This is a genomic window from Streptomyces sp. NPDC048417 (assembly GCF_040651615.1).
Taxonomy (GTDB): domain Bacteria; phylum Actinomycetota; class Actinomycetes; order Streptomycetales; family Streptomycetaceae; genus Streptomyces.
Map to the genome: position 1 here is coordinate 112159 of NZ_JBEZKI010000018.1, position 114769 is coordinate 226927.

Annotated in this window: 100 protein-coding genes and 5 pseudogenes (1 of these 105 cut by a window edge); 62 read left to right on the forward strand and 43 right to left on the reverse strand. The window is 70.5% G+C overall.

Annotated features, from left to right (window positions below):
• A protein-coding gene (locus AB0D59_RS27645; RefSeq protein WP_362570622.1) for a DUF3152 domain-containing protein crosses the window boundary here: on the reverse strand, window positions 1-100 show its beginning. The gene continues 635 nt to the left of window position 1, outside the view; 100 of the gene's 735 nt are visible here — the first part of the coding sequence; the start codon lies at window positions 98-100; its stop codon lies off the left edge, out of view.
• Window positions 101-406: 306 nt separating this feature from the next.
• On the opposite strand from AB0D59_RS27645, the gene AB0D59_RS27650 reads away from it, so the two are divergent.
• From AB0D59_RS27650 to AB0D59_RS27665, 4 genes and pseudogenes are all read left to right on the forward strand, one after another.
• Window positions 407-1096 (forward strand): response regulator transcription factor, encoded by a 690-nt coding sequence (locus AB0D59_RS27650; protein ID WP_362570625.1) that lies wholly within the window; start codon window positions 407-409, stop codon window positions 1094-1096.
• Between the two features lie 116 nt (window positions 1097-1212).
• The gene (locus tag AB0D59_RS27655; protein ID WP_362570924.1) at window positions 1213-2709 is read left to right on the forward strand and encodes a HAMP domain-containing sensor histidine kinase; all 1497 of its coding nucleotides are present in this window, start codon (window positions 1213-1215) and stop codon (window positions 2707-2709) included.
• 11 nt (window positions 2710-2720) lie between these two features.
• Window positions 2721-3296, forward strand: a complete 576-nt coding sequence (locus AB0D59_RS27660; RefSeq protein WP_362570628.1) for a hypothetical protein — start codon at window positions 2721-2723, stop codon at window positions 3294-3296.
• 19 nt (window positions 3297-3315) lie between these two features.
• A pseudogene (locus AB0D59_RS27665) lies at window positions 3316-3960 on the forward strand (transposase); the annotation flags it as partial.
• 145 nt (window positions 3961-4105) lie between these two features.
• Here AB0D59_RS27665 and AB0D59_RS27670 read toward each other — a convergent pair.
• Window positions 4106-4471 (reverse strand): annotated as a pseudogene (locus tag AB0D59_RS27670) (MerR family transcriptional regulator); the annotation flags it as partial.
• A 146-nt stretch (window positions 4472-4617) separates the two neighbouring features.
• Here AB0D59_RS27670 and AB0D59_RS27675 point away from each other — a divergent pair.
• Window positions 4618-4953: an EthD domain-containing protein gene (locus tag AB0D59_RS27675; RefSeq protein ID WP_362570631.1), complete on the forward strand. Its 336-nt coding sequence runs from the start codon at window positions 4618-4620 to the stop codon at window positions 4951-4953.
• A gap of 1048 nt (window positions 4954-6001) precedes the next feature.
• Here AB0D59_RS27675 and AB0D59_RS27680 read toward each other — a convergent pair.
• Window positions 6002-6076: pseudogene (locus AB0D59_RS27680) on the reverse strand (cysteine hydrolase); the annotation flags it as partial.
• Between the two features lie 71 nt (window positions 6077-6147).
• Window positions 6148-7104 carry an LLM class F420-dependent oxidoreductase gene (locus AB0D59_RS27685; RefSeq protein ID WP_362570634.1) on the reverse strand — a complete coding sequence of 319 codons (957 nt, stop codon included), beginning with the start codon at window positions 7102-7104 and terminating at the stop codon, window positions 6148-6150.
• Between the two features lie 155 nt (window positions 7105-7259).
• Between AB0D59_RS27685 and AB0D59_RS27690 the strand changes: the two genes are divergently transcribed.
• The 4 genes from AB0D59_RS27690 (at window position 7260) to AB0D59_RS27705 (ending at window position 10812) form a co-directional block, all read left to right on the forward strand.
• A complete protein-coding gene (locus AB0D59_RS27690) occupies window positions 7260-7922 on the forward strand; it encodes a diguanylate cyclase (protein ID WP_362570637.1) in 663 nt (220 codons plus the stop codon).
• A gap of 566 nt (window positions 7923-8488) precedes the next feature.
• Window positions 8489-8650, forward strand: coding sequence for a hypothetical protein (locus tag AB0D59_RS27695; protein WP_362570947.1), 162 nt, complete (start codon window positions 8489-8491; stop codon window positions 8648-8650).
• Window positions 8651-9073: 423 nt separating this feature from the next.
• Window positions 9074-9307: a hypothetical protein gene (locus AB0D59_RS27700; RefSeq protein WP_362570926.1), complete on the forward strand. Its 234-nt coding sequence runs from the start codon at window positions 9074-9076 to the stop codon at window positions 9305-9307.
• Between the two features lie 314 nt (window positions 9308-9621).
• Window positions 9622-10812: a zinc-dependent alcohol dehydrogenase gene (locus AB0D59_RS27705; RefSeq protein WP_362570640.1), complete on the forward strand. Its 1191-nt coding sequence runs from the start codon at window positions 9622-9624 to the stop codon at window positions 10810-10812.
• A gap of 144 nt (window positions 10813-10956) precedes the next feature.
• Here AB0D59_RS27705 and AB0D59_RS27710 read toward each other — a convergent pair whose 3' ends face one another.
• Window positions 10957-11850 carry a helix-turn-helix transcriptional regulator gene (locus AB0D59_RS27710; RefSeq protein ID WP_362570643.1) on the reverse strand — a complete coding sequence of 298 codons (894 nt, stop codon included), beginning with the start codon at window positions 11848-11850 and terminating at the stop codon, window positions 10957-10959.
• 235 nt (window positions 11851-12085) lie between these two features.
• Between AB0D59_RS27710 and AB0D59_RS27715 the strand changes: the two genes are divergently transcribed.
• From AB0D59_RS27715 to AB0D59_RS27740, 6 genes are all read left to right on the forward strand, one after another.
• The gene (locus tag AB0D59_RS27715) at window positions 12086-13102 is read left to right on the forward strand and encodes a zinc-dependent alcohol dehydrogenase family protein (protein WP_362570646.1); all 1017 of its coding nucleotides are present in this window, start codon (window positions 12086-12088) and stop codon (window positions 13100-13102) included.
• 68 nt (window positions 13103-13170) lie between these two features.
• Window positions 13171-13836 (forward strand): SDR family NAD(P)-dependent oxidoreductase, encoded by a 666-nt coding sequence (locus AB0D59_RS27720; RefSeq protein ID WP_362570649.1) that lies wholly within the window; start codon window positions 13171-13173, stop codon window positions 13834-13836.
• 40 nt (window positions 13837-13876) lie between these two features.
• A complete protein-coding gene (locus AB0D59_RS27725; protein ID WP_362570652.1) occupies window positions 13877-14392 on the forward strand; it encodes a cyclophilin-like fold protein in 516 nt (171 codons plus the stop codon).
• A gap of 79 nt (window positions 14393-14471) precedes the next feature.
• Window positions 14472-15239 (forward strand): glucose 1-dehydrogenase, encoded by a 768-nt coding sequence (locus tag AB0D59_RS27730; RefSeq protein WP_362570655.1) that lies wholly within the window; start codon window positions 14472-14474, stop codon window positions 15237-15239.
• Between the two features lie 65 nt (window positions 15240-15304).
• Window positions 15305-15625, forward strand: coding sequence for a carboxymuconolactone decarboxylase family protein (locus tag AB0D59_RS27735; RefSeq protein WP_362570658.1), 321 nt, complete (start codon window positions 15305-15307; stop codon window positions 15623-15625).
• A 38-nt stretch (window positions 15626-15663) separates the two neighbouring features.
• Window positions 15664-16077, forward strand: a complete 414-nt coding sequence (locus AB0D59_RS27740) for a cupin domain-containing protein (protein WP_362570661.1) — start codon at window positions 15664-15666, stop codon at window positions 16075-16077.
• Window positions 16078-16539: 462 nt separating this feature from the next.
• Here the strand turns inward: AB0D59_RS27740 and AB0D59_RS27745 are convergent, their stop codons facing one another.
• Complete coding sequence (locus AB0D59_RS27745) at window positions 16540-17469, reverse strand: SDR family NAD(P)-dependent oxidoreductase (protein ID WP_362570664.1); 930 nt, start codon at window positions 17467-17469, stop codon at window positions 16540-16542.
• Between the two features lie 4 nt (window positions 17470-17473).
• Window positions 17474-18664, reverse strand: coding sequence for an FAD-dependent monooxygenase (locus tag AB0D59_RS27750; protein WP_362570667.1), 1191 nt, complete (start codon window positions 18662-18664; stop codon window positions 17474-17476).
• Between the two features lie 60 nt (window positions 18665-18724).
• Here AB0D59_RS27750 and AB0D59_RS27755 point away from each other — a divergent pair, with 60 nt between their 5' ends.
• Window positions 18725-19345 (forward strand): TetR/AcrR family transcriptional regulator, encoded by a 621-nt coding sequence (locus AB0D59_RS27755; protein ID WP_362570670.1) that lies wholly within the window; start codon window positions 18725-18727, stop codon window positions 19343-19345.
• 86 nt (window positions 19346-19431) lie between these two features.
• Here AB0D59_RS27755 and AB0D59_RS27760 read toward each other — a convergent pair.
• The 4 genes and pseudogenes from AB0D59_RS27760 to AB0D59_RS27775 all read right to left on the reverse strand — a co-directional run.
• Window positions 19432-19911: pseudogene (locus AB0D59_RS27760) on the reverse strand (transposase); the annotation flags it as partial.
• Window positions 19912-19984: 73 nt separating this feature from the next.
• Window positions 19985-21235, reverse strand: a complete 1251-nt coding sequence (locus tag AB0D59_RS27765) for a DUF3500 domain-containing protein (RefSeq protein WP_362570673.1) — start codon at window positions 21233-21235, stop codon at window positions 19985-19987.
• 15 nt (window positions 21236-21250) lie between these two features.
• Window positions 21251-22009 (reverse strand): aldolase/citrate lyase family protein, encoded by a 759-nt coding sequence (locus AB0D59_RS27770; protein WP_362570676.1) that lies wholly within the window; start codon window positions 22007-22009, stop codon window positions 21251-21253.
• Window positions 22010-22048: 39 nt separating this feature from the next.
• Window positions 22049-22867: a cupin domain-containing protein gene (locus tag AB0D59_RS27775; RefSeq protein WP_362570679.1), complete on the reverse strand. Its 819-nt coding sequence runs from the start codon at window positions 22865-22867 to the stop codon at window positions 22049-22051.
• A gap of 133 nt (window positions 22868-23000) precedes the next feature.
• Between AB0D59_RS27775 and AB0D59_RS27780 the strand changes: the two genes are divergently transcribed.
• Window positions 23001-23834 (forward strand): helix-turn-helix domain-containing protein, encoded by an 834-nt coding sequence (locus AB0D59_RS27780; protein WP_362570682.1) that lies wholly within the window; start codon window positions 23001-23003, stop codon window positions 23832-23834.
• A gap of 141 nt (window positions 23835-23975) precedes the next feature.
• Here AB0D59_RS27780 and AB0D59_RS27785 read toward each other — a convergent pair whose 3' ends face one another.
• Window positions 23976-24116 (reverse strand): hypothetical protein, encoded by a 141-nt coding sequence (locus AB0D59_RS27785; RefSeq protein WP_362570685.1) that lies wholly within the window; start codon window positions 24114-24116, stop codon window positions 23976-23978.
• Window positions 24117-24444: 328 nt separating this feature from the next.
• Between AB0D59_RS27785 and AB0D59_RS27790 the strand changes: the two genes are divergently transcribed.
• From AB0D59_RS27790 to AB0D59_RS27835, 10 genes are all read left to right on the forward strand, one after another.
• Window positions 24445-26184, forward strand: a complete 1740-nt coding sequence (locus tag AB0D59_RS27790; protein ID WP_362570688.1) for an NAD-dependent malic enzyme — start codon at window positions 24445-24447, stop codon at window positions 26182-26184.
• Window positions 26181-27644 (forward strand): class II fumarate hydratase, encoded by a 1464-nt coding sequence (fumC, locus tag AB0D59_RS27795; protein WP_362570691.1) that lies wholly within the window; start codon window positions 26181-26183, stop codon window positions 27642-27644. Before AB0D59_RS27790 ends, fumC begins: the two co-directional genes overlap by 4 nt.
• A 359-nt stretch (window positions 27645-28003) precedes the next feature.
• Entirely contained in the window at window positions 28004-29323 is a 1320-nt protein-coding gene (gene pcaC, locus AB0D59_RS27800) for a 4-carboxymuconolactone decarboxylase (protein ID WP_362570694.1), read from the forward strand.
• Between the two features lie 28 nt (window positions 29324-29351).
• Window positions 29352-29987 (forward strand): MBL fold metallo-hydrolase, encoded by a 636-nt coding sequence (locus AB0D59_RS27805; protein ID WP_362570697.1) that lies wholly within the window; start codon window positions 29352-29354, stop codon window positions 29985-29987.
• Between the two features lie 36 nt (window positions 29988-30023).
• Window positions 30024-30803, forward strand: coding sequence for an exodeoxyribonuclease III (locus AB0D59_RS27810; RefSeq protein ID WP_362570700.1), 780 nt, complete (start codon window positions 30024-30026; stop codon window positions 30801-30803).
• 16 nt (window positions 30804-30819) lie between these two features.
• Window positions 30820-31227, forward strand: a complete 408-nt coding sequence (locus AB0D59_RS27815) for a DUF6278 family protein (RefSeq protein ID WP_362570703.1) — start codon at window positions 30820-30822, stop codon at window positions 31225-31227.
• Window positions 31228-31444: 217 nt separating this feature from the next.
• Entirely contained in the window at window positions 31445-32188 is a 744-nt protein-coding gene (locus AB0D59_RS27820; RefSeq protein WP_362570706.1) for an amino acid ABC transporter ATP-binding protein, read from the forward strand.
• Between the two features lie 16 nt (window positions 32189-32204).
• Complete coding sequence (locus tag AB0D59_RS27825) at window positions 32205-33125, forward strand: glutamate ABC transporter substrate-binding protein (RefSeq protein WP_362570708.1); 921 nt, start codon at window positions 32205-32207, stop codon at window positions 33123-33125.
• Between the two features lie 11 nt (window positions 33126-33136).
• On the forward strand, window positions 33137-33781 hold the full coding sequence (locus tag AB0D59_RS27830) for an amino acid ABC transporter permease (protein ID WP_362570711.1): 645 nt from the start codon (window positions 33137-33139) through the stop codon (window positions 33779-33781).
• Window positions 33778-34626 (forward strand): amino acid ABC transporter permease, encoded by an 849-nt coding sequence (locus AB0D59_RS27835; RefSeq protein WP_362570714.1) that lies wholly within the window; start codon window positions 33778-33780, stop codon window positions 34624-34626. The genes AB0D59_RS27830 and AB0D59_RS27835 overlap by 4 nt, the downstream gene beginning before the upstream one ends.
• A gap of 42 nt (window positions 34627-34668) precedes the next feature.
• Here AB0D59_RS27835 and AB0D59_RS27840 read toward each other — a convergent pair whose 3' ends face one another.
• Together AB0D59_RS27840 and AB0D59_RS27845 are read right to left on the reverse strand one after the other, a co-directional pair.
• Window positions 34669-36282: an alpha/beta fold hydrolase gene (locus AB0D59_RS27840; RefSeq protein WP_362570717.1), complete on the reverse strand. Its 1614-nt coding sequence runs from the start codon at window positions 36280-36282 to the stop codon at window positions 34669-34671.
• A 116-nt stretch (window positions 36283-36398) separates the two neighbouring features.
• Complete coding sequence (locus tag AB0D59_RS27845) at window positions 36399-37163, reverse strand: hypothetical protein (protein ID WP_362570720.1); 765 nt, start codon at window positions 37161-37163, stop codon at window positions 36399-36401.
• Window positions 37164-37306: 143 nt separating this feature from the next.
• Between AB0D59_RS27845 and ggt the strand changes: the two genes are divergently transcribed.
• Window positions 37307-39100: a gamma-glutamyltransferase gene (ggt, locus tag AB0D59_RS27850; RefSeq protein ID WP_362570723.1), complete on the forward strand. Its 1794-nt coding sequence runs from the start codon at window positions 37307-37309 to the stop codon at window positions 39098-39100.
• 75 nt (window positions 39101-39175) lie between these two features.
• Here ggt and AB0D59_RS27855 read toward each other — a convergent pair whose 3' ends face one another.
• Window positions 39176-41716 carry an ATP-dependent Clp protease ATP-binding subunit gene (locus tag AB0D59_RS27855; RefSeq protein ID WP_362570726.1) on the reverse strand — a complete coding sequence of 847 codons (2541 nt, stop codon included), beginning with the start codon at window positions 41714-41716 and terminating at the stop codon, window positions 39176-39178.
• A gap of 236 nt (window positions 41717-41952) precedes the next feature.
• On the opposite strand from AB0D59_RS27855, the pseudogene AB0D59_RS27860 reads away from it, so the two are divergent.
• The 9 genes and pseudogenes from AB0D59_RS27860 to AB0D59_RS27900 all read left to right on the forward strand — a co-directional run.
• Window positions 41953-42090 (forward strand): annotated as a pseudogene (locus AB0D59_RS27860) (XRE family transcriptional regulator); the annotation flags it as partial.
• Window positions 42091-42216: 126 nt separating this feature from the next.
• Window positions 42217-43641 (forward strand): hypothetical protein, encoded by a 1425-nt coding sequence (locus tag AB0D59_RS27865; protein ID WP_362570729.1) that lies wholly within the window; start codon window positions 42217-42219, stop codon window positions 43639-43641.
• Window positions 43642-43778: 137 nt separating this feature from the next.
• The gene (locus AB0D59_RS27870) at window positions 43779-44621 is read left to right on the forward strand and encodes a nitrilase-related carbon-nitrogen hydrolase (protein WP_362570731.1); all 843 of its coding nucleotides are present in this window, start codon (window positions 43779-43781) and stop codon (window positions 44619-44621) included.
• Window positions 44618-45901 (forward strand): aspartate aminotransferase family protein, encoded by a 1284-nt coding sequence (locus tag AB0D59_RS27875; RefSeq protein ID WP_362570733.1) that lies wholly within the window; start codon window positions 44618-44620, stop codon window positions 45899-45901. The genes AB0D59_RS27870 and AB0D59_RS27875 overlap by 4 nt, the downstream gene beginning before the upstream one ends.
• A 148-nt stretch (window positions 45902-46049) precedes the next feature.
• Window positions 46050-47633, forward strand: coding sequence for a PucR family transcriptional regulator (locus AB0D59_RS27880; RefSeq protein ID WP_362570736.1), 1584 nt, complete (start codon window positions 46050-46052; stop codon window positions 47631-47633).
• A gap of 155 nt (window positions 47634-47788) precedes the next feature.
• Window positions 47789-48631: a nitrilase-related carbon-nitrogen hydrolase gene (locus tag AB0D59_RS27885; protein ID WP_362570739.1), complete on the forward strand. Its 843-nt coding sequence runs from the start codon at window positions 47789-47791 to the stop codon at window positions 48629-48631.
• A 139-nt stretch (window positions 48632-48770) separates the two neighbouring features.
• The gene (gene hydA, locus AB0D59_RS27890; RefSeq protein ID WP_362570742.1) at window positions 48771-50174 is read left to right on the forward strand and encodes a dihydropyrimidinase; all 1404 of its coding nucleotides are present in this window, start codon (window positions 48771-48773) and stop codon (window positions 50172-50174) included.
• Between the two features lie 135 nt (window positions 50175-50309).
• The gene (locus AB0D59_RS27895; protein WP_362570744.1) at window positions 50310-51329 is read left to right on the forward strand and encodes a TIGR03842 family LLM class F420-dependent oxidoreductase; all 1020 of its coding nucleotides are present in this window, start codon (window positions 50310-50312) and stop codon (window positions 51327-51329) included.
• Window positions 51330-51463: 134 nt separating this feature from the next.
• The gene (locus tag AB0D59_RS27900) at window positions 51464-52990 is read left to right on the forward strand and encodes an NCS1 family nucleobase:cation symporter-1 (RefSeq protein WP_362570747.1); all 1527 of its coding nucleotides are present in this window, start codon (window positions 51464-51466) and stop codon (window positions 52988-52990) included.
• 22 nt (window positions 52991-53012) lie between these two features.
• On the opposite strand, the gene AB0D59_RS27905 is transcribed toward AB0D59_RS27900, so the two are convergent.
• Both AB0D59_RS27905 and AB0D59_RS27910 read right to left on the reverse strand, forming a co-directional pair.
• Window positions 53013-53693 carry a hypothetical protein gene (locus AB0D59_RS27905; RefSeq protein WP_362570750.1) on the reverse strand — a complete coding sequence of 227 codons (681 nt, stop codon included), beginning with the start codon at window positions 53691-53693 and terminating at the stop codon, window positions 53013-53015.
• Window positions 53694-53930: 237 nt separating this feature from the next.
• Window positions 53931-54209, reverse strand: a complete 279-nt coding sequence (locus AB0D59_RS27910) for a GlsB/YeaQ/YmgE family stress response membrane protein (RefSeq protein WP_362570753.1) — start codon at window positions 54207-54209, stop codon at window positions 53931-53933.
• 237 nt (window positions 54210-54446) lie between these two features.
• On the opposite strand from AB0D59_RS27910, the gene AB0D59_RS27915 reads away from it, so the two are divergent.
• From AB0D59_RS27915 to AB0D59_RS27950, 8 genes are all read left to right on the forward strand, one after another.
• A complete protein-coding gene (locus AB0D59_RS27915; RefSeq protein WP_362570755.1) occupies window positions 54447-54809 on the forward strand; it encodes a metalloregulator ArsR/SmtB family transcription factor in 363 nt (120 codons plus the stop codon).
• Between the two features lie 237 nt (window positions 54810-55046).
• Window positions 55047-56750, forward strand: a complete 1704-nt coding sequence (locus tag AB0D59_RS27920; RefSeq protein ID WP_362570757.1) for an LCP family protein — start codon at window positions 55047-55049, stop codon at window positions 56748-56750.
• A gap of 307 nt (window positions 56751-57057) precedes the next feature.
• A complete protein-coding gene (locus AB0D59_RS27925; protein WP_362570760.1) occupies window positions 57058-57765 on the forward strand; it encodes a hypothetical protein in 708 nt (235 codons plus the stop codon).
• A complete protein-coding gene (locus AB0D59_RS27930) occupies window positions 57714-58457 on the forward strand; it encodes a YcnI family protein (RefSeq protein ID WP_362570762.1) in 744 nt (247 codons plus the stop codon). The genes AB0D59_RS27925 and AB0D59_RS27930 overlap by 52 nt, the downstream gene beginning before the upstream one ends.
• Window positions 58458-58639: 182 nt before the next feature.
• Window positions 58640-58924, forward strand: coding sequence for a hypothetical protein (locus tag AB0D59_RS27935; RefSeq protein ID WP_362570765.1), 285 nt, complete (start codon window positions 58640-58642; stop codon window positions 58922-58924).
• Window positions 58924-61182 (forward strand): heavy metal translocating P-type ATPase, encoded by a 2259-nt coding sequence (locus AB0D59_RS27940; RefSeq protein WP_362570768.1) that lies wholly within the window; start codon window positions 58924-58926, stop codon window positions 61180-61182. The genes AB0D59_RS27935 and AB0D59_RS27940 overlap by 1 nt, the downstream gene beginning before the upstream one ends.
• Window positions 61183-61306: 124 nt before the next feature.
• Window positions 61307-61708 carry a copper chaperone PCu(A)C gene (locus tag AB0D59_RS27945; protein WP_362570771.1) on the forward strand — a complete coding sequence of 134 codons (402 nt, stop codon included), beginning with the start codon at window positions 61307-61309 and terminating at the stop codon, window positions 61706-61708.
• Between the two features lie 945 nt (window positions 61709-62653).
• On the forward strand, window positions 62654-63271 hold the full coding sequence (locus AB0D59_RS27950) for a sigma-70 family RNA polymerase sigma factor (RefSeq protein ID WP_362570929.1): 618 nt from the start codon (window positions 62654-62656) through the stop codon (window positions 63269-63271).
• 139 nt (window positions 63272-63410) lie between these two features.
• Here the strand turns inward: AB0D59_RS27950 and AB0D59_RS27955 are convergent, their stop codons facing one another.
• On the reverse strand, window positions 63411-64331 hold the full coding sequence (locus AB0D59_RS27955) for an SDR family oxidoreductase (protein WP_362570774.1): 921 nt from the start codon (window positions 64329-64331) through the stop codon (window positions 63411-63413).
• Window positions 64332-64428: 97 nt separating this feature from the next.
• Between AB0D59_RS27955 and AB0D59_RS27960 the strand changes: the two genes are divergently transcribed.
• From AB0D59_RS27960 to AB0D59_RS27980, 5 genes are all read left to right on the forward strand, one after another.
• Window positions 64429-64995, forward strand: a complete 567-nt coding sequence (locus tag AB0D59_RS27960) for a TetR family transcriptional regulator (RefSeq protein WP_362570777.1) — start codon at window positions 64429-64431, stop codon at window positions 64993-64995.
• Between the two features lie 159 nt (window positions 64996-65154).
• Window positions 65155-66957, forward strand: coding sequence for a gamma-glutamyltransferase (locus AB0D59_RS27965; protein WP_362570780.1), 1803 nt, complete (start codon window positions 65155-65157; stop codon window positions 66955-66957).
• A 93-nt stretch (window positions 66958-67050) separates the two neighbouring features.
• The gene (locus tag AB0D59_RS27970; protein WP_362570783.1) at window positions 67051-67899 is read left to right on the forward strand and encodes an inositol monophosphatase family protein; all 849 of its coding nucleotides are present in this window, start codon (window positions 67051-67053) and stop codon (window positions 67897-67899) included.
• 85 nt (window positions 67900-67984) lie between these two features.
• Window positions 67985-69394, forward strand: a complete 1410-nt coding sequence (locus AB0D59_RS27975; protein WP_362570786.1) for an NAD(P)/FAD-dependent oxidoreductase — start codon at window positions 67985-67987, stop codon at window positions 69392-69394.
• Complete coding sequence (locus AB0D59_RS27980) at window positions 69391-69900, forward strand: O-acetyl-ADP-ribose deacetylase (protein ID WP_362570788.1); 510 nt, start codon at window positions 69391-69393, stop codon at window positions 69898-69900. The genes AB0D59_RS27975 and AB0D59_RS27980 overlap by 4 nt, the downstream gene beginning before the upstream one ends.
• 10 nt (window positions 69901-69910) lie before the next feature.
• Here AB0D59_RS27980 and AB0D59_RS27985 read toward each other — a convergent pair whose 3' ends face one another.
• Window positions 69911-70810: a LacI family DNA-binding transcriptional regulator gene (locus AB0D59_RS27985; RefSeq protein WP_362570791.1), complete on the reverse strand. Its 900-nt coding sequence runs from the start codon at window positions 70808-70810 to the stop codon at window positions 69911-69913.
• 29 nt (window positions 70811-70839) lie between these two features.
• Window positions 70840-71760, reverse strand: a complete 921-nt coding sequence (locus tag AB0D59_RS27990) for a LysR substrate-binding domain-containing protein (RefSeq protein ID WP_362570794.1) — start codon at window positions 71758-71760, stop codon at window positions 70840-70842.
• A gap of 145 nt (window positions 71761-71905) precedes the next feature.
• Between AB0D59_RS27990 and AB0D59_RS27995 the strand changes: the two genes are divergently transcribed.
• Window positions 71906-72802 (forward strand): SDR family oxidoreductase, encoded by an 897-nt coding sequence (locus tag AB0D59_RS27995; RefSeq protein ID WP_362570796.1) that lies wholly within the window; start codon window positions 71906-71908, stop codon window positions 72800-72802.
• Between the two features lie 98 nt (window positions 72803-72900).
• Here AB0D59_RS27995 and AB0D59_RS28000 read toward each other — a convergent pair whose 3' ends face one another.
• Complete coding sequence (locus AB0D59_RS28000; RefSeq protein ID WP_362570932.1) at window positions 72901-73308, reverse strand: HupE/UreJ family protein; 408 nt, start codon at window positions 73306-73308, stop codon at window positions 72901-72903.
• 86 nt (window positions 73309-73394) lie between these two features.
• Between AB0D59_RS28000 and AB0D59_RS28005 the strand changes: the two genes are divergently transcribed.
• From AB0D59_RS28005 to AB0D59_RS28025, 5 genes are all read left to right on the forward strand, one after another.
• A complete protein-coding gene (locus AB0D59_RS28005; RefSeq protein ID WP_362570799.1) occupies window positions 73395-74138 on the forward strand; it encodes an ATP-binding protein in 744 nt (247 codons plus the stop codon).
• 129 nt (window positions 74139-74267) lie between these two features.
• Entirely contained in the window at window positions 74268-75746 is a 1479-nt protein-coding gene (locus AB0D59_RS28010; RefSeq protein ID WP_362570801.1) for an AlkA N-terminal domain-containing protein, read from the forward strand.
• Window positions 75747-75756: 10 nt separating this feature from the next.
• Window positions 75757-76239 carry a methylated-DNA--[protein]-cysteine S-methyltransferase gene (locus AB0D59_RS28015; RefSeq protein ID WP_362570804.1) on the forward strand — a complete coding sequence of 161 codons (483 nt, stop codon included), beginning with the start codon at window positions 75757-75759 and terminating at the stop codon, window positions 76237-76239.
• 55 nt (window positions 76240-76294) lie between these two features.
• Window positions 76295-76999: a pentapeptide repeat-containing protein gene (locus AB0D59_RS28020; protein WP_362570807.1), complete on the forward strand. Its 705-nt coding sequence runs from the start codon at window positions 76295-76297 to the stop codon at window positions 76997-76999.
• Complete coding sequence (locus tag AB0D59_RS28025) at window positions 76996-77505, forward strand: hypothetical protein (protein WP_362570810.1); 510 nt, start codon at window positions 76996-76998, stop codon at window positions 77503-77505. Before AB0D59_RS28020 ends, AB0D59_RS28025 begins: the two co-directional genes overlap by 4 nt.
• Before the next feature lie 3 nt (window positions 77506-77508).
• Here the strand turns inward: AB0D59_RS28025 and AB0D59_RS28030 are convergent, their stop codons facing one another.
• The 3 genes from AB0D59_RS28030 to AB0D59_RS28040 are packed head-to-tail and all read right to left on the reverse strand — an operon-like array spanning window position 77509 to window position 79895.
• Window positions 77509-78243, reverse strand: coding sequence for a Sir2 family NAD-dependent protein deacetylase (locus tag AB0D59_RS28030; RefSeq protein WP_362570813.1), 735 nt, complete (start codon window positions 78241-78243; stop codon window positions 77509-77511).
• 57 nt (window positions 78244-78300) lie between these two features.
• On the reverse strand, window positions 78301-78795 hold the full coding sequence (locus AB0D59_RS28035; protein WP_362570815.1) for an NUDIX hydrolase: 495 nt from the start codon (window positions 78793-78795) through the stop codon (window positions 78301-78303).
• A complete protein-coding gene (locus AB0D59_RS28040; protein ID WP_362570818.1) occupies window positions 78792-79895 on the reverse strand; it encodes an ADP-ribosylglycohydrolase family protein in 1104 nt (367 codons plus the stop codon). Before AB0D59_RS28040 ends, AB0D59_RS28035 begins: the two co-directional genes overlap by 4 nt.
• A gap of 159 nt (window positions 79896-80054) precedes the next feature.
• On the opposite strand from AB0D59_RS28040, the gene AB0D59_RS28045 reads away from it, so the two are divergent.
• Window positions 80055-81173 carry a glycerate kinase gene (locus AB0D59_RS28045; protein ID WP_362570935.1) on the forward strand — a complete coding sequence of 373 codons (1119 nt, stop codon included), beginning with the start codon at window positions 80055-80057 and terminating at the stop codon, window positions 81171-81173.
• Between the two features lie 7 nt (window positions 81174-81180).
• Here AB0D59_RS28045 and AB0D59_RS28050 read toward each other — a convergent pair whose 3' ends face one another.
• From AB0D59_RS28050 to AB0D59_RS28095, 10 genes are all read right to left on the reverse strand, one after another.
• A complete protein-coding gene (locus AB0D59_RS28050; protein ID WP_362570820.1) occupies window positions 81181-82410 on the reverse strand; it encodes an alpha/beta fold hydrolase in 1230 nt (409 codons plus the stop codon).
• A gap of 229 nt (window positions 82411-82639) precedes the next feature.
• The gene (gene pssA / locus AB0D59_RS28055; RefSeq protein ID WP_362570938.1) at window positions 82640-83464 is read right to left on the reverse strand and encodes a CDP-diacylglycerol--serine O-phosphatidyltransferase; all 825 of its coding nucleotides are present in this window, start codon (window positions 83462-83464) and stop codon (window positions 82640-82642) included.
• A 22-nt stretch (window positions 83465-83486) separates the two neighbouring features.
• A complete protein-coding gene (locus tag AB0D59_RS28060) occupies window positions 83487-84143 on the reverse strand; it encodes a phosphatidylserine decarboxylase (protein ID WP_362570823.1) in 657 nt (218 codons plus the stop codon).
• Between the two features lie 169 nt (window positions 84144-84312).
• Entirely contained in the window at window positions 84313-85518 is a 1206-nt protein-coding gene (locus AB0D59_RS28065) for an acyl-CoA dehydrogenase family protein (RefSeq protein WP_362570826.1), read from the reverse strand.
• Between the two features lie 3 nt (window positions 85519-85521).
• Complete coding sequence (locus AB0D59_RS28070; protein WP_062667068.1) at window positions 85522-86034, reverse strand: MaoC family dehydratase; 513 nt, start codon at window positions 86032-86034, stop codon at window positions 85522-85524.
• Between the two features lie 5 nt (window positions 86035-86039).
• Window positions 86040-87059: a CoA ester lyase gene (locus AB0D59_RS28075; RefSeq protein ID WP_362570829.1), complete on the reverse strand. Its 1020-nt coding sequence runs from the start codon at window positions 87057-87059 to the stop codon at window positions 86040-86042.
• Window positions 87056-89128, reverse strand: a complete 2073-nt coding sequence (locus tag AB0D59_RS28080) for a protein meaA (RefSeq protein ID WP_362570832.1) — start codon at window positions 89126-89128, stop codon at window positions 87056-87058. The genes AB0D59_RS28075 and AB0D59_RS28080 overlap by 4 nt, the downstream gene beginning before the upstream one ends.
• A 17-nt stretch (window positions 89129-89145) precedes the next feature.
• Entirely contained in the window at window positions 89146-90489 is a 1344-nt protein-coding gene (gene ccrA / locus AB0D59_RS28085) for a crotonyl-CoA carboxylase/reductase (RefSeq protein ID WP_362570835.1), read from the reverse strand.
• A 447-nt stretch (window positions 90490-90936) separates the two neighbouring features.
• The gene (locus AB0D59_RS28090) at window positions 90937-91767 is read right to left on the reverse strand and encodes a TetR family transcriptional regulator (RefSeq protein WP_362570838.1); all 831 of its coding nucleotides are present in this window, start codon (window positions 91765-91767) and stop codon (window positions 90937-90939) included.
• Between the two features lie 142 nt (window positions 91768-91909).
• Window positions 91910-93715 carry a 3-hydroxyacyl-CoA dehydrogenase family protein gene (locus AB0D59_RS28095; RefSeq protein WP_362570841.1) on the reverse strand — a complete coding sequence of 602 codons (1806 nt, stop codon included), beginning with the start codon at window positions 93713-93715 and terminating at the stop codon, window positions 91910-91912.
• Window positions 93716-94102: 387 nt separating this feature from the next.
• Between AB0D59_RS28095 and AB0D59_RS28100 the strand changes: the two genes are divergently transcribed.
• On the forward strand, window positions 94103-94678 hold the full coding sequence (locus tag AB0D59_RS28100) for an adenylosuccinate lyase (RefSeq protein ID WP_362570844.1): 576 nt from the start codon (window positions 94103-94105) through the stop codon (window positions 94676-94678).
• Here the strand turns inward: AB0D59_RS28100 and AB0D59_RS28105 are convergent.
• The 4 genes from AB0D59_RS28105 to AB0D59_RS28120 form a co-directional block, all read right to left on the reverse strand.
• The gene (locus tag AB0D59_RS28105) at window positions 94665-95198 is read right to left on the reverse strand and encodes a GNAT family N-acetyltransferase (RefSeq protein WP_362570846.1); all 534 of its coding nucleotides are present in this window, start codon (window positions 95196-95198) and stop codon (window positions 94665-94667) included. The two genes, AB0D59_RS28100 and AB0D59_RS28105, sit on opposite strands and share 14 nt — an antisense overlap.
• A 46-nt stretch (window positions 95199-95244) precedes the next feature.
• Complete coding sequence (locus AB0D59_RS28110) at window positions 95245-95643, reverse strand: RidA family protein (protein ID WP_362570848.1); 399 nt, start codon at window positions 95641-95643, stop codon at window positions 95245-95247.
• 56 nt (window positions 95644-95699) lie between these two features.
• Complete coding sequence (locus tag AB0D59_RS28115) at window positions 95700-97268, reverse strand: alpha/beta hydrolase (protein WP_362570850.1); 1569 nt, start codon at window positions 97266-97268, stop codon at window positions 95700-95702.
• A 168-nt stretch (window positions 97269-97436) separates the two neighbouring features.
• On the reverse strand, window positions 97437-98477 hold the full coding sequence (locus AB0D59_RS28120; RefSeq protein WP_362570852.1) for an Rv2578c family radical SAM protein: 1041 nt from the start codon (window positions 98475-98477) through the stop codon (window positions 97437-97439).
• Window positions 98478-98657: 180 nt separating this feature from the next.
• On the opposite strand from AB0D59_RS28120, the gene AB0D59_RS28125 reads away from it, so the two are divergent.
• The 4 genes from AB0D59_RS28125 to AB0D59_RS28140 all read left to right on the forward strand — a co-directional run bounded on the left by AB0D59_RS28125 (window position 98658) and on the right by AB0D59_RS28140 (window position 105377).
• Complete coding sequence (locus tag AB0D59_RS28125; protein WP_362570855.1) at window positions 98658-99101, forward strand: SRPBCC family protein; 444 nt, start codon at window positions 98658-98660, stop codon at window positions 99099-99101.
• A gap of 179 nt (window positions 99102-99280) precedes the next feature.
• A complete protein-coding gene (locus AB0D59_RS28130) occupies window positions 99281-101668 on the forward strand; it encodes an MFS transporter (RefSeq protein WP_362570857.1) in 2388 nt (795 codons plus the stop codon).
• A 197-nt stretch (window positions 101669-101865) separates the two neighbouring features.
• Window positions 101866-104331 (forward strand): SpoIIE family protein phosphatase, encoded by a 2466-nt coding sequence (locus AB0D59_RS28135; protein ID WP_362570859.1) that lies wholly within the window; start codon window positions 101866-101868, stop codon window positions 104329-104331.
• A 320-nt stretch (window positions 104332-104651) separates the two neighbouring features.
• A complete protein-coding gene (locus AB0D59_RS28140; RefSeq protein ID WP_362570862.1) occupies window positions 104652-105377 on the forward strand; it encodes a class I SAM-dependent methyltransferase in 726 nt (241 codons plus the stop codon).
• Window positions 105378-105774: 397 nt separating this feature from the next.
• Here AB0D59_RS28140 and AB0D59_RS28145 read toward each other — a convergent pair whose 3' ends face one another.
• The 5 genes from AB0D59_RS28145 to AB0D59_RS28165 form a co-directional block, all read right to left on the reverse strand.
• Window positions 105775-107838 (reverse strand): serine protease, encoded by a 2064-nt coding sequence (locus AB0D59_RS28145; protein ID WP_362570865.1) that lies wholly within the window; start codon window positions 107836-107838, stop codon window positions 105775-105777.
• A gap of 1 nt (window position 107839) precedes the next feature.
• Entirely contained in the window at window positions 107840-109693 is a 1854-nt protein-coding gene (locus AB0D59_RS28150) for a peroxidase family protein (protein ID WP_362570868.1), read from the reverse strand.
• The gene (locus tag AB0D59_RS28155) at window positions 109690-111621 is read right to left on the reverse strand and encodes a GMC oxidoreductase (RefSeq protein WP_362570871.1); all 1932 of its coding nucleotides are present in this window, start codon (window positions 111619-111621) and stop codon (window positions 109690-109692) included. Before AB0D59_RS28155 ends, AB0D59_RS28150 begins: the two co-directional genes overlap by 4 nt.
• Complete coding sequence (locus AB0D59_RS28160; RefSeq protein ID WP_362570874.1) at window positions 111618-112025, reverse strand: hypothetical protein; 408 nt, start codon at window positions 112023-112025, stop codon at window positions 111618-111620. Before AB0D59_RS28160 ends, AB0D59_RS28155 begins: the two co-directional genes overlap by 4 nt.
• A 341-nt stretch (window positions 112026-112366) precedes the next feature.
• Complete coding sequence (locus AB0D59_RS28165; protein ID WP_362570877.1) at window positions 112367-114241, reverse strand: DNA/RNA non-specific endonuclease; 1875 nt, start codon at window positions 114239-114241, stop codon at window positions 112367-112369.
• Between the last annotated feature and the right edge of the window lie 528 nt (window positions 114242-114769).

Below are 114769 nucleotides of genomic sequence, written 5' to 3' on the forward strand. Positions count from 1 at the left end.
GCGCCGCGCTCGGCGGGGGCGCCTTACTCGATGCATCGCTTCGCCCGCCGTTCAGGAAGAACGTCACGGAGCCGAGCAGGCCGACGGCCGCCAGCGCCATGATCAGAAAACGCACGCCGAGGTGGCGCGGACCGCTCCGGCGGTGGGAGGACTGTTGGCGCCCACCGTGCCGGGGCTCTCTCAGCCGACGACTGCGATGGGAGGCCGAGCCATCGGTGGGCGATGTGGATTCCCGCTCTCGTGCCGAATACATGGCAGCCCAAACTGGCCATTTCAGATGATCACCCTGTGCTCGAATGATCACGAAAGGGTAACGACCGACTCCTCTTATGACCGTTCTGCCACAAGCCCGAAGAGGAGCTCTATCCAGAGCTGCCACCGAACGCGGTCCACCTACACTGTCGAGGTGTCGCGAGTCCTTATTGTCGAAGACGACCCGGATGTGCGTAACGCCGTTGACTTGGCGCTGCGGCATCAGGGCCACAACGTCAAGGCTGCCGGGACGGGCGAAGAGGGTCTGGAACAGCTCCACTCCTTCCGTCCGGACGTGGTGGTGCTCGACCTCATGCTGCCCGGCATGTCCGGCCTCGACGTCTGCCGCCGGATCAGGGACCGCGACCAGGTGCCGATCATCATCGTGACCGCCAAGGGCGACGACATCGACGTGGTCGTGGGGCTGGAGGCCGGCGCGGACGACTACGTGGTCAAGCCCGTGCAGGCCCGGGTGCTCGACGCGCGAATACGGGCCGTACTGCGCAGGCAGGCCCCGTCGTTCGCCGACGGCGTCCGCCCCAGGGCGGAGTCGCACGGCAAACTGGTCATCGACCGGGCCGGGCTCGTGGTGACACACCACGGCTCACCTGTCGCGCTCGCTCCCTCAGAGCTTCGACTGCTGCTGACCCTGTCGGCCTCTCCCGGCCGGACGTTCAGCCGCCAGCAACTGCTGGAAGCGGTGTGGGAGCACAGCTACCACGGCGACATACGACTCGTGGACGCCTGTGTGATGCGACTCCGCAACAAGCTCGGTGAGCTGAGCGGGGATGCCCAGTACATCCAGACCGTACGTGGCTTCGGCTACCGGTTCGTCTCCCCGTGAACGGCAGGAAAGTCGCAGGGGCGCGCAAGGCCGAAGGCCGGCGCCCGACCGTACGCGAGCACGAGCCCGTCACCGTCGAGCGGGGCGCCAGGCCTGTGCGGTTCTTCCGGGCGCTCCTGGCGCACATCCCGCTTCCGCTGCGCGGACTGCGCGCACGCCTGGTGGCGGCCTTTGTCCTGGTGGCCGTCGTCAGCGCCCTGAGCACTGGGGCCCTCGCCTTCCGGGAGGCGCGCACGGGGGTGCTCCAGCAGAGCCAGGACTCGGTGATCCAGCAGTTCCGGAAGAGTGTCGACAGCGTGGCCCCTTACACACCCGCGACACCGAACCAGGGCGAACTGCAGGCCGCGGTGAACCATGTGCTCTACGACAACCCGTCGCAGGGCTGGCGGGTGATGGCGACGTACGGCAGCCTCCGCGCCTGGGCGCCGAGCGCTGATTTCGAGAAGCTGAGCCCGGAACTGCGCCGGACCGTGGCCACCACGAGCGCCACGGTGTTCCAGCGGGTCGACGTGGACGGGCGCCCCTGGCTGGTCGTCGGCACGCCGGTCGCTTACAGCAACAGCGATGACACAGAGTCCAGCCTCTCGGGTATGGCGATGTACCTGATGGTGTCGCAGGGCACCGAAGAGGGCTACGTCAAGGCGATGGTCAGCGGCATCGAGCGCGCCACCGTGGTGGCGCTGGCCCTCGCCGTCGTCCTGGCGCTACTGGCCGCGAGCGGCGTGCTCCGCCCCGTGCGGGCGCTGCGCCGGGCGACGCGCCGGATGGCCGAGGGGCATCTCGACGTCCGCCTGGCCGTCAACGGTTCCGACGAACTGGCGGAGCTCTCGCAGTCCTTCAACGACACGGCCGCCGCGCTGGAGCGATCGGTCGTGGAGCTGCGCCGCATGGAGGCCCGGGCGCGCCGCTTCGCCGCGGACGTCTCCCACGAACTGCGGACGCCACTCACGGCGATGGCAGCACTCACCGACGTGCTGGACGAGAACGCACTGCATCACGACCAGGAGACCGGCGAGGCGCTGCGGCTCATCAGCGAGGGAACCACGCGGCTGAGCGGGCTGGTGGAAGACCTGATGGAGATCTCCCGCTTCGACGCGGGCGCGATCAAACTCAACCTGGACGAGGTCGACTTGACCGAGTCCGTACGGCGCACCCTCGCCTCCCGTGCTTGGCAGGACCAGGTGGAGACCCACCTGCCCGGACCCGGCGTGCTCAGGGCGCGCGTGGATCCGCGCCGCCTCGATGTCGTCCTGGCCAATCTGGTCGGCAACGCGTTGCGGCACGGGGCCCCGCCGGTACGGCTGACCATGAGCGTGCGCAAGGAGCGAGCGGACGTGGCGTGGGCTGTCATCGAGGTGACCGACAGCGGCCCCGGGATCGCCGAGGAGGCAATGCCGTACATCTTCGAGCGCTTCTACAAGGCCGGTACCTCGCGGGCCAGGAGCAAGAGCAGCGGGCTCGGCCTGGCCATCACGGCGGAGAACGTGTACCTGCACGGCGGACGCATCAGCGCGGCGAACCTGCCCTGGGGCGGGGCGGCGTTCACCGTCGAACTCCCCCTGCACCGCGAGTCCTCGGCCCCTGACCACAACGCCTTCGCAGGTGCCCGGTGAGGCGCTCTCGCGTGCCGGTGTTGCTGACCGGGCTCGCGGCCGGGCTCGCGCTGGCGGGGTGCGGAGTCCCTTCGTCCGGCGTCATCCAGGCCGGCCCGGCGGCGAGCGGGATCGTCTCCCCCGGCGCGAAGCCCACGACAGGCACCGTCATCGCTCTCTACTTCATCCACGACGGTGATCTGAAGCCCTATCCGCGCAAGATCGACGACCCCGCGGACTTCCAATCCGTCCTGGACATGCTGTTCGACGGGCCGGACGAGCAGGAGTCCCGATCGGCCGCCACGAAGCTGCCCCGCCTGCCGGGCGCGCCCGACGTAGCGATCGACGGCGAGAACATCCTCAGCGTCCGACTCCCCAAAGACGCAGGCCACCCAGGGCATCTGGCCCTGATGCAGCTGACGTGCACCGTGGCCGGGGTTGCCAGGCCATTGACCGCAAAGCCCTCGAGCGGCCCGGGCGGCGGCGCCTCCGTGGCCCCTCCCGATACCAGGCACGACTCCCTCGCGCGCACGAAAGTCAAGGTGAGCGGGGACGGTTGGGCGACTGCACTGTCCGGGAACTCGTGCCCCGACCTGCTCCCGTCGTAGCGGGAGCCGGGACCGGTGGTCGGCCACCACGATCCGCAACCGCCGTGACGAGTGGAACCGACTCGGTGTCTTCGCCCGGCTCAAACAGATCGCGCTGGAGTCCTACGACCGGATCGTCGGCCTCGTCCTCGACCAGATCGCTGTCGACGGCTGCGTCACCAAGGGTCCCGGAGGCGGCGAGGCCGCCGGACGCTCACCGGTCGACCGCGGCAAACAGGGCCTCAACCGCTGGGCTATGACGGATGGACACGGCATTCCGCTGGGTCGTGTCCCGGCCGGTGCCTACCGTCACGACTCCCCGCTGCTCGCCTCGCCCCTGGACCGCCTGGACGACCTCGGGCCGTTGCCGGACGACATCACCGTGCACCTGGACGCCGGCTACGACTCGGACAAGACCCGCGCTCTGCTCAACGCATGCGGAACCCACGGCCGCATCGCGCACAGAGGCGAGAGGGCACCCATCCAGGCCGGCCGGCGGTGGCACGTCGAACGCACCCACGCCTGGCAGAACGCCTTCTACCGGCTCGCCCGCTGCCACCAGCGGCGCGCCACCGTGGTCGACGCACTCTTCGACCTCGCCGACACGGTCATAACCGTGCTCAGCATGATCCGACAGGCATGGACGACTCACCGCCGGGACGTACGCCCGAACTGCCGATCATGACCGCACGCCTTCCCTGCGACTTTCACGGACCCGAACCCGGCGGATCACGGAAGATGTCAGCCAGGGAAATCTTCTGAGCGTGAGCTGTATTGGAGCATATCGCCGGAGGAAAAGAAGAACGTTGATTCGCTTTGTCCGAGGCCGAGTCGTCCGCCACGTTCGTCAGAAATTTCCGGTTGACGTCAATTAGGTGATCGAGTGCTTTCCTGGCGGCGGCTAGGCTGTCAATTGTGGATGAAAGGCGGGTTCGCTCCTCTTCCATTGCCGTCAAGGCTTGCCGAGCTCTGTCGATGTTGGGCTGCGTCATACAGGGGGCCAACTGGGCGATGGTTCTGCTGGACATTCCGGCGGCCAGGAATACCTGAATCAGAGCCACCCGCTGGACGTGCTCGTCGTCGTAGCACCGCTGGCCGCTGGGGGACCTTGTGCTGACCAGCAAACCCTGCTGCTCGTAGTAGCGCAGCGATCGACGGCTTGCTCCTGTCCGGGTGGACAGTTCACCGATCCGCATCTCAACCCCTCGTGTGCATTGGGTCACAGTAACTTGCCCTTGACATCGATGTGAGCGTTTAGGTTAACCCCATGACTTGCGACCCGCCGTCCGGGTCTCGGGTCACCTGCATCTCGCGTTCGCGAGAGCACGAAAGGGAGAAGTCCATGATTAAGTTCGCTTTCATGATCAACCGTATCGATGGAATGACCTTCGAGGAATTCGTTGAGCATCACCGAGACCGCCACGCCCCGTTGTTTACCTCCATTCCGGAAGCACGGCAGTACGTGCGGAGGTACGCCGTCTCTCACCCGATACCCGCTGAAGGGTACCCCGGGCCGGCCTACGACGGTCTCACTGAAATCTGGTTTGAAAACTGGGCAGATCACGACGCCTTCTTCGCGTCTAAGAATTACAAGGAGTTGGTGAACCCGGACGAGAGTAAGTTCATCGATATGAATTCAGTGGCAGTAATGGTCACCGAAGAAAGGGTTGTGATCTAGCCCTTTGGGCTGCCCGCTCTGTGCCGCGGGCGATGCTGTGGGCCATCATCGTGATGGCGGCTCAGGTCGCCGATCGTTCCCGCTCTGGCCGTAGCCCATGTGGCATGGTTGGCCCTCTCTGCATACCTGAGGCTGTGAAAGCACAGTTACGGCAGTACGGGACAGGTCTCTCCAGCGATCGCAGAGCGTCGCAGCTCCGTGATCGCCAAGACCTGTGCCTGCTGCGCAGCCGAGGTGCCGCCACCAGCCCTATCTGCCCGCCCGGAAGCGTCCTCCACGCTCCCCGTTCCGCCCCAGGTGGCGCGGATGTGCGAGGGACTGCAGTGGGTCCACTGCAGCTCGTTGGTCTGTCTGTGCATTTCGGATTTCCAGTCCCTTTCAAGGCGGCGCTGCTGATGTGCAGCCGATAGGTACTGGAACTGCGAGAAATGTGTGGCTCTCATGCCCGTGGCGGATCAGTGGACCGCGGTGCTGGGCCGGGAACTGGACAGAGCCGCCGGTGACGTAAGCGCGGTCATGCCACATCGCGCGCTGAGGTCAATGCCAAGGCAGGGCACCCTGATGCAGGTCGACCTCGTTCCCGGCTTTTCAGCGCGCTGGACGCCGGCCTCTGGGCAGCGGTCTATCGGGTGTCTCCGTCGCGAGAAGTGTTCCGTACTCGTCGAGGAGTCCGCGCGGTGTTGCGGGGTGAGGCATGAGCATCGGAGGGTCCTCTCGCATCCGGGCGGCAGGTGCGATGCGGCATGCGGGTTGTGTGCGTGGGGGGAGGAGAGGTTACCGGCGTAGGGCTTCGGCCCGGACGCGGGCGCGGCGCCGTGGCGGACGCGAGGGCCGGATGGCGGGCGAGGGCGGCCTGCCAGGAGCGGGGGTGGGCGCGGTCGTCGAAGGAACCGTGGGCGCCGTGGTCGGTGGCCGGCGGGTTGTCGGCCGGGGTGAAGAGGTTGTCCGGACCCGCCGGCCGGGGCCGTCCGTCTGCTGGGAGTCGAAGCCGGTGCGGGCCAGGTAACGGTCCAGGACGGCCGGGGCGAGTGGTTGGCCCAGATGGTTCCGCCAGGACCGGTACGGCCCGTTCGGCGGCGGGCACCAGCAGCTCCGCGTCCTCGTGGTCGTACGTGTTGATCATGTCGATCACGACGAGTGCGCTACCGTCGCGCTGTCCGGGCCCGGGGCATGGTGAACCCTCGCCTCGTGCGGTCAGCCCCGCAGTCGGGGCAGGACCTTGGTCCGGTAGAAATCGAAGAAGCCCTGCTGGTCCTTGCCGATCTGGTTGACGTACACCATGTCGAACCCCGCGTCGACGTATGCGGACAGCGCCTCGACGTGAGCGTCCGGGTCGTCGCCGCAGGTGACGGCCTCAGCCACTTGCTCCTCGGTGACCAGTTGGGACGCCTGTTCGAAGTGGCGTGGGGTGGGCAGGACCTGCGGGAGTTCGCCGGGCAGCTGCTCGTTGGCCCACAGCCGGTGTGCGGTCCGGACCGCCTCCCGCTCGTCGGTGCCCCAGCACACCTTGAGGCCGCCGTACACCGGGTTCGTGCCGCCGCCACCGCGCCGGAACCGCTCCACCACGGACTGGTCCGGCGTCATCGTGATCAGGCCGTCCCCGAGCCGCGCGGCGACCTCGGCGGCCTGCGGGCCGAAGGCCGAGACGTCGATCGGCACCGGCTCGTCGGGCACCGTGTAGAGGCGGGCGTTCTCCACCGTGTAGTGCCTGCCGTGGTGGCTGATCTGCTCGCCGGTGAACAGCCGCCGGATGATCTGCAGTGCCTCTTCCAGCATCTCCAGACGCACCGGCGCCTCGGGCCAGACGGTACCGAGGATGTGCTCGTTCAGCGCCTCGCCCGTACCCACGCCCAACCGGAAGCGCCCGTCAAGCTGGACTGCGCTCGTGGCGGCCGCCTGGGCGATCACCGCGGGGTGCGTACGTACCAGCGGGCAGGTCACGGCCGTCTCCACGGGTAGCGAGACCGCCTGGGAGAGAGCGCCGATCACCGACCACACGAACGGGCTCTGGCCCTGGGCGTCGTGCCACGGGTGGTAGTGGTCGGAAATCCACAGGGCGTCGAATCCGGCCTGCTCCGCCATTCGCGCCTGCTCGACGAGCTCCGCCGGGCTGTGCTCCTCGCACGAGAGGAAATATCCGAAGCCTGCCATCGTGCCTCCTGAACCGCGTCCGTCTGGGTGACCGCTGCCGAGTACCCGGTGGCTGCCGAGTTGTGCATGGTGTCGCCGCCAGGAGGATGGGTACCGAGGACGGGGGCCTTCGCGGGCACGAAGGCCCAGGCCACAGCGAAGTCACGGAGGTGTCCATGGCGCTGCGCGCACTGCCCCGGAAGACCCTGCAAAACGTGCGGACCTGGCGGGACTGGCGCCGCGGCGACGATCTGCGGATCCCGGCCGACTCGACTGCGGTCGAGGACGCGAGCCGCCGCTTCCTGCTCTTCGGCGCCCTCCCGCTGTGGGTGGTGCCGGGCCTCGCCGACTGGTGGATGCACCGGCGGACCCGGATCGAGCACACCAGCGGAACCAAGGAGTCCGCGGTCCACGCCCTGATGATGACGGAGGCGGGGATCCCGGTGGTCATGGGCCTGCTGGCCCGCGTCAACCCGCTGGTGCTCAGCGTGATGGGCGGCGCCGCCCTCGCCCACGGGGCGACGGCCGTGTACGACGTGTCGCTGGCCGTCAAGGAGCGGGAGGTCCGCCCGATCGAGCAGCACATCCACAGCTTCCTGGAGGTGCTGCCGCTCACCGCGCTGGCCTTCACCGCCTGTCTGCACGCCGACCAGGTCCGCAAGACCCTGCGGGGCGGCCCGGACCCGCAGGACTGGCGGCTGCTGCCCAAGGAGCATCCGCTGCCCGCCGCGTACCTCGCGGGGCTCGCCGCGATCATCGCGGGCGGTGTCGCCCTGCCGTACGCCGAGGAACTCCGGCGCTGCCTGCGCGCCGCGGTGGGCGAGGGGAGCCGACGATGACAGCCAGCCGCCGGCGCCGACGCGGAACGGGTCGCCGATCCGCTGCCGCTACCGGACCGGCGGCAGCCGCCTGTGGTCCGGCGGCAGCCGCCCCAGGACCGGGGGCATCGCGACGCTGCCAGCCAGCGCGAACTTGATCGCGGCGCGCCTCAGGACGGCGCCCACCTGTCTGGGCGCCTCCACGATGGCCTGGCTGCGGTCCGGAGGGGCGTTCGGCGAGCCGTCATGAAGGAATTCGTTCGCCGATCCCGGCATCGCGCCGAGGGACCGTGCGGGAGGAGCTGCGCGGCCGTGACTGCGATGTATCGAGCCGCGCGAAGCAGGCGTCACGGGGAACGCGGTCTTGGTCCATCCGCAGATCGGCCGGGGACGGGACGACACCTTGCGGGGCACCGCGGAGCTCGGCGGCGCGGTAGCCGGTGGTGCCGAGTTCGGCTGTGTCGATGACGACCGGAAGGGGACCGAAGTCGACGGGCGGCGGGCCGACCTCGCAGTCAAAGGTGCCCCACCTGGCATGCGGAGCCTCCCAGTTCGTCTGGTGGCCCGTTGCGCCTCCGGTCGGTGACGTGACCGAGCCGCTGATGTCCGGCGCGTTCGACTCGACCCTGCACATCAGCTTCGACGTTCGCGGCGGCCTGCTGATGCGGCAGACCCACCACTGGGCCGCGCTGGTCTTCGTCGCCGCGATGTACGAGGCACGGCAGACCGTGGGCGTGTTCCCCAGGTAGCCGGCCACTTCCCGGACGGCTCGTTCACCGCGCCGTCCGCGGGCGGTGCGGGACTCCGCGGCGACGGGCTCGTCCACGCCGAGCACGACGGCGGCGGAGGCCAGGACACGCGGCGGCACGTGGCAGTGGAGCCTCCCGGAGAAGGGCGAACGCGGCGGCGTGACCCGGCAGGCCGTAGCTCGGGCGAACCGAGGCCCCAGGGCTCCGCTCCCTGCCCAATGACATGGAGGCCGCGGATAGCGGCGGGAAATTCGCCGCCGCACAGCTGGCGGTGCCGGGCAACCGCGGCACTTTCGGCTGGGTGCGATCGCCATGTCGACCGGCTCCCGTGGTGTGTCGTGTCCCTCCGGGGTACTCGGCCAGGGCGGCCGACACGGCCGGCAGGTTGACACCCGCATCAACGCAAGGGACGGAGTGATGACGATGGCCAGCGCCACGGAGACCGGAAACATCACCGGAACTGCCGACAAGGACTACAACCTTCTCTGGTACGTCGAGAGCTGCCTGGAGAACGCCCTGCGGCTGGACACTTACATCAAGGACGCCGAGCGGGCGAAGGACGCACAATTGGTCGAGTTGTTCACCAAAGCACAGGCTGACAGCCGCAAGGGCGCGGACCTGGGCAAGGCAATGCTGCGCAGCCGCTTGAGCGGCTGATTCCCGGCAGCGGCGGCTTCCTCCGGGCCCATTCGGCACTCCCGGCCCATTCGGCACAACCCGCCGATGGTCCGACAGCAAAGGCCCCGGAAGTCGAGGCCCCGGGGAAGCCCGGGGTCGGCCTCTCATCCTCTCATCCTCCATAGGGCGGGTCACGGCCGGGCGGGATCCGCTCTACGGGTACGACGCCGAAGCCACCTACGGCGGTGGATCTCCTATCGGGCCCGACGGGTCCAGTTCCGTGCGCATTGCGACGGAGACGACCGAGGGCCGAAGACGCAACCTGCGCGCAGGTGAGAAAGGGAGCCTGAGCCATGAAAGCAGTGACCTGGCAAGGGCGGCGGGACGTCCGGGTGGAGGATGTACCCGACCCACGCATCGAGCAGCCGACGGATGCCGTCATCCGTATCACGTCGACCGGCCTGTGCGGTTCGGACCTGCACCTCTACGAGGTGCTCACGCCGTTCATGACTCCGGGCGACATCCTCGGCCACGAACCGATGGGCGTGGTCGAGGAAACCGGCGCACAGGTCACGAACCTACGCTCGGGCGACCGCGTAGTGGTGCCGTTCCAGATCTCCTGCGGGCACTGCTTCATGTGCTCGGCGGGCCTGATGACACAGTGCGAGACCACTCAGGTGACCGGCGAGGGAATGGGGGCCGCCCTGTTCGGATACACCCGTCTGTACGGTGCGGTGCCCGGCGCCCAGGCCGAATACCTGCGCGTACCACAGGCACAGTTCGGGCCCATCAAGGTGCCCGACGGGCCCCCCGACGACCGCTTCGTCTACCTCTCCGATGTGCTCCCCACCGCCTGGCAGGCCGTGGCGTACGCCGCGGTGCCGCCCGGCGGCACTCTCGCCGTCCTGGGGCTCGGCCCCATCGGCGACATGTGCTGCCGCATCGCCCAAGCCCAGGGCGTGGAGCGGGTGTTCGGCGTCGACCTCGTGCCCGAGCGGCTCGCACGGGCCAGTCGCAGGGGCACCGCAGCCTACGACCTGCGGGTCTATGAAGACGAGAAGGAACTGGTCCAGGCGATCCGGGACGAGACCGGAGGCCGGGGCCCGGACGCCGTGATCGACGCCGTCGGCACCGAAGCCCACGGCAGCGCGGCCGCCAAGCTGGCCCAGACCGCTACCGGGCTGCTGCCCCGTAAGCTCAGCGCCCCGCTGGCCGAACGCTTCTCCGTCGACCGTCTCGGCGCCCTCCGCATGGCCATCGACCTGGTTCGCCGCGGCGGAACGATCTCGCTCAGCGGTGTGTACGGCGGTATGGCCGACCCGATGCCGATGCTCACCCTGTTCGACAAACAGATCCAGCTACGCATGGGGCAGGCCAACGTCCGCCGCTGGACCGACTCGATCATGCCCTACCTCATGGACGGGGACCCGCTCGGTGTCGACGACTTCGCCACGCACCGGCTTCCCCTCACGGACGCCACGCGCGCGTACGACATGTTCCAGCGCAAGCAGGACGGCGCGGTCAAGATCCTCATGCAGCCCTAGGTGTACTGACCCGGGAGGTTGTGGACGGGTCAGCCAGGTCTCGGCTGAGGGATCTTGAACAGGTGAGGGCCTTCCGGTTCGGTGTGGATTGCGACGTCTACACCAAGCGAAAGGCCCTGGCGGGCGCCAAGCGCCGTGGTGAGGTCACGTCTCCTGCGGGCGGCGGGCGGGAGTCAGGGCTTCCTGTGTCGCGGCCCACGAGGCGAGCAGACGCAGGCCCTCTTCGGAGGGTGTGCCGGGTTCGGCGGTGTAGATGGTCAGGGTGAGGCCGGGTTCGGCCGCCATCTCCAGGCCCTCGAAGGCGAGGGTGAGGTCGCCGACGGCGTGGTGGTGGAAGTTCTTGGTGCCGGTGCCGTGGTGGCGGACGTTGTGGGCTCCCCAGCGGGTGCGGAACTCGTCGCTGCGGGTGGACAGCTCGCCGACAAGGTCATGGAGATCCTTGTCGTGGGGGTTGCGGCCGGCCTCGGTGCGCAGGATGGCGACGGTGACGTCGGCGGCGAGGTCCCAGTCGGGGTAGAAGCGGCGGGAGACGGCGTCCAGGAAGGTGAAGCGGGCGAGGTTCGCCTGGTTGTGGGCGCTTGCGTAGACGTCGCTGTAGAAGGCGAGGGCGAGCGCGTTGGCGGCGAGGATGTCCATCCGGCCGTTGCGGACGAACGCGGGGCCGGCCGTGATCGCGTCGAGCGTCCACTGCAGGCTGCGGTGCGGGGTCCAATGCCGGGCGGGGCGCCGGCGCCGGGGACGGGTGAGGGCGTCGGAGCCGTCGGCGGCCTGTGCCAGATGGAGGAGGTGGGACCGTTCGGCGTCGTCGAGCCGGAGGGCGCGGGCGACGGACTCGAGGACGGCGGGGGAGACGCCTGCGAGGTTGCCGCGTTCGAGCTTGGCGTAGTACTCCACGCTCATGTCGGCGAGGGCTGCGACCTCGCTGCGGCGCAGGCCGGGGACGCGGCGCCGGGTCCCTGAGGGCAGTCCGGCCTGCTCGGGGGTGATCTTGGCTCGCCGCGAGGTGAGGAACTCGCGGACCTCGTGCTGGTTGCCCACGCTTCGACCGTACGCGCAGCGGGCCGCGGGAGGGATGCACTGCTGGTACACGCATCGACGGTGACTGGTTGACCGCCATGAAGGGCGGTTCCCTGGTGGACGTGGTGCTCTTCCCTGGCTGTCCGCCAGAGGGGAGGAGGCCGCCCGACCCTGGTGCGCGATGCCTCGCGTCTCGGGGCCGGTCGCACGCGGACCGCCGCAGCGGTCCGACCTCACGTACGCAAAGGAACCCCTCATGCGCGGCGCAGTGATCCACGCCCCCGGTGACGTCCGCTTCGAGACGCTGGACGACCCGAAGGTCCTCCACCCCACAGATGCGATCATCCGTACGGCCGTCACCTGCGTGTGCGGCTCCGACCTGTGGCCTTGGCGCGGCCTGGAGCCGATCGGCGACGCCCATCCGATGGGCCACGAGTACGTCGGTTTCGTCGAGGAGGTCGGCTCCGAGGTCACGTCCGTGAAGCCGGGCCAGTTCGTCGTCGGCTCGTTCGCGACCTCGGACAACACCTGTGCCAACTGCCGTAACGGCTTCCAGTCCAACTGCCTGCACCGCGAGTTCATGAGTACCTGCCAGGCCGACTACGTCCGCATCCCCAACGCCCAGGGCACCCTGGTCGCCACCGAACAGGTGCCGCCCGAGGACCTGTGGCCCGGTCTGCTGGCCGTCTCGGACGTCATGGGCACCGGCTGGTGGGCCGCCGACGCCGCCGAGGTGAAGGCCGGCTCGACCGCCGTGGTCGTCGGCGACGGCGCGGTCGGCCTGTGCGCGGTCATCGCGGCCAAGGAAGTGGGCGCGGAGCGGATCATCGCGATGAGCCGCCACGAGTCCCGGCAGAAGCTGGCCCGCGAGTTCGGCGCCACCGACATCGTCACCGAGCGTGGCGAGGAGGGCATCGCCCGGATCAAGGACCTGACCGGCGGAATCGGAGCCGACAGCGTCCTGGAGTGCGTAGGCACCGCCCAGGCCATGCAGCAGGCCCTTCACTCCGCACGGCCCGGCGGCAACGTCGGCTTCGTCGGCGTCCCCCACGAGGTCGCGATCGACGGCCAGGAACTGTTCTTCTCCCACGTCGGCCTCCGTGGCGGCCCCGCCCCCGTGCGCCGCTACCTTCCCGACCTGATCGACCGTGTCGTGGCCGGCCGGATCGACCCGGGCAAGGTCTTCGACCTCACCCTGCCCCTGGACCAGGTCGCCGAGGGATACAAGGCGATGGACGAGCGCAGTGCCATCAAGGCACTCCTCAAGCCCTGACCCCGTACGTTCTCGTCCCGCCGGGGCCGGACGCCCGGCCCCGGCCCTCCAGAGGAGGACCCCAGCGTTTGACCACGTACGCTCTCATCGGTGCCGGCCCCGGCCTCGGTCTGGCCACCGCCCGGCGCTTCGGCACCGCCGGCCACGGTGTCGCCCTTATCGCCCGCAGCGCCGAACACCTTCACCATCTGACGGATGAGCTCCGCCGCGACGGCATCCAGGCCCGCGGCTTCCCCGCGGACGTCCTGGACCCGGCAGCGCTCGTCGCAGCCCTTCGGGACGTGGCCGAGGCGCTCGGGCAGATCGAGATCCTGCAGTACAGCCCGATGCCGGGCGCCGACTTCATGAAACCGGTCCTCGACACCACCGTCGACGACCTGGAGGACCCGCTCGCCTTCTCCGTGAAGGGCCCGGTGACCTGCGTGAACGCGGTCCTTCCCGGTATGCGTGCCCTGGGGCGCGGCACCCTTCTCTTCGTCAACGGCGGCAGCGCGGTGCGCCCGCACCCCGAGCGGGCCGGCACCTCGATCGCGTTCGCCGCCGAGAGTACCTACGCCCGCATGCTCCACGACGCGCTCGCCGCGGAGAATATCCACGCCGCGCAACTGATCATCCCTGGCGCGATCCGGCCCGACGCCGAGCACAGCAGCCCCCACGTACTGGCCGAGCGCCTGTACGCCCTGCACACCGAGCGGGACGGCTTTCGCCACTACGCCGAGCCGATGCCCGAGTGACGGAAAGGCGATGGACATGTCTCCAGCGCCCCGTCCGGGCGTGCGACTTGGGCCGGTCCTGCCGGCGATTGCGGCGGCCGTGGGACTGCTGGCCCTGACCACCTGCTCCGGCAGCGGGCAGACCGCCGACCACTCCGCCCCGGCGACCTCCTCCGGGCGCCCCCGGACGACCAGCACCCAGCCCGCCACACCGTCCGACAGGAGCAGCGACGTGCGCATCCAGCTCACCCTCGACGGACACCCGGTCCAAGCCACCCTGAACGACAGCCTCGCCGCCCGTGACTTCGCCGCGCTGCTGCCGCTCTCCCTCGACCTCGAGAACTTCCCCCGGACCGAGAGGGTCGCCGACCTTCCGAGGGAACTGGACATCTCCGGCGCGCCGGACGCGCCCACCCCGCAGGCGGGGGACCTGGCTCACTACACGCCTGGCGCAGCCTGGCCCTCTTCTACCGCGACGGTGAGGTGTCCCCGGGCCTGGTCATCCTCGGGCATCTCGACGACAGCCAGGACATCGACCGGCTGGCCACCGCCGACCGCGTCACCATCGAATCCCTGACCTGACCCGGCCTTCACACCTACTCGTCCTACCGCCCCGCCCACCCGCACCGCACCGCACGGAAAAGGGGAAAGCTCCCTTGAACCCCACGTACGACTTCACCGGCCAGGTCGCCTTCGTCACCGGAGCCTCCTCCGGCATGGGCCTGGCCACCGCCCGTGCCTTCGCCGAAGCCGGCGCCGCAGTCGGCCTCGCCGACATCGATGAAGCCGCCCTCGATGCGGCGGTACGGCAGCTCACCGGCGAAGGCCACCGGGCGCTCGCCCTGATCTGTGACGTCACCGACGAGTCCCAGGTGGCCGCTGCCGTCGACCGCACGGTGGAGACCTTCGGCCCCCTGGACATGGCCTACAACAACGCCGGCGTCCAGATTCCGCCCGCCGATGCCGCCGTGGAACCGGCCGAGGTTTTCGACCGCGTCCACGCCATCAACCTGCGCGGTATCTGGGCGAGCATGAAGCACGAGCTGCGTCACATGCGCACCCAAGGGAGCGGAGCGATCGTCAACTGCTCGTCCCTCGGCGGCCTCGTCGGGATCCCCGGCCGCGCCTCGTACCACGCCTCCAAGCACGGCGTGATCGGCCTGACCGGCAGCGCCGCCCTGGAATACGCCCCGCGCGGCATCCGCATCAACGCGATCTGCCCCGGCACCATCGACACTCCCATGGTCAGCGACATGATCGCCAAGGGGGAACTCGACCGCGCCGAGGCCGAAGCGAATCAGCCGATCAACCGTCTCGGCACCACCGACGAGATCGCGCAGGCCGTCCTGTGGCTGTGCAGCCCGGGAGCGGGTTTCGTGGTCGGCGTCGCGCTGCCCGTCGACGGCGGCTATGTCGCCCAGTGACCACAGAGCCGGCGAGCGGCTGCCTTCGCGACGCCGACCCGATATACGCAACAAGGAGTGACGACATGCCCAAGCAGTCCGCCCCCAAGGAGCTGGAGACGATCGCGCCCAAGCTCGTCGAGGTCACCGACGAAGTGCTCTTCGGTGACGTGTGGGAGCGTCCCGGGCTCTCACCGCGCGACCGCAGCCTGGTGACCGTCAGTGTTTTGGCCGCCCTGTACCGCAGCGAGCAGTTGCCCTACCACCTGGGCGTTGCGCTGGAGAACGGCCTGAGCGTCGAAGAGCTGTCCGAGGCCATCACCCACCTGGCCTTCTACGCCGGTTGGCCCAACGCCATGACCGCGATCAACCAGCTCAAGAAGCTCGCCGACGAGAGCGACGCCTGACACCCCCTCCCGCACCAGCACAGCAAGGAACACCTTCCGTGGAACACATCACGCAGACCCCGACCGCCAAGGCCCCCGCCGAGCGCTTCACCGGCGACGTCTACCTCAACATGATCGAGACCCCTGTCGAACCGGCTCGACTGGCGACCGCCCTGGTCCGCTTCACCCCCGGTGCCCGCACCAACTGGCACTCCCACGCCCATGGCCAGACGCTCTACATCACAGTCGGCGTCGGCCTTGTCGGCACCCGCGACGGCGACGTCGCACGCGTCAGCGCCGGCCAGACCGTCAAGTGCCCGCCCGGGGAGGAGCACTGGCACGGCGGCACCGACACGACCCTCATGGCGCACATCGCCATGGTCGTCGGCGACGCCGACGGGGACGGCACCACCTGGATGGAACCGGTGACCGACGAGCAGTACGCCGCGGCGCTCGCCACCGTCACTCGCTGAGGGCGAGCAGGAGGACGGCCGGCTCCGAACCGGTCCGGGTGAGGCGCCGCCCACACCCACCCAGCCGCGCACGAACAGGTGTCAGTGTGCAGAGGCCGACGACGCACTCGTTGACTGCGACTGCGACTGCGACTGCGACTGCGACTGTGGCTGCGGCTTCGCGCTGGTCCAATGGCGCGGTAGCCGCGGCGCCGCCGCGCTTGCCCTCAGGCGGACCCGCGAGGCGACCTCCGACGACGTCCTGGAGATCGGCCTGTACGAGTCGGCGTCGTCATCGAGCCGCAGGCCGCGCTGACCGCCCGCCGGGTGACCGAGCACGAGCAGGATCGTTAACAGGCGACGGCCACCAACCCCCTTCGGGCTGCACCGCCTGCTGCTACCGGGGGACGGCGAGTGATTGTGGGGGGTCCGCCCTCGTTCGGCCGACAGCGCGGGCAGCGCCTCGGCTGTGCCGGGGAGCGGTCACCGATCAGCGGCGCCGAGGCCGATCAGCTCCTCGGTGACGGACCACAGCCGCCGCGCGGCGTCATCGTCCAGTCCCACCGCACCCGGCTCGGTGAGTTGCCCTCTTTCGTAGTACAGGCCGGTCCTGCCGGTGAGCGTGGAGTCCAGCGCCACACGGAGCAGCCCGGTGGCGGCCTCGTCCGGAGAGATCAGCCCCTGGCGGAACACCGGGTAGAGATGGCGCAGCACCGGGCGGTCGAACATCGACTGCACCATCGGTGTGTCGACGGTCCCGGGATGCGCGGCGCTGACGTCCACCCTCGTTCCCGCGAGTCGGCGGGCCAGCTCGCGGGCGTAGAGGATGTTCGCCAGTTTCGACCGGTTGTAGGCGAGGAGGGGCCGGAACTTCCCCTGAGCCATCATCAGGTCATCGAAGTCGAGGCCGCCCTTGACGCGGCGGTGCGCTTCGGACGCGACCAGGACGATGCGGCTCGGGGCGCTTGCCCGCAGCCGATCGGTGAGCAGCCGGGCCAGCAGTGCATGCCCGAGGTGGTTGACGCCGAACGTCGTCTCGAAGCCGTCGGCCGTCTCGGTCCGAGTGCCGCGCCCCGCGTAGCCGGCGACGCAGAGCAGGAGATCGAGCCGAAGCCAGCGGTCCAGTACGGTGGCCGCTGCCTGGCGCACCGAGGCGAGGCCGGCGAGGTCCAGGTCCACGACGTGGACCTCCTTGTTGCCCGTGGTCTGCACGATCTCGTCCCGGACTCGTCCGCCCTTGGCCCGATTGCGGGCGGTGATGAGGGTGACCGCCCCGGTCGCGGCGAGTTGGGCGGCGACCGACCGGCCGACGCCGTCGCTCGCGCCGGTGACCAGGGCCACCTTGGCCCGCATGTCGAGCGCCGCGGCCGGCGCTTCCACGCGTTGCAGCCGATTTCCGATCTGACGATTCATGGTCTCAGTCCGTTCCGGGCGCCTCGGCCCACAGCGGTCCGAGGCGGCGGGCTGAGCGCCGCACCTCGGAGTAGGAGCGGATGGAACTCTTGGCATCGTTCATGGGGTTGACCCCGAGGACCCTGGAAATGGCCACGCGGGCCATCATCCACGGGCTCTGGTAGCGCACTTGGCTGCTGATCCAGGTCAGCGCGTCCGCCTCGGGCTTCCAGGCCGCCTCGAAGCGGGCGCCCGTGGTCGCCAGTGGTCCGGAGGTCAGCGCCTGGTCGAACACCATCGCCGATTCCAGGGCCGCGTTGCCGCCCTGGCCGATCGGGGGGAAGGCCGCTGCGGCGTCGCCGATCAGCACCGCCCGGCCGCCGTGCAGCTGCGAGCAGGTCAGCCGCTGGCCCAGGTGGACGGCCTTGCGGCGGGAGAACTCGGCGACGGCCTGCTCGCTCGTCAGGTCCAGGGCGCGTGGGACGTTCCGGCGAAGCCACGCGGTGGCCTCTTCGGCCGAGGCGAAGGTGTGCGGCTTGTTCACCCCGACGACGCAGATCCAGCGGACGCCGTCCGGCCTGGACTCGTCGATGGTCACCCCGGCGAGGGTGAGCGGGCTCATCGCCAGCCCTTGCAGGTAGTGCTTGTCCAACGTGTCGCCGACCTGGTCGAGTTCCAGGATGAGCCCGTAGTTGGGGACGGCAGAGGTCTCGACGGTGAATCCTTCGACCTGATCCTGCATCGCCCTGCGGACCGCAGAGCCCGCGCCGTCGGAGCCGATGACGAGGCCGAAGGACTGCCCGGCCACCTTGCCGGCGTGCACGTCCACGTCCTCGGCGCGGATGCCGCGGTGGAAGACGACATCGACCAGATCGCGGTGGCGCTCCTCGGCAAGGGACATGAGCGCCCGCATGATGTCACCGCGCGAGCCGATCCAACCCGGCTCCGACCAGGGGTCGAGGATCCGGCCGCGGTTCCTGATGCCGTGGAACGGGGTCATGTGGGCGTCGAAGTGGGCGACGGCGTCGATGTGCCGCACCGCCTTCAGCCCATGGCCGGTGAGGTCGATCGGGTAGGAGCGGTCGGGGTTGAAGCGCGGCATGCCCTGGGGGTGGCCGTCACGCTCGAACACCGTGCTGCGGATCCCGCGCCGGGCCAGCGCGATGGCCGCCGTCAGCCCGCCCGGACCGCCTCCGATGATCGCGATGTCTGCCATCGTCGCACCCTCCTCGTTGATTTCAGATCAATGATAAGGGATCAGCTAAACTTGGGGAACGTGACCACCAGCCGAGCGGAACGCGCCGCCTCCACCAGGAACAAGTTGCTCGTCGCGGCGGTCGAGCAGTTCCTCGACAAGCCCTACGACGAGGTGTCCGTCCACGCCCTCGCCGACGCCGCTGGAGTTGCCTACGGGCTGGTCTCCCACCACTTCGGCAATAAGCGGGGCATCCTCCTGGAGGCCGTGCGAGAGATCGCTCGCCGCTTCGAACAGGGCCTGCCCCCGCCCGGCCCCACCGCCGACCGAATCCGGTACCTCACCGAGGACCACTTCGCCTCCATCCAGCGCGATCCGGACGCCTACCTCGGGCTGATCCTCGGTGCGGACCCGGACACCCGCGCCATCCTCAACGCCTCACGGCAGTTGGCCGTCCGGAGCCTCGGCGAGGTCCTCGGCCTCGACCCGGACCGGCCCGCGGTGCGGGTGGTCCTGCGCTCCTGGATCGGCTCAGTCCTGGAGGCCGCGGCGGGCTGGCTCCAGGAGGGGCGTCCGATCCCCGCGGACGACCTTGTCGAGATGCTCGTCGCCACTCTCGCCGGGCTGCTGCGCCAGGCCGCCCGCCTCGACCCCGAAATCGACGTGACCGCGGCCCTCTCCGACTGGGACCGGCCCGACTGACGGCTGAGGCCCGGTCAGGCGAGTCCAACTCGCAGAGGTGGGCCATGAGCTGCACCTCAAAGACAAACCCGGGCCTGCCTCAGAGCCGCCTCAGGCAGGCCCTTCAGCCCGTCGCAGACGAGCAACAGGACGCCTTCCACAACGCGGTTGCGGATCTCGGTGAAGACCTGCAGCCAGTCCTTGGCGCCCTCGCCGCCGTCGCCGGCCCAGATGCCCAGAATGTCGCGGGTGCCCTCGACAGCGACCGCGACCGCGAGGTGGATCGGGTTTCTTCCATGCCGGTCAGCCGGCGCCGTCGCTTCCTGACGAGCTGTGGCTCGAAGCCGCCGTCGGTGTCGCGGGGCACAGCTGTCTCCACCGGCCCCACATCGTTCAGCACGGTCTTGGACCGCTTCCCGTTGCGGCAGTGGCCGCCGTTCTTCCCGGCCGCGTCGCGCTTCGCACAGCCGAGGAGATCGGCGATCTCGTCCTCCAGGGCGAATTCCAACGCCCGTTGGTCAGCTGTGCGGCAGCCCGCCCTCACCGGTCAACTGCAGTCCCCCGGCACGGGCCCGCTCGACCAGCATCCCGACCAACTGGTCATCAACGGCCGCAGCCGCGCCGACCGCCTTCGACTGGGACGACGCCTCGGCCTTTGGGTCAGCGCTCCGCGTGCCCCGCATGGTGGCGCGCGAGGTGGCGGCGCAGCAGATCGCGTCCGTAGTCACCGCCGTTGGGGGTTCGCACGATGGTGTGCACGTGGAACGGCTCGGGCTGTGGGTTGTCGAGGAAGACCCCCTGATGGCAGTCGTACTCGATCATGAGGACGGGGCTGTGGATCCGGTAGTAGAAGGGGTCGTCGTCGCCTGCTCGGCCGATCCAGGCGAGGTGGGTGTCGTCCAGGTGGCGCTCGACCTCCGCCAGCAACGCGTCGGCGGGGCCGCTCGGCAGCCGGTGCGCGTAGGTGCTCACCAGGTTGAGCAGCAGGTCCCGCTGCGGGAGTGTCAGGCCGTCGGTTCGCAGTCCTTCGTAGGGGATGACGCGGTTGTCCTGGCCGGCGCCGCCCAGGTGCCTGCCGTCGGCCGGGCCGGCGAGTTCGGGTGGGAGGTCCTGCGTCCGCATCGACTCGTACAGCACGGCCAGACGTTCCTGTTCGGGACGCAGGCTGCGCCGCAGTTCGAGCCCGGCGTCGCGCTGCGCGTCGAAGAGGCGGAGCCCCTTGTACGTACCCCGGTCGGCCTCCGCGGGCTCCGCGCCCATGAAGGTCGGCGTGAGCACCAGTTGGCGGCCGAGGACGAAGCAGTGCACGTCGAGGTGGTGCCCCCACAGCTGCCATCCCCACGGCTCGGTCGGGGACGGAGTGCCGAACAGGGCGAAGTAATAGCCGTATTCCGTCAGAGTGTCGCGGTACTGGTCGATCAACTCGCCGAGCGCGGCGTTGAGTTTCATCGCCGTCCGGGTGTCGGCGAACCCGGTGGCGGAGAGACACGCTTCGACGATCGCCAGTGCGCGGTCCCGTTGCCCGGGCTCGATGTCCTCCAGGCGAAGACCGTGCGGGTCCCACGTGGGGAATGCGTTGATCCACATGCGCCACTCGGCCGCGTCGACCTCGAAGCGAACGGCCTTGAGCTGCTCGGAGGTGAGGCTGTCGAGAAAGACCGAGGCGGCTTTCGCGGCGGGCTCCGGATTCCAGCCGGTGTCCCGGAGGGCGTACAGGTCGGGGACGACATGTCCGTCCGTGGTGATACCGACGAACGGCTCCTCGGCCGCTTTGGGCACCTGCGGCAACAGTGAATGAAACTCCGGGGGGATGACCGACAGGTCCATCTCGCCGCGGGTGAGCGGCAGCATTCCGTCGGGGTACGGCCCGAAGCCCCGATAGCGCGCCTTCTCGTATGAGGGTTCCGTCATGAGAGGTACTGCCTTTCAGGAGTTCGACGCCATCGCCGAACGGACTTCGCCGAAGCGGCCGGCCGCCGCGGTGGAGAGAAGCTGCGTGTCGGTGGAGATGGTGATCATCCGGAATCCCATCTCAGCGCACTCGATCACCTGCTGGGTGGTACCGCAGTGGATACCGGGGACCGTGTCGTGCCGCGCGCAGGCGTCGAGGATCTTGGCAATCGCCTCGGCGTGCACTCCGGGTACGACGCCCAGTGCGGGCGGGACTCCCAGGCCGGCCGCGAGGTCGGCAGGGCCCACGTAGACGGCGTCCACACCCGGTACGGAGCAGATGTCGTCGATGTTGTCCACGGCGGACGCACTCTCGGCCATGACGACGCACGCGCCCTCGGCGAAGGCCCGTGTCCTGCCGCTGCCTGCGGTGCGGATCGGCCCGATGCTGCGGTCGCCGCGCGGCGGATACCGGCAGGACCGTACCGCTCGCTCGGCGTCGGACCCGTCGTTGACCAGCGGGACGATGACGCCCTCGGCGCCGCTGTCCAAGGCCTTGCTGATCAGGCTGGGCTCGTTCGCCGCGACGCGGACCAGGGGCGTGGCGCCGCCCGCGGCGACAGCGATCAGGCTCGCGACCAGGCTCTCGTCGTTGACGATGCCGTGCTGCTGGTCGAGACATACGTAGTCGTGGCCCACCAGGGCCAGGCTCTCGGCGACCACCGGGGTGTTCAGCGTCGTCCAGGAGCCGAGCGTCGTGGCGCCCTCCGACCAGGCGGTGATAAGCGTGCTCATGATGTGACTCCGTGCGTGGGGATCATCCTGGCGGCCGGTTTACAGTGCGAGATGCGTCGTATTGGCTGCCCCGCGCAGCTCGACGGAACGGTCCCAGGGGTCTTCCTCGGTGCTCGTCTGCTCCGGCGGAGGCGTGAGGATCGTGAGGTGCCGCTCGAATTCCGCGCCCGCGTTCCACTGCCGGTGGGGAACGCCGGCCGGCAGAACGACGAGCTGCTGCGGACCGACGGTGAATTCCTTCAGCCCGATCTGCACACCGAGCAGACCCTCGAGCACCAGGTAGAACTGGTCGAATGCGTGCGTGTGGAGGCTTGGGCCGGCTGCCCCCGCGGGCAGCCCTCCGACATAGATGAGCGCGTTCTTGGAGGCCGGGTCCTGCCCGCGCCCGATGACGTGCTCGTGTCCGATGAGGGATGTGACCGTCATTCCACCGTCGAGTGTCAGCGTCTGATCCGCGGCGGGTGCGACCACGGCATAAGGAAGGCCATGCGCGTCATCCGACTCGGTGAATTCGAGCATCGGCCGGATTCCGGCGTTGCCGGGAGCGAGCACCTCCAGGTGCACTTCGGTCTCGCTCCCCTCGTTCCAGTTGTGATGGGGGACGCCGGCCGGAATGAACACCGCGGAGCCGGTGGCGGCCTTGTGTACGTCCTTTCCCAGCTTGATGGTCACCTCTCCCTCGGTGACGAAGTACAGCTGGTCCACAGGATGAGCGTGGTTCCGGGGCCCCTGCGCGCCGGACGGGACGACAGTGGCGATCAGGGTGCAGGTCTCGCCGCTGTAAAGGATCTTGCCCTTGTATCCCTTTTCGTCGGATATTTCCGCAGAGTCGAAATCAATCGGCCTTATGTACTTCATGTCGCTCTCCAGGATGGACGGGGAATCTCGGCTGACTCACTGTGCGATATGTAGCGTATCGCTCTGCGATACAGACGCTAGACCGCCGACACTGGACCGTCAAGCCGAGCGCCGAACTGCCAAAATGGAGGGCGTGACCGAATCAGCTGAGGACGTGCGTGCCGAACAGGCGCGGGTGGGCCGGGACGACGGCGAGCGCCCGGGCGGAGTCCAGCCGATCCAGGCGGTGCAGAAGGCCGTCGCCATACTGAACCTGTTCACGGTCCAGGAGTCAGAACTCACGCTCGGGGAGATAGCCGCCCGCCTCGGCATGTCCCGGGCGACCGCGCACCGGTACCTGATCACTCTGCGGGCCACCAACCTGCTCGCCTACGAGCCCTCCCGGGGGGTGTACTCGCTCGGCGTCAAGACACTGGACTACGCGTCGGTGGTGCAGGAGGCGGCGCTGTTCACCAGCGCCTTCGTCCGCCGTGCCGAACCAGTCCTGCGGAGGCTCTCCGAGGAGACGAACTACACCTCCGTGGCCTCCGCCTGGAACGGCGAAAGCCCCGTTCTGGTCCGCATCGGCACTCCGGTACGGCGGATGGTCATGATCGCGATGCCGCTGTACTCCGCCCTTCCGGTCTTCGACTCGGCGCAGGGCCGGATATTCCTGGCGTTCTCCGAGGACGCACGACGAACCCACGCCGCGAATCCGCGCCTTCGCGAACTCGAACCCGAGCTCCAACGCGCCCGCGAGGAGAAGTTCGTCTCCCACGACGTGCCGACCGACGGTGGCACCACCACCATGGCCGTTCCCGTCCTCGTCGACGACACGCTGGTCGGAGTGATCGCGACGCTCGCCTTCCAGACCACCCTGCAGGAACCAGATCTGATCCCGATCAGGAAGGAACTGAACCGGGCCGCAGCCGAGTTGTCCGCACGTGTCCGGGCGGACACCGTTGGGCGGGACGGGCAGCCACGGTAGCTCCCGGTGGGCAGAACTCGGGCGATGCCGGAGCCGCAAGCGAGGGTCAGGCGGTGGGCCGGCCGGACGCCCGACTCAGACGGGGCCACCTCGCCCGTACGGTCTCCGGCAGTTGGGCAATCGGCGTACACCTGCCTCATCTCAGGGCCTGATCCGCCGTGCCGCCGCCCCGGCGATCTCCTCCGGGTCGAACGTACGCAGCAGTTCGTTCAGCGAGCACTCCACCTGTGCTCGGCGCGTGGACCGGTCACGGACCGGCGGCCCGCGCCTGCGCGACCGCATGTCGCAAGTACTCCTCCGGGGTCTTCCGCTCGGCTGCTGCGCGCCTGCGGATCCGCTCCTGAACCTCCTCGCTCATGGGAATGTTCATGAGGTACTTGCCGTCAGATCCCGGAAAGAGACTGCAGAGCACGTTCGGTACGGCCAGCTCCCTGGATGATCAAGCATTGCGAGGCGGGTAGATTTGACGAGCAGTCAGTACGCCCGCTCTGAGCCCTTGTTGCCGGTGGGCAAGAAGCCGGGGCGGGCCGGCCGCCGGCGTGGTCGCGTCGGCAGCTGATCGACGGCATACGGTGGCGGACCATGGCGCCGGAACGTGCGGGCTTCCCCGGTGGCGCTGCTTGAAGAACGCGTCGAGCATGGGAATAGGGGGCTGGACCGCTGGAGTCATGCCCATAGAGGGGTTCCCATGCCGATGCACATGCCTTCTCTCCTGTTGGATCCGCTGACCAATCGGGGTACCGCTTTCACGGCCGAGGAACGGGAGCGCCTCGGGCTGGTGGGCCGGCTGCCCGACGCCGTGCTCACCCTTGACCAGCAGGCGATTCGTGCCTACGAGCAGTTGCAGCAGGAGCCGAACGATCTGGCGAAGTTCATCAACCTTGAGCAGCTGCACGACCGCAATGCGGTGCTGTACTACCGGCTGCTGCAAGATCACCTTGCCGAGTTGCTGCCGATCGTCTACGACCCGACCGTGGGCGAGGCGATCGAGCGGTACAGCCACGAGTACCGGCGCCCGCACGGGGTGTTCTTGTCCATCGACCGGCCGCAGGATGTGCGCCGCTCGTTCGAGGCACTTCAGCTCCACCGGGATGAGGTCGACCTGGTGGTGGTCAGCGACGCCGAGGAGATCCTGGGGATCGGTGACTGGGGGGTGCAGGGCATCCAGATCTCGGTGGGCAAGCTCGCCGTCTACACCGCTGCGGCCGGGCTGCATCCCGCCCGCTGCCTGCCGGTGGTCATGGACGTCGGAACCGACAACGAGAACCTGCTGAATGATCCCCTCTACCTGGGCGTGCGCCACAGCCGGGTGCGCGGGAAGCAGTACGACTCGTTCATCGAGAACTACCTGGAGACGGTCTCAGAGCTGTATCCGAATGCGCTGCTGCATTTCGAGGACTTCGGGCCGGGCAATGCCCGACGCATCCTGGAGACGTACGGGGACCGCTATCGGATGTTCAACGACGACATGCAGGGCACCGGGGCGATCACCCTGGCCGCTGCGGTGTCGGCCTTGAAGATCACCGGCGAGTCCTTCCGTGACCAGCGCGTCGTGGTCTTCGGCGCCGGCACGGCCGGGGTGGGCATTGCCGACCAGCTGCGTGACGCGATGGTCCGCGACGGACTGGAGCCCAAGGAGGCCACCCGCCGGGTGTGTCTGGTCGACAAGCAGGGGCTGCTGGTCGAGGGCATGCCGGACCTACGTGATTACCAGGCCCCCTACGCGCGGCCGGCCTCGGAGGTGCAGGGCTGGGCGGACAGGAAAATCGACCTGCTGACCACAGCCCAGCACGTCCACCCCACCATGCTGATCGGCACCTCGACCACGCCGGGCGCCTTCGACAAGGAGGTCGTCACCGCGATGGCCGCGCACGTCGAGCGGCCGATCATCTTCCCGCTGTCCAACCCCACGGAGAAGATCGAGGCCATGCCCGCCGACCTGCTGGCCTGGACCGACGGCAAGGTGCTCACGGCCACGGGCATCCCGGTCGACCCGGTCGACTACGGCGGAGTCCGCCACGTCATCGGGCAGGCCAACAACGCGCTGCTCTACCCCGGTTTGGGCCTGGGCACCGTCGTCGCCGGAGCTGCACGGCTCACCCCCGGGATGCTGCTCGCCGCCGCGGAGGCGGTGGCCGGGCAGGTCGACGCCAGGGCCCCCGGCGCGCCACTGCTGCCGCCGGTGGCGAACCTGCGCGCCTCCTCGGCGACGGTAGCCGTGGCGGTAGCACGTGCGGCCGTCCAGGACAACGTCGCCACCCGCCAGTCGGCCGATCTGGTCCAGGCCGTGCAGGACACCATGTGGCAGCCGGTCTATGGACCACTGTCCGAGAAGGAGGCGTCGCCATGACCTCCGGGCACCAGCACGCCGCCACCGAGCGGCCACCGAAGGTGCTGGACGTCCCGATCGGCATCACCGCCAGTGGCACCCGCCGCGAAACGGACTCGATGGGCGCCATCGACGTGCCGGCCGACCGGTACTGGGGCGCCCAGACCCAGCGGTCCTTGATCCACTTCTCCATTGGCGACGACCGCATGCCCAAGGCCGTCTACCACGCGTACGGCTACGTCAAGAAGGCCGCCGCGCTCGTCAACGGCCGCGAGGGCCGCCTGCCCGGCTGGAAGGCCGATCTGATCGCCCGCGTCGCCGAAGAGGTGATCTCCGGCGCGTTGGACGACCACTTCCCGCTGTACGTGTGGCAGACCGGGTCCGGCACGCAGAGCAACATGAACGTCAACGAGGTGATCAGCAACCGGGCTGTCCAGCTGGTCGGCGGCACGCTGGGGTCCAAGGCGCCGATCCACCCCAACGACCATGTCAACATGGGCCAGTCCTCCAACGACACCTTCCCCACGGCGATGCACATCGCCGCTGTCCGCGAGATCCACGAGCACCTGCTTCCGAAGGTGAGGGAGCTTCACCATGCCGTGGAAGTCAAGTCCCAAGCGTGGTGGGACATCATCAAGATCGGCCGTACTCACCTGGAGGACGCCGTCCCGCTGTCCGTGGGCCAGGAATGGTCCGGCTACGCCGCCCAGATCTCCGACGCCATCGACCGCATCGAGGCCACCCGGCTGGGCCTGTACGAACTGGCTGTAGGAGGGACCGCGGTCGGCACCGGTCTCAACGCCCCCGAGGGCTTCGGTGCCCAGGTGGCACAGGAGATCGCGGAGTTGACCGACCACCCGTTCCGCACGGCCTCCAATCCCTTCGCCGCCCAAGGCAGCCTGGATGCCATGGTGGCGGCCTCGGCCGGACTGAGGGCTCTCGCCGTGTCGCTGATGAAGATCGCCAACGACATCCGCTGGCTCGCCTCCGGCCCTCGCTGCGGCATCGGTGAACTCGCCCTGCCCGTCAACGAGCCGGGCAGCTCCATCATGCCCGGCAAGGTCAACCCGACCCAGTGCGAAGCGATGGTGATGGTCTGCATCCAAGTCCTGGCCGAGGACAGTGCCATTGCGTTCGCCGGCACCCAGGGCAACTTCGAACTCAATGCCATGCGGCCCATCATCATCAACAACTTCCTGCACTCCGCCCGCATTCTCGGAGACGCCAGCGAGAAGCTGCGCACCTACTGCATCGAAGGCGCCGAACTGCATCGCCAGCAGATTGACGACTACCTCTCCCGCTCCTTGATGCTCGTCACCGCGCTCTCGCCGGAGATCGGCTACGACAAAGCCAGCCAGATTGCACACAAGGCGGACGACGAGGGGACCACCCTGCGCGAAGCCGCCCTCGCCACCGGCTGCATCACCGCACAGGACTTCGACCGCATCGTCGACCCCAAGAAAATGGTCCACCTGAACTAGGGCTCGTTGCGAGAGTGCTGGTCACAGCCACTCGCTGATGGCGAGCGAGGACGGTTGCTTCGCAGTGGACGGCAAGCTTGTTCATCGGGAAGTTGCGGTCTTCGTGGCCAGTGACGCCGTGGTGTGGGCGGTGTGGTCGAGAGGGATGCTCTGGAGGATCTACTTGGTGTAAGCGTGGCTCGTAGCGGCTGAAGGAGGGCACGCGCCCGGAGGGCCCACTGCCGACACGGCCACGAGTACATGCCGGAGAACGTATACCTGGGTTCACGTCGGTAGGTTTGGCGGTGCCGGAGCGTGGCACGCCCGCCAGGTCCACCCCGGCGATGTGACATCTCGTGACAGATGAGAGGGTCAGACGGGTGAGCGAGACACCACCGAACACCCTGCAATACCGCTTTGACGGGCCAGAAGACGCTCCTGTCCTGATCCTGGGCCCTTCCCTGGGGACCACCTGGCACATGTGGGACCGGCAGGTCCCGGAGTTGACCCAGCAGTGGCGGGTTTTCCGTTACGACCTGCCCGGGCACGGCGGCTCCCCGGCGTACCCCGCCGGTTCCGTCACCGAGCTGACCGCCCGGCTGCTGGCCACGCTCGACTCCTTCGGCGTCCAGCGCTTCGGCTACGCCGGCTGCGCGCTCGGCGGTGCCGTCGGCATCGAGCTGGCCCTGCGGCACCCGGAGCGGATCGCCTCGCTCGCGCTGGTCGCCGCCTCACCCCGGTTCGGGACGGCGGACGAGTTCCGGCAGCGCGGTGTGATCGTGCGGACGAACGGCCTCGACCCGATCGCCCGGACCTCGCCGGAGCGCTGGTTCACCAGCGGGTTCGCCGCCGCGCAGCCCGCGATCACCGAGTGGGCCGTCCAGATGGTGCGCACCACCGACCCCGGCTGCTACATCGCCGCCTGCGAGGCTCTGGCGGGCTTCGACGTACGGCACGAACTCGCCCGGATCGGCGTGCCCACGCTCGTCCTGGTCGGCTCGGACGACCAGGTCACCGGGCCCGCCGAGGCCCGCACCCTGGTCGCCGGGATCCCGGACGCCCGGCTCGCCGTGGTACCCGGCGCCTCCCATCTGGTCCCGGTCGAGCAGCCCGCCGCCGTCACCGACCTGCTGGTGCGGCACTTCTCCACCGCCTGGCAGCCCGCCTACGACTCGACCACCGGCCAGATGGCCATCCCGGCCGCCCCGCTGAAACCCGTCCTGCCCGCCGCACCGCAGGTCGTGCCCCAGGTCGCACCGCAGGTCACGCCCATCGCCGAGATCGCCCCGGCCGCCGCGGTGCCGCAGCCGCTCGGGCGGCCCGATCCCTACGACGCGGGACTGAAGGTCCGCCGGGAGGTGCTCGGGGACGCGCACGTGGACCGGGCGCTGGCGCAGGCCGACGACTTCTCCGGGGACTTCCAGGAGTTCATCACCCGCTACGCGTGGGGCGAGATCTGGGACCGGCCCGGCCTCGACCGGCGCTCGCGCAGCTGTGTCACGCTCACCGCGCTGGTCGCGGGCGGCCACCTGGAGGAGCTGGGCTTCCACGTCCGCGCGGCCCTGCGCAACGGCCTCACCCCGGACGAGATCAAGGAAGTCCTGCTCCAGGCGGCCGTGTACTGCGGGGTACCGGCGGCGAACAGCGCGTTCCGGGTCGCCCAGCGGATCATCCGCGAGGAGACCACTCCCGAGGACTGACGGACGGCAAGGGGGCAGGATGGTGAGCATGAAGCTCACGAAGAAGTCCCACGCGTGCGTGCGCCTGGAGAAGGACGGGCGCACGCTCGTCCTCGACCCCGGAGGTTTCAGCGAGGAGGACGCGGCCGTCGGCGCGGACGCGATCCTGGTCACGCACGAGCACCCCGACCACTTCGACGAGGGCCGGCTGCGGACCGCGCTGGACGCCGACCCGGCCGCCGAGATCTGGACCCTGAAGTCCGTCGCCGAGCAGATCGCGGCGGCCTTCCCGGGCCGGGTGCACACCGTCGGCCACGGCGACACGTTCACCGCCGCCGGCTTCGACGTCCAGGTGCACGGCGAACTGCACGCGGTGATCCACCCCGACATCCCGCGCATCACCAACGTCGGCTACCTCGTCGACGGCGGCAAGGTCTTCCACCCCGGCGACGCCCTCACCGTCCCCGACCACCCCGTCGAGACGCTGATGCTCCCGGTGATGGCCCCCTGGAACAAGATCTCCGAGGTCATCGACTACGTCCGCGAGGTGAAGCCGCGGCGCGCCTACGACATCCACGACGCCTTGCTCACCGACCTGGCCCGGCCGATCTACGACCGCCAGATCGGCGCCCTGGGCGGCGCGGACCACCAGCGACTGGCCCCGGGGGCCTCGGCGGACGTCTGAGGCACGTTGTCAGAGGGGCCCGGTAGGTTGTCAGGCATGCGCATCGCGACCTGGAACGTGAACTCGATCACCGCCCGCCTGCCGAGGCTCCTCGCCTGGCTGGAGAGCAGCGGCACCGACGTGCTCTGCCTCCAGGAGGCCAAGGTCGCCGAGGCGCAGTTCCCGACCGAGCAACTGCGCGAGCTGGGCTACGAGGCGGCGGTCCACGCCACCGGCCGGTGGAACGGCGTGGCGGTGCTGTCCAAGGTCGGCCTGGCGGACGTCGTCAAGGGCCTGCCCGGCGACCCCGGGTACGACGGGAGCGCGGAGCCGCGCGCGATCTCGGCGACCTGCGGCCCGGTCCGGGTCTGGTCGGTGTACGTTCCCAACGGCCGCGAGGTGGACCACCCGCACTACGCCTACAAGCTCCAGTGGTTCGAGGCCCTCAAGGCGGCCGTGGCCGGGGACGCGGGCGGCAGCCGCCCCTTCGCGGTCCTCGGGGACTACAACGTGGCGCCGACGGACGACGACGTCTTCGACACGGCCGCCTTCGAGGGCCTCACCCACGTCACCCCGGCCGAGCGCGCCGCCCTGACCTCGCTGCGCGAGACCGGTCTGTCCGACGTGGTCCCGCGCCCCCTGAAGTACGACCACCCCTACACCTACTGGGACTACCGCCAGCTGGCCTTCCCCAAGAACCGCGGCATGCGCATCGACCTGGTGTACGGCAACGAACCCTTTGCCAAGGCTGTGCAGGACGCCTACGTCGACCGCGAGGAGCGCAAGGGCAAGGGCGCTTCCGATCACGCTCCGGTGGTGGTGGACCTGGAGGTGTAAGTGTCAACCTGGGTCCATGAACATCCCCTTCCTGGGTAACAGGCACCCGCACACCGGTGACGTGCCCGTGATCGCCGACCCCGATCTGCTCGCCGAGTGCGAGCTGCTGCGTGCCCAGGCGGCCGAGGAGGGTGTCACGCTCGACGACACCCCGGCCTCGCTGGAGGCCCTCGACCAGCTGGTCCCGCGCTGGCGGGACGACGAGGAGACCCTGACCTGGCTGGGCACCGACGCCGGCCTGTATCTGGGCACCGTCCTGACCCGGACCGTGCCCGGCGCGGAATGGGAGATCCGCGCGGACGGGGAGCCGGTCGTGCGACTGGAGTCCGGGCGGGAGTTCGAGGTGGTCGAGTCCGGCCACGACTGGGCCGAGAGCGGGGTCCCCGAGCTCTCCCAGCTCTACGCGGAGGTCGCCGAGGCCTGACCGGCGGCCGTGCGGCTATCACCACGGCTATTACTACGGCGGTCATCACAGCGATCACCACGGCGGTCATCACAGGGATCACCACGGCGGTCATCACAGCGATAAAGGCGGCGTAAATACGGCTAATGCCCGAAAAGTGCGTGTCGTGCCTCAAGTCCACTCGCGGCTGGATAGTTTGCGGCAACCACGACACAGCTGAGAGTGGGTAGGGCTGCGGATGGCCGTCGATCCTTTGATCGAGCTGCGTGACGTCAACAAGTACTACGGCGAGCTCCATGTCCTGCGGGACGTCGATCTCACCGTCGGCAAGGGGGAGGTGGTCGTCGTCATCGGCCCCTCGGGGTCGGGCAAGTCGACGTTGTGCCGCACGATCAACCGCCTGGAGACCATCCAGTCCGGGAGGATCACGCTCGACGGGCAGCCGCTCCCCGAGGAGGGCAGGGCCCTCGCGAGGCTCCGTGCCGAGGTCGGCATGGTCTTCCAGTCCTTCAACCTCTTCGCACACAAGACGGTCCTGCAGAACGTCTCCCTCGCCCAGATCAAGGTCCGCGGGCGCAGGAAAGTGCAGGCCGACCGGCACTCGCGGGAACTCCTCGACCGCGTGGGCCTGTCGGCGCAGGCCGGGAGGCTCCCCGCACAGCTCTCCGGCGGCCAGCAGCAGAGGGTGGCCATCGCCCGCGCCCTCGCCATGGACCCCAAGGCCCTCCTCTTCGACGAGCCCACCTCGGCCCTCGACCCCGAGATGATCAACGAGGTCCTCGACGTCATGCGGCAGCTCGCCCGGGACGGCATGACCATGGTCGTCGTCACCCACGAGATGGGCTTCGCCCGCTCCGCCGCCAACCGCGTGGTGTTCATGGCCGACGGCCGTGTCGTCGAGGACCGCGCCCCGGAGGAGTTCTTCACCGCCCCGCGCAGCGAGCGTGCCAAGGACTTCCTGTCCAAGATCCTCAAGCACTGAGCGGGGAGCACCACCCATGGCCAGTACCGTCCGTGTGCGCCCCGCCGTGGCCCTGCTCACCGTACTGCTCGCCGCCGCGTGCGGTGGGTGTGGCAAGGAGGGCAGCCCGCCGAAGAAGGGGCCGGCTGCCGACCGGCTGCCCGACTACCAGGTGGTGCAGGACTTCCGGCTGCCCGATTCCCCGATCTGGACCCGGGCGAAGAAGCGCGGCCACTTCACCGTCGGCGTCAAGGAGGACCAGCCCTACCTCGGCGAGAGGGATCCGGCCGCCGGCGGCTACTCGGGCTTCGACATCGAGATCGCCAGGATGATGTCCGCCTCCCTCGGCCTCGCCCCGGAGACCATCCGATTCCGGACCATCGCCTCCGCCAACCGCGAGACCGCCCTGCAGAACGGCCAGATCGACTACTACGTCGGCACCTACACCATCAACGCCAACCGCAGGAAGCTGGTCGGCTTCGCCGGGCCGTACTACCTGGCCGGCCAGTCGTTGCTGGTGCGCCACGACGAGAACGACATCCACGGCCCGCAGGACCTGGCCGGCAAACGCGTCTGCTCGGCCGCCGGTTCGACGCCGTACCAGCGGATCAAGGCCGACTTCCCGAAGGCGGTCCTGGTCGCCTACGACACCTACTCCGTGTGCGTCGACAATCTGCTCACCTACCAGGTCGACGTCGTCACCACCGACGACGCCATCCTCATCGGCTACGCGGCGAAGGCCCCCGGCGAACTGAAGGTCGTCGGCAAGCCCTTCTCCGCGGAGCCGTACGGCATCGGCGTCCCACGCGGCGACACCGCCCTGCGCTTCGCGACGGACGACGCATTGGAGGCCCGTGAGAAGAACGGCGACTGGAAGAAAGCGTATGAGGCGACGCTCGGCCTGTCCGGCGTCCCCGCCCCGAAACCGCCCCCGATCGACCGCTATCCCGCGAGCTGAGCGAGGACGGCATGAACGTACTGACAGACAACTTCCGCACGTACGCCCGGGGTTTCCTCGGCACCGTCGAACTGACCGTCTACGCCTCGGTCCTTGCCCTGGTCCTGGGCTTCCTGATGGCGTCCTTCCGGGTCGCCCCCGTCGGCTCCCTGCGGATCCTCGGCACGGCCTGGGTCACCGTGCTCCGCAACACCCCGCTCACCCTGCTGTTCTTCGCGGTGCTGCTGGGCCTGCCCCGGTTCGGACTCGTGCTGCCCTTCCAGGTGTTCGCGGTCCTCGCGCTCGGCTGCTACACCTCGGCGTTCATCTGCGAGGCACTGCGCGCCGGCATCAACACCGTGCCCAAGGGGCAGGGCGAGGCGGCCCGCAGCCTGGGCATGACCTTCGGGCAGACCCTCAGCCTGGTGATCCTGCCCCAGGCGTTCCGGTCGGTCATCCCGCCGATCGGCTCCACCCTCATCGCGCTCGCCAAGAACTCCGCGATCGCGGGCGCGTTCAGCGTCACCGAACTCCTCGGCACCTACAAGACCTTGAGCGAGCTCGGCTACAACATCGTCTGGACGTTCGTCTGGATCGCCGTCGGCTACCTCGTCATCACCCTCGCGATCAGTGCCCTGTTCAACGTGCTGGAGCGAAGGTGGGGGGTCGCCCGATGATCGAGGCCACCGCGCTCTACGACGTTCCGGGTCCCGTCACCAGACGACGGCACACGGTGTACGGCATCCTGTCGGCCCTCGTCATCCTCGGTCTGGTCGCCTGGATCCTCTACCTCCTCTTCGACACCGAACAGTTCACGCACACGAAGTGGATGCCCTTCGCCTACAAGGGAATTCAGGAACTCCTGCTGCGGGGCCTCGGCAACACGCTCGCGGCCTTCGCGATGGCCGCCGTCCTCTCCCTCGCGCTGGGCGGTCTGCTGGCCACCGGGCGGCTCTCCGACCACCGTCCGGTGCGCTGGTCGGCCACCGTCGTCGTGGAGTTCTTCCGCGCCATGCCCGTACTGGTGATGATCTTCTTCGTCTTCGTGGCGCTGAAGGTCCAGCCGCTGCCCGCCCTGGTCGCCGGACTCACCCTCTACAACGGCTCGGTGCTCGCCGAGGTGTTCCGCTCAGGGGTGAACAGCGTCGAACGCGGCCAGCGGGAGGCCGCGTTCGCGCTCGGCATGCGCAAGACCCAGGTCATGTCGTACGTCCTGGTGCCACAGGCCGTACGGGCCATGCTGCCCGCCATCATCAGCCAGCTCGTGGTGGCCCTCAAGGACACCTCACTGGGCTATCTCATCACCTACGAGGAGTTCCTCCATGCCGGGAAACTGATCGCATCCAACCTCGACTACGATTTGCCCTTCATCCCTGTGGTGATGGTGATCTCGCCGATCTACATCGGGATGTGCATGTTGCTCTCGTGGTTCGCCGGCTGGGTGGCCAGACGGGAGCGGCGCAGTCCCAAGACCGAGGCCGTCGAGGTGGCCCCGGCCGAACCAGGGACGCTGCTGCCGTAGGGGCGGCAGCCAGGGCCAGGCCCGGCCGGCGGCAGCCGGAGATCACTGCTCGCGCAGCGGAACGGACACGTACGACGGGTCGTCCACCGGCGAGGAGAAGGTCAGCTGCGCGCCGGACGGGTTGTGCTCGATGTAGAGCGGGTCCACCGTGTCGACGACCAGCGCGAGCCGGTGCCCGGCCGGCACGTCGTAGGCGGTGGAGAACAGGTCCAGGTCCACGTCGAACGCCTTGCCGGGGGAGCGGTCGTACCAGGTGTACGGCGCGTTGGTGACCAGCTTGCCGAGGCCGAGCGGGCCCACGTCGTACAGGTAGGCGACGAGGGTGCCGCTCTCCTTGGTCGGGGTGAGGGTCGTGTGCAGCCGGGCCGTGCCGCGCACCCGCTGGGCGCCGCCGTACCGTTCGGACTGCCAGACGGCGGCCCAGCGGCGGGGCAGCAGCGGGATCGAGGCGACCGGCGGCAACTGGGCGATCTGGTCGAGGAGACCGGAGAGCAGGACGACGCCGCCGTCCGCCCCCGAGTCGACGTTCGCGTGGATCGTGGTCGAGTCGGCGAGTGCGATCTTCTTGCGGATGGCGCCCACCGACTTCCAGTCCGGGTAACCCTCGTACCCGCCGTCGGTACGGGACTTGAGCTGGACCGGCTGCTCGCGGTCGATGCCGTTGTCCGCGCCCTTGAGGTAGTGGTCGAACCAGCGCGCGGTGTCGGTCCACACGTCGTTGGGCAGCCCCAGCAGGCCGGTCAGCTCGGCGGTGGCGTGGTCACCGGGGCGCAGCTCCAGGCGCTTCGGGCCGGTCAGCTTCCCGTAGAAGTCGGCGTACTGGTTGGCGGGGAAGATGGAATCGCTCCAGGCGTTGGCCATGAAGACGGCCGCGCCGTTCTTGTTGAGCTGGTCGACATAGGTCGCGACGGAACGTTTCGCCCCCCAGGCGATCATGTCCTGTTCCCGCTCCAGGTTCGAGGCGTAGAAGTCCTTGAAGACCTGCCGGACTTCGGGGCTCTCGCGCCCGGTGAGGGTCGCCGAGCCGTCCAGGAGGGCGGCCGCCTCGACGTGCTGGGTACGGCCCGAGTAGATCGAGTCGATCAGATCCGCCCAGCCGCTGAGCGCGCCGACCGCCTTGATGCGCTTGTCGTGCGCGGCGGCCAGCAGACTGATCCCGGCGCCGTACGAGACCCCGGCGATGCCGATGTGCTGGGGATCGGCGGTGGTGTGGGCGAGGGCCCAGTCGATGACCTTGGACGCGTCCGCCACGTCCGGCGGACCGGCCACTTCTATCTGCCCGCCGGACTGCCAGAACCCGCGCACGTTGTAACTGAGCACGATGTAGCCGGCGTCGGCGAGCTTCTGGGCCTGGGCCAGATACTCGACCTGGGGCAGCGACCAGCTCGTGGGCAGCACGATGAGGGGGTAGCGGTGCGTGGCGTCGGCGCCCGCGGGCGTGACGACGTTCGCCTTCAGGACGGTGCCGCCGTCGCCGGTGATGTCGACGAAGCGGACGGAGGCGGCGGCCTGTGCGGCCGGCGCCAGGCCGACGACGCCGGCGGCGATGAGGGCCGCCGAGGCGGCGCCCGCGGCGGTCGTGCGCAGAGCGGCGCGGCGCCGGCCGGCGCCGCGGCTGGTGGTGCGGCGGCTCGTTGTGGTGCGACCTCGTCCCATGGGTCACTCCTCACTCGTGTCAGTGCAAAGTGACCAGACGGTAACCGCGACCCCTTACCGTAAGTAACCCGTCGGTAAGTTACGTGCGGGTAACGATTGTTGAATGGTGCAGCTACTCAGGAGGCGCGGTGCGAGGAGCGTGCGGTCTCGGTCGTGGCGGGCGGCAGCGGCGCCTGGGCGGCGCGGGTGACGTCCGAGACGAGTTCGACCACGTCCGGGCCGTACGCCTGCGAGTTGACCACCTTGAGGAGCAGCACGAAGGTGCTGTTGCCGTGCTTGCGGGCGAGCCGCTCGTGGTTGCGGGCGAGGTAGCGGGTGGCCGCCTGGTTGGTGATCGCGCGCTGTCCGCAGAAGAGGAACACCGGGCGGGCGTCCGGGCGTTGGCCGGCGGTGAGGCGGGCGAGCAGGACGTACTCCGTGATGCCCGGATCCAGGCGGTAGCGCTCGGTGCCGATCTGGAAGGCGCCGCGGTCCGGGCCCGGTTCCGGGTCGATGTTGACCCGCACGCCCGGCAGCATCGCCGACATGTGTGCCAGCATGCGCCGGTTCGACCCGGGGCCGCCCACGCAGAACTCGGTGCGCTCGCCGAAGCCCTGCTGGACGTGGTCCTGGGTCACCATCTGGAGGTTGGCGCCGCAGTCCTTGATCAGCGCGGCCAGCTCCAGGAGCGCGAACACGTCCAGGCGGTGGACCGCGGGTTCGGAGGTGGCCGGATCGCGGTTGACGACCAGCAGTGACTCCGAGTTCTCCGGAAGACCGAAAAAGGCCTGCTTGCGGCGCAGGCCGCGCCGCCACAGCGAGGTGCGGGCCAGCCAGCCGAGCGCCGCGCTGATGCCGGCGGCCACGACGCCAAGGATAATGTTGCGCAGGTCGTCATTCATGGGCGCGCATGGTAGCGGCCGCAGATGGCCGGAACGTACCCGTGTTCGAAGTGTGACGGTCGTATGACAGTGCCCTGAATGTGGCTGTCGGGGCCGGGGCCTCGCCGATACGCTGCGCGGACGTTCCGGAACTGGAGGTGCGGATGCGTCGCCCTGTCACGCGGAAACTGACCGTTCTGGCGGTCTCGGCCGCTGTGGTGTCGGTGGGGGCGGCTGCGCCTCCCGCCCCCGGTGGTGCGACCGTCGCGAAATCCCCGGTGGCCGTCGGCTACGGCGGTGCGGTCTCCAGCGTCGACGCGGACGCCACCGCCGCCGGTATCGAGGTGCTCCGCAAGGGCGGCAACGCGGTCGACGCGGCCGTGGCCACCGCCGCCGCGCTCGGGGTCACCGAGCCCTACTCCTCCGGCGTCGGCGGAGGCGGCTACTTCGTCTACTACAACGCCAAGTCCCGTACGGTGCACACGATCGACGGCCGCGAGACCGCGCCGCTGACCGCCGACTCCAACCTCTTCGTGGAGAACGGCAAGCCGCTCGCCTTCGCGGACGCCGTCAGCAGCGGGCTCAGCGTCGGCACCCCGGGGACGCCGGCCACCTGGCAGACCGCGCTCGACCAGTGGGGGACCGAACGGCTCGGTACGGTGCTCAAGCCGGCCGAACGGATCGCACGCGACGGGTTCGTCGTCGACGACACGTTCCGGTCGCAGACCGCGTCCAACGAGACGCGGTTCCGGTACTTCCCGGACACGGCGAAGCTCTTCCTGCCCGGCGGGCAGCTGCCGGCGGTGGGGTCCACCTTCAAGAACCCCGACCTGGCCCGGACCTATCAGGAGCTGGGGCGGAAGGGGATCGGGGCGATCTACAAGGGGGACCTCGGCAAGGACATCGTGTCGACGGTCAACCATCCGCCGGTGGATCCCGGTTCGGGGTGGAAGGCCCGGGCGGGCAAGCTGTCGGCGAAGGATCTGGCGGCCTACCGGGCCAAGTCACAGGCGCCCACCGAGACGGGGTACCGCGGGCTGAAGGTGTACTCGATCGCGCCGTCCTCGTCCGGAGGGACCACCGTCGGGGAAGCCCTCAACATCCTTGAGAACACCGACCTCTCGAAGGCCGATGAGGTGCAGTATCTGCACCACTTCATCGAGGCGAGCCGGATCTCGTTCGCGGACCGGGGGAGGTGGGTCGGCGACCCCGCTTTCGAGGACGTGCCGACGAAGGGGCTGCTGTCGCAGCGGTACGCCGACGAGCGGGCCGCGCTGATCCACGACGACTCGGTGCTGACGAGCCCGGTCGCGCCCGGGGACCCGAACCATCCGGGGTCGACCGGGACGGCGGCGCCGACCACGTACGAGGGCGAGAACACGACGCACCTCACGGTCGCCGACAAGTGGGGGAACGTCGTCTCCTACACGCTGACCATCGAGCAGACCGGTGGCAGCGCGATCACCGTTCCCGGGCGGGGGTTCCTGCTCAACAACGAGCTGACCGACTTCTCGTTCACGCCGGCGAACCCCGCGGTCCACGACCCGAATCTGCCGGGGCCGGGGAAGCGGCCGCGGTCCTCGATCTCGCCGACGATCGTGCTCGACAAGGCCGACAGGCCCGTGGTGGCGGTCGGTTCGCCCGGTGGGGCGACCATCATCACCACCGTGCTCCAGGTGCTGACCGAGTTCCTCGACCGGCATCTGCCGTTGGTGGACGCGATCGCCGCGCCTCGGGCGTCGCAGCGGAACGCCGCGAAGACCGAGTTGGAGCCGGCGCTGTACAACGACCCCGTGGTGAGGGGGAAGTTGGAGGCCATCGGGCAGTCGTTCTCGTTGAACCCGGAGATCGGGGCGGCTACCGGGGTGCAGCGGCTGCCGGGTGGGAAGTGGCTGGCGGCGGCGGAGACGGTGCGGCGGGGTGGTGGGGCCGCGCAGGTGGTGGATCCCGTTCGGTAGTCGGGCGGCTGCGGGTGCGTGGGGGCTGGTCGCGCCCACGCGGCGTAGCCGCAGATCGACACAGCCCCGCGGCCCCTATCGGGGCGCCTTGTCTGTCCCGAACTCCAAGTTGCCGTCCCTCACGTCCACCGTTACTTCGCTGCCTTCCGTGACCGTGCCGTCCAGGAGTCGGCGTGACAGCTGGTTGTCAACCTCCCGCTGGATGGTGCGGCGCAGTGGTCGTGCGCCGTACTCCGGCTGGTAGCCGCGTTCTGCCAGCCAGTCGACCGCCGCGTCCGTGAAGTGGGCCGTGATGCCCTGGGCGTGCAGCATGCGGCGGGTGTGCTCCAGGAGCAGCTCGGTGATCCGGTGCAGCTGGTCGCCGGTGAGCTGGCGGAAGACCACGATCTCGTCGATGCGGTTCAGGAACTCCGGGCGGAAGTGGTCCCGGAGCGGGCGCAGGACCTGTTCACGGCGGGCCTCCTCCGTCGCCTCCTCCCCGCCGGGGCCGAAGCCGATGCCGGCACCGCGCCTGGTGATCACGTCCGAGCCCAGGTTGCTCGTCATCACGATGACCGTGTTGGTGAAGTCCACCGTGCGGCCCTGGGAGTCGGTCAGGCGGCCGTCGTCCAGGACCTGGAGCAGGATGTTGAAGACGTCCGGATGGGCCTTCTCCACCTCGTCGAGGAGGAGGAGCGAGTAGGGGTGGCGGCGGACCACCTCGGTGAGCTGCCCCGCCTCCTCGTGGCCGACATAGCCGGGCGGGGCGCCGACCAGGCGGGAGACGGTGTGGCGCTCCTGGTACTCGCTCATGTCCAGGCGGACCATCCGGTCCTCGCTGCCGAACAGGATCTCGGCCAGCGCGCGGGCCAGTTCGGTCTTGCCCACGCCGGTCGGGCCGAGGAAGAGGAAGCTGCCGATCGGGCGGTCCGGGCTGGCGAGCCCGGCGCGGGAGCGGAGCACCGCCTCGGAGACGGCCGCGACCGCCTCGTCCTGGCCGATCACCCGCTGGTGCAGGTGCGCCTCCAGGCCGAGCAGCCGTTCCTTCTCCTCCTGGGTGAGGCTGCTGACCGGGATACCGGTCTGGCGGGACACCACCTCGGCGATCGCCTCGGTCGTCACCTCCAGGTTCAGCCCCTCGTCCACCTGGTCCTCGCCGGAGAGTTCGGTGGTGCGCGTCTTCAACTCGCTGATGCGGTCGCGGAGCTGGGTGGCACGCTCGTACTGTTCGTCGGCGACCGCCTGGTCCTTGTCGCAGGTGAGCTGCTCGATCTCGCGCTCTATCGCGCGTACGTCGGTGCCCTTGGTGCGCGAGCCGAGGCGGACACGGGCGCCGGCCTGGTCGATCAGGTCGATCGCCTTGTCCGGGAGCCTGCGGTCGGTGAGATAGCGGTCGGAGAGCTCCACGGCGGCGACCAGAGCCTCGTCGGTGTAGCGGACCTGGTGGTGGGCCTCGTAACGGTCGCGCAGGCCGCGCAGGATCTCGATGGTGTCCGGGACCGTCGGCTCGGGCACCAGGATCGGCTGGAAACGGCGGGCCAGCGCCGCGTCCTTCTCGATCTTGCGGAACTCCTCGAGGGTGGTCGCGCCCACGATGTGCAGCTCGCCCCGGGCCAGTGCGGGCTTGAGGATGTTGCCCGCGTCCATCGAGCCGCCCTCGCCGCCGCCTCCGGCGCCGACCACGGTGTGCAGTTCGTCGATGAAGACGACCAGCTGGTCGGAGTGGGCACGGATCTCGTTCACGATGTTGGTCAGGCGCTCCTCGAAGTCGCCCCGGAAACGGGTGCCCGCGACCACGCCGGGCAGGTCCAGGGCGATCACCCGGCGCCCGGAGAGGATGTCCGGCACGTCCCCGTCGGTGATCCGCTGGGCCAGGCCCTCGACGATCGCGGTCTTGCCGACACCGGCGTCGCCGATCAGCACGGGGTTGTTCTTGCCGCGCCGGGAGAGCACCTCGATGGTCTGCTCGATCTCGTCGTCGCGGCCGATGACCGGGTCGATCCGGCCCTCCCCGGCCAGCCCGGTCAGATCGCGGCCGTACTTGTCCAGCGTCGGTGTGCTGCTGCGCCGCCGGCTGTCCGTGCCGGTGAGGGGGCGGTCGGTCTCCTGGGCCTCCGGCGGCAGGCCGGCGGCGAACCGGGCCGCGTTCAGGATGTGCCCCGCGGCCGAGTCCGGGTTCGCGGCGAGCGCGCCCAGCACGTGCTCGGGGCCGATGTATCCGGCGCCGCCGGCCCGGGCCAGGTCGTGAGCGTCCAGCAGGGCCCGCTTGACGGCCGGGGTCAGGGACAGCGAGGTCGGCGGGGGTGCCTCGCCCGGCGGGTGCTGGACGGGGCCGGCGCGGCCGTCGATCTCCGTCGCCAGCGAGTCGGGATTCGCGCCGAACCTGCTGAGCAGGGAGCGGGTCGGCTCCGCCGTCAGGGCCGCGCGCAGCAGATGCTCGGTGTCGAGGTCCCGGCTGCCGTGTTCGGCGGCGTACTGGGCGGCGCCTTTGACCAGCTCCCGGGCGGGCTGGCTGAGCAGCCTGCCGATGTCGATCTGACGGGGGCCCTGGCGTTCCCCGCCGCCGAAGAAGCGGGCGAGGAACTCTCCGAAAGGATCCTGTCCGAAGTCGCTCGGTCCGGGGTAACCGCTGCTCATGAGCGTTCGTTCCGTTCCGGCGTCCCGGCGCCTGGCGGGACGCGCTCGCTGGTCGACGTGCCGGTCCACGCGGGTGCCCCTGCAGGGCCCGGTCACACCACCTTCGCACGCCCGCCCGAAGGGGGCATGTCCAGCACTGCGGGCCCGGGTGGCCGTCGCGCGCGGCGCGGCACCCCGCCGGGGCGCCCGGTCGGGCTCCCTCCAGCCGGTCCCCAGGAAAACCGGAATTGCCGCACGGGGTGACCGTGAAGGAGGGCGAGATCGAGACCGGCCGGGCGCCGACGCCCGCGTTCTTCACCGTCGCCGCGCTGGCCCGCGCTCTCGGCCTGTCTGTGGACGAACTGGTGGCCCGCTGCGCGCTGGCCCCGGTGTGACGCGCATCGGTCAAGATCCCGTAATGAGGGCTCTGCGCGCCCGCTGAAAACTCCCCGTAGCAGCCCCGTAACACAACTGGTGTTGCCTACGGAACCGGAGTGTTCCGGTCGGGCGGGAGTCGAGCGATGACTGTGGATCAACTCCCGGGCCGGGTACGGGAGTTCGCGAACTACCTCAACGGCCTGCTGGCGCGCCTGGACCAGGGTGCCGGCTGGTGCGCGGTGTTCTGGCAGCGCGACCCCGACGGTATGCAGGCCTGCCTCAGCGGCCGGGAGGTCCCGCCCTGGGACATCATGGAGGCGCTTCTCCAGGACCTCGCGACCGCCTACGGCCCCGAGGCCGCCGCCCGTGCGGCCGGGCAGGCCCGGCAGCTGCACGCCGGCGCCCTCGCCGCGTACGACGCCCGGCCGGGCGCCCGGGAGAACCTGAGCGACCGCCTCGACGTCATGCTCCGCGAACAGCGCTACGCCGCCGAGCGGCTGGCCCAGCTCGGCCGCGCGTACAGCTCCGCGCACTCCCGCGAGGAGGCCGAGTCCCTTGACATCGACCTCGCCTGGGCCCGCGACGACCACGAACGGGCCTCCGCCCGGTGTGCCGAACTCCGGTCCCGGATGGGACGGCTGGAGCAGCAGGCCGAGCTGGGGCCGCCGGCTCCCGGCCCGGCCGGCGTACCGACCGCGCACACATCCGTGGCCGGCCCGACCGCGCACGCGACCGGTGCGACGATGCGCGGCCGCTCGGACGGGGGTACGCCCGACGGCGGCGCGGCCCCACCGGCCCCCGCCCCGGAGACCCCCGAAGCCCCCGCCCCCGCCCCCGCCAAGCAGCGCAAGCGGCGACGGGGCAGTGCCCGTTTCGCCGGGATGGCGGAGGACGAGGCCGTGCCCCCCGCCGTACCGCAGACACCGGAGGCGGCCGTACCCGCGGCCCCCGGTGGCCGTCGCACCCCGCGCGGGGCCCGGTTCGCCGGGGCCGCCGAGGCGCCGGTGCGGCCGGAGCCGGTGGTGGAGCGGGCCGACGAGGAGGCGGGACAGGCCGTGGCGGGGGCCGTGGCGCGACTCGAACGGCTGCGCGCCGAGGGTCGTACCGGCGAGGCGCACGCGCTTCTGGCCGAGGCCGCGCAGTGGCCCGCCGCCCGGTTCCCGCTGCTCGCGGACGCCCTCCAGCGGGCCGGGCTCGGCGCCGACTGGGCCACGCTGCTCTGGGAGACGGCCTCGCTGCCGCCCGCCCGGCTGGTGGCGGCCGCCGACGCCCTGACCGCCGCGGGCCGGACCGCCGACGGCCGCCAGATCCTCCGCCAGGGCGTCGTCCGCCCCGCCACCGAGATCGGCGAGGCCGTCCTCGCCCTGGACGCGGCAGGCCGCCACCGCGAGGTCCGGGCCCTGCTGGACACCTACGTCCAGGTCCGCACCCCGGAGGAGGCGGCGCACAGCGCGGAACCCGACCCGCACCGACTGGTTCCGCTGCTCCTCCGCTCCGCCCAGGCGATCTCCGACCAATGCCACTGGGACCTGCTGCACGCGCTCAGGGTGGCGGGCCTCACGTGCTGACGGACGTGCGCTTCGGCCCGTGCATCCGCCAGCCAGGTTAGAAACGAGATCGACTCGGCGGCTTAACGACGATGGTCTTGGCAAGGACTCCGAGGAGGCTTACTTTCGACCCTCTACGGGCGTAGAAGGAGCAGCTCATGGCCAACGTCGTACGCGCCGCTCTGGTCCAGGCCACCTGGACCGGCGACACCGAGTCCATGGTGGCGAAACACGAGGTGCACGCCCGCGAGGCGGCCCGCCGGGGTGCGAAGATCATCGGATTTCAGGAAGTCTTCAACGCCCCCTACTTCTGCCAGGTCCAGGAACCCGAGCACTACCGCTGGGCCGAGCCGGTCCCGGACGGCCCCACGGTCCGTCGTATGCAGGAGCTGGCACGCGAGACCGGCATGGTCGTCGTCGTCCCGGTGTTCGAGGTCGAGCAGTCCGGGTTCTACTACAACACCGCCGTGGTGATCGACGCCGACGGCAGCGTCCTCGGCAAGTACCGCAAGCACCACATCCCGCAGGTCAAGGGCTTCTGGGAGAAGTACTACTTCAAGCCCGGGAACGTCGGCTGGCCGGTCTTCGACACCGCCGTCGGCAAGGTCGGCGTGTACATCTGCTACGACCGCCACTTCCCGGAGGGCTGGCGGCAACTCGGTCTCAACGGCGCCCAGTTGGTGTACAACCCGTCGGCGACCTCGCGCGGCCTGTCGGCCCACCTCTGGCAGTTGGAGCAGCCGGCCGCGGCCGTCGCCAACGAGTACTTCATCGCCGCCATCAACCGGGTGGGCCAGGAGGAGTACGGCGACAACGATTTCTACGGCACGAGCTATTTCGTCGATCCACGTGGGCAGTTCGTGGGGGAGGTGGCGAGCGACAAGAGCGAGGAACTCGTCGTCCGTGACCTCGACTTCGACCTGATCGAAGAAGTACGGCAGCAGTGGGCCTTCTACCGCGACCGCCGTCCCGACGCCTACGAAGGGCTGGTACAGCCGTGAACGACCTCTTCGCCCGCCACCGCCAGGTCCTGCCCGACTGGCTGGCCCTCTACTACGACGAGCCCCTCGAAATCACCCACGGCGAGGGCCGGCACGTCTGGGACGCGGAAGGCAACCGCTACCTCGACTTCTTCGGCGGCATCCTCACCACGATGACCGCGCACGCGCTCCCCGAGGTGACGAAGGCGGTGAGCGAGCAGGCAGGACGGATCGTCCACTCCTCCACGCTCTACCTCAACCGCCCCATGGTCGAACTGGCCGAACGGGTAGCCCACTTGAGCGGCATCCCGGACGCCCGGGTCTTCTTCACCACCTCCGGCACCGAGGCCAACGACACCGCCCTGCTGCTCGCGACCACCTACCGCCGGACCAACACCGTCCTGGCGATGCGCAACAGCTACCACGGCCGCTCCTTCAGCGCCGTCGGCATCACCGGCAACAAGGGCTGGTCCCCGACCTCCCTCTCGCCGCTCCAGACGCTGTACGTCCACGGTGGCGTCCGCACCCGGGGCCCGTACGCCGAGCTGAACGACCGCGACTTCATCGCGGCCTGCGTCGACGACCTGCGCGACCTCCTCGGCCACACCCGCCCGCCGGCCGCGCTGATCGCCGAGCCCATCCAGGGAGTCGGCGGCTTCACCTCCCCGCCCGACGGGCTGTACGCGGCCTTCCGCAAGGTCCTCCAGGAGCAGGGCATCCTCTGGATCGCCGACGAGGTGCAGACCGGCTGGGGCCGCACCGGCGAGCACTTCTGGGGCTGGCAGGCACACGGCCAGAGCGGCCCGCCGGACATCGTCACCTTCGCCAAGGGCATCGGCAACGGCATGTCCATCGGCGGGGTGATCGCCCGCTCCGAGATCATGAACTGCCTGGACTCCAACAGCATCTCGACGTTCGGCGGCACCCAGATCACCATGGCGGCGGGCCTCGCCAACCTGTCGTACCTCCTGGACCACGACCTCCAGGGCAACGCCCGCCGGGTGGGAGGCCTGCTCATCGAACGCCTGCGCGGAGTCGCCGCCCAGCTGCCCGGCGTACGGGAGGTCCGGGGCCGCGGCCTGATGATCGGCGTCGAACTGGTCAAGCCCGGCACGGACGAGGCCGACCCCAAGTCCGCGTCGACGGTCCTGGAAGCGGCGCGCGAAGCCGGCCTCCTGATCGGCAAGGGCGGCGGTCACAACACGAGCGCGTTGCGCATCGCCCCGCCGCTGTCGCTGACGGTGGCGGAGGCGGAGGAGGGCGCGGCGATTCTCGAACAGGCGTTGAGGAGTGCCTATTAGACGGGGCGCCTGTTAGGCGCCCCGCACTCGAGCGCCCCGTCAGGGGCGCGGGACTGTATCGATGTGCGGCTCCGCCGCGTGGGCGCGATCAACCCCCACTGGCCCGCAGGCCTCACACGCACCGAACCCGACCAAGGGACCACGCAAGATGACCGCCACTTGGGATCCCACGAACACCACAGACAGCCCCATACTGTCGGTCCGTCAGATCCTGTCCCTGGAACGGGTCCTGGCCGGCGACCCCGAGGTGGTCGCCGGCGCCGCCCACCTCGACCGCCCCGTCCGCTGGGTGCACGTGGCCGAGGCCCCCGACGTCGGTGTCATGCTCACCGGCGGCGAGATGGTCCTCACCACCGGTGTCCTGCTCGCAGACGACGCGCACAAGCAGGCCGAGTACATCCAGTCCCTGCACCGGGCCGAGACCGCCGCGGTCGTCCTCGGCCTCGGCCGCGCCTTCCCGTCCCCACCCGACGCCATGCGCCGCGCGGCGGACCGCTGCGGCCTCCCCCTGGTGGTCCTGCACCGCCCCTTCCCCTTCGCCGAACTGACGGAGGAGGTCCAGTCCCGTCTGGTACGGCGGAAGTTCGCCGCCGTCAGCCTCTCCGAGTCGGTCCGTACCGCCCTCACCGGCCTCATCACCGCCGGCGCCCCCCTGCAACGCCTCCTCGACGAGATCGCCGTGCACAGCGCCTGCCCGGTCGTCGTCACCAACCTCGCGCACCGGGTGCTGGCCACCGCGGGGGAGCGGTCGGCCGTGGACGACGTGCTGCGCGACTGGGAGCGCATCGCCCGGCAGGCCGGCGGCGGCGAGGGCGACGGCTGGATCCGCGCCGAACTCGGCGGCCGCGGGGAGCGCTGGGGTCAGATCATGCTCTGCGGCTACCGCGGCGACACCGCCACCGGGCGGCTGCTCGCCGACCGCGGCGCCGAGGCCCTGGTCCTGCACCGCATGCTCGGCGGCGGCTCCGCCCACAGCTGGGAGGAGCAGTCCGCGCAGAGCCTGCTGACCGACCTGGTCTCCGGGGTCGTACCGGCCCGGCAGCTGCTGCCCAGGGCGCGGGCGGCCGGACTGCCGGTCAACCGGCGGACCTTCGTCCCCCTCGTCGTACGGGACGCCGAACCGGCCCAACTGGAGAGAACCCTCCGCCTGCTGGGGCTGCCCGGACTCGTCGCCGAGCTCACCGAACGGGTCACCGCCGTCCTGCTCAGCCTCGCCCGCGACCAGGACGCCGACGCCCTCGCCACGCACTTCGCCGTCCGGCTGCAGGGCGACGCGGCTCAGCCGCAGGCGGTGGTCGCCGCCGCGGGCCCCCGTACCGCCTGGGACGACGTGCCCGCCGGTCTGCGCGAGGCCCAGCACGTGGCCGACGCCGTCGCCGACTCCTCGGACGCCCTCGACCTGCCCCCCGTCATACGGCTCAAGGACGTACACCTGCGGGGCCTGATCCGGCTGCTCCGCGACGACCCGCACGTCCAGTCCTTCGCCGAGCGCGAGCTGGACGGGCTGCTCTGCGGAAAGGGCGTCGACCAGGACCTGCTGGGCGTCCTGCGGACGTATCTCGCCTCCGGCCGCAACAAGTCCCGCACCGCCCAGCTGCACCACGTCTCGCGGCCCGCGCTGTACCGCCGCCTGGAGGCGATACAGGCCCGGCTCGGCGTCGACCTCGACGACTTCGAACAGGCGGCCTCCGTGCACATCGCACTCCTCGCACATGACGCGCAACAGCGGTGAAATATGCGACGACCTGGGAAAACGGCGGTGAAACATGAGCCGACGACCGCGTGACACGGTGACACGCGGAGCGCCCGCAGACGTGACACCGTGCCACTCAAAGCCCGCTTTCGGACTTCCTAGGCTCCTCGCACACCGAGCGACCGGAGGTCCCGATGAGCCGAGTGATTCGTGCCGCCCTGTTCCAGACCGCCTGGACCGGCGACAAGGAGTCGATGATCCAGGTCCACGAGCAGGCGGTCCGCGACGCGGCCGCGCAGGGCGCCCAGGTCCTGTGCTTCCAGGAACTGTTCTACGGACCCTACTTCTGCCAGGTCCAGGACAAGGCGTTCTACGAGTACGCCGAGCAAGTACCGGATGGCCCGGTCGTCCAGCGTTTCCAGGCCCTCGCGCGGGAGCTGGGCATCGTCCTGATCCTGCCGGTGTACGAGGAGGAGCAGCCCGGCGTCCTCTACAACACCGCGGCCGTGATCGACGCGGACGGCTCGTACCTCGGCAAGTACCGCAAGCACCACATCCCCCAGGTGCCCGGCTTCTGGGAGAAGTTCTACTTCCGCCCGGGGAACGCGGGCTGGCCGGTCTTCGAGACCGCCGTCGGGAAGATCGGCGTCTACATCTGCTACGACCGGCACTTCCCGGAGGGCTGGCGGGCCTTGGGCCTCGGCGGTGCGGAGATCGTCTTCAACCCGTCGGCCACCTCGCGCGGACTCTCCCGCTACCTCTGGCAGCTGGAGCAGCCGGCGGCGGCCGTCGCCAACGAGTACTTCGTCGGCGCGATCAACCGGGTCGGCGTGGAGGACCTGGGCGACAACGACTTCTACGGGACCTCGTACTTCGTGGACCCGGAGGGCCAGTTCGTCGGCGAGGTGGCCTCCGACAAGGAGACCGAACTCGTCGTCCGCGACCTGGACCTGGCCAAGCTGCGCGAGGTCCGCGACCGCTGGCAGTTCTTCCGGGACCGTCGCCCGGACGCGTACGGCCCGCTCACGGCTCCGTAGCAGCAGACGGCATCACCCGCGCCCCTGAAAGGGCGAAGCCCCTGTCAGGGGCGCGGGGCGGCACTGAACATGCGGCTACCGCCGCGCAGGCGCGACCAGCCACGTCGGACCCGCACGTGACCACGAACGAGAGGACCCCATGACCGGCCGTACAGTAATCCGCGGCGGACTCGTCATCACCGCGTCCGACGAGATCCACGCCGACGTCCTGATCGAGGACGGCCGTATCGCCGCCCTCGCCGCCTCCGCAACCCCCGCCGCCGAGGCCTTCACCACCGAGCGGAGCATCGACGCCACCGGCAAGTACGTCATCCCGGGCGGTGTCGACGCCCACACCCACATGGAACTGCCGTTCGGCGGCACCTTCGCCTCCGACACCTTCGAGACGGGCACCCGTGCCGCCGCCTGGGGCGGTACGACGACGATCGTCGACTTCGCGGTGCAGAGTGTCGGGCACGGTCTGCGCGAGGGGCTCGACGCCTGGCACGCCAAGGCCGAGGGCAACTGCGCTATCGACTACGGCTTCCACATGATCGTCTCCGATGTGAACCAGGAGACGCTCAAGGAGATGGACCTGCTGGTCGAGGAGGGGGTGACCTCCTTCAAGCAGTTCATGGCCTACCCGGGCGTCTTCTACTCCGACGACGGCCAGATCCTGCGGGCCATGCAGCGCTCCGCCGAGAACGGCGGCCTGATCATGATGCACGCCGAGAACGGCATCGCCATCGACGTGCTGGTGGAGCAGGCGCTGGCCCGCGGCGAGACCGACCCCCGCTACCACGGGGAGGTGCGCAAGGCCCTGCTCGAAGCCGAGGCCACGCACCGGGCCATCAAGCTCGCGCAGGTGGCCGGCGCCCCGCTGTACGTCGTACACGTCTCGGCCATGGAGGCGGTGGCCGAGCTGGCGCGGGCCCGCGACGAGGGGCTGCCCGTCTTCGGCGAGACCTGCCCGCAGTACCTGTTCCTGTCGACCGACAACCTCGCCGAGCCCGACTTCGAAGGCTCGAAGTACGTGTGCTCGACCCCGCTCAGGCCCAAGGAGCACCAGGCCAAGCTCTGGCAGGGCCTGCGGACCGACGACCTCCAGGTGGTCTCCACCGACCACTGCCCCTTCTGCTTCGTGGGCCAGAAGGAGCTGGGGCGAGGCGACTTCTCGAAGATCCCCAACGGCCTGCCCGGCGTCGAGAACCGCATGGACCTGCTCCACCAGGCCGTCGTCGACGGGCACATCTCGCGCCGCCGCTGGATCGAGATCGCCTGTGCCGCCCCGGCCCGGATGTTCGGGATGTATCCGAAGAAGGGCACCATCACCCCGGGTGCCGACGCCGACGTCGTCATCTACGACCCGCACGCCGAGCAGATCGTCTCCGCGGAGACCCACCACATGAACGTCGACTACTCGGCGTACGAGGGCAAGCGGCTCACCGGCCGGGTCGAGACGGTCCTCTCGCGCGGCGAACTCGTCATCGACCAGCGGAAGTTTGCGGGGCGTGCCGGCCACGGCCTGTACACGCCCCGCTCAACTTGCCAGTACCTCCAATGAGGTCACGCCACAGCAACTAGGAGTGGCGCCCGTGACCCTGCCCCGAGGGGGCTTCCCATCCGAAGATTGCGGTCCAGCCCGAACCGGCCCATCGCTGGGCAAAAGAAACGCTACTAGATCTTTGCGAGGAGACCGATGGACTTCGGACTAGTCCTACAAACCGACCCTCCTGCCTCCCGTGTCATCAGCCTGATGAAGCGGGCCGAACGCAACGGCTTCTCCTACGGCTGGACCTTCGACTCCGCCGTGCTCTGGCAGGAACCGTTCGTGATCTACAGTCAGATCCTCGCCAACACCACTAAGCTGACGGTCGGTCCGATGGTCACCAACCCGGGCACCCGCACCTGGGAGGTCACCGCCTCCACCTTCGCCACCCTCAACGACATGTTCGGCAACCGCACCGTCTGCGGCATCGGCCGCGGCGACTCCGCGATGCGGGTGGCCGGGCGCAAGCCCAACACCCTCGCCCGGATCAGCGAGGCCATGAAGGTCATCCGGGCGCTGGGCCGGGGCGAGGAGGCCGACCTGGGCGGCACGGTGATCCGGTTCCCGTGGATCAAGCCCGGTGCCGAACTCCCCGTCTGGATGGCCGCGTACGGCCCGAAGGCGCTCAAGATGACCGGCGAGGAGGCCGACGGCTTCATCCTCCAGCTGTCCGACCTCTACCTCACCGAGTACATGGTGAAGGCGGTGAAGGACGCGGCGGTGGCCGCCGGACGTGACCCGTCCGAGGTCAGGATCTGTGTCGCAGCCCCGGCGTACGTCACCGAGGACGACTCGCCCGAGGCTCTGGCGCACGCCCGTGACCAGTGCCGCTGGTTCGGCGGCATGGTCGGTAACCACGTCGCCGACCTCGTCGCCAAGTACGGCGAGCACTCAGCCGCCGTACCCGACGAACTCACCGACTACATCAAGTCCCGCCAGGCTTACGACTATGCGCACCACGGGCGCAGCGGCAACCCCGACACCGAGTTCGTACCCGACGAGATCGTCGACCGGTTCTGCCTCATCGGGTCGGCCGAGAAGCACATCGAGAAGCTGAACGCACTGCGCGAGCTGGGCGTCGACCAGTTCGCCGTCTACGACATGCACGACGCGCAGGAAGCCACCATCGACGCGTACGGGAGCAAGGTCATCCCGGCCGTCAACGGCTGATCCGCACACACCGGTTGATCTCCCCCTTCCCGCCGTCCCGGGAAGGGGGTCCCCACACACCCCCGCTCACCTCCCCCCACGACGCCACCCGCACGGCCTTTCTCCCGTCCCGTCTCCTCCCGATTGGCCTGCCCATGACCGACACCGCTCCCACGGCCATACCGCCGTCCGGCCAAATCACCACCTCCGACGGGCGCGTCGAGCTCGCCCCGAGCTCCCCGCCGCCGACCGGTCCCTACGCCAACGAGGACCTGCTGCCGGTCCCCGTCGAAAAGCGCACGTGGACCACGTACAACTTCTCCGCGCTCTGGGTCGGCATGGCCCACAACACGGCCTCCTGGACCCTCGCCTCCGGGCTGATCGCGGTCGGCATGGACTGGAAACAGGCCGTGTTCACCATCGCCCTGGCCAACCTGATCGTCCTCGTCCCGATGCTGCTCACCGGGCACGCCGGACCTAAGTACGGCATCCCCTTCCCGGTCTTCGCCCGCGCCAGCTTCGGCGTACGCGGCGCCAACCTCCCCGCCGTCGTACGGGCGTTGGTGGCCTGCGGCTGGTTCGGCATCCAGACCTGGATCGGCGGCGAGGCCATCTACTTCCTCGCCGGCAAGCTCATCGGCGACAGCTGGGCGAACGCCTCGCACATCGGCGGCTACGCCTGGACCATGTGGCTGTCGTTCGCGATCTTCTGGGCGCTCCAGGTCGCCATCATCTACCGGGGCATGGAGACCATCCGCCGCTTCGAGAACTGGGCCGCGCCCTTCGTGATCGTCGGCGCGGTCGTGATGCTGGTCTGGATGAGCAACAAGGCCGGCGGTCTCGGCCCGCTCTTCGACCAGCCCTCCAAGCTCGGCTGGGGCGGCGACTTCTGGAAGCTGTTCTGGCCCTCGCTGATGGGCATGATCGGCTTCTGGTCCACCCTGAGCCTGAACATCCCCGACTTCACCCGGTACGGCAAGAGCCAGAAGGCGCAGACCTGGGGCCAGGCCCTCGGTCTGCCGACCACGATGACCCTGTTCGCGTTCCTGTCGGTCCTGGTGACCTCCGGTTCCCAGGCCGTGTACGGCGAGCCGATCTGGGACCCGGTGCAGCTGGCCGCCAAGACGGACAACGTGGTCGGGCTGCTCTACGCCCTGGTCACCGTCCTCGTCGCGACCCTGTCCGTGAACATCGCGGCCAACCTGGTGTCGCCGTCGTTCGACTTCTCCAACATCGCGCCCCGCAGGATCAGTTTCCGTACCGGCGCCCTGATCACCTGCGTGCTCGGTGTGGTGATCTTCCCGTGGAAGCTGTACTCCGACCCGCAGGGCTACATCTTCACCTGGCTCGGCCTGGTCGGCGGTCTGCTCGGCACGGTCGCCGGCATCCTCATCGCCGACTACTGGCTGCTGCGCCGGACCCGCCTCGACCTGACCGACCTGTACCGCACGGGCGGACGCTACTGGTACGACGGCGGCTGGAACTGGCGGGCGGTCGTGGCCTTCCTCGTCGGCGGTGTCCTCGCCGTCGGCGGCGCCAGCTTCAAACCGCTGTTCGACGGCCGCCCGATCCCGGCGCTGTCCTCGCTCGCCGACTACGGCTGGGCGGTCGGCCTCGGCACGTCCCTGGTGCTGTATGTGGGGCTGACCCTGCTGACGAGGCGCACCCCCGAAGAGGCATGAGCGCGAAGGGCGGCCAGGACGGTTACTGGCTGCCCTTCAGCGCGGTCACCGCGCTCTTCGCCGCCTTGATGGCGCCCTTGTTGATCTCGTCCGTGTCCGGCGCCTTCTTGCTCTCGAAGTCGCTGCCGTTGTAGGTGACGACCACCAGCGCGTTGGAGACCTGGGCCATCACCACGCCCTCACGGGTCTGCTGCTTGTCCTCGGTGGTGAGGTTCACCACCGAGTAGCCGTTGTCGCCGAGCCCGGGCACGGCCCCGCCGCCGCTCTTCTCCGCGACCCGCTCCTTGTACTCCTTCGCCGCGGCCGCGTCCGTTTCCATGATCTCGAAGGAGACGTCGAGCCAGCGGTAGTCGTACCCCTTGAGCGCGTTCCAGGAGCAGGTGCGGCGCAGCTTGGTGTCCGTGGAGGGGATCTCCTTGCCGGCCGTCTTCGCGCCCGGCACCAGCGACTTGATGGTGGCCACGGGGATGCTGCCGCAGGGCGCGGGCGCGGCGGCGTACGCCTTGGTGGCCGCCGTCGATGTCGTGGACGACGACGGGTCGTCGCTCGCCGACTGGCCGGCGGTCTGCTGGGTCGGGGTGTCACCGGAGGCGGTGGTGGACGTCTTGTCCGGACCCGACGCCATCGCCCAGCCCGCACAGGCGAGCACGGCGACCGGCGTCAGGCGCGCGGTGAGGGCGAGTGGCAGTGGTAGAGAACGCAAGTCGCACTTCTCGTGGGGGACGGTGTGCCGAGGTGTCCACACTGCGGACGGGACGCCAGTGTCACACGAGTCACTGTGGGGTGGAAGTGGAATCGGCGTCTTGCCTGTGCGGCAGGCACTTACGCCCTGTTGACGAGGCCCGCGGGCCCGTCCCCGTACATCCGGAATGTCGTGTGGCCGCGGTCCCCGTACTTCCGGAATGTCGTGACTGCAGCCGGCTCTGGAAGGTGACCGGAGTCACCGCCGCGCGCGGTCGCGCGAGTTGCCGAACAGCAGCCGGTAACCGATGAGGAGGACCAGGGAGCCGGCGATCGCGGCGCCCCAGGTGTAGAGGTCGAAGAACTGCTTCTCCACCGGGCGGTCGAGGAAGCGGGCCGAGAGCCAGCCGCCGACGAAGGCGCCCGCGACTCCGATGAGGGTGGTGCCGATCAGGCCACCCGGGTCACGGCCGGGCAGCAGGACCTTGGCGATGGCTCCTGCGAGGAGGCCGAGGATGATCCAGCTGATGATGCCCACGTTCGTTGTCCTCCCGATACGGGGTGGTGCCTTGCTCAGTTGCCTTGTTGCGCAAGCTTATGAACGGAGGAGGTCGTCCGGGGTGCCTGACGCCGAGCCGTCGATGATCTGTCACCCGGTCATGACAATGCGGGGAACACGTGGAGGACATTGCGGGGAGGCCCCGCAGGGGTCAGTGATCGAACGCCTACACTGAGTGTGCTTCTGTGCGGCGACTGTGAGGGGAGGGAGCGGGCTGTGGGGGAGGACATCGGTGGCTTCACGGACCCCTCCGACGGAGTACTGACGGAGGCGGCCGCGGTGTTCGGGCTGCTCGCCTCGCCGGCCCGGCTGCACCTCGTGTGGGCGCTGTCCCAGGGGGAGAGCGACGTGACCTGCCTCGCCGACCGGGTCGGCGGCGCCCTGCCCGCGGTCAGCCAGCACCTGGCCAAGCTCAAGCTCGCCGGTCTGGTGCGGTCCCGCCGGGAGGGGCGCCGGCAGATCTACTATGTGGACGATCCGGACATCGTGACCGTGGTGCGGGTGGCCGTCGGCCAGCTCACCGCCCGCTCGTACCAAGTCCCGGCGCCGGCGCGTCGATTGCGCGAGGCCGGGGTCTGAGGACGCCGGGGCGGACCTGACGGCGCGGGCGCTCCCGGGGTTCCGCGGGGGTGCCCGGGCGTTTCCATGAGATCACTCACCTGTGAAATCCGACGGGGTTCGTGCTGCTCGGGCTGTGGGTTTGTTAGATTGCGCAATCACGCAACCCAAGTGGGCCCACCTCGCGCCTGCCCGTACACCGCCGCGTACGGGACGACCTTACTGTCCGCGGGCCCCACCCGTTCATGGGAGTGGAAGATGACCGACCCGTGGGACGGCCCGGGGGGGCAGGCCACGCGGAGCCGCACCGACCGGGTGCCCGGACAGCGTGGTGCCCTGCCCGACGGGACGCGCCCGACCGGTGGCCGGGCCGCGGCCCGGCAGGCGGCCAGATCCCGCGGTGGCAGAGGGTCCCGACGGGCCAGGCCGACGGGCCGCGGCAGGCGGGCGCTGAAGATCGTCGGCCTGGTCACCGCCGTCCTGGTCCTGGTCACGGCCGGCGCGGGCTGGTGGTTCTACCAGCACCTGAACGGCAACATCAACAGCGTCTCCCTGGACGGCAAGGGCGGCACCGAGAAGGCCGACGCGTTCGGCCGGACCCCGATCAACATCCTGGTGATCGGCTCGGACGGCCGTACCAGCTCCGAGGACTGCAAGCTCGGCGGCGGCTGCAAGGAGACCGGGGTACAGACCGGCAACGGCAACGCGGACGTGGAGATGGTCGTCCACATATCCGCGGACCGCTCCAACGCCACAGTCATGAGCATTCCCCGCGACACCATGGTCAACGTGCCGGCCTGCAAGGACAGCGCGAGCGGCCAGTCCACGTCCGGCTACTACGGCCAGGTCAACAGCGCCCTCGAGTACGGGCCCGCCTGCCAGGTCGACACCATCCACCAGCTCACCGGCATCACCATCGACCACTTCGTGAAGCTGGACTTCTCGGGCGTGGTCAAGATGTCCGACGCGGTCGGCGGTGTCTCCGTCTGTGTCAACTCCAACGTGTACGACACCTACTCGCACCTCAAGCTGTCCAAGGGCACCCACACCCTCAAGGGCGAGGCCGCGCTGGAGTTCGTCCGCTCCCGGCACGGCTTCGGCGACGGCAGCGACCTCGGCCGTACCGTCTCCCAGCACATCTTCCTCAGCGCGATGATCCGCAAGTTCAAGAGCGCGGGCACACTCACCGACCCCACCGCGGTCTACAAGCTCGCCGACGCCGCCACCAAGGCGCTCACCGTGGACGACGGCCTCGGCACCGTCAAGAAGCTGATATCGCTGGCGGCCGACGTGAACAAGGTCCCCACCAAACGGATGACCTTCACCACCATGCAGACCGCCCCGGACCCGGCCAACAGCAACCGCGTGGTGGTGGGCGACGGCGCCAAGGACCTGTTCGCCACCATGGCCAACGACCAGTCGCTGACCACCAGTTCCGGCAAGAAGTCGTCGGCCGCCTCGGCCACCGCGAAGCCGAAGGCCACCACCGCGACCGTGCCCGCCGCCCAGATCGCCGTGACCGTCGAGAACGGCACCGGCATCACGGGCCGCGCCTCCGCGATCGCGACCTCGCTGATCTCGCAGGGCTTCAGCAGCGGTACCACCACAGCCAACGCCCCCAACTCCGCGACCACGACCACCGTGACCTACGGGAGCGGCGACAAGGCCAAGGCGCAGACCGTCGCCAAGGCCCTGGACGTACCCAGCTCGCACATCAAGCAGGGCACCGGCACCGGCGTCACCCTGATCATCGGCAGCGACTGGACGACCGGCACCAGCTACCCGGCCAGCGCCGGCGACACCAAGGCCGCCGTCTCCAACGCCAACGCCTCGACCGCCGACGACTCCAAGACCTGCGCCAAGGTCAGCCCCTACAAGACCGTCAGCCTCAACGGGGTCGCGATGACACCGGCCCAGGCGTACGCGGCGGCGAGCGGCAAGCCCGACTCGGACGAGGGATAGGACAGGGCGCCGACCAGCCGGAGCAGTGCGGTGGGGGATGCGGTCCACCACCCGTCCCGCCCTCCAGGGGACCTTCGGCCTCGTGTCGGCCGCCCAGGGGCGCGGACCTGCGGTGATGAGTGCGCCCCTGCTACGTGTGGGGGCGCGTCCCTTCCGCTGCCGGCCTTTCGGTGAGGATCCCGGGAACTGAACGGCGCCCGCGTCCGACTCGTATGGAGGAGGCAGGTCGGCCAGGTAGGACGCGGGCGGTGGTGACATGCGAGCGCAGCGGGAGAGGTCCTCGGACCGCCTGGCGGCATCGGCGCGCATGAGCGTGTCCCTCCCGGTGCGGAGCCTGCGCGCGGCGGTGTTCGCCGTGCTGTGCGTGCTGCTCGCCGTCGGAGCGCATGTGCTGGCCATGGGCGGGGCGCCGCCGGTGTGGACGCAGGTCGCCGGCGGTGTGCCGGTCTTCGTGACCGGCTGTCTGCTGGGCGGCCGGGAACGGTCGCTGGCCGGCATCGGAGGCGGGACGCTGGCCGCACAGGGCGGGCTGCATCTCGCGTTCGACGCGGTACGGCCGCACGCCGGGACGGCCATGCACGGCATGCACGGCATGCGTATGGCGTCGTACGCCCATACCTATGCCCATGCCCACGCCCACGCGCTCACTCCGCACTCAACGGCCGCTCATGTCGGAGCGGCCCTGCTGCTGACCTGGTGGCTGCGGAGCGGGGAGGCCGCGCTGTGGTCGCTGCTGCGGCGGGCGGTCGTCTTCGTGCCGGGGCTCGTCGCCTGGTGGCAGATGGAGCGCGGGCTGTGGGGCGGCGGACAGCCGGTGCCGGTTCCGGCGATGGTCCGGGCCGCCCCCGACAGGACGCGGCCGACGCGGCTGCGGTACGCCGTGCACCGGCGCGGGCCGCCGACGGGGATGTCGTACGCCGTCCGACCCCGACATCCCTTCCTCAGCACGGAGATCACTCACTCATGTCCACGACACGCACCACCCTGCGCCGTGCCGGCGCCGTCACCGCCCTGACCGCCGCTGGGCTCCTCGTCGCCGCCGGTGTCGCCTCCGCGCATGTCACCGTCCATCCGGAGAGCTACGCCAAGGGGGCGACGGACGGTGTGCTGACCTTCCGTGTGCCCAACGAGGAGGACACGGCCTCCACCACCAAGGTGCAGGTTTTCCTGCCCACCGACCACCCCGTCCTCGGCGTCCTCGTCTCCCCGCGGGACGGCTGGACCGCCAAGGTGACCAACACCAAGCTCAAGACGCCGGTGAAGACCGACGACGGGACCATCAGCGACGCCGTCTCCGAGATCACCTGGACGGGCGGGAAGATCGGGGCCGGGCAGTTCGAGGACTTCGACGTCGCTTTCGGCCAGCTGCCCGAGGACGCCGACCAGCTGGCCTTCAAGACGCTGCAGACGTACTCCGACGGCAAGGTCGTGCGCTGGATCGAGGAGGCCGAGAGCGGCGGCGAGGAGCCGGAGGACCCGGCGCCGGTTCTGAAGCTCACCGCGAAGGGCGCCGACGACGACAGTGCCACGGCCGCCTCGGCCGCGGCCCCGAAGAGCGCCGACACCTCCACCTCGACCGCGGTCGGCAGTGACTCGACGGCCCGGAGTCTCGGCAGCGCCGGGTTGATCGTGGGCGTGCTGGGACTGGCCGCGGGGGGATACGCCGTGGTGCGCGGCCGGTCGGGCGCCGGGTCCCGGGGGCAGTGAGTGTCCGCCCTGCCGGCGGGGGCTCCTGTCGGCAGGGCAACGCCCGCCCCGTCGAGGCGGTCCGGCACCCATATGGCGCCCGTCACCCATTTGCCCCGGAACTCGGGCGCCGTCCGCTCCGACTACTGAGGCGGCACGGCCCGATCCGGCCGACGCCGTACGACGCGATCTGGAGACCCGTGATGGACGAGTCCCTGCCTTCCTCCTCCGGTGCGGGCACGTCGGCACTGCGCAAGTTGGCGCCGCCGCCCGCGCTCTGCGGCTTCCTTCTGCTGCTGGCCCTGGTCTTCACGGTGTCGTACGCCGTCGGAGCCGCGGCCGGGCCCGTCGCCCCCGGCATACACGGCACCGATACCGACCCGGGCGGGGGCGGGGCAGGTGGCATCGACAACGCCGACAACATGGGCAGCGTCGACAACATGGGCAACATGGGTGACATGGGGACCCTGCACGAGGGCGGCAACTGATGGGTGCCGACCCGGTGGTGGCCCTCGTGACCACCGACCTGACCGTCGGCGGCATGACCTGCGCGGCCTGCGTGACCCGCGTCGAGAAGAAGCTCGGCAGGCTGGACGGGGTGACGGCGAGCGTCAATCTGGCCACCGGCCGGGCCCGGGTGAGGCATCCGTCGCACATCGGCCCCGGCGAACTCGTCGCCACCGTCGAGAAGGCCGGGTACACGGCCGCCCTGCCCGAGCCGCCGAAGGAGAAGGCGCGGCGCGGGGAGGCGACGGACGAGGAGTCCGGGGCTGCCCCGCAGGAGCGTGCGCGGCTGCTGTTCACCGCCCTGCTCGCGCTGCCCGTCCTCGTACTGTCGATGGTGCCCGCGCTGCAGTTCCGCGACTGGCAGTGGCTGTGCTTCGTGCTCGCCGCGCCGGTCGCCGTGTGGGGTGCCTGGCCGTTCCACACCAGGGCCGTACGGGGCCTCAGGCACTCCGCGGCCACCATGGACACGCTGGTCTCGCTGGGCGTGGTCGCGTCCTTCTCCTGGTCGGCGTACGCGCTCTTCCTCGGCGGTGCCGGTGATCCCGGGATGCGGATGCCGTTCAGCCTGGTGCCCTCCGCTTCGGACGGCGTGGCGCACATCTACCTCGAAGCGGCGGTCGGCGTACCGCTGTTCGTGCTCGCCGGACGGTTCCTGGAGGGGCGCGCCCGGCGGGGAACCGGGGCGGCGCTGCGGTCGCTCGCCCGGCTCGCGGCCAAGGAGGTCGCCGTACGGGACGGGGACGATGAACGGCTGGTCCCCATCGAGCACTTGACCACGGGGCAGATCTTCGTCGTACGGCCCGGCGAGCGGATCGCCACCGACGGCGAGGTGACACAGGGGAGTTCGGCGGTGGACCTGTCCCTGGTCACCGGGGAGACCGAACCCGCCGAGGTCGGGCCCGGCTCGGCGGTGGTCGGCGGGGCCGTCAACGCCGGTGGGCTGCTGCTGGTGCGAGCCACCGCAGTGGGCGCGGACACCCGACTCGCCCGGATCACCCGGCTGGTGACCGAGGCGCAGGCCGGCAAGGCGAAGGCGCAGCGGCTGGCCGACTCGGTCGCCGGCGTCTTCGTACCCGTCGTCCTGGCGCTGGCCGTCACGGTGCTCGGGTTCTGGCTCGGCGCCGGGGCCGAGCCGCAGGCGGCGATCACCGCGTGCGTCGCCGTCCTGGTGGTGGCCTGCCCCTGCGCGCTGGGCCTCGCCACCCCGACCGCGCTGATGGCCGCCACCGGTCGCGGCGCCCAACTGGGCGTTCTCGTCGCCGGCCCGCAGGCCCTGGAGGGGCTCCAGCACCTCGACGTCGTCGTCCTGGACAAGACCGGCACTCTCACCACGGGCCAGATGAGCGTCGCCCGGATCACCGCCGTACCGGACGGACTCGGCCGGGCAGCGGCGCTGCGGCTGGCGGGGGCCGTCGAGCAGGGTTCGGAGCATCCGCTGGGCCGGGCCGTCACCGCGTACGCCCGGCGGGAACCGGGCGGACCGCTTCCCGGGGTGGCAGAGTTCCGTGCGCTGCCGGGACGGGGGGTACGCGGCCGGGTCGAGGGCCGACTGGTCGAAGTCCTGGCCCCGGACGACGCGTTGCCCACCGGTCTCACGGTGGACGAGGCCGCCGCGCACACGCCGGTGCTGGTGTGGGTGGACGGTGTGGCCGAGGCCCTGGTCGAGGTCGGGGACGTCGTACGGCCCGGCAGCTACCGGGCCGTCGACGGGCTGCGGCGGCTCGGCGTACGGCCCGTGCTCGCCACCGGCGACCGGGAGGCACCCGCCCGGGCCGTCGCGAAATCCCTCGGCATCGACGAGGTGCACGCCCGCCGCACCCCCGAGGACAAGGCCGGCCTCGTGCGAGACCTCCAGGAACAGGGCTACCGTGTCGCGTTCGTCGGCGACGGCGTGAACGACGCCGCCGCACTCGCCTGCGCCGACCTCGGCATCGCCCTGGGCACCGGCACCGACGTGGCCATCGGCGCCGCCGACGTGACCCTCGTCCGCGGTGACATCGAGGCCCTCGTGGACGCGGTACGGCTGGCCCGGCGCACCCTGGGCACGATCCGCGCCAACCTCGTCTGGGCCTTCGGCTACAACGTCGTCACCGTGCCGCTCGCCATGGTCGGCCTGCTCAACCCGATGGTGGCGGCCGCCGCGATGTCGGTCAGCTCGCTGCTGGTCGTCACCAACAGCCTGCGGCTGCGCGGCCGGTCGCCCTCGCCCGCTCCCGTCGCCCGGAGGCGTCCACGGTGACCACGCCGCCCGCACCACCCCCACCGTCGCTCTGGCGGCCGACCCGCCGCCGGCTCACCGAGACCCTGCCGGCCGCCATCGCGCCGGTCGTCGCGTTCGGCCTCGCCCTCGGCGGCCTGACGACGTGGGTCACGGCCGGGAAAGCGGGCAGTCCGCCCCGGATCGCCGTCTCGAACGGGCGGGTCTTCCCGCCGTACGGGAACAACAGGACACCGCCGCGTGCTTCGACGTCACCAACGGCGGCGGGGCGGACGACCGGCCGGTGAGGGCGACTTCCTCCGCCGCGAGCGGGGGACTCGCCCGCGGCCGCCCTCGCATGCTCGGCGGCTCCGCCGCTGCCAGGGCCGACGCGCCCTCGGTGACCGTCCCGACCGGCGGCGCGCTGTCCATGTCGCCCGCCCGCCTGGACGTCACGCTGACCGTCAGGTCCCGTCTGCGCTCGGGCGATCTCGTGCCGTTCACGCCGCACTTCGAGCACAGCGGGGCGGTCAGGATCCTCGCGGTGGTGATCCGGCCGACGGCGTGAGGGGGCAAGGTCCGGGCGTTCGTCGTGGTCCAGATCACACTCCGTGGGCTGAGTGGGGTCCCCGTCGGACATCCGTACCCCCGCATGACGACCCAAGCCCGGATGCGAGGATGAGGGGCCATGACAGCAGGGTGGTGTTCTCGCACGCTACGGGCCGCGGTGTTCGCGGCCGTGTGCGTGCTGCTCGCCGCCTTGGGCCACGTCCTGATGTCCGGCAGCCAGGTGCCCGCCTGGGCGCCGGCCACCGGCCTGGCCGGGACGGGTGCCGTCGGCTGGTGTCTGGCGGGCCGGGAACGCGGGTTGCCACTGATCGTGACGGTCGTGGTGGTCGCCCAGGCCGTACTGCATGAGGCGTTCTCCCTGGCGCAGGCGTCATCGGGCGGGACGGCCTCCATGGGCATGGCGTCCATGGGCAGGGGCTCCATGGACATGGGCTCGATGCGGATGGGCTCCATGGACTCCATGGACGGCATGGGGCACATGAGCATGAGCCGCATGGGACACGTGGATCACCTGGGGCACATGGGGCATTCGATGGACGGCGGAGGCTCGTCGTACGGCATGCTCGCCGCCCACCTGCTCGCCGCGCTCCTGACCGGTCTGTGGCTCGCGTACGGCGAGAAGGCCGCCTTCCGCATCCTGCGGGCCGTGGCCGGATGGCTGGCCGCGCCGCTACGACTGCTGCTGGCGCTGCCTCCCTTCGTCTTCTCGTCCACGCGATCACCTCCCGGGGGCCTCCGGTGGGGACGGCTGTCGTCTAGCGACAGCTGGACTCCCGAGGCCGCACCTGCGCGCCTCGGGCCCCGGCCGTACGCCCGCGCAGGCGTCGTAGCGGCATCATCCACGCCGTCGCGCCGGTGCGCCGTAGGGCCGTCTCCCCCTCACCGGGCCGCTCGCGCCGTCGCGCGCGCCGGCCCGGATCACGGATCCCGAGAAGGACACCAGGTGATCACCTCTGCCCTGCTTGATTCGCACCGCGATACGGACAGCCCGGCATCCGTCGACGAGTCGACCACCGCCCGCGCGCTGGCGGCCCGAGGCGGTGACCCCGGCGCCGTCGAGGACTTCGTCAGCGCTCTGCATCGCGATGTCCTGCGGTACGTCGCCCACTTGTGCGGTGACCCGCAGGCCGTCGAGGACCTCGCCCAGGACACCTTCCTGCGCGCGCTCGGCAGCCTGCACCGCTTCGAGGGCCGTTCCTCGGCACGGGCGTGGCTGCTGTCCATCGCCCGCCGTGCGGTCGTCGACAGCTACCGTCACGCGGCCGCCCGGCCCCGGCTGTCCTGCGCACCGGACTGGCAGCTGGCCGTCGAACTGGCCCAGCCCCGTGGCCTGCCCGGATTCGACGACGGCATCGTGCTGCTGGATCTGCTGGCCGCGCTGCCCGACGAGCGCCGGGAGGCGTTCGTCCTCACCCAGCTGCTCGGCCTCCCGTACGCGGAGGCGGCCGAGGTCAGCGACTGCCCGGTCGGCACGGTCCGCTCCCGTGTGGCCCGCGCCCGGGCGACCCTGATGGAGCTGCTGGACGAGGCGGAGGGGACCGTGGTGCCGGCGGCGATCTGAGCCAGGTTTCGCCCCCGCCCCCGACCAGGGGGCGGGGGCGACGAGGAGCCATGTCGCACCCCGCCGCCTCGACGATCACAGCGTCAGCGACGGCCACGACCTGCCGTAGCTGTCGAGGCACGACCTCGTGGGGAGCTGGTCAGGTGGTGGCGGGGGTGTGGAAGTAGTGGCCCTTGGCGAGGTCTTCGAGCAGGGTGGGGTGGGTGGGCTGCCAGTCGAGCAGTTCGCGGGTCAGGGTGTTCGACACCGGGACGTCGAGGCTCATGAACGGGCTCAGCCAGGTGAAGTGCTCCGCCGCCGTTTCGGGGGCCACGGAGGTCACCGGTACGTCGAGGTGGCGGCCGATCGCCGCGGCGATGTCGCGGAGCGCGACGCCCTCCTCCGCGACGCCGTGCAGCGCCGATCCGGCGGGCGCCTTCTCGACGGCCAGGCGGAACAGCCGTGCGATGTCGAGACGGTGGACCGCCGGCCAGCGGTTGGCGCCGTCGCCGATGTAGGCGGAGACCTTCTGGGCGCGGGCGGTGGCGACCAGGTGCGGCACCCAGGCGTAGTCCCCCTCGCCGTGGACGGTCGGAGAGACCCGCACCGCCGATGAGCGGACGCCGCGCGAGGCGAACGCGAGCGCGGCCTGGGCGGTGGCCGACCGGGTCACATACGGCGAGCCGTCGATGGCGGGCGCATCCTGCTCGGTCACCGGGCGCCCCGTCGGGAAGCCGATGAAGCCGGTGGCGAGGACAAGGGGGCGATCCGTGCCGGCGAGCGAATCCCCGAAGGTGTCGACGACGCGGCGATCGGCGTCGGCGGCGCCCTGGTAATCGCCGGTGAACGCGCGCTCGCCATTGAAGGCGAGGTGGATCACCCCGTCCGACGCGGCGGCCGTGTCCCGCAGCACCTCGAGGTCGTCGAGGGTGCCGCGGACGACCTCCACGCCGGCCGCGGTGAGTACGGCGGCGGAGGCGTCGGAGCGGGCGAGCCCGACGACCTGGTGCCCCGCGCCGATGAGCTCGGGAACGACAGCGGAGCCGATGAAGCCGGACGCGCCGGTCACAAAGATGCGCATGGGATACCCCAACACTTGATTGCAGTTACTGCACTTCAGTTACTGCAATCGACCTTAACATCTGATTGCAGTCACTGAAATCACGTAGAATCCGCCCATGGGTAGATGGCAGCCGAACGCGCGCGAGCGCCTGGCGGCCGCGGCGCTGGAGCTCTACAGCGAGCGCGGATACGAGCAGACCACCGTGGCGGAGATCGCCAAGCGCGCCGGGCTCACGGAGCGGACCTTCTTCAATCACTACGCCGACAAGCGCGAGGTGCTGTTCGCCACCGCCGGCGAGTTCCAGGACCGGTTCGTGGGGGCGGTCTCCGGTGCCCTGAAGTCCGTGGCGCCGATCGACGCTCTGGCCGTGGGTCTTGACGCGATCGCCGAGATGCTCACCGGCCAACGCGACTTCGTACGCACCCGACAGGCCGTGATCATGTCGAACCCCGAGCTCCAGGAGCGCGACCTGATCAAGCTCGCCTCGACCTCGGCCGCGCTCGCCGACGCCCTGCGCCGACACGACGTCGCGGAACCGGACGCGAGCCTGGTCGCCGAGGCGGGGGTCGCCCTCTTCAAGGTCGGCTTCCATCGCTGGATCGCGGCGGACGAGGAACGCGAACTGTCGCTGTTGATGCGGGAGGCACTGGCCGCACTCAAGGCCGTGACCGCGGGCGCTTAGTGCGCGGCAGGACCCCGACGCCCGGCCAGAGCGTGGGCCTGAGGCGCCCGTACGCTTCTCTCGTGCTGGAGGCCGGGAAGAAGGGACCCAGGGCGATCGATAGTGTCCTGAGCGTAGATCCGACCGGCCGACGTGCGTAGCAGCGAGGTGAGAGCCCACATGTTCACCACCCGACCCACCCTCCAGGGCACCTTCGGCATGGTGTCCTCCACGCACTGGCTGGCCTCCCAGTCGGCGATGGCGGTCCTGGAGAACGGCGGCAACGCCTACGACGCGGCCGTCGCGGGCGCGTTCGTCCTGCACGTGGTCGAGCCGCACCTCAACGGGCCCGCCGGCGAGGTGCCGATCCTGCTCGCCCCGGCCGGTGGTGAGGTGCGCGTGCTGTGCGGGCAGGGCGTGGCCCCGGCCGGCGCCACGGTCGCCCACTACCGGGGACTCGGCCTGAACCTGGTCCCCGGCACCGGCCCGCTGGCCGCGGCCGTTCCCGGCGCCTTCGACGCCTGGCTGCTCCTGCTGCGCGACCACGGCACCAAGCCGTTGGAGGAGATCCTGGCGTACGCCATCGGGTACGCCGAGCACGGGCACCCGCCCGTGGAGGGCGTCGGCGCGACGGTGGCGAGCGTACGGGAGCTGTTCGAGACCGAGTGGACCTCGTCGGCGGAGCTGTACCTGCCCGGCGGCCGTGAGCCCCGGCCCGGCGAGTTGTTCCGCAACCCCGCCCTCGCCGCCACCTGGAAGCGGCTGCTCGCCGAGACCGCCGGCGCCGGGGACCGGGAGGCGCGGATCGATGCGGCCCGCGAGGTATGGCGCACCGGCTTCGTCGCCGAGGCCCTGGTCCGGCAGGCCGCCCGCCCCACCATGGACACCAGCGGCGAGCGGCACACCGGCACCCTCACCGCCGCCGACCTGGCCGGCTGGTCCGCGAGCTACGAGACCCCGGTGTCCTACGACTGGAACGGCTGGACCGTGTGCAAAGCGGGCCCTTGGAGCCAGGGCCCGGCCCTCCTCCAGCAGCTCGCCCTGCTGCCGCCCGAGCTGTCCGAGCTGCCCGGGTACGGCTCCGCCGACTACCTGCACCTCCTCATCGAGGGCTGCAAGCTCGCCATGGCCGACCGCGAGGCGTGGTACGGGGACGCGGCCGAGGTGCCGCTGGCCGAACTGCTCTCCGACGCGTACAACGCCGAGCGGCGCGGCCTGGTCGGCGCCAAGGCCTCCGAGGAGCTGCGGCCCGGCAGTCCCGGTGGACGCGTGCCCCGGCTGCCCGGGTACGCGCGCGTGGAGGCCGCGAGCGGCACCGCCTTCGACCCGTTGGGCGCGGGCGAGCCCACGGTCGCGCAGGTCGCCGCCGACGGCACCACCCGGGGCGACACCTGCCACCTGGACGTCGTCGACCGCTGGGGCAACATGATCGCGGCCACCCCCAGCGGCGGCTGGCTCCAGTCCAACCCCGTCGTCCCCGAACTGGGCTTCCCGCTGGGCACCCGGCTGCAGATGGCCTGGCTGGAGGAGGGCCTGCCGAACTCGCTCACCCCCGGCCGCCGGCCCCGCACCACGCTCACCCCGTCGATCGCCCTGCGCGACGGCGTCCCGGTGCTGGCCTTCGGCACGCCCGGCGGCGACCAGCAGGACCAGTGGCAGCTGCACTTCTTCCTGGCCGTCGCGCTGCGCGGCGAGGTGCGCGGCGGGCTCGACCTCCAGGGCGCGATCGACGCCCCGAACTGGCACAACGACAGTTTCCCCAGCTCCTTCTATCCGCGCGGGCGCCGCCCCGGAAGTGTGACCGTCGAGTCGCGGACGGACTCCGCAGTGGTGGCCGAGCTACGGCGGCGCGGCCATGACGTGACGGTCGGGCCGGGCTGGTCGGAGGGGCGGCTGTGCGCGGTGGCCCGGGACCCGGGGACCGGGGTGCTGTCGGCGGGGGCGAATCCGCGCGGGATGCAGGGGTACGCGGTGGGGCGCTGACCCCGCACCGGCGGCACCGGCTGTTCGTCCGTATTCCATGCGCCATACATCAAACCGGTGGGGATTGTCAGTGACGCGTGCTCTCATGGAGGCATGATCGAAGCAACGGAGACCATCGACGAGTTTCTCCTGGAGCACGCCGGTGACGTCGAGGACGCCATCCGCAAGGCCGCCCGGACCGAGATCCTGCCCCGCTGGCGCCGGCTCGCCGACCACGAGGTCGACCAGAAGAGCGGGCCGCACGACCTGGTGACGGACGCCGACCGGCTCGCCGAGCGGTATCTCACCGCGACACTCGGGCCGCTCCTGCCCGGCTCCGTGGTGGTCGGCGAGGAGGCGGTGCACGCCGACCCGGAGACCTACGACGCACTCCAGGGCGACGCGCCGGTGTGGATCGTCGACCCGGTCGACGGCACCCGCCAGTTCGTGCGCGGCGAGGACGGCTTCTGCACGCTGGTGGCGCTCGTCCACCGGGGCGTCCTGCTCGCCTCCTGGACCTACGCCCCGGCCCGTGACCAACTCGCCACGGCGGTACGGGGGAAGGGCGCCTTCCTCGACGGCGAGCGGCTGCTCTCCGGTGCGCCCGCGGCGGGTCGGGACCTGCGCGTAGCCACCTCCCACCCGGACTACACGACCGACGCGCAGAAGCGCGCTCTGTTCCCTCTGTGGACCGACGGCGTCGCCCCGCGCGCCTGCGGCTCGGCGGGCCTGGAGTATCTCGCCGTCGCCCGCGGCGAGTTGGACGCGACGGCGTTCTCCTGGGAGGCCGCCTGGGACCACGCGGCCGGGCTGCTGCTGGTCGAGGAGGCGGGCGGCGCCCACCTCACCCTCGCCGGCGAGCCGTTCCGGATCACGGGCGGCAACACCCTGCCGTTCACCGCGGCCCGCGACGCGGCCACCGCCCACCGGGTGGCGGACCTGCTGCGGAACCCGCACTGGTAACCCAGACGAGGGCGGTGTCAGTCCTCCGGCATATCCTGAACCCGAGTGGCCAATCGGCTGACGAAGGGGTGCGAAGGTGCCGTCGATGCTCGATGCGGTCGTGGTGGGGGCGGGGCCGAACGGCCTGACGGCCGCCGTGGAGCTGGCCCGGCGCGGCTTCTCCGTCGCCGTCTTCGAGGCGCGTGACACCGTGGGCGGCGGCGCCCGCACCGAGGAACTCACGCTGCCCGGCTTCCGGCACGACCCGTGCTCCGCGGCGCACCCGCTCGGCATCAACTCGCCCGCGTTCCGCGCCCTGCCCCTGGAGCGCTACGGCCTGGAGTGGCTGCACCCCGAGCTGCCGATGGCCCACCCCTTCCCGGACGGCCGGGCCGCCGTACTCGCCCGCTCGGTCGCCGAGACGGCGGCCTCCCTCGGACCGCGCGACGCCGGCACCTACCGCAGGCTGGTCGAGCCGTTCCTGCCCAAGTGGGACACCCTGGTCCGGGACTTCATGTCCCTGCCGCTGACCGCGCTGCCCCGCGACCCGGTCACCCTGGCCCGCTTCGGCCTGGTCGGGCTGCCGCCCGCCACCCTCCTGCTGCGCCGCTTCCGCGACGAGCGGGCCAGGACCCTCTTCGCCGGCCTCGTCGCCCATGTCATGGCCCCGCTCGGCGGCCTCGCGACCGGCGCCGTCGGCCTGGTCTTCGCGCTCGCCGCACACGCCCGCGGCTGGCCGGTGGCCCGAGGCGGCTCGCAGGCCATCTCCGACGCCCTCGCCGCCTATCTCAAGGACCTCGGCGGCGCGATCCACACCGACTACGAGGTCAAGCGCCTCGACGACCTGCCGCCCGCGCGGTCGTACATCTTCGACACCTCGCCGACCGCACTCGCCCGTATCGCCGGCCTCGGCAACTACTACCGGGACTACCGGTACGGCCCGGGCGTCTTCAAGATCGACTACGCGCTGGACGGGCCGGTTCCGTGGACGGCGCCGGAGGCCCGCCGGGCCGGGACGGTGCAGATCGGCGCGGACAGCGCGGAGATCGGCACCGCCCTGCGCGCCGCCTCCCGCGAGGGCCGCGCCCCCGACCGGCCGTTCATGATCACCGTGCAGCCCGGGGTCGTGGACCCCTCCCGCGCTCCCGAGGGCAAGCAGGTCTTCTGGGCGTACGCCCATGTGCCCAGCGGCTGGACCGGCGACCTCACCGACGTGATGGAACGTCAACTGGAGCGCTTCGCCCCGGGGTTCCGCGACCGCGTGCTGGCCCGCGCCACCGCCGGACCCGCCGAACTCGCCGCCCGCAACGCGAACTACGTCGGCGGCGACATCGGCACCGGCGCGGTCTCCGGCCTGCAGATCCTGCTGCGCCCCAAGCTCTCCCTGTTCCCGTACGGCACCCCGCATCCGGCCGTCTTCATCTGCTCGTCGGCCACCCCTCCCGGCCCAGGGGTACACGGCATGTCGGGGCACAACGCGGCCAAGGCCGTGTGGAGGAGGCTGAGACAGTCATGACCCGCATCACGCTCGTCCAGGGTGACATCACCCGGCAGACCGCCGACGCGATCGTCAACGCGGCCAACTCGTCCCTGCTCGGCGGCGGGGGCGTCGACGGCGCCATCCACCGGCGGGGCGGCCCCGCGATCCTGGAGGACTGCCGCAGACTCCGCGCGGGTCACTACGGCAAGGGCCTGCCCACCGGCCAGGCCGTCGCCACCACCGCCGGCGAACTGGACGCCCACTGGGTCATCCACTCCGTCGGTCCCGTCCACTCCCCGAGCGAGGACCGCTCCGAGCTGCTGGCCTCCTGCTACCGCGAGTCCCTGAAGCGCGCCGACGAACTCGGCGCCCGCACGGTCGCGTTCCCCGCCGTCTCCACCGGGATCTACGGCTGGCCGCTGGACGACGGCGCCCGGATCGCCGTGGCGACCGTCCGGGACGCGGACACGGCCGTCGAGGAGGTCCGGTTCGTGCTCTTCGACGAGCGGGCCTACGAGGCGTTCGCCGCGCAGCTGACCTGAGCGCGAGGGCTCACACCGAGTCCCGGACGATGATCCGTGCCGGTACCGGCACCAGCCCCGCCGAGTCCAGCCCCAGCGCGGTGCGCGCCGCCAGCCGGCCATGGGCCTCCGCGTCGATGTGCACGGTGGTCAGGGCGGGGGTGCTCAGCTCGCCGTACTCGGTGTCGTCGTAGCCGATCACCGCGATGTCGCCGGGGACCGCAAGGCCCAGGTCGTGCAGGGCGGTCAGGGCGCGCAGGGCGAGGTCGTCGTCGAAGGCGGCGACCGCCGTGACGCCCGGATGGGCCTCGCGCAGCGCGGCGACCGCGCCGGCCCCCGCCTGCCTGGGCCGGGGCACCGCGAACGCCACCAGGGGCGGCAGGCCCAGGCTGTGCACGGTGTGCTCGGCGAACCGACGCCGGGCCCGGGCCGGCGCCGAGTCCTCCTCGGGCAGGGCCAGCGCGATCCGGGTGTGCCCGTGCTCGGTCAGATGCCGGATCTGCAGGGCCGCGTGCGCGGCGAGGCCGTCCTTCCAGCCGCCGCCCCGGTCCTCCAGGTCATGACCGGTCAGATACGGCTCGGCGAACCGGATCATGGCACGCGGGGTGATGGCGTCGAGCACCTGCCGGGTCGCCTCCGCCGAGTGCTGCCCGTGCCGCACCAGCAGGACATGCCCGTGGGCGGCGAGTTCGTCGTCCAGACCGCGCACATAGCTGCGTGAGTAGTTGCCCTCCAGCCCCCGGTCCAGGTCGAGGACCACCACCCGGGAACTGCCCTCGCGCAGCGCGCGGGCCACCCCGTGCGGGACATAGCCGAGGTCGCGCGCCGCCTGCCGGACCCGGTCGCGGGTGGCGGCCGAGATGGACTGGCGCGGGTCGTCGTTCAGGACGAAGCTGACCGTGGCACGCGAGACACCGCTGGCACCGGCCACGTCGTTCAGCGTGACTCTCCCGGACCCACTCATTGCCCGGCCCCGATCCTCGGTTCCGGCCGTTCGGTCCAGGCAGTGCCGACCGGGACCAGATGGGCCTCGGCCGCGCGCCGGAACGCCGGCAGCAGGGGATGGCGGTCGCCGGCCCGGGTGGCCAGGACGACCTGGACGGAGTCCGCGTCCAGGACCGGCACGACGACGATGTCCGGCCGCAGGTTGCCCCGGAAGCCGGCCGGCGCCAGCGACACCACCTCACCGCTCGCCACCAGCTCCAGCTTGTCCTCCAGCGTGTCCACCAGGGCGCCCAGGTTGGTGTGACCGGCGGGATTCGCGCCGATCCGGTCGGCGCCGGTGAAGCGGGGGAGTGGCTCGTCGGCGAAATCGGCGAGGGTGACCGACTCCTTGCCCGCCAGCCGGTGGCCGAGCGGGACCAGCAGCACACGGGGCTCGTCGTACAGGACGGTGATGTCCAGGTCGTCGGCGGTGAACAGGAAGCGGGTCACCACCACGTCGACCCGGTGGTCGAGCAGCGCGTCGCGCGGTTCGTTCCAGTCCACGTGCAGGGTGCGGACGTCGGCCTCCGGGTGGCGGTGGCGGACCTCCCGGACGGCCGGGGTGACGATCTGGTGCGTGGTGTACCCGACCGTGAACGGGCCGCGCGCGGCGGCCGAGCGGGCGCTCGCGGCAGCCCGGGCGGCACTGCGCAGCAGCTCCCTGGCCAGCGGCAGAAAGGTCTCGCCGGCTTCGGTGAGCCGGGTGCCGCGCGGGGTGCGATCCAGTAGCCGGACACCCAGCTCCCGCTCCAGACGCCGGATCTGCCGGCTCAGCGACGGCTGGGCCAGATGCAGCGCGTCGGCCGCCCGGCCGAAGTGCAACTCCTCGGCGACCACGGTGAAGTAGCGCACCAGACGCAGCTCCAGGTCCACCGGCGGTACGAAGGAATCGGGCACGCCTCGACTCTACTCCCGCCGTCGTGAGCTGCGGTCATGACCGGACGGGCATCACCGGGTGCGGAACGGGTCTTGGACCCCGGCTCCGGGCCGGACGCAGGCTGGAGTCGTCCCAGCACATTCACTCTCCGTGAGGTGATTCGTCATGCGTGTGTTCGTCACCGGCGCCACCGGGTTCATCGGCAGCGCGGTCGTCCGTGAACTGCTCGGCGCCGGGCACCAGGTGCTCGGCCTGGCCCGGTCGGACGTGGCCGAGGCGGCCCTGAAGGAGGTGGGAGCGGAGGTGCACCGCGGCGATCTGAACGACGTCGACGGCCTGCGGGCCGCGGCGGATGCGACGGACGGGGTGGTCCACACGGGCTTCAACCACGACTTCTCCGATATGCCGGGTGCCCTGCGCACCGAACTCGCGGCCCTGGCGGCCTTCGGCGACGCCCTCGCCGACTCCGGCCGCCCCCTGGTCATCAGCTCCGTGACCGGCCTGCTCGCCCCGGGCCGCCTCGGCACCGAGACGGACGGACCCGACCCCGCGGCGCCCGGCGCGCACCGCGGGGAGTCGGAGCGGGCTGCCCTCGCCCTGGCCGACCGCGGCGTACGGGTCTCCGCGATCCGGCTCTCGGCCTCCGTCCACGGCGCCGGCGACCACGCCTTCGTCCCGCACCTGATCGACCTCGCCCGGGACAAGGGGGTCGCCGGCTACCCGGGCGACGGCGCCAACCGCTGGCCGGCCGTGCACCGCCTGGACGCGGCCGTCCTCTTCCGCAAGGCCCTGGAGACCGCCCCGGCCGGTGCCGTGCTGCACGCGGCCGCCGAGGAGGGCGTACCGCTCCGCGACATCACCGCGGTCATCGGCCGCCGCCTCGGTCTGCCGGTGGTGTCCCTCGCACCCGAGGAGGCGGCCGCCCACTTCGGGTGGGTGATCCGCTTCGCCGGCAACGACAACCCGACGTCGAGCACCGCGACCCGCGAGCGCTACGACTGGCGGCCCGATCAGCCGGGACTGCTGGCCGACCTCGACCAGGACCACTACTACGGCGGCTGAGCCCCGCGCCCGCCCTGCCCGGGGGCGCCGACGCCCCAGTGGCCAACCGGCGTCCCCGGCCCCCAGGTCCTCCGGGCCCCGCCCTCGGTGCCCCGGGGTCAGCCGGTGGTCCCGGCCGTCCCGGAAGTCCCGGCCGTCTCCGGCGTCCTGGCGCCCCGGGCTGTGCGAACCGTCCCCGCGGCCTCCGGCGGCCGCGGTGCCAACCCCCACGACACCCCCGCCAGTGCCGCGACCGTCCCGGCGACCAGCAGGGGATGGCCGACCAGCCAGGTCTGGAGGTTCGCGAACGGGTCGGCCGGGGTCAGCGTCGCCCGTTCCAGCATCCAGGACACCGAGAACACCAGGCCGACCACGGCGATCCCGATCCGGAACGCCGGGTAGACGGCGGTGCGGGCCAGCACCAGCAGCGACGGCATCAGCAGGGCGACGACCAGCAGCTGGGTCAGCTCGATGCCCAGGTTGAAGCCGAGCAGCGTGGTCACCAGGGAAACCCGGTCGAGCCCCAGCCCGCCTCGACGGCACGGGTTTCACCGGGGAAGCCGACGCCGCCGGCCCGGGAGGCGGAATCGCCGGAGGCGGCGGTCGGGACGAAGTGGGCCGGCTCTCGACGTCGTTCAGCCGCATGCTCGCCCGGCTCACCGCCGCACGGGAGGCGCAGGAACGGCTCGTCCAGGACGCCGCCCACGAGCTCCGCACCCCCCTCACCAGCCTGCTCACCAACGCCACCGTGCTGCGCAGGGCGAGCGAACTCGCCCCGGACGCCCACGCCCGGCTCCTCGACGACGTCGAGGGCGAGACCCGCGAACTCGGACTCCTCGTCGACGAACTCGTCCAACTGGCCCTCGCCCGGGGCCGGGACGAGCCCGACGGGGCCGTGGACCTGGCCGAGCTGGCCGGGCGCGGGGCACGGCGTGTGTACCGTCGCACCGGACGGTTGGTGCACATCGACTCCGACGGCACGGTGGTCCAGGGTCTGCGGCACGCCCTCGAACGGGCCGTCGGGAACCTCCTGGAGAACGCCGCCAAGTTCGATCCCGACGGCCGGGAGCCGATCGAGGTGCGCATCCGGGCGGGCGCGGTCGTCGTCTCCGACCGGGGGCCCGGCATCGACACCGTCGACCTCCCCCGTGTCTTCGACCGCTTCTACCGCGCCGACACGGCCCGTGGCCTGCCCGGTTCCGGGCTCGGCCTGGCCATAGTGCGGGAGGTGGCGCGAGTTCACGGGGGAACCGTGTCCGCGGCCCGGCGAGCCGGTGGCGGGGCGATGGTCGGATTCGTCGTGGCGGCGGAGCGGGTGCGGTCGGTGCGGGGCGGCCAGCTGGACGGGACGGAGTGAGCCAGGCCTGCGGTCGCGCCTGTGCGTGCGGGAGGGCTTCGCATAGGCGGTCACGCAGCCGCAGGCCCGCTCACCTACGTGTCGGATTTCCGCCAGCACCGGCCCCGCCCGGTGGCCGATGCTGGACCCATGCAGAAAGGGACGAACCTCGACCGAGAGCACTGTGTACGAGCCGTGCAGTCCAAGGACGCACGGTTCGACGGCTGGTTCTTCACGGCCGTCCTGACCACCCGCATCTACTGCCGGCCCAGCTGCCCGGTGGTTCCGCCCAAGCCCGAGAACATGACGTTCTACCCGAGCGCGGCCGCCTGCCAGCAGGCCGGCTTCCGGGCCTGCAAGCGCTGCCGCCCCGACACCAGCCCCGGCTCCCCGGAGTGGAACCAGCGCGCCGACCTGGTCGCCCGCGCCATGCGGCTGATCGCCGACGGGGTCGTGGACCGCGAGGGCGTGCCCGGCCTCGCCGTCCGCCTCGGCTACAGCCCCCGGCAGGTCGAACGCCAGCTTCTCGCCGAGCTCGGCGCCGGCCCGCTGGCCCTCGCCCGGGCCCAGCGCGCCCAGACCGCCCGCCTGCTGATCGAGACGACCGCCCTGCCGATGGCGGAGATCGCCTTCGCGGCCGGCTTCTCCTCGATCCGCACCTTCAACGACACCGTCCGCGAGGTCTTCGCGCTGTCCCCGAGCGAGCTGCGCGCGAGGGCCCCGAAGAGCGCCTCGAGCGCCCCCGGAGCGCTGTCCCTCCGGTTGCCCTTCCGCGCCCCCCTCAACCCCGACAACCTCTTCGGCCACCTCGCGGCCACCGCCGTACCCGGTGTCGAGGAGTGGCGGGACGGCGCCTACCGGCGGACCCTGCGGCTGCCGTACGGCCATGGCATCGTGGCCCTCGCCCCGAAGCCCGATCACATCGCCTGCCGGCTCACCCTCAGCGATCTGCGGGACCTGCCCGTCGCCATCAGCCGCTGCCGGCGGCTGCTCGACCTGGACGCCGACCCGGTCGCGGTCGACGACCAGCTGCGCACCGACCCCGTCCTGGCTCCGCTGGTGGACAAGGCGCCCGGCCGCCGGGTGCCCCGCACGGTCGACGAGGCGGAGTTCGCGGTCCGGGCCGTGCTGGGCCAGCAGGTCTCCACGGCCGCCGCCCGCACCCACGCGGCCCGTGTGGTGACCGCCCACGGCACCCCCGTGGACGACCCGGAGGGCGGCCTCACCCACCTCTTCCCGTCCCCTGAGGCGCTCGCGGAAGTGGCCCCCGAGACCCTGGCGATGCCCCGCACCCGCCGTACCACCTTCACCACCCTGGTCGGCCGACTCGCCGACGGCACCCTTCACCTGGGCGTGGAGAGCGACTGGGCACAGGCCCGCGCGAAGCTCCTCGAACTCCCCGGCTTCGGCCCCTGGACCGTCGACGCCATCGCCATGCGCGCCCTCGGCGACCCCGACGCCTTCCTCCCCACCGACCTCGGAATCCGCCGTGCCGCCCAGGAACTGGGCCTGCCCGGCACCCCGGCCGCCCTCACCGCCCGCGCGGCCGCCTGGCGCCCCTGGCGGGCCTACGCGGTCCAGTACCTGTGGGCGACCGACAGCCACCCGATCAACTTCCTTCCCGTGTAAGGACCCTGCCATGAAGAACCACACCGTCACCGACAGCCCCTACGGCCCCCTCACCCTGGTCGCCGAGGACGGCACGCTCTGCGGCCTCTACATGGAGGCCCAGCGCCACCGCCCGCCCGAGGAGAACTTCGGCACCCGCGACGATGAAGTCTTCACCGAGACCGAGGAACAGCTCGCCGCCTACTTCGCGGGCGAGTTGAAGGAGTTCACCGTCGAACTGCGCCTGACCGGCACCCCGTTCCAGCGCGGTGTCTGGGAACAGCTGCGCCGGATCCCGTACGGCGAGACCCGCACCTACGGCGAACTCGCCGACGCCCTCGGCAATCCGCAGGCCTCCCGCGCGGTCGGCCTCGCCAACGGGAAGAACCCCGTCGGCATCATCGTCCCCTGCCACCGCGTGATCGGCGCGAACGGCGGCCTCACCGGCTACGGCGGCGGCCTGCCCCGCAAGCAGCGCCTGCTGGACTTCGAGCGGGGAGCGGGGCTCTTCTGAACTCCGGGTCCGGGTAGGGTCACGCAGGGAACGGGCCTTCGACCACAGGGGTGAGATGGCGGCCAGCGACGTGCAGGTCTGGACCGGAATCGTCGGTACCTTCGCCACCGTCGGCGTCAGTGTGCTCGGAGTCGTCAACTTCCAGCGCAAACGTGACCGGTCGGCAGCGGTCGGCACGGCGTTCAGGGACGTCATGGAGGCCCTGGCGTCGGACAACTCGACCCAGCAGATGGCCGCGGCGATCCTGATGCGCCGGTTCTTCGACACCAACTCGGAACAGGGCGCCGGCCGCACGCCCTACGCCAACGAGGCGGTAGCCGTGATCACCGGACTGCTCAGAGAGTCCGAGACGGGCAACATCCAGAAGGTGCTCGCCGACGGTCTGTGGTACGCGCCCAGCCTCGCCCGGGCCGATCTGCAGGGCTGCAACCTGACGCGGGCCTACCTGGGCCGCAAGGAGGGGGACAGGAAGAAGGTCGACCTCACCCACGCCGACCTCTTCGAGGCCGACCTCACGGGCGCGTCGTTGAAAGGGGTCGTCGCCAGCGGGGCGGTCTTCTACCGGGCCATACTGGTGGACGCCGTACTGGCCGATGCCGTCCTGACCGGCGCGGACTTCAGACGAGCGCGTCTGACAGGCGCGAACTTCTCCCGGGCGCGGCTCGGCGGCGCGCAGTTCTCCGGGGCCGTCGACGTACCGGCGGACATAATGGGTCTATTGGACTCGAACGGCAGAGTAGTCAGCGAAGAACCCGTATGAACATCAGCGTCACCGACCGACCTCGCGTCTTCCTCGGAGCGCCGTCCATCCTCACCCCGCAGCAGCAGCCCGAGCTGGAACGCTGGGTGGCCTGGCTGGAGCACCGGTCGTGCGAGGTCGTCCGCGTGACCCGGGACAGCTACGGCGCGGATCCCTGGCGTCTGCTGACCGGACTGTTCTCCCACAGCGACGGCGTGCTCCTGCTCGGCTTCAGGCAGCTCGACGCGCGGTCCGCCGTCTGGCGACCGGACACCAAGGAGGAAGCCCGGCCGGCCGGTTGGTGGACGTCTCCCTGGCTGCAACTGGAGGCGGGCATGGCCGTGGCCCTGCGCGTGCCGGTCCTGGTCGCACCCGAGACCGAGGTGGAGGACGGAGTGTTCCACCCCGACGCCTGGGGCACCCATGTGCAGGGCACGGCACTGACCGACCCCGGCGCCACGGCTGATCACTGGCTGACCGCCGTCCGCGAGCACCGCGACCGCCGTACGTCCGCTGGCCCGGGGTGACCGTTACGAGCCTGCCTCCCCGAGCCGCCGCAGCAGCGCGGGCAGCGCCGTCCCGATCGGTTCCCGGACGATCTCGTCGGCCCGGTCGTCGTACGGCGTCGGCTCGGCGTTGACGATGATCAGTCGGGCGCCGTGGTCGGCGGCCACGCCCGCGAGCCCGGCGGCGGGCTGCACCTGAAGGGTGCTGCCGACAGCGATGAACACCGTGCACGCCTTGCTGATGGCGAGGGCCTCGCCGAGGACGACCGGGTCGAGCCGCTCACCGAACATGACGGTCGCCGACTTGAGGATGCCGCCGCACTCCAGGCAGAGCGGGTCCTCCTCGCCGGCCTCGACCCGGGCGATCGCGTCCGCCATGGGCCCCCGCGCATGGCACTTCGTGCACACCACGCTGCGCGCCGACCCGTGCAGTTCGAGCACCTTGCGGGCGGGCATCCCGGCGAGCTGGTGCAGCCCGTCCACGTTCTGCGTGATCACCCGTACGGGCGTCCCCGACCTGTCCAGCTCGGTGACCGCACGGTGTGCCGCGTTCGGGTCGGCCTTCAGCGTCCGGTTCTTCCGCCGCAGTTGCCAGGACCGGCGCCGGATCTCCGGGTCGCCCATGTAGTAGTCGTACGTCACGAGCTTCTCGGCCTCGGGATCCCTGCGCCACAGACCGTTCGGGCCGCGGTAGTCGGGGATTCCGGAGTCGGTCGAGATGCCGGCGCCGCTGAGGATCGCGACGAGGGGCTTGGTCATGCGTTCGAGGGTAGGACGGGCCGGGTGCGGGCGGCGAGCGGATATCGCCCGGCCCGCTCAGCCCACCCTGTCGCCGTTCTCCAGCTCCGCGGTGCCCGCCCCCTCGTCCAGCACGTCCAGCGCGGCCAGTACGCGGCGGCCCAGGGAGCCCGTCAGATACGTGCTGAGTTCCGCGCGGGGGACCAGCCGCCAGGACAGCAGTTCCTCCTCCTGGAGCCGGATCGCGCCGAGGTCGGCGTCGGTGACGACACCGCCGTCGTACAGATAGGCGACGATCGGCGGCCGGCCCGTGCCGTGCACCCAGTCCACCGTGAGCAGCCGGCCCATCTCCCGGTCCAGGCCGATCTCCTCCAGGGTCTCCCGGCGGGCGCCCTGGCGCGGGGTCTCCCCGTCGTCGGACTCGACCGTCCCGCCGGGCAGCGCCCAGCCCTCCCGGTAGTTGGGCTCGACCAGCAGCACCCGTCCCTCGGCGTCCTGGAAGAGCGCGGCCGCCCCGGCGAGGATCCGGGGGAGGCTCGCGATGTACGCGGCGTAGTCCTCAGTCGTGGTCACCCAGGAAGGGTAACCAGCGCGGGCTCGGGGCCGGTCCGGGCGAGCCGTACGGTGCGCTCCGCCAGGTCGCTGATGCGGGCCCCGTCGAAGCCGAAGACCGCGCTGCGGACCGTGTCCTCCAGAGGGTTCTTCCACTGGTCCGGGATGGCCGCCGCGCCGGTCAGCACCCCGGCCACCGAGCCCGCCGTGGCGCCGTTGGAGTCGGTGTCCAGGCCGCCGCGCACGGTGAGGGTGATGGTCCGGGTGAAGTCGCCGTCGCCGTAGAGCAGCCCGGCGGTGAGCACGGCCACGTTGGGGACGGTGTGGATCCAGCCGAGGCCCGCGGTCTCGGCGGAGACGGTGGTGAGGGTGTCCTCCCAGCTCAGCCGGGTCTCGTGCAGGGAGGCGACCCGTCGTACGGTCCGCGCGAGGCGGCAGCCGGCCGGTACGACGGTGAGCGCGGTGTCGATCGCCTGCCGTACGGTCGGCGCGGTGAACGCCGCCGAGATCAGCGCGGCCGCCCACATCGCGCCGTACACACCGTTGCCCGCATGGGAGAGCACCGCGTCCCGGCGGGCCAGGGCGGCGGCCCGGTGCGGGTCGGCCGGGCAGGTCCAGCCGTAGATGTCGGCGCGGATCAGGGCGCCGATCCACTCCTGGTAGGGGTTGTCGTGGGTGGCGGTGAGGGGCGGCTTCAGTCCGCTCGCGAGGTTGCGGTAGGCGGCCCGCTCCGCCGTGAACGTCTGGAGGTACGGCAGCCGCAGCAGCCACAGCTCGCCGACCTGCTCGGTGCTGAAACCGAAGCCGTGGGTCTCCAGGAGGTGCAGGCCGAGGATCGCGTAGTCGACGTCGTCGTCACGGCAGCTGCCGTGGATACGGCCGCGCACGCACTGCCGCCACTCCGGGCGCAGCTCGCCGCCGTCGCTCTCGTCGGCGGGCTCGGGGAGGTAGTCGGTGAGCGGCAGCGCGGCGGCCTGCCGCAGGTAGTGGTCGATGCGTTCCCTGGTCCACACGTCACCCCGCTCGACCGGTTTGCCGAGCATGTTGCCCGCGATCCGGCCGACCCAGCCGCCGAGCACCCGGTCGGCCAGGTCCGGACCGGCGGTGCCGTCGTTGCCCATGGCTGTGGTCTACCCGTTTTCCCAGACGGCTCCCAGGCCCTTCCCAGGCTTCGGTCGGGGAATGACGGCGGGGGTGTCCTCCGGTTAAGGTCACAGCGGCGCGACTGGCCTTGACATGCGCGAGGCCCGGAGAGCAAGGGGATACAGGTGACACAGCGCGTGCTCATCGCCGCGGACAAGTTCAAGGGCTCGCTGACGGCCGTGGAGGTCGCCGAGCGGGTCACTGCGGGGCTCCGGCGGGTCGTGCCCGGCCTGGAGGTGGAGGCACTGCCCGTCGCGGACGGCGGGGACGGCACGGTGGCCGCCGCGGTCGCCGCCGGCTTCGAACGGCACGAGAGGCTGGTCGCCGGGCCGCTGGGGCAGGAGGTCACCGCCGCGTTCGCGCTGCGCGGCGACACCGCGGTGGTGGAGATGGCCGAGGCGAGCGGTCTGCAGCGACTGCCCCGCGGTGTCTTCGCACCCCTCACGGCCTCCACGTACGGTTCCGGGGAACTGCTGCGGGCCGCGCTGGACGCGGGTGCGCGCACGATCGTCTTCGGCGTCGGAGGCAGTGCCACGACCGATGGTGGCGCCGGGATGCTGTCGGCGCTCGGGGCGCGGTTCCTGGACGAGGACGGCGAGCCGGTGCCGCCGGGCGGTGGCGGCCTCGCCGACGTGGCCCGCGCGGACCTGTCCGGCCTGGACCCGCGCCTCTCCTCGGTCGACCTGATCCTTGCCAGCGACGTCGACAACCCGCTGACCGGCCCCAAGGGCGCCCCGGCCGTCTACGGCCCGCAGAAGGGCGCCTCGCCGGACGACGTGGAGGTCCTGGACACCGCCCTCGCCCACTTCGCGAAGGTCCTGGAGGCCGAGGCCGGCCCGCGTGCGGTGGAGTACGCCGGGTCGCCGGGCGCCGGGGCCGCCGGTGGCATCGGTTACGGGGCGCTGCTGCTCGGCGCGCGCTTCCGGGCCGGCATCGAGGTCATGCTCGACGTCCTCGGCTTCGCGCCCGCGCTGGAGCGGGCGTCGCTGGTCATCACCGGCGAGGGCTCGCTGGACGAACAGACGCTGCACGGGAAGGCGCCGGCGGGGGTGGCCGCGGCCGCGCGGGCCGCCGGCAAGGAGGTCGTCGCGGTGTGCGGGCGCCTCGCCCTGCCGCCGGCGGCACTCGGCCGGGCCGGGTTCCGCCGCGCCTACCCGCTGACCGAGGTCGAGCCGGACGTGGTGAAGTGCATCGCCGACGCCGGGCCGATCCTGGAGCGGGTGGCGGAGCAGATCGGGCGGGACTTCCTCAGCTGAGGACGGCCTAGATCATCGGCGTCAGGATGCCCAGTGAGTCCCGGTAGTAGCTGCCACTGGTGAGGCCCCACACCTTGTGCTTGTTGTGCAGCCACTGGAACGCGATGTCGTGCACGACCTCGGCGGGGCGCTCCCAGACCACGGAGTGTCCCGCACCCTCCAGCTGGAACATCAGCTTCTCCGGTCCCCCAACGGCCGTGTAGAGAGCTGGTACGGAGAAGCGCAGGGCCGGGGGAACGGAGGCGGTCGGTGGGGTGTTGGCCGTCCTGTCCAGTTCCCCGTGGACGATGGCGACGGGAACCCGGTCACCGAGGATGTAGTTGCCCGATGTGTCCCGATAAGGGACCGTCTCGTTGGTCCAGCCCCAGAAATAGGAGTTCCGGAACCGGTGGATGCCCTCGAACACGCCGGGTGACAGCTCCCGGCCCCATTTGCTGCCGACGGGGTCGTTCTCCATCATGGCGGCCCACGCCCTGTCCTCCATGCCGGGCTCCCGCTGGGGCGGTGTGCCCTGCTCACGGTCCCATGCCAGCACGAAGCTCCTCTTGTCGCTGACGAACAGGGGGAAGCCGTACAGGGCGGGCGGGTCGGAGACCGGCAGTGAGGTGTTCGGCGGAATGGCGAAGGGATATGCGGGGTCTCCCGACCACCGCCCCGCGGGCGGGAAGATGGGGGCGAGCAGGAACAGGCTCTTGACGTTCTCCGGGTGCTGGAGGGTGTACGGCCCCATGGACGGTGCCGCGGCGGACCAGCCGATGAAGTCCATGGGCTTCTTCCTGCCGGGCAGGGCCCGGATGAAGTCGACCACGGTGGCCAGCTCCGCACATTCGCTCTCGGTGTTGCCCAGCTGGTGCGCGTACAGAGGCGGGCCGGTGTACGGGGGCGACAGCGGATTGGGCGTCAGGACGCTGCGCTGCGCCGGGTTGGCGTTGCGGGGCTCGTCCATCTTCGGGCGTGGCGACCGTCCGTTGCCCTGCAGGTCCATCATGAAGACGTCGTAGTGGTGTTTGGACAGGTCCTGCGCCCAGTTGTAGTCGATGGCGGAGCCGGGGACCGTCAGGTCGTACCCGGCGAGGACCGGCACGCTTCTGCCGTGGAGCATCAGGACCGGCTCGCGGGGCTGGTTGCCCTGGGTGCCGTCGTACTCCCGGACGAAGAGGTTCACGGTCTCGCCCTCGTTTGCCGGAAGCTTCGAGACGTGCGGGACCGAGTAGTCCTTGTGAGTGAGTCCGGCCATGGCTCTCCTCCGATCCGTAGAGGGGAGCAATCCCCATCCCCGAATGGGGACAAATCCCCGTAAAATCCAGCCCTATTCCACCGTCCTCCCCTGTCTCGCCCTCTGCAACTCGGCACCGGCCAGCGGTGGTTGACCCGTCAAAGGCCAACGCCGTAGGCCCTTGAACGCGAAACGGGTGTGGCCCGAGCCTCGAAGGCTCGGGCCACACCCGTTGGCGTCGTGACGAGGGTCAGGGCAGCTGGGCTGCCCTCGCCTCGCGCCTGTTGTCGCGGATGTTGTTCACCCGGCGGGCCGTGGCGAACAGCGGGATCACCGCGCCCGTCACCAGCTGCAGCGCGCAGCCGGTCTGGAGGAGCAGCTGGCCGCCCGGGGCGTCGAAGGCCCAGGCCGCCAGGAGTCCGACCCCGAGCACGATCCAGGACAGCATCGCCACGGCGAGGCGCCCACGCGGCTTCGGGTACTCGACCCGGCTCACCATCAGCCAGGCCGTGCCGAGGATCGCGAGAAGCGTCGCGAAGAACGGCAGCTCCAGGAGCACGATCGAGACGACCGTCAGCGCCCCGAAGGGGCTCGGCATGCCCTGGAACATGCCGTTCGGCGGTGTCACGCACGAGAACCGCGCCAGTCTCAGCACCACGGCCAGCAGCACAACGACGGCCCCGACCGCGGCCACCTTCTGGTACGCGTCGTCGGCCACCATGCCGTAGACGAGCACGAAGTACGCGGGGGCCAGACCGAAGCTGATCAGGTCCGAGAGGTTGTCCAGCTCGGCGCCCATGGGGGAGGAGCGCAGCTTGCGTGCGACGAGGCCGTCGAACAGGTCGAAGACCGCCGCGCAGAGCATGAGGATCACCGCGGTGGCGGCGCTGTGCCGCGCCATGCCGGCCGACTGGTCGTCCCCGGTGAGGTGCGGGATCAGGATGCCGGTGGTGGTGAAGTACACCGCCATGAAGCCACACGTGGCGTTGCCCAGCGTGAGGGTGTCCGCTATCGAGAGGCGGAGAGAGAGCGGCATCTCCTCCTCGTCGTCGCCGACCTCGTCGGCCTCGGGCACCCAGCCCGCCTGGGTCTCCGGATCAATCACGGTCAATGCGAGTCACCCCAGCCACGGTCTTCTGCCCGACCTCGACCGCGACCTCCACGCCCTCGGGCAGGTAGATGTCGACGCGCGAGCCGAAGCGGATCAGACCGATGCGGTCGCCCTGCTCGACCTTCGTGCCCTGCGGGATGTAGGGCACGATGCGACGGGCCACCGCGCCGGCGATCTGGATCATCTCGATGTCGCCGAGTTCGGTGTCGAAATGCCAGACTACGCGCTCGTTGTTCTCGCTCTCCTTGTTGAAGGCGGGAACGAAGCCACCGGGGATGTGCTCCACCGACGTCACCTGGCCCGACAGGGGCGCGCGGTTGACGTGGACGTTGAGCGGGCTCATGAAGATGGCGACGCGGGTGCGTCCGTCCTTCCACGGCATGATGCTCTGCACCACACCGTCGGCAGGCGAGATGACACGGCCCTGGGCGATCTCACGCTCGGGGTCGCGGAAGAACCACAGCATGCCCGCCGCGAGCGCGGTGGCGGGTACGGCGACGGCCTTCGCGGCGCCGGAGCGACGGGCGCGGAGGAGGCTGACGGCTGCGGTGGCGACGGTCGGGAGAAGCCACGGCGATGCTCCGCGCGCGAGGCGTACGCCGGCCAGGCTGTCTCGATGTGCAGAGGTTTGGCTGTGGGGCATGGATGACCTTCGTAGCGGATGATGCCGCGCGGGAAATGGGGACGGCGGCTTTCCGGGATCGTACCGGTCGGGGGCTGCAACTGGGCAAGCCAGGAAGCCGAGTCGGCGGCCGAAGACCGCTGACGGGGTGTGATCTTCTTCTCGAAGAAAACACCCCGTACCCGGACAATCAGCCCTGGAATCGATACTCTTCGAGCAACCTTCGCCCGATGATCATTTTCTGGATCTCGGCGGTACCTTCGCCGATCAGCAACATCGGCGCCTCACGGTAGAGACGTTCGATCTCGTACTCCTTGGAGAAGCCGTAGCCGCCGTGGATACGGAAGGCGTCCTCCACGACCTCCTTGCAGTACTCGGAGGCGAGGTACTTCGCCATCCCGGCCTCGAGGTCGTTTCGTTCCCCCGAGTCCTTTTTGCGTGCCGCGTTGACCATCATGGCATGCGCGGCCTCGACCTTGGTGGCCATCTCCGCGAGCTTGAACTGGATGGCCTGATGCTGGGCGATCGGCTTGCCGAAAGTGTGACGCTGCTGGGCGTACCGGACACCCAGTTCGAACGCACGCTGCGCGACGCCGCAGCCACGCGCCGCCACGTTGACGCGGCCGACCTCGACTCCGTCCATCATTTGGTAAAAACCTCGGCCGGTGACCCCGCCGAGCACCCGATTGGCCGGAATCCGGAGCCCGTCCATGATCAGCTCGGTGGTGTCGACGCCCTTGTAGCCCATCTTGTCGATCTTGCCCGGGATGGTGAGGCCGGGGCGGACCTCTCCGAAGCCGGGCTCCTTCTCGACCAGGAAGGTCGTCATCGACTTGTGGGGGGCCGTGCCCTCGGGGTGTCCTTCGTCACTTCGTACGAGGACGGCCACGAGGGAGGACGTGCCGCCGTTCGTCAGCCACATCTTCTGGCCGTTCAGGACGTACTCCTCGCCGTCCTTCACTGCCTTCGAGGTGATCGCCGACACGTCCGAGCCCAGGCCCGGCTCCGACATCGAGAACGCGCCCCGGATGTCGCCGGCCGCCATACGCGGCAGGAAGTGGTCCTTCTGCTCCTGCGTGCCGTGCTGCTTGAGCATGTACGCCACGATGAAGTGCGTGTTGATGATCCCGGAGACGGACATCCAGCCCCGGGCGATCTCCTCGACGCACAGCGCGTACGTCAGGAGGGACTCGCCCAGGCCGCCGTACTCCTCGGGGATCATCAGGCCGAACAGGCCGAGCTCCTTGAGGCCGTCGACGATCTGCTGCGGGTACTCGTCGCGGTGCTCCAGCTCGGTGGCGACCGGGAGGATCTCCTTGTCCACGAAGTCGCGGACGGTGGAGAGGATCTCCTGCTGGACGTCGGTCAGACCGGCGGTCTGGGCGAGACGGGCCATCGCTTACTTCCCCTGTTCCTTGAGCTCGGGGCGGCCCGGCTGCTCGCCGCCGCGCTCCTTGATGTACGTCTCGGTCGGCACCATCACCTTGCGGCGGAAGACGCACACCAGCGTGCCGTCCTGCTTGTAGCCCTTGGTCTCGACGTAGACGATCCCGCGGTCGTTCTTCGACTTCGAGGGCCACTTGTCGAGCACGGTCGTCTGACCGTAGATCGTGTCGCCGTGGAAGGTCGGCGCCACGTGCTTGAGCGACTCGATCTCCAGGTTGGCGATCGCCTTGCCGGAGATGTCCGGCACGGACATGCCCAGCAGCAGCGAGTAGATGTAGTTCCCGACCACCACGTTCTTGCCGAAGTCCGTCGTCTTCTCGGCGTAGTTCGTGTCCATGTGGAGCGGGTGGTGGTTCATGGTGAGGAGACAGAACAGATGGTCGTCGTACTCGGTGACCGTCTTTCCGGGCCAGTGCTTGTACGTCGCCCCGACCTCGAACTCCTCGTACGTGCGTCCGAACTGCATCGCGCTCACGCCTCCGGGATCTCGAACTTGGACGTGCGCTGCATGCCGGCGGCCCGGCCCTTGCCCGAGACGACCAGGGCCATCTTGCGGCTGGCCTCGTCGATCATCTCGTCGCCGAGCATCGCGGAGCCCTTCTTGCCGCCCGCCTCGGACGTGTAGTAGTCGTACGCGTCCAGGATCAGCTCGGCGTGGTCGTAGTCCTCCTGGGACGGCGAGAAGATCTCGTTGGACGCCTCGACCTGGCCCGGGTGCAGCACCCACTTGCCGTCGAAGCCGAGGGCCGCGGCCCGCTGGGCGACCGCGCGGTAGCCCTCGACGTTGCGGATCTGGAGGTAGGGGCCGTCGATCGCCTGGAGGTTGTTGGCGCGGGCGGCCATCAGGATCTTCATCAGGATGTAGTGGTAGGCGTCCGCCGGGTAGCCGGGCGGCTGCTCGCCCACGACCAGCGACTTCATGTTGATGGACGCCATGAAGTCGGCCGGGCCGAAGATGATCGTCTCGACGCGCGGGGAGGCCTGCGCGATCTCGTTGACGTTGTTGAGGCCCTGCGCGTTCTCGATCTGCGCCTCGATGCCGATCTTGCCGACCTCGAAGCCCATGGTCTTCTCGATCTGGGTGAGGAGCAGGTCCAGCGCGACGACCTGCTGGGCCGTCTGCACCTTCGGCAGCATGATGCAGTCGAGGTTCGGGCCGGCGCCCTCGACGACCGTGACGACATCGCGGTACGTCCACTCGGTCGTCCAGTCGTTGACGCGCACCACCCGCGTCTTGCCCGTCCAGTCACCCTCGTTGAGGAACTTCACGATGGTGTGCCGCGCCTCGGGCTTGGCGAGCGGCGCGCACGCGTCCTCCAGGTCCAGGAAGACCTGGTCCGCCGGGAGACCCTGGGCCTTCTCCAGGAAGCGGGGGTTCGAGCCGGGCACGGCCAGGCAGGAGCGCCGCGGGCGGAGCCGGTTGACAGAGGGAAGGTGTGCGGCGGAGCCGCTCGTTGGAGGGGTGGTGGCGGGCGACGGGCGGGCGGTCATGCGGGGACCTCCAAGGGGTCGAGCTTGTTCGCTTTCCGGATCTCGTCGACGATGCGGCCGATGATTCCGGTGATGTCGAAGTCCTTCGGGGTGAAGACCGCGGCCACTCCGGCTTCCCTGAGCTGCTCGGCGTCACCATTCGGGATGATGCCACCGGCGATCACGGGTATATCTGTGGCACCGGCCACACGGAGTCTTTCCAGGACGTCCGGGACCAGCTGGGCGTGCGAGCCGGACAGGATCGACAGGCCGACCGCGTGCACGTCCTCGGCGAGAGCCGCGTCCACGATCTGCTCGGGCGTCAGCCGGATGCCCTGGTACACCACTTCGAAGCCGGCGTCCCTGGCCCGTACGGCGATCTGCTCCGCGCCGTTGGAGTGTCCGTCAAGACCCGGCTTGCCGACCAGGAAACGGAGCTTGCCGCTGCCCAGGTCGCGGGCGGTGGCGTCCACCCTGGCCCGCACCTCGGCCATCGCCGACCCGGCCTCGGCGGGCACGGCCACCGGTGCCGAGGAGACCCCGGTGGGTGCCCGGAACTCGCCGAACACCTCCCGCAGCGCGCCCGCCCACTCGCCGGTCGTGACCCCGGCGCGGGCACACTCCAAGGTGGCCTCCATGAGGTTGCCGGTGCCCTTGGCGGCCTCCTTCAGCCGCTCCAGAGCCTTGCAGGGCCGCGGGTGGTTGAACGGTGGCTGGTAGCGCGTGTCCCGCCAGCGGCCGATCGCCGCCACCACCCTGGCCTCGACCGCCGGGTCGACCGTCTGGATCGCGGTGTCCAGGTCGGCGGTGAGCGGGTTGGGCTCGGTCGTCTCGAAGATGTTGACGCCGACGATCTTCTCCTGCCCGGACTCGATCCGGCCCCGGCGCTCCGCGTGCGAGGCGACCAGCTGCGACTTGAGATAGCCGGACTCGACGGCGGCCATCGCGCCGCCCATCTCCTGGATCCGGTCCATCTCGGCGAGGGAGTCCTCGACCAGCTGGGCGACCTTCTTCTCGATGACGTGCGAGCCCTCGAAGATGTCCTCGTACTCCAGCAGGTCGCTCTCGTGGGCGAGCACCTGCTGGATGCGCAGCGACCACTGCTGGTCCCAGGGCCGGGGCAGGCCGAGCGCCTCGTTCCAGGCGGGGAGCTGCACGGCACGCGCGCGGGCGTCCTTCGACAGCGTCACGGCGAGCATCTCGAGGACGATCCGCTGGACGTTGTTCTCCGGCTGCGCCTCGGTCAGCCCGAGCGAGTTGACCTGGACGCCGTAGCGGAAGCGCCGCTGCTTGGGGTCCTCGATGCCGTACCGCTCGCGGGTGACCTTGTCCCAGATGCGGCCGAACGCCCGCATCTTGCACATCTCCTCGACGAAGCGGACGCCCGCGTTCACGAAGAAGGAGATGCGGGCGACGACATCGCCCATGCGCTCCTGCGGCACCTGGCCGCTGTCGCGGACGGCGTCGAGGACGGCGACGGCCGTGGACATCGCGTACGCGATCTCCTGGACCGGGGTGGCGCCCGCCTCCTGCAGGTGGTAGCTGCAGATGTTGATCGGGTTCCACTTCGGCATGTGGGAGACCGTGTAGGCGATCATGTCCGTCGTCAGCCGGAGGCTCGGCCCCGGCGGGAAGACGTGCGTCCCCCGGGACAGGTACTCCTTGACGATGTCGTTCTGGGTCGTGCCCTGGAGCTTGGTGATGTCCACGCCCTGCTCCTCGGCGACGACCTGGTAGAGCGCCAGCAGCCACATGGCGGTGGCGTTGATCGTCATCGAGGTGTTCATCTGCTCCAGGGGGATGTCCTGGAACAGCCGGCGCATGTCACCGAGGTGCGAGACGGGTACGCCCACCCGGCCGACCTCGCCGCGGGCGAGGATGTGGTCGGGGTCGTAGCCGGTCTGCGTCGGCAGGTCGAACGCCACCGACAGGCCGGTCTGGCCCTTGTCGAGGTTGCGCCGGTACAGCTCGTTGGACGCCTCGGCCGTGGAGTGCCCGGCATACGTGCGCATGAGCCACGGCCGGTCCTTCTCCCTCGGCGCCTGCGGCACGGAATCCCGCCCGCCGTCGGCGATCTGACGCTCAGTCATCTATGACCTCGGGTGTCTCAGACGTTGCGGAAGCGGTTGATGGCGTCGAGGTGCTTGGCGCGCATCTCCTCGTCGCGCACGCCCAGGCCCTCCTCGGGGGCCAGGCACAGGACGCCGACCTTGCCCTGGTGGAGGTTGCGGTGCACGTCGTAGGCGGCCTGGCCGGTCTCCTCCAGGGAGTAGACCTTCGACAGCGTCGGGTGGATCTTGCCCTTCGCGATCAGCCGGTTGGCCTCCCAGGCCTCGCGGTAGTTGGCGAAGTGCGAGCCGATGATCCGCTTCAGGGACATCCACAGGTAGCGGTTGTCGTACTCGTGGTTGTAGCCCGAGGTGGAGGCGCAGGTGACGATCGTGCCGCCCTTGCGGGTGACGTAGACCGAGGCGCCGAAGGTCTCGCGGCCCGGGTGCTCGAAGACGATGTCGACGTCCTCGCCGCCGGTCAGCTCACGGATGCGCTTGCCGAAGCGCTTCCACTCCCTCGGGTCCTGCTCGTGCTCGTTCTTCCAGAACTTGTAGTCCTCGGCGTTGCGGTCGATGATCGCCTCGGCGCCCATGGACCGGCAGATCTCCGCCTTCTGCGGGCTGCTCACCACGCAGATGGGGTTGGCGCCGCCGGCCAGCGCGAACTGGGTGGCGTAGGAGCCGAGTCCGCCGCTCGCGCCCCAGATCAGCACGTTGTCGCCCTGCTTCATGCCGGCGCCGTTGCGGGAGACCAGCTGCCGGTAGGCGGTGGAGTTGACCAGACCCGGGGCGGCGGCCTCCTCCCAGCTCAGGTGGTTCGGCTTCGGCATCAGCTGGTTGGACTTGACCAGCGCGATCTCGGCGAGGCCGCCGAAGTTGGTCTCGAAGCCCCAGATCCGCTGCTCGGGGTCGAGCATGGTGTCGTTGTGGCCGTCGGACGACTCCAGCTCCACGCTCAGGCAGTGCGCGACGACCTCGTCACCGGGCTTCCAGGCGTTGACGCCCGGGCCGGTGCGCAGGACCACGCCCGCGAGGTCGGAGCCGATGACGTGGTACGGCAGGTCGTGCCGCTTGGTCAGCTCGGAGAGCCTGCCGTAGCGCTCCAGGAACCCGAAGGTCGACAGCGGCTCGAAGATCGAGGTCCAGACCGAGTTGTAGTTGACGCTCGATGCCATGACGGCCACCAGGGCCTCGCCCGGGCCCAGTTCGGGCAGGGCCACCTCGTCGAGGTGGGTGGACTTGCGCGGGTCCTTGTCGCGGGTCTCCAGGCCCGCGAACATCTCCGTCTCGTCCTTGTGCACGGTGATCGCGCGGTACGACTCCGGGAGGGGCAGGGCGGCGAAGTCGGCCGGCGTCGAGTCCGGCGACTGGATCGCGTCGAGAATGTCCTGAGTGGTCACGGTGTTGCCTCCGGCGGTGTGCGCCCCTCGAGGGAAGGGGCGCTGAGGGTTACGTCGGTGCTGCTGAGGGTTTTGGGAAGATGCCGTCGGTTCGGCGTGGGTGGTACTTCGGCAGCGCTTTGTGGCGCGGGAGGTTGCCTGTGACGCAGGCGTCCGGCGGGCGGGCTGGTGGGCTCGCCGGGACAGGCCGGACACCAACAACGTATGACACCGCGTGTCAGGTCGCAAGGCACTGAGTGCCAGAACTTGCTCTCAGGTGAAATCTTTACGTAACAAATGAGCGATGATCGATCAAAGCTACTGACGGGTAGGCCAAGGTGTGCCGACTTGCGGGGGGTCGTCCCGTGTCGGAGCCGTCACCCGGCACGCAGTGCCATCGCCCGGGGAAAACAACGACGCGCCCCCGAGAGGGGGCGCGTGGTTGGTGTATCTGCCTGCGGCTCGCGCTCAGCGCTCCTTGAGCGCCTGCTCGATGGTCCGCATCACTTCGTCGAGCGGGGCGTCGGTCCTGGCCACCGTCACCAGCACCTCGCCCTGGGAGGCCACGGTGGCCGGCGCGGTGGACCGGGGCGCGGTCTCCCGGCCCGCCCCGATCCCCGTCCCGAACGTCTTCCGTACGATCGCGAAGGCGTGATCCAGCTGCGCCTCCACGTCGCCCTGTCCGCCGGCCCGCAGCCAGCGCCGCAGCACGTGGTTGTGGGCGGTGACCACCGCCGACGCGGCGACCTCGGCCAGCAGCGGGTCGTCGTTCGCGTCGTCCGCGTGCGCGTGCTCGTCGAAGTGGCCGAGGAGATAGCGGGTGAAGAGGCGCTCGTAGCGGGCCACCGAGGCGATCTCGGCCTCGCGGAGGGTGGGCACCTCGCGGGTGAGCTTGTAGCGGGCGACCGAGATGTCCGGCCGGGCCGCGTACATCTTCATGACTTCCTTGATGCCACGGCACACGGTGTCGAGCGGGTGCTCGTGCGCCGGGGCCGCGTTGAGCACGGCCTCCGCACGGATCAGTGTGTCGTCGTGGTCCGGGAAGATCGCCTCTTCCTTGGAGCGGAAGTGGCGGAAGAAGGTGCGGCGGGCGACCCCGGCCGCGGCCGCGATCTCGTCGACGGTGGTCCCCTCGTAGCCCTTGGTCGCGAACAGCTCCATCGCGGCGGCCGCCAGTTCTCGGCGCATCTTGAGCCGCTGCGCGGCCGCGCGACTGCCTGCGGCACTCTCCGGCGCGTCGGGCGTGGCTGGTGTACGTGAGGACCTGGCGGGCTGGGGCATGACCCGAACGTACTGCATGTGCGCAGCTTGATGGGCATGTCCGGGGTTTCCCCCGCCTGTGAGGGGCGGGGGAGGGCTGTGCCGGGCGGGCGGGGGACGGCCGCCCGGGTCGAGCAGGCCGCCCCACTCCCGCTCGTCCCGGAACCAGTCGCCGAGGCCCTCAGCGGCGGGCATATTCGCGGAAGCCACGGCCGGTCTTGCGGCCGAGGCAGCCCGCGGCCACCAGATGCTCAAGGAGTGGCGCGGGCGCCAGCCCCGGGTCGCGGAACTCCCGGTGCAGGACCTTTTCGATCGCGAGCGAGACGTCCAGACCGACCACGTCCAGCAGCTCGAACGGGCCCATCGGGTAGCCGCCGCCGAGCTTCATCGCCGCGTCGATGTCGTCCAGCGAGGCGTAGTGCTCCTCGACCATCTTGATCGCGTTGTTGAGGTACGGGAACAGCAGCGCGTTCACGATGAAACCGGCCCGGTCACCGCAGTCGACGGCGTGCTTCCGGATGTTCGCGCAGACCTCGCGGACGGTCGCGTGGACGTCCTCGGCGGTCAGCACGGTACGGACGACCTCGACCAGCTTCATGGCCGGCGCCGGGTTGAAGAAGTGCATGCCGATCACGTCCTGGGGACGCGAGGTGGCCCGGGCGCAGGCCACGACCGGCAGCGAGGAGGTCGTGGTGGCCAGGACCGCGCCGGGCTTGCAGACCTTGTCCAGCGAGGCGAACAGCTGCTGCTTGATCTCCAGGTCCTCGGCGACCGCCTCGACGGCCAGGTCGACGTCGGCGAAGGCCTCGTACGAACCCGCCGCGGTGATCAGGTCCAGGGTTCCCGCCGCGGCCTCGGCGGTCATCCGCCCCTTGCCGACGGAGCGGTCCAGCGACTTGCCGATCCTGGCCTTCGCCGCCTGGGCCTTGTCCTCGCTGCGGGCGGCGAGGACGACCTGGTAGCCGGCCTTGGCGAAGACCTCGGCGATGCCGGAGGCCATGGTGCCGGAGCCGGCCACCCCGACCGAGCGGACCGTACGGCCCGGGGTGAGGGCGGCGCCGTCCAGCGGGGTGAGCGCGTCCCGGACGACCGTGGGGCTGCCCGGGGCCTCGTAGGTGTAGAAGCCGCGCCCGGACTTGCGGCCGGTCAGGCCCGCCTCGCTGAGCTGCTTGAGGACGGGGGCCGGGGCGTGCAGCCGGTCGCGGGACTCGGCGTACATGGCCTCCAGGACGGTACGCGCGGTGTCGATGCCGATCAGGTCGAGCAGGGCGAGCGGGCCCATCGGCAGGCCGCAGCCGAGCCGCATGGCCGCGTCGATGTCCTCGCGGGAGGCGTACTTCGCCTCGTACATCGCGGCGGCCTGGTTGAGGTAGCCGAAGAGCAGCCCGTCGGCGACGAACCCGGGGCGGTCGCCGACCGCGACCGGCTCCTTGCCCAGTTCCAGCGCGAGGTCGGTGACCGCGGCGACCGCACTCGGTGCGGTGAGCACCGAGGAGACGACCTCGACCAGCTTCATCGCCGGGGCCGGGTTGAAGAAGTGCAGGCCGAGGACGCGCTCGGGACGGGCCGAGTCGGCGGCCAGCCGGGTCACGGAGAGCGCGTTGGTGCCGGTGGCCAGGATCGTCTCGGGGCGGACGATGCCGTCCAGCTCGCGGAAGACCTGGTGCTTGATGTCGTACGACTCCGGAACCACCTCGATGACGAGGTCGGCGTCGGCCGCGGCCGTGAGGTCGGTGCCGGCGCGGACCCGGGCGAGGACGTTGGTGCGCTCCTGCTCGGTCAGCCTGCCACGGGCCACGGCGCGGGCGGTGGAGGCCTCCAGGGCGGCGAGGGAGCCGGCGGCCTGGGCCTCGCTGACGTCGATGCCGATCACCTCGCGGCCGGCCTTCGCGAGGACCTCGGTGATGCCGGTGCCCATGGTGCCGAGGCCGACGACGGCGACGGTCCTGAGCGGGGACAGGGAGGGGTCGGACTGGGGAGTGGCCATCGCGGGACTCCAGGAATGAGGGTGACGACTGGGAGCGCCCCCGGGTGCGCCGAAGAGGCGCACCGGGTGCGGAAAGAGCTGTGTGAGAGCTGCGTGAATGCGGGTGTTGCCGGGCTACTGGCGCACACGCCCGGTGCCGTCGCCGCAGGCGTGCACACGCCTGGGACCGGCTGATCCCGACCGGCCCTGTCCCGGAGCCGAGTCGTACGTACGGTACGAGGTACCGAACCTGATGCTCACGACGGCTGCGTCACCAAACCGGAGTGAGCGTTAGTGCGAGTGGGTGACCCGCTCGATTGAGCTTAACCGGCGGGTAACGAGCGCGCCAGCCCCCCGACTTTGTGATGTACGTCCCTCGGCTCCCGCGACCCCTCTACGCTGGGCTTCGTGGACGAAGAGTTGCGATCACTCACGGAGCGTCTGCGCCAGGAGTCGCAGGGAACGACCGCCTACGACGGGCTCCTGGCCACCGAGGACCACGACGAGTTGGCGGAGGTGCTCACCGCCGCCGGACAGCCCCTGTGGGCCAGGGAGTTGGCGGCGTACCGCCTGGGGACGGCCGGCGACCGGCGCGCCTTCGAAACCCTGGTCCTCCTCCTGAACCACCGTGACCCACCCCGCTGCGCCTCCGCCGCGCACGCCCTGGCCCGCCTCCAGGACCCGCGCACCGCCCGCGCGGCCGCCGCCCTCGCCACCAACGAACTCCGGGTCGCCTACGCCCTGCACCCGGTCCGTCTCCTGGTCGTGCTCCGCGCCCCGGAGTCCGTGCCGGCCCTCATCACCACCCTGGAGCGCCGACTGCGCCCCCACGACCCCTACCGCAAGGTCGCCCTCGCCTGCGTGGAAGGCCTCGGCACCCTGGGCGACACGCGCGCCCGCCGCGTCCTGAGCGAGGCGCTGGCCCACCCCGCCCTCGCCGAGGCCGCGGTCCAGGCCCTGTCCCACATCCCTAAACCGAGGTGAGGCCGCGGTTCCAGACGTACCGCACCTCAGGCACGGGCACCCCGTCGACCTCGTACGGCTCCTCGGTGCCGTCGGGCCGGAAGCCCGCCGTCTCGTAGAACCGCCGGGCGCGCGCGTTCCCCTTCAGTACCCACAGGTACACGCGCGCCTGCCGGGCGCACTGCCTGAGCACCGTGTCCAGGAGCCGTCGCCCGGCCCCCGTCCCGACATGTGCCGGGTCGAGGTAGATCGCGTACAACTCGGCGTCGCCGGTGCGCACTTCGCCGTCCCGGTACGGCCCGTGCGCCGCCCAGCCGACTATCTTGCCGTCACGCTCGGCGACCAGGTCCGTCACCCCGTCCTCGCCGTCCCGGAACCGGGCCCGCCGGCGCTCGGCGTCCCGCTCGACACTGAGACCGTCCAGGAACGGCTGCGGCATGAGCCCCCGGTAGGCGTACTGCCAGCCCCGGACGCGTATCTCCGAAACCCGGTCGCAGTCGTCGAGGGCCATCGGTCGGATGCGGAGGGAGTCGTCGGTCATGACGGCACCTTAGGAAGCGGACAGGTCCGCCCGCCCGGTGTTTCGCTCAGTCCGCCACCACCGCGAGGGCCTCGATCTCCATGAGGAACTGGGGCGCGACGAGTGCGGCCACCTGGATCGCGGACGACGCCGGGAGGCGGTCGTCGGGTATGTGGGCGGCGCGCGCCGCGCGGACGGCCGGCAGATGGGCCATGTCCGTGACGAAGTAGGTGAGCTTGACGACGTCGTCGAAGCTGGCGCCGGCGGCCGCCAGGCAGCGGCGCAGGTTCTCGAAGACCTGGCGGGCCTGGGCGGCCGGGTCGCCCTCGCCGACGAGCCTGCCCTCCTCGTCCAGCGGCAGCTGTCCGGAGACGGCGACGAACCGGCCGGTGGCCGCCACGACATGGCTGTACTGGGCGGCCGGGGCGACGCCGTCGGGGGCGGTGATGCGGGTCGGGTCAGTCATGCGTCCATGGTGGACCATGGGTCTGACAACGCCCCCGACGGTTCGTCGGGACCGGTTCAGCCGCGGAAGCCCAGCAGCCCGTGCAGGGTCGAGCCGCGGGACGACGTCGACGCCGCCTTCGTGCTCAGGGGCTTGGGGTCCGGGGTCTTCCGGCAGACCGCGTCGGCGGTGCCCTCGCCGTGCGGGACCTTGCCGTCGGTCAGATAGGCGGCGAGGTGGTCGTCCAGGCAGCTGTTGCCGCTCAGCGTGATGCCGTGGTTGCCGCCGCCCTGTTCGACGACCAGGCTGGAGCCGGCCAGCAGCCGGTGGGCCGTGACGCCGCCCTGGTAGGGCGTGGCCGCGTCGTCCGTGGCCTGGAAGAGGAGGGTCGGCGGGAGTTTGCCGTTGGCGATGTCCGGCGGCTTCAGGGCGGACGTCGGCCAGGAGGTGCACGCCGCGTTGTACCAGGCGTTGTTCCAGACCATGAACGGCGCCTTCTCGTAGGCCGCCCAGTTGTCCTTGCGCCACTGGTTCCAGTCCCGCGGCCAGGAGACGTCCCGGCACTGGACGGCCGCGTAGACGCTGTAGCCGTTCTCGCCCGAGGCGTCGACGGCGGCGAAGTTCTGGTACGCCTCGACCAGCGCCGCCGTCTTCTTGCCGTTGACGTAGGCGGAGAACGCCTCCGCCAGGTAGGGCCAGTAGCCGTTGTAGTAGCCGCCCGGGATGAAGGTGTCCTCCAGCTCGGCGGCGCCCACCTTGCCGCCCGCCGGCTTCTTCGCCAGCGCCGCCCGCATGGCGTACCACCTGGCCTCGACCCGCTTCGGGTCGGTGCCGAGCTTGTAGGTGGAGTCGTACTTCGCGATCCATGCCATCAGGGCGCGGTGGCGGTCGTTGAACGCGTGGTCCTGGCCCAGGTTGTCGTCGTACCAGACACCCGTCGGGTCCACGATCGAGTCCAGGACCAGGCGGTGGATCCGCTCCGGGTGCAGCTTCGCGTAGACGGCGCCCAGGTAGGTGCCGTACGAGTAGCCGAAGTAGCTGATCCGGTCGGCCCCGAGGGCCTGGCGGATCGAGTCCATGTCCTGTGCGGCGCTGACCGTGTCGAGGTACGGCAGCAGGCTCGTGTACTTCTTGCCGCAGGCCGCCGCGAAGGACTGCACGCGCTTGAGGTTCGCCTGTTCCAGGGCGGGTGTGGCCGGCACCGAGTCGGGGCGCACCGGGTCGAAGTAGCCCGGCGCGCAGTCGATCGCCGGGCTGCTCTTGCCCACGCCACGCGGGTCGAAGCCGATGACGTCGTACTGGGCCGCCACCTTCTTCGGCAGCGTGGAGGCGACGAAGCCCGCGAGGGTCAGCCCGCTGCCGCCGGGGCCGCCGGGGTTGACCAGCAGCGGGCCCTGGTACGCGGACGCGGTGTGCGGGACGCGGGAGAGGGCGAGCGTGATCTGCTTGCCGCCCGGGTCGCGGTGGTCGAGGGGCGCCTTGACGGTGCCGCACTGCAGCGTCGGGTAGTCGGTGGTGCCGCACTTCTTCCAGGTCACCGAGGGCGCCTGGGCGGCGGTTCGGGTGGTGGCGCTCGCGGGCGGGGCGGTGAACGACCCGGCCACGACAGCGGCGGCGGCGCACAGCACGGCTGCGCGTGTTCGCATGGGGTCCTCCCAGGACGGAGGTGTCGCGGACCGCACGTGTCACGGTCCTCGCCGCATCGTCCCGGGAACAGCACCCGGAAGAACCTGTTCTGACGATTATTGACCCAATTGGGTCGAGGGTTGCGCTCGAACGCTCTCAGCTGTGAACGCCCTCGGTCGCGAACGCTCTCAGAGCAGCGTGAGTTGTGTCGGCTCCGGCAGCGCGGGCTCCTCCTCCGCCGTCGGTGCCGGCATCCGGCGGGGGGTGCCGGGGCGGTTCGGCCCGATGCCGTACTCCTCGGCCAGTTCGTGCACCTGACGGGTGATCCGGCGCTGGTACCACTTGGGCGCGTAGGCGCCCTCCGCGTACAGCCGCTCGTAGCGCCGGACGAGGTGCGGGTGGTGGGACGCGAGCCAGCTCATGAACCACTCGCGGGCGCCGGGGCGCAGATGCAGCACCAGGGGTGTCACGGAGGTGGCCCCGGCGGCCGCGATCGCCCGCACGGTGGCCCGCAGTTGGGCCGGGTGGTCGCCCAGGAAGGGGATCACGGGCGCCATCAGGACCCCGCACCCGATGCCGGCCTCGGCGAGGGCGCGCACGACGTCCAGGCGGCGCTCGGGGGCCGGGGTGCCCGGCTCCACGGTGCGCCACAGCTCGGGGTCGACGAAGCCGACCGAGACCGAGATGCCGACGTCCGTGACGTCCGCCGCCCGGCGCAGCAGGTCGAGGTCGCGCAGGATCAGGGTGCCCTTGGTGAGGATCGAGAACGGGTTCGCGTGCTCGGTGAGGGCGGAGATGATCCCCGGCATCAGCCGGTAGCGGCCCTCCGCGCGCTGGTAGCAGTCGACGTTGGTGCCCATCGCGATGTGGTCGCCCAGCCAGCGCCGTGAGCCCAGCTGGCGGCGGAGCAGATCGGGGGCGTTCACCTTGACCACGATCTGGGTGTCGAAGCCGATCCCGGTGTCGAGGTCCAGATAGCTGTGTGTCTTGCGCGCGAAGCAGTACACACACGCGTGCGAGCAGCCCCGGTACGGGTTCACCGTCCATTCGAACGGCATCCGCGAGGCGCCCGGCACCCGGTTGATGATCGACCGCGCCCGCACCTCGTGGAACGTAATTCCGCGGAACTCAGGCGTGTCGAACGTGCGGGTCGTCACCGCGTCCGCGCCGAACAGCGCGGCGTCGGCGCGGCCGTGTTCGGCCTCTTCGGTGAGGTTCTCCCAGCGCATGACGCCTCCTCGGTAGCACTGGCTCCAGAATAGAACATCTGTTCCCATGATCGTGCGAACGATCTGTGGAGACCGCGCGGACACCGTTTCCGACCGCTTCCGGCACCCCGATTTGGGCGGCCGGGCGCCGGGGTGGTTGGCTTGCCCCAACCCCGAGAACTCAGGTGCTGGAGGAAGTCAATGGCGCAGGTCGAGGCCACTACGGAGCGGGTCGTCGCGGCGGACGCGGAGACGGTGTTCGACGCGCTCGCCGACTACAGCGGCACGCGCGCGAAGCTGCTGCCCCAGCACTTCAGCGAGTACGAGGTGCGCGAGGGCGGCGACGGCGAGGGCACCCTGGTGCACTGGAAGCTCCAGGCCACCAGCAAGCGGGTCCGCGACTGCCTCCTGGAGGTCAGCGAGCCCACCGACGGCGAGCTGGTCGAGAAGGACCGCAACTCCTCCATGGTCACCACCTGGCGCGTCACCCCGGCCGGCGAGGGCGGCTCCAAGGTCGTCGTCCACACCACCTGGCAGGGGGCCGGCGGCATCGGCGGCTTCTTCGAGAAGACCTTCGCCCCCAAGGGCCTCGGCCGGATCTACGGCGAGGTGCTCGACAAGCTCGCCACCGAGGTCGAGAAGTAGTCCTGCTCCACGGCGGTAGGTAACCGCCGGATGAACAGGGGGCGTTGCCCCCCTCACCGGTTCGAGTGGATCTCCGGGCCGGTCGGCCTCGTGCCGTAACTCGTCGTGCTTGCCCACAGTTGTCGCCCTACGGGACATAAGGCGGGAACTGTGCGCAGGCGCGACGAGGGGAGCGGTACGTGGGGACGACTCTGGTGCAGTACGAGGAGCCGGCCGCGGCGCCTGCCGACGCCCCCGCGCCGGAACCCGCCCCGGCCCCCGAACTCGGGCCGCGCCGCACCCGGTTGGTGTTCTGCGGGCTGATGCTCGCCCTGCTCCTGGCCGCCCTGGACCAGATGATCGTCGCCACCGCGCTCCCGAGGATCGTCGGCGAGGTGCACGGCCTGGACCGGATGTCCTGGGCGATCACCGCCTACCTGCTCACCTCCACCATCGGCCTCCCGGTCTACGGCAAGCTCGGCGACCTCATCGGCCGCAAGAGCGTCTTCCAGTTCGCGATCCTGATCTTCGTCGTCGGCTCCGCGCTGGCCGGACGGGCGCAGAGCATGGACCAGCTGATCGCCTTCCGGGCGGTGCAGGGTGTCGGCGCCGGCGGGCTGATGATCGGTGTCCAGGCGATCATCGCCGACATCGTGCCGCCCCGGCAGCGCGGCCGCTTCATGGGCCTGATCGGCGCCGCCTTCGGCCTCGCCTCCGTCGCCGGGCCGCTGCTCGGCGGCTACTTCACCGACCATCTCTCCTGGCGCTGGTGCTTCTACGTCAACGTGCCCTTCGGTGTGGTCACGCTGGCCGTCGTCACCGCCGTGCTGAAGCTGCCGAAGCCCCGGGTCCGAGCCCGTTTCGACGTCCTGGGCACCCTGTTGCTGGCCGCCGTATCCACCTGCCTGGTCCTGCTGACCAGTTGGGGCGGCACGGAGTACGAGTGGGGCTCGCGCGTCATCCTCGGGCTCGGCGCCGGGGCCGTGGTCGCCGGCGTGCTGTTCCTGATCGCCGAGCACCGCGCGGCCGAACCCCTCATCCCGCTGCGGCTGTTCCGGGACTCCGTCTTCAACGTGACCGGGCTGGTCGGACTGGTCGTCGGCGTCGCGCTGTTCGGCGCCGCCAGCTATCTGCCGACCTTCCTGCAGATGGTCGACGGCGCCTCGGCCACCGAGTCCGGCCTGCTGATGCTGCCCATGATGGGCGGGATCGTCGGCGCCTCCATCGTCGCCGGGCAGCTCATCAGCCACACCGGGCACTACCGGATCTACCCGGTGCTCGGCGGTGGACTGTCGGTCGTCGGCATGTGGCTGCTCTCCCGGCTCGAAGTCGACACCCCGCGCTGGCAGTACAGCATCTGGATGGCCGTGCTCGGCGCCGGTATCGGCATGGTGATGCCGGTGCTCGTCCTCGCCGTGCAGAACTCCGTACGGCCCGCCGACCTCGGCACCGCCACCAGCGCCAACAACTACTTCCGGCAGATCGGCGGCAGCGTCGGCGCCGCCGTCTTCGGCACCCTGTTCGCCGACCGGCTGACCGACGCCCTGCAGCAACGTCTCCCCGCCCACGCCGGCGCCCGGCTGCCCGACCCCGAGTCCCTCACCCCGCAGCTCGTCCACGCGCTGCCCCCGGCGCTGCGCGACGCCTACATCCGCGCCTACGCCGAAGCGATGCCCCGGATCTTCCTCTACCTGGTCCCGGTGCTCGTCCTCGGCCTGCTCATCGCCTGCTTCCTCAAGGAGAAACCGCTGGTGTCCCACCACACCGCCGAAACCGCGTCCGCCCCCGTGAACGCCCCGATCCCGCAGGCCCGTTCGCCGTACACCGGCGCCGGGATCCCGGTCTGCGGCACGGTGCAGCACCCGGACGGGACCGTGGTGCCCCGCGCCGCACTCACCCTCATCGACGCCGTCGGCCGGCAGATCGGCCGGGGTGCCAGCGGCGACGACGGACGGTACGCCCTGTCCACGCCCGGCTCCGGGGCCTACGTCCTGATCGCCGCCGCCGGCGGCCACCAGCCGCAGGCGGTCACCGTGACCGTCGGCGAACGGCCCGTCGAACTCGACGTCGTCCTCGGCGGCGCCGGACGCCTCGCGGGCACCGTCCGCACCGCCGACGGCACGCCCGTCCGCGACGCCACCGTCACGCTCACCAACGTGCAGGGCGAGGTCGTCGCCAGCACCCGCAGCGGACGCGAGGGCGGCTATGTCATCACCGAGCTGGTGGCCGGCGAGTACACCCTCGCCGGCAGCGCGCCCGCCTTCCGTCCGGCCGCCCTCCCGGTCACCGTGCAGGCATCCCGGGAGACCCGGCAGGACGTCGAACTCGCCGGCGGCGCCGTGCTGAAGGGCACCGTCCGGGCCGGGGGCGGGCGGCCCGTCGAGGACGCGCGCGTGACCCTGCTCGACGCCGCCGGGAACGTCGTGGACACCCTCACCACCGGTCCCGACGGAACGTTCCGGTTCGTCGACCTCTCCTCCGGCGAGTACACCGTCATCGCCGCCGGTTACCCGCCGGTCGCCACCGTGCTCCAGGTCGCGGGCGGTGGCCGCACCGAACGCGACCTCCAACTGGGGCACGAGGACTGACCGAACGGGGCGCGAGGAGTGACCGGACGGCGGCGCGAGGACTGGCCGGGCGGGGCGCGAGGGCGCGGACCCGCGCGCCGGTGCACTCCGGTGAAACCAATTCCAGGATTGCCACACATCGCAACCGACGGCCACCGTACGGTAGTGGCGGGCGGCACAGATCTTTCGCGGAGCCGTGGGGAGAGAGGGCCTGGGCCATGGACCATGGCAGCGAGCGGGACACGCCTCCCAGCCTCGGTGCTGGGGAGGACGCGCCAGGCCGTATCCCGCTGGCCGTGGTCGTCGTCGGCCGCGACGGGCAGGTCTCCCACTGGAGCACCGGCGCGCGCCGGCTGTTCGGCGCCGCCAGGGATGAGGCGATCGGCCGCTCCGTTCTCGACCTGCTTCCGGTCTCCGGCGCGCTCCCCGAGGACGACGAGATCACCCCGTACGGCGCCTACGCGGCCTACGACGGACTCGGTCCCGACCTGGAGTCCTCGCTCGACGGACGGCTGAACTTCCCCGCCGCCGGCCGCGCCCGGCTCACCGTGCCGGACCGCGACCGCGTCGACGTGCTGTGGTGGGCCTATCCGCTGGTCGGCCCGGGCGAGGAGCGGCTGCTGGTGCTCGCCGCCGACGCCGAGCGGCTGCGCCGGTCCGAGCGCGCCGAGGACGTGGCCTTCGAGCGCATAGCACCCGGATTCGCCCTGCACACCGACTTCCCCGGCGCCGAGGAACTCGCCCGCAGGCTCCCCGAGATCCTGCCCAGCATGAGCGTCGACGAGAGCGCCCGGATCGTCGCCCAGGTCCTCGAACTCGGCTACCCCATCCTGGAGTTCAGCCAGAACGACCGGGTTCCCGTCACCCCCGACTGGGGCGTCGCCCGGCGCACCGAGCGCAAGGCCCGCCGGGAGCGCGCCGCCCGGGCGGTAGCCCAGGGCCTGCCGGTGCCTCCCGGCCTCACCGACGACGAGGGCGAGGACCTGGAGTACGCGGCCGTCCGCGAGCGACTCGAATTCCTCAACGAGGTCAGCGGGAAGATCGGCACCTCGCTCGACCTGTCCCGGACCATCGTCGAGGTCAGCAGGGCCGTCGTACCCCGCTTCACCGATGTCGCCGGCACCTATCTGCGCGAACAGGTCGTCGCCGGCGAGGGGTTCCCGGACGGCGTGCCCGACACCACCACCATGTGGCACCGGGTCGCCCTGGAACACACCGACGAACCCGGCCGCTGGGACGACGTCGTCCCGGTCGGCGAGGCCATGCCGTTCCCCGCGCACACCCCGTTCTTCCAGTGCATGACCAGCGGCGAGCCGGTCCTGGTGCCACGCATCAGCGTGGAGATGGGCCACGCCATCGCCTCCCAGTTCGAGAAGCGGGACATCCGGCCCCTGATCACCGGCCGCTCGATGCTGGTCGTACCCCTCAAGGCCCGCCAGGTCGTGCTCGGCTTCATGATCCTGCTGCGCCACCCCGAGCGCGAGAAGTTCAACGACATGGACCGGGTCACCGGTGCCGAACTCGCCGCCCGCGCGGGCCTCGTGCTCGACAACGCGCGCATGTACACCTTCCAGGAGAGCGTCGCCGAGACCCTCCAGGACAGCATGCTGCCGCACATCCCGCCGCGCATGGCGGGCTGCGACATCGCCACCCGGTACCTGCCGGGCACCCTGCTCGGACGCATCGGCGGCGACTGGTTCGACTCCGTGAAACTCCCCGGTGCCCGCACCGCCCTCGTCGTCGGCGACGTCATGGGCCACGGTCTCAACTCGGCCGCGATGATGGGCCAGTTGCGGACGGCCGTCCAGACCATGGCGGCCCTGGACCTGCCGCCGGCCCAACTCCTGCGCAACCTCGACGACCTGGCCCAGCGCCTCGGCGACGGCTACCTCGCCACCTGCCTCTACGCCGTCTACGACCCGATCGAGAGCGAACTCCACCTCGCCAACGCGGGTCACATCCCGCCCGTGCTGGTCCGTGCCGGCGACGGTCGCAGCGAACTCCTCGACCTGCCCACCGGGGCGCCCATCGGCGTCGGCGGGGTCGCCTTCGAGTCGCTACGGGTGCGCGTGGACCCCGGCGACCGGCTGGTGATGTGCACCGACGGACTCGTCGAGATGCGCGGCGAGGACATCGGTGTCGGACTCGCCACCCTCTGCGAGTCCGCCGCCCACCCGGCCGCCTCCATGGACGACGCCTGCGACACCATCATCCGCGCCCTCGCCGCGACGTTCTCGAAAGCGGGCCGCGGCGACCGCAAGGACGACGTCGCCCTGCTGATGGCCCGCCTCAACGGCATCGAACCGGACGACGTCGCCGAATGGCGGCTCGCCCTCGACCCCGCCGAGGTCCGCCGCGCCCGCGCCGCCGTCCGCGAACAGCTCCACGACTGGGGCCTGGCCCGGCTCGCCGACCCCACCGAGCTGATGGTCAGCGAACTCGTCACCAACGCGCTACGGCACTCCCACAGCCGTCCGGTCCAGCTCCGGCTGATCCGCGGCGAGGCCCTGCTGTGCGAGGTCGATGACGACGACCACGCCCTGCCGACCCTGCTCAGCGCCGAACCCGGCGCAGCCGCCGGACGCGGACTGCGGGTGGTCAGCACGCTGGCCCGGGAGTGGGGCACCAGCCGTACGGCCGCCGGGAAGACCGTCTGGTTCGAGCTGACCTCACGCCGCCGCTGACTTAGGGCCTGCCGCTTGGATCAGGTCGCAGGCCAGCGACGGGACTGATCGGCGCCGTTGAGCGGGGTCTGGTGCGTGCGGCTGCAAGGCGGAGGAGGGAGTCGACGCGGAGCGTCGGCGAGTGACGACAACGCGGCAGACGTGCGTGCCAGACCCCGCGTCTGCGGCGTGATCCAAACGACAGGCCCTAAGGGCGCACGTTCGTCGAAAGTGGGGTGAAGGAACGCGCCGGGCGCTTGTGGCCGAAACCCGCACAGGGTAAACCGTACTGGCCCGTCACATATGGCGGCCTTCTGCGGTCACACCCTGGGGAGTTGGGCATGAGCGTGACGAGTCGATACCGGGACGCCTGGGAGGGCTTCTGGCGCGAGGCGCCCGACGAGACGGGGGCGGTGTTCTGGGACGCGGAGCCGGGCGTGACCGCCTCGGTCCATGTCCCCCTCTTCGAGCCCCACCTCACCGACCCCGGCCTGCCGCTGGTCGACCTCGGCTGCGGCAACGGCACCCAGACCCGCTTCCTCGCAGGCCGCTTCCCGCGGGTGCTGGGCACCGACATCGCCGAGGCCGCCCTGGAGCACGCCCGGCACGCCGATCCCGCCGGACTGGCCCGCTACCGTCAGCTGGACGGGACCGAGAAGAGCGAGGCCGAGGCCCTGCACGCCGAACTCGGGGACGCCAACGTCTATATGCGGGGCGTTCTGCACCAGTGCGAACCCGACGACCGGCAGCCGTTGACCGACGCCGTCGCCACGCTCGTCGGCGGTCGCGGCCGGGTCTTCCTCGTCGAGCTCTCCGAGGCCGCCCGTCCCATCCTCGGCGGCCTCGCCCAGAGCCCGGCCGGCCCGCCGCCCAAGCTCGCCCCGGTCTTCCGGCACGGCATCGCCCCCGGCGAGGTCGCCGACGACGCGGTACCCGAGTACCTGCGCAACGCCGGCCTCACGGTCCTCGCCAGCGGCGAACTGCCGTTGACCACAACCGAGTTCACCCCGGACGGTGAGCGGATCGTGCTGCCGTCGAAGTGGCTGGTGGCCGGCCGCGCGAACTGACCGCCAGGACGCCGCGAGTCCGCCCTTCGGCGTGGCGTGGCCGAGGAGCGGACCGCCGGGCCGGGTCGGCCGGGTGCGCTCGCGGCCTCGGCGGTAGGCCGCCGCCCCGGGTATGGCGTTGGGCCGGGGGCGGACGGCCGGGCTGGTTGGGTGCGGTCGCGGTCCTCGCCGGTCCGTCGCAGCGCCCGCCGACGGCCGGCAGGCGCACGCCCGCTGCTCAGCGCACGTTGAAACCACGCGAACCCGGCTGACCAGGCGTGGGCCCGGGCGAACCGGGCGGCTCGTCCCAGCCGATTGAGAACCGGCCGATTGAGAACCGGCCGATCGAGAACCGGCCGATCGAGAGCCGATGTGATCACCGATGACACCGGTCGGCATCGGTGACGGATCGGCGGGCTCAGTCGCCGAGGTGGCTGCCGATCGACCGGGCGACCTCGGCGTGGGCGAGGTACTCGACGATGCTGTGCGCCCGGTCGCGGGCGTTGACGACGGCGAGGTCGGACAGTCCGTCCGCCCAGTCGTCGCCCAGCGGGCATCCGATGGCCACCGCGTCGGTCGGGCACCATGCGTTGAGCCAGTCCGCCACGATGTCCGGACGCTTCGGCCCGCCCACGAGCAGCCTGCCGTACACGCTGTCCAGGCCGAGGGGGCTGCCCGCCGTGGTCAGATGGACGAGGTCCACTCCGGGGGACAGCCGGGTGGTGAGATCCAGGCCGACGACCGTGCCGAGGCTGTGGCTGACGAGCACCACTTCCCCGGCGTCCGGCATCGTCTCCAATACGCAGTCCAGGACCTCGTCCCGGATGCGCCGGTCGTCGAGGTACGCGGCCACGTCACGGAAGACCAGGGCGATGGCCCAGGCATCGAGGTCGCTCCTGGCCGCCAGCCAGGCCAGCCGCTTGTGCAGGGTCCCGACCACGTCGTCCAGGCCGATCCGTTCGGTGGCCAGCTGGCTCTCGTGCGGCATGTCCCACTTCGTGGCCGCCTCGCCGATGATCTCCTCGTACACCGCGCGGGCGGTGGGGGTGGCGGGTGCGACCGCCTCCGCCGCCCTGGCGGTCGGCGCCTCGGTGAGGTGGGGGACGGCCTCGTGCGCGGTCAGGGCCTGGACCAGCCGGTCTCCGTAGTAGGGGAACCAGACGTCCGCCGGGTCGACCGGAGGGAGCCCGGCGCGGACGAGCCCCTGGTTGAGTCCGGCCGCCCATTCGCGGCGTAGCTTCTCGGGCTCCTTGCCTTCCTGGGAGCGACCGTGCAGGAAGACCAGATGCCGTGTGCCGCCGAACGCTCCGTCGCGGGCGCGCAGGCCCGCACGCGTGGTGGCCTTCTCGACGGCCGGTCCCGCCGCCGCGACGGCGGGAGCCGGGGCCGTCACCCGGCCGGCGGCGGGGGCCGGAGCCGCAACCGGACCGGCGGCGGCCTCCACGAGGCGCAGTCCCGACTCCGGGCCCATCTCGGCCAGCAGCTCCCGCTGCCGGGAGGTGAGGGGCAGGGCTGCGAGGTGTTTCAGGATGGAGCTGACGCGAACGCCCTCGTTGGACACCCAGTCGATGGCGTCGTCGCCGTCACCGGGCTGCCAGACCTGTCCGTCACGGCGCAGGACACGGCCCTGTTCGTCGGTCCTGGGCACCCCGCTGTGGTGGAGCGCGACGACCTCCCACTGGTCGTTGAAGACGGGAGAGCCCGAGTTGCCCGGCTCGGTGTCCGTCTTGTAGTGGAGGAAGTCGTCGAGGCGCACCTGGAGCATGTTGTCGCGTACGGCGATCTCCTTGAGGCGCCCCATCGGATGGCCGATGACGTTGACCGGCTCGCCGATCACCAGTTTTCCCGGCTGTGCGCTGAGCCGGTTCCAGCCGAACGCCTCCCCCGCGGGCCGCTGGTCCGGGCCGAGGGCGACCAGCACCAGGGTGAAGTCGAGGCGTTGGTCCGTGACGAAGAACCCGTCCGGATCGAGTTCCAGCCGCGTGGGCGACTGGGCCGTGTTGTCGACGGTGACCTGGGCGTCGAACTCCACGAAGCACTGCCGGGCGGCCGCCGCGTCGGTGAGCACGTGATGGTTGGTCAGCAGCAGGCTCGGCGACACCAGGAAGCCGGTGCCGAGCGGCAGCTCACGGCCGTTCTCCCGCACCGAGATCCGGGCGACGGTGCGCGCCGCCCGGGCGCCGCGCGGCAGGAAACTCCATGCCTGCAGGTCCTTGGACACCCCGAGGATGCGTTCGTATGCGGCGGTCGGGGCCAGCGGTTCCGCCCGGACGGCCTCCACCACCATGGCGGCGGGCACCGCCTGCCGGTCGAGCAGCCGGGCCGCGCGCGCCGCGAGTGCCTCCTCCGAGTCCGGGAAGGCGACCCCGGCGTCCTGCTGCTCCTCGACCGCCCGCCGCTCGTCGCCGGTCTCGTCGTACCGTGCCGCGGCCGCCGCGACCTGGCGTTCCCGTTCCTCGCGGGACCTGCCCAGCGCTGCCATGTCAGGTCACCGTCCTTCCGGCGGTGTGCCACGGCACGAAGGCGTTCGTCAGCCCGGTGAGGGCCGTGCGCAGCTCCGGGTGATGGCGCAGCAGCACCGTGATCATGCTGTTGTCGTCGATCCAGGCCATACCGGCCTTGGAGTACACCTCGGGGGTGTAGTACTCGGTGAAGAAGCGGTCGCTGTTCAGCCGGCGGGAGGCCATCAGGATGAAGATGCGGAACGCCGTGTCGCTGAAGGCGAATCCGGCCGGCAGCTTCTCCGCGTACAGCCCGACCGTGAGGTCGACCTTCTCGATGTCGCCGTCGTAGAGCCACTGGATCTGCTCGGCCCACGCGCGGTTCTCCGTCAGCTCCAGGAAGTTCGCCGCGGGCTTCAGCCGCAGCAGCCGCCGGAACTGGTTGTAACGGGGGACACCGAATTCCCGGGAGCGCAGGATGTCGGTGGCGGCGAGGTCCTGTAGCTGCCCGTCGGGGCGCTCGAACTCCTGCAGGAACCTGGGGAAGTTGTGCAGGGTGACCAGTCCGGGGTGGAGCGTGCCGAAGCTGTAGAGCAGATCGGCCATCTCGGTGGTCTCCAGGACCTTCAGCGCCCCGGGGCCCGAGATGTCGCGGAGGGTGCAGTTGCGCAGGCTCGTGTCGTCGGCGGCGGAGCGCAGATGCCACTCGTCGCGGATGAGCGGGTGCATGCGGTAGACGGCCACGAACTCCTCGGTGAGGGAGTACGGGACGCCGTAGTGGTCCGTCTCGCCGCCGGGGATGCCGCTGACGACCTCGCTGTCGCCGATCCGGCCGAAGAGGTCGTGGACGCGCTCGCCCGCGATGCCCCACCAGTTGGCGCGCAGTGCCTTGACGGTGGTGGGGTGGCTGATCACGGCCGGTGTCCACTCCACGGTGTGGATCTTGGCGAGGAGCGCGGCGTTGACGAGCCGGGCGCGCTGGAAGAGTTCCTCGTCGTTCCAGGACGGGTACGCGCCGTGCAGGTGATCGCAGATCGCGTTGTGCTCACGGGCGAACAGGTCGTGCATCATGGCGAGGCCCAGCCAGAAGCCGGGGACGTGCGAGGGGTCCTGGGAGGGGTCCGAGGGGACCGGGGACTGCTCGTCGTCCCACAGGTGCAGCTTGCCCAGCTCACCGGTGCGCATCAGGCGCTGCTCGGTCTCGTTCTTCCCGTAGATCTGCGACGCGTCCCACCAGTGGGAGGACACGTTGACGCGGGTGTCGGGTGTTCCGGCCGGTGCCCGCGGGTCGCGGGTCGGGTCGTCCGGTGTCCGCATGATCCGCATGGGGTGTTCCGGCCACGGGTCGTCGTCCATGAGGGGTACTTCCCAGGGCCGTTCCGTGGGGCTGGTCCCGTGGCTGAACCAGTCGCGGACCATGAACTGAAGCCAGGCGGCGACCAGCGAGTTGACCGATTCGGCGGGGATGAGCTCGTCGCGGGTGAACACGGTGCGGCTGACCTCGCGCGGGTTCGGCGTGGACAGTACGTCCTCGGGTCTGGCCGGTGCGATCCGGTCCAGCGGGATGTTCCGGCCGAAGCGGGTGCCCGCCATGCCCATGCGAGGCTCGGCGAGGTCGTTGTGGCTGCCGTCGGCGGTCCGGTTGACCTTGTGGGTCTCGGAGGGGGGCGCGGGATCGGGCAGATTGACGGAGGGCAGTCGGCCCGTGTCGTGGAGGTTCTTCTGCCGAAGCCTGATGCGCAGTCCGAGGAGCGTCAGCAGGCCCGGAAGGACGGGCAGTCTGTCCCAGCCGATGCGCCGGTCCACGTATTGGGCACCGGCGGTGATGATCCGCCAGGGCAGTGACGTACGGTATCCGGCTGCGGAACCTCGTGCGGCGCGTCGTTGTCTGCTCATCGCGATACTCCTTGGGCGGTGGCTTTTTGGGCGGTCGCGAGGATGACGTCGCTCGCCTTCTCGCTGATCATGTAGATGGGGGCGGCGACGAAGAATCCGGGAATGCGGGGGAAGACCGAGGCGTCGACGATCCGCAGGCGGTCCACTCCGCGCACCCGGAACTCGCTGTCGACGACGGCCGAAGGGTCGTCCGCCCGTCCCATCCGGCAGGTGCAGGACGCGTGGTGGCCCCAGGCCTCGTCCTGCACGAAACGGCGAACGCCGTCGTGGCCGTCGACGTCCTCGCCGGGCCACAACTCCTCCAGAATCACGGAGCCGGCTCGGCGGTTCATCCGGCGCACGAACTCGACGGCACCGGCCATGGCTTCGAGATCCACGGCGTCCTTGTCCGTGCCCTCGCCGAAGTAGTGGAAGTTCACCAGCGGGGTGTCACAGGGGTCGGTGGAGCGCAGCCGCACCCGGCCCCCGGTGTTGTGGGTGCGGCTCTTGAGGACGGCCCAGGTGAAACGGTCCTTGTGGAGTGTCAGGTCGAGCGAGTAGCCGGGCCGGTAGCCCCGGAAGTCGAAAGGGCCGCCGAAGATGAACAGGTCGGGTGCGTCCAGCTCCGGACGGGACTTGCGGGTGACACCGACGACGGCGCCGTTGGTCGTGTAAAGACCTTCGCCGCGCTGCCAGGACCGGTAGCAGCGGTCCGGTTCGGTCCCGGGTCGCGGCGCGTGGAAGTAGCAGTCCTTGAGGACCGGGAACTCGCGGTCCATCCGGCTGACCACGCCGACCTCGTACCGGTCCTGGAGATTCGCGCCCACACCCTGGAGGTCGACCCGTACGGGGATGTCGTGCCGTCGCAGCTCCTCACGCGGTCCGATGCCCGAAAGCATGAGCAGTTGGGGTGTGTTGAAGGCACCCGCGGCCAGGATCACCTCATGGGAGGCGAGGACCCTGCGCAGGCCCGGCGGCCCGGCGTCCGGCCGGCTCGCGGGGTCGGCCCGGTAGGCGTGCGCGCCGTCCAGATAGTCGACTCCGGCCGCGGCTCCGTTCCCGTCCAGTACGATCCGGGCCGCCAGCGCGTTCGTCCGGACCACCAGGTCGTCCGGACGGCTTCGCTGTACGGCCTGGACCCGCTCGCGAACGGCGCTGCGCCGTCCGTTCGCCGTGGAGAGGGGGATCTGCCACAGCCCTTGCAGGGCGTGCGTCTGCGCCCGCCAGTCGTTGGGGTCGACGAAGGAGCCGAACCCCTCCAGCGGGGACAGCGGCCGGTCGAGGAAGTCGGCCAGCGCGTCCTCCGCGGCCGAGACGATGACCTTCAGCAACTGCTTGTCCTGGACAGCCAGTTCGGGATCGGCGAGGGCGGTCGGCAGCCAGCCGTCGAAACCGTGGCGTGCTTCGTCGCGGTAGCGAGCGCGCGTGAAGGGCAGGACCTTCAGCAGCGCGGCCAGCAGCGGATTGGCAGGTGGCTCCTTGGGCCTCGGCCGGTAGGTGCAGCGTTCCAGCCGCTCGAAATACCGGCGCATGGCCGTGCTGTGCCACGTCGCGTCGCCGGTCTCCTCCGCGATCGCGTCCCAGTCGCGGTTGTACGGATAGACGGTGATCAGCGCGTGATGCGCGGTGCAGCCGCCGACCGTTCCGGCACGCGGGTAGAGGATGCCCCGGTCCGGGACGAGCTTGCTGTCGCGCTGTTGCTGCTGCTCGTCGGCATAGTGTCGGACGAAGTAGTTCCAGCACTGGACGGGGTCCTCGGAGGCGTCCGCGTGGAAGGCGGGCACCAGGTAGTTGTCGTTCTCCGGGGCGCCGCCCGCGTCGAGCAGCAGGGTGCGCATGCCCGCGGCGGCGAGGTTGGCTGCCAGCGGTCCGCCGCCCGCTCCGGCGCCGACGACGATGTAGTCGAAACCCGTCTCGGCCGGGGAATCGGCACCGGGTCCGCCCGTCACTTCCGCTTCCCCTTGCCCGAGTTGGCGAGCGAAGTGGCGGCCAGGAACGTGTTGGCGGCCGAGATGAGCGTGGTCAGTGCCGCGGTACGCGGGGGAAGCCGACCGCTCAGGCCCAGCGTGGCCGCCGTCGCGGTGTCACTGCCGTGGATCAGGACGCCGTCGCGCAGGTCCTCCCGCAGCCGCTCGTCGCGGTTGGTCAGCAGATCGAGGCCGAGCAGGATCGTACGGATCCCGAACAGCCGGAAGGCGTACACGGCCACCGGGCTGGGCGGCTCACGATCGGGGTCGAGGCGCCGGATGAGCAGGTCGGGTGCGAGCAGCCCGGTGACTCCGTTGAAGAGCCGGATGCCGGCGAGTGCGTAGACCGAGACAGCGCGGGGCCCGGCTTTTTGGGTGGCCATCATGTCTCCTGACGGTGCTGTGAGTCTGGCGGTGACGGGAACCACCGCAGACCCCTCCGACGAGGGAGAAGACCACCCCTAAACGCTCCAATTATTACATTATGGTCTTTTCGGCTCCCTTGCACCTTGAGTCCCAAGGCTTCCCAGGACACCTGTCCGGGCCCGGAGAACTACCCGCCCAAGGACTTCTGCGTGCAAGGGAGCCCGGACTTCCACCGCGACCGGCGCGTCAACGGCCCTGAGGTCAATCGCCGGGCCTGGCGGTCGGTGGCGATCCAAAACCGTGAGGAACCGGCGTGTCTCACGCGCTGTGGCTTGACGAGACACGCCGGCGGGCCGCCCGGTCAGTCCCAGTGGATGTCGGCCAGGTCATCCAATGGCCTTCGCTCGGCCACCGCCTCCGGCACGAGCAGGTGGTCGCCCTTGTGAAGGGCGGTGGGGAAGCGGATGTGGGCTCGTTCCTCGATCTCGTCGAGGGTGACCTGGAAGACGCGGAACTCGTCGAGGTCCAGGGCTTCGAGCTGGTCCAGGTTCTGCGTGAGCAAGAACGCCTTGGCCTTCAGCTCACCTCGCTCGACGAAGGCGATGACCTTCCAGAACTCACGGGGGATCTTCACGTCCCGGTAGACGCGGTCGTCGTCCTGGAGGACCGGCCCACCGAAGACGCTCACCTTGAGGTCGTCGACGTCGACGTCGGCGAAGACGGCGTCCTCCAGCTCGCCCCACAGGCCGTTCTTGGCGCTCTGGTTGAAGTCGTCCATCTGCGGGGTGATGTTGGTGTAGAAGAACGAGTCGGTGTTCGCCTTCTGTGCCTCGGGCATGCTGCCCCAGATCAGGTCCGCACGGCGCGCTATGTGGCCGCGGTCGAGCCGGTTGGCCTCGTACAGCTCGTTCCCGACCTGCGTGTTCGAGGGTAGCCGCGGGTCCTTGACGAAGGGTATGCCGGTCCGGCTGAGCCTCTTGAGGGTCCCGCCGTCGATGTTCCAGCCCACCCAGAAGGGGAAGTGCCGCTTCTTGCTGAGCGTCAGCGAGTAGTGCGTGTACGGGATGACCTCGGAGCCACTGAGGCGTATGGCGTCCCCGCTGATCTCTGCGGTCAGCTGAGGTATGTCGATCTGCTCGCTGAGGAAGTCCGGGTTGTAGCCCCGCAGGGGCTGCACCTCCTCGGGAGAGGGCTGCTGCAGGGCGATGTCGAGCTTCTCGAAGACGGAGCTGGAAAGGCAGGCCAGCGCGTGGTCGTCGGGGTCGCCGGCGCTTTCGCCGCCGAAGTGCAGTCCAGCGATGACTTTGCTCGGCCGGCCGTTCTGCTTGAACAGCCAGGCCGCACCCGAGTCGCCGCCGCTGCTGATCTGCTGGTCTGCCGCCGGGTGCTCGTTGTCGGGCCCGATCTCGAAGCAGCCGATGGTTTTCTCACCGACGTCGCCACCGTAGTCGATCTTGGCCATCGTGTGGATGCGGCGGACGATCCCGTGGGTGACGCCCGTCGTCCGCCCGCTCTTGACGACCTTGTCTCCCAGAGCCGCCTCGCCCAACTCCTGGGGTGCCACGTCAAGTCCCAAGATCCTGGGATCGAAGGTCCGCCCCTCTTCGATGGTGGTCACGGCGCAGTCGCCGGCCGGGCCGAGGTGGGACCGCCTCAGGACGCCGAGGTGGTTGCGGGAGATCTCGTTGTCGTCGAACCGGCCGGGTTGGACGACTTCCTCGCCCAGCTGACCGTCCGGGCCTTGCAGTACATGCCAGTTGCTGAGCACGTACGGGGTGCCGTCAGTCCTGTCGAACACGATGCAGCCGATGGTGCCGGCCGTGACCGTCACGCCACCGACACTGGCCCCCGGGGCGACGGGGTTGAGGCGGGTCTTTCGTTCGGGCTTCTCGACCTCCGCGACCACGCGGAAGTGGGCCTGGTAGCTGCGCTGGATGATGTCGGTCGGCACCTCCACCCCGTCCACCGTGACGGTCTCCGGTATCCGGGTCGTGCCCAGCGCCTCCAGTGCTTCCGGCTCGACCTTCTGCTTGACCGTGAACTGCAGCGCAATCTGTTTCCCTCGGGTGCCGTTCTTGAGCTTGTGACCGATCCCGACGGACGACACGTTGGGGTCTGCGAGCAGGTCCGGACCGCGCGTGCGGATGTACTGCTTCAAGGACTCGATCAGCTTGTCCTGGGAGGACGCCGATTTCCTCGGCGCCGACCCAGTGCGGGTCTTGTTGTTGGTGGGCATGAAAGGGAGACGTCCCTTCGCGGAGGGGGGAAGAACGGCTCGCGCAATGCACCGCGGACCAGTCAGAGCGGGTGCGGTGTCGCTGCGAGTGTCCGCTGGCCACCACTTATCGAAACAGGAACAAAAGTCATATGACTCGATATGGTGAGCCGAAAGGGGTACGGCCTTGAGGTCCCTCGTAAGCAGGTCCTCGGGGGATCGGGGTGAACGGCGGGGCGTCGTGGTTACGAACCGCCTGCAACTAGTGCCGCTTCAGGCAACGTTCGCCTCTTGGGACGTCGAGTGGTGGTCGGCCGGAGGCCCACACCCGGTCGTGGGCGAGGGCCTGCTGGCGGTCGGTACCCACGTAGGGTGCTCGGGTGTTCCATCGGCTTGAGGCCAGCGCGTGGCCACCGGGCCCCGATGGGCTGCCCAGTTGCAGTTCAGACTCTGTCAACCCGAGTGGCCCGGGTGCCAGCGCTGCTGCTGTCACCACATCGAACTGCCGAACACCCCCGCGTCGGCGTGGACCCGGCCTCTTCCACGCTG

Coding starts and splice junctions, on each gene's coding strand:
- AB0D59_RS27805 (WP_362570697.1), top strand. CDS start 29,352: ATGAAGCTCACGAAGAAGTCCCACGCGTGCGTGCGCCTGGAGAAGGAC.
- AB0D59_RS27920 (WP_362570757.1), top strand. CDS start 55,047: ATGACCGACCCGTGGGACGGCCCGGGGGGGCAGGCCACGCGGAGCCGC.
- AB0D59_RS27975 (WP_362570786.1), top strand. CDS start 67,985: ATGCTCGATGCGGTCGTGGTGGGGGCGGGGCCGAACGGCCTGACGGCC.
- AB0D59_RS28060 (WP_362570823.1), bottom strand. CDS start 84,143: ATGCCCCACAGCCAAACCTCTGCACATCGAGACAGCCTGGCCGGCGTA.
- AB0D59_RS28010 (WP_362570801.1), top strand. CDS start 74,268: ATGCAGAAAGGGACGAACCTCGACCGAGAGCACTGTGTACGAGCCGTG.
- fumC (WP_362570691.1), top strand. CDS start 26,181: ATGACCTCCGGGCACCAGCACGCCGCCACCGAGCGGCCACCGAAGGTG.
- AB0D59_RS27775 (WP_362570679.1), bottom strand. CDS start 22,867: ATGAAGTACATAAGGCCGATTGATTTCGACTCTGCGGAAATATCCGAC.
- AB0D59_RS28120 (WP_362570852.1), bottom strand. CDS start 98,477: ATGCGCTGGGAGAACCTCACCGAAGAGGCCGAACACGGCCGCGCCGAC.
- AB0D59_RS27830 (WP_362570711.1), top strand. CDS start 33,137: ATGAACGTACTGACAGACAACTTCCGCACGTACGCCCGGGGTTTCCTC.
- AB0D59_RS27705 (WP_362570640.1), top strand. CDS start 9,622: ATGAAAGCAGTGACCTGGCAAGGGCGGCGGGACGTCCGGGTGGAGGAT.
- AB0D59_RS27970 (WP_362570783.1), top strand. CDS start 67,051: ATGATCGAAGCAACGGAGACCATCGACGAGTTTCTCCTGGAGCACGCC.
- AB0D59_RS27835 (WP_362570714.1), top strand. CDS start 33,778: ATGATCGAGGCCACCGCGCTCTACGACGTTCCGGGTCCCGTCACCAGA.
- AB0D59_RS27785 (WP_362570685.1), bottom strand. CDS start 24,116: ATGCGGTCGCGCAGGCGCGGGCCGCCGGTCCGTGACCGGTCCACGCGC.
- AB0D59_RS27845 (WP_362570720.1), bottom strand. CDS start 37,163: ATGAATGACGACCTGCGCAACATTATCCTTGGCGTCGTGGCCGCCGGC.
- AB0D59_RS28160 (WP_362570874.1), bottom strand. CDS start 112,025: ATGATGGCCACCCAAAAAGCCGGGCCCCGCGCTGTCTCGGTCTACGCA.
- AB0D59_RS27965 (WP_362570780.1), top strand. CDS start 65,155: ATGTTCACCACCCGACCCACCCTCCAGGGCACCTTCGGCATGGTGTCC.
- AB0D59_RS27870 (WP_362570731.1), top strand. CDS start 43,779: ATGGCCAACGTCGTACGCGCCGCTCTGGTCCAGGCCACCTGGACCGGC.
- AB0D59_RS27750 (WP_362570667.1), bottom strand. CDS start 18,664: ATGGCAGACATCGCGATCATCGGAGGCGGTCCGGGCGGGCTGACGGCG.
- AB0D59_RS27745 (WP_362570664.1), bottom strand. CDS start 17,469: ATGAATCGTCAGATCGGAAATCGGCTGCAACGCGTGGAAGCGCCGGCC.
- AB0D59_RS27930 (WP_362570762.1), top strand. CDS start 57,714: ATGTCCACGACACGCACCACCCTGCGCCGTGCCGGCGCCGTCACCGCC.
- AB0D59_RS28140 (WP_362570862.1), top strand. CDS start 104,652: ATGAGCGTGACGAGTCGATACCGGGACGCCTGGGAGGGCTTCTGGCGC.
- AB0D59_RS27770 (WP_362570676.1), bottom strand. CDS start 22,009: ATGAGCACGCTTATCACCGCCTGGTCGGAGGGCGCCACGACGCTCGGC.
- AB0D59_RS27925 (WP_362570760.1), top strand. CDS start 57,058: ATGAGCGTGTCCCTCCCGGTGCGGAGCCTGCGCGCGGCGGTGTTCGCC.
- AB0D59_RS28040 (WP_362570818.1), bottom strand. CDS start 79,895: ATGGGCAACGACGGCACCGCCGGTCCGGACCTGGCCGACCGGGTGCTC.
- AB0D59_RS27815 (WP_362570703.1), top strand. CDS start 30,820: ATGAACATCCCCTTCCTGGGTAACAGGCACCCGCACACCGGTGACGTG.
- AB0D59_RS28115 (WP_362570850.1), bottom strand. CDS start 97,268: ATGCGAACACGCGCAGCCGTGCTGTGCGCCGCCGCCGCTGTCGTGGCC.
- AB0D59_RS27900 (WP_362570747.1), top strand. CDS start 51,464: ATGACCGACACCGCTCCCACGGCCATACCGCCGTCCGGCCAAATCACC.
- AB0D59_RS27700 (WP_362570926.1), top strand. CDS start 9,074: ATGGCCAGCGCCACGGAGACCGGAAACATCACCGGAACTGCCGACAAG.
- AB0D59_RS28025 (WP_362570810.1), top strand. CDS start 76,996: ATGAACATCAGCGTCACCGACCGACCTCGCGTCTTCCTCGGAGCGCCG.
- AB0D59_RS27690 (WP_362570637.1), top strand. CDS start 7,260: ATGGCGCTGCGCGCACTGCCCCGGAAGACCCTGCAAAACGTGCGGACC.
- hydA (WP_362570742.1), top strand. CDS start 48,771: ATGACCGGCCGTACAGTAATCCGCGGCGGACTCGTCATCACCGCGTCC.
- AB0D59_RS27880 (WP_362570736.1), top strand. CDS start 46,050: ATGACCGCCACTTGGGATCCCACGAACACCACAGACAGCCCCATACTG.
- AB0D59_RS27685 (WP_362570634.1), bottom strand. CDS start 7,104: ATGGCAGGCTTCGGATATTTCCTCTCGTGCGAGGAGCACAGCCCGGCG.
- AB0D59_RS28070 (WP_062667068.1), bottom strand. CDS start 86,034: ATGCAGTTCGGACGCACGTACGAGGAGTTCGAGGTCGGGGCGACGTAC.
- AB0D59_RS28095 (WP_362570841.1), bottom strand. CDS start 93,715: ATGGCCACTCCCCAGTCCGACCCCTCCCTGTCCCCGCTCAGGACCGTC.
- AB0D59_RS28110 (WP_362570848.1), bottom strand. CDS start 95,643: ATGACTGACCCGACCCGCATCACCGCCCCCGACGGCGTCGCCCCGGCC.
- AB0D59_RS27935 (WP_362570765.1), top strand. CDS start 58,640: ATGGACGAGTCCCTGCCTTCCTCCTCCGGTGCGGGCACGTCGGCACTG.
- AB0D59_RS28015 (WP_362570804.1), top strand. CDS start 75,757: ATGAAGAACCACACCGTCACCGACAGCCCCTACGGCCCCCTCACCCTG.
- AB0D59_RS27820 (WP_362570706.1), top strand. CDS start 31,445: ATGGCCGTCGATCCTTTGATCGAGCTGCGTGACGTCAACAAGTACTAC.
- AB0D59_RS28090 (WP_362570838.1), bottom strand. CDS start 91,767: ATGCAGTACGTTCGGGTCATGCCCCAGCCCGCCAGGTCCTCACGTACA.
- AB0D59_RS28020 (WP_362570807.1), top strand. CDS start 76,295: ATGGCGGCCAGCGACGTGCAGGTCTGGACCGGAATCGTCGGTACCTTC.
- AB0D59_RS28105 (WP_362570846.1), bottom strand. CDS start 95,198: ATGACCGACGACTCCCTCCGCATCCGACCGATGGCCCTCGACGACTGC.
- AB0D59_RS27895 (WP_362570744.1), top strand. CDS start 50,310: ATGGACTTCGGACTAGTCCTACAAACCGACCCTCCTGCCTCCCGTGTC.
- ggt (WP_362570723.1), top strand. CDS start 37,307: ATGCGTCGCCCTGTCACGCGGAAACTGACCGTTCTGGCGGTCTCGGCC.
- AB0D59_RS27735 (WP_362570658.1), top strand. CDS start 15,305: ATGCCCAAGCAGTCCGCCCCCAAGGAGCTGGAGACGATCGCGCCCAAG.
- AB0D59_RS27865 (WP_362570729.1), top strand. CDS start 42,217: ATGACTGTGGATCAACTCCCGGGCCGGGTACGGGAGTTCGCGAACTAC.
- AB0D59_RS28050 (WP_362570820.1), bottom strand. CDS start 82,410: ATGGCCGGACTCACTCACAAGGACTACTCGGTCCCGCACGTCTCGAAG.
- AB0D59_RS27715 (WP_362570646.1), top strand. CDS start 12,086: ATGCGCGGCGCAGTGATCCACGCCCCCGGTGACGTCCGCTTCGAGACG.
- AB0D59_RS28145 (WP_362570865.1), bottom strand. CDS start 107,838: ATGGCAGCGCTGGGCAGGTCCCGCGAGGAACGGGAACGCCAGGTCGCG.
- AB0D59_RS27940 (WP_362570768.1), top strand. CDS start 58,924: ATGGGTGCCGACCCGGTGGTGGCCCTCGTGACCACCGACCTGACCGTC.
- AB0D59_RS27980 (WP_362570788.1), top strand. CDS start 69,391: ATGACCCGCATCACGCTCGTCCAGGGTGACATCACCCGGCAGACCGCC.
- AB0D59_RS28125 (WP_362570855.1), top strand. CDS start 98,658: ATGGCGCAGGTCGAGGCCACTACGGAGCGGGTCGTCGCGGCGGACGCG.
- AB0D59_RS28150 (WP_362570868.1), bottom strand. CDS start 109,693: ATGAGCAGACAACGACGCGCCGCACGAGGTTCCGCAGCCGGATACCGT.
- AB0D59_RS27855 (WP_362570726.1), bottom strand. CDS start 41,716: ATGAGCAGCGGTTACCCCGGACCGAGCGACTTCGGACAGGATCCTTTC.
- AB0D59_RS28135 (WP_362570859.1), top strand. CDS start 101,866: ATGGACCATGGCAGCGAGCGGGACACGCCTCCCAGCCTCGGTGCTGGG.
- AB0D59_RS27825 (WP_362570708.1), top strand. CDS start 32,205: ATGGCCAGTACCGTCCGTGTGCGCCCCGCCGTGGCCCTGCTCACCGTA.
- AB0D59_RS28030 (WP_362570813.1), bottom strand. CDS start 78,243: ATGACCAAGCCCCTCGTCGCGATCCTCAGCGGCGCCGGCATCTCGACC.
- AB0D59_RS27765 (WP_362570673.1), bottom strand. CDS start 21,235: ATGACGGAACCCTCATACGAGAAGGCGCGCTATCGGGGCTTCGGGCCG.
- AB0D59_RS27960 (WP_362570777.1), top strand. CDS start 64,429: ATGGGTAGATGGCAGCCGAACGCGCGCGAGCGCCTGGCGGCCGCGGCG.
- AB0D59_RS27955 (WP_362570774.1), bottom strand. CDS start 64,331: ATGCGCATCTTTGTGACCGGCGCGTCCGGCTTCATCGGCTCCGCTGTC.
- AB0D59_RS27675 (WP_362570631.1), top strand. CDS start 4,618: ATGATTAAGTTCGCTTTCATGATCAACCGTATCGATGGAATGACCTTC.
- AB0D59_RS27885 (WP_362570739.1), top strand. CDS start 47,789: ATGAGCCGAGTGATTCGTGCCGCCCTGTTCCAGACCGCCTGGACCGGC.
- AB0D59_RS28065 (WP_362570826.1), bottom strand. CDS start 85,518: ATGGCCCGTCTCGCCCAGACCGCCGGTCTGACCGACGTCCAGCAGGAG.
- AB0D59_RS28075 (WP_362570829.1), bottom strand. CDS start 87,059: ATGACCGCCCGCCCGTCGCCCGCCACCACCCCTCCAACGAGCGGCTCC.
- AB0D59_RS27810 (WP_362570700.1), top strand. CDS start 30,024: ATGCGCATCGCGACCTGGAACGTGAACTCGATCACCGCCCGCCTGCCG.
- AB0D59_RS28165 (WP_362570877.1), bottom strand. CDS start 114,241: ATGCCCACCAACAACAAGACCCGCACTGGGTCGGCGCCGAGGAAATCG.
- AB0D59_RS28080 (WP_362570832.1), bottom strand. CDS start 89,128: ATGACTGAGCGTCAGATCGCCGACGGCGGGCGGGATTCCGTGCCGCAG.
- AB0D59_RS27995 (WP_362570796.1), top strand. CDS start 71,906: ATGCGTGTGTTCGTCACCGGCGCCACCGGGTTCATCGGCAGCGCGGTC.
- AB0D59_RS27840 (WP_362570717.1), bottom strand. CDS start 36,282: ATGGGACGAGGTCGCACCACAACGAGCCGCCGCACCACCAGCCGCGGC.